Origin of the sequence: Winogradskyella ursingii (genome assembly GCF_013403975.1) — a bacterium.
GTDB classification, from domain to species: domain Bacteria; phylum Bacteroidota; class Bacteroidia; order Flavobacteriales; family Flavobacteriaceae; genus Winogradskyella; species Winogradskyella ursingii.
Window position 1 is genome coordinate 1 of record NZ_JABFDH010000003.1, and the last position, 115,343, is coordinate 115,343.

Below are 115,343 nucleotides of genomic sequence, written 5' to 3' on the forward strand. Positions count from 1 at the left end.
GTCGGTTCCGTTGTATCTACAACAGTAATTGTTTGTACCAAAGTGGTCGTATTGTCACACTCGTCTGTCAATGTCCATGTTCTAGTAATGGTCGATTCGTTGGCACATGAGCCAGCAGTAACCGCATCGCTAAACGTTACTTCAAGATCAGTTGAGCAGTTATCGGCTTCATCTGTCACGTCACCTGTAATAGTTAAATCGGTTGCATCAACATCACATTCTATTGTAATATCAGCAGGTACTGTAAAAGTCGGTTCCGTTGTATCTACAACAGTAATTGTTTGTACCAAAGTGGTCGTATTGTCACACTCGTCTGTCAATGTCCAAGTTCTTGTGATGGTCGATTCGTTGGCACATGAGCCAGCAGTAACCGCATCGCTAAACGTTGCTTCAAGATCAGTTGAACAATTATCGGCTTCATCTGTCACGTCACCAGTAATAGTCAGGTCATTTGCATCGTCGTCACATTCAATTGTTATATCAGCAGGAACCGTAAAAGTAGGTGAGGTTGTATCAATAACATTTATTATTAAAGTTCTTTTGGTTTCATTGCCACATGCATCTGTTGCTGTCCAAGTTCTATTTAAAGTATAAGTTTGTGCGCATTCACCGTCTGTTCTGATTTCTTCGAATGTTACCGTAGCTTCACTACAATTATCTGTAGCGGTTAAAGTTTCAGCTGGCTCAAGATCATCACACTCTACGGTGATTTCATCTCTTACAGTTGTAGGGTTTGTATAGTTTGAAATACATGCAAACTCAATATTGTGATTTCTAGCACTCGAGCGCGCGTTTGCCACTCTTGCCACTGCACCAATTCTAAAAGAATAACTTGACGCGTTTAAATTTCTTGTCGAAAAGTTAACTTCTGGGTTGGCATTGGTACCACCAGAAAATTCATTGGTTCCAGATGTAGCAACTATCCAAGAGCCTTCTTCACCTATTGTAAGTTCAGTTGGATTATTCACCGTATAGCTATTTGTGAACTGGGACCAGTTAACCTCACCATAACTTGAGTTTCCATCAATATCATTAAAATTGGCATAAAATTCTGGTAGAGTTATTGGATTGGTAGTGCCCGCTTCAACAAAATCCATTCGATACTCAACATAACCACGATCTCCTATGTTGGGAATATTAAAAGCCGTTTGAGGTTTAAAGGCATTTGGGCTAGAGCTATTGACATCTAAAGTTGCTACAGAAGCATTAACATTAGCAACGATTGTTAAAAGAACATCAACACCCGGTGAAACATTGGTATATCTAAATACCTCATTAAGTAAAAATGTGTTAGCGTCCCCATCTCCAGATTCTTCAGTATAATTTACAAACGAAAGTGTAGGGGTGTTTACACAACTTGGTTGTTCGTTATTCGTTTCCGATGGAAAACCGTCAAATGTTGGTCCGACTGTATCTTCTATAGTAAACGTTGCTGTTGTTGATACAGAATTACCACAGCTATCAGTAGCCGTAAATGTAACATTGGCTGAGCCAGTGCCTCCACAATCATCTGATAATCCAGAAAAATCGTTGGTCCAAGTTAATGGTCCACAAGCATCACTAGCAGAAGCATTCGCATTAGATGCTAACCAATTATTTAAATCATCAATGTTGCTATTTCCATCGCATTGTACTGTAAAGTCAAAAGCTACAGACTCCAATAATGGTGCTGTACTGTCTGTTACAGTGATGGTTTGACTTGTGGAAGCTGTATTACCACAATTGTCTGTAATTGTGAAAGTTCTTATCACAGTTGTAGGACAATTGTCAGATGAGGTAACTACATCTATATAAGTAATGCTTTGTATGTTAAAATCATCCGTAGCCGAGTAATCTGCATTTGAAGCAAACGTATCTTTGACATCTCCAGATTGAGTGTTTCTATAAGGAAATACAGCATTTGATGCAGAAATGTCTGATTCAGAACAACCTTCAATTGTAAGATTTTCTGGAACTGATATTACCGGATCTTCTTCATCATCTGTTGCAACCGTTGCGCTTAAACTAAATAAACATCCATTTGCATCCGTTATCAAAATGGTGTAATTGCCGGCAGCTAGATTTTCAAACAATCCACTTGTTTGATTTGTTGCACCACCATCAATAGAGTAAGAGTAAGGGCTAACTCCACCAGTGGCCTCAGAGTTAATGCTTCCAGTATTTTCTCCAGAGCATTCAACATTTACAATTTCTATAATTGCTCCTGATACTTCTTCGCCTGGCTCTAAAACAGTAGATTGGTTTGTTGTTGTACAACCGTTAGCGTCAGTTATGGTTACAGAATAGGTCCCTGCTGAGACATTATTTAAATCTTCAGTTGTTTCATTTGTGTTCCATAAGAATTGATATGGTGGTGTTCCACCATTCACGGTCAAGTCTACAGAACCTGTTTCATCACCTTTACACATAACGTTAGTGACAGCAATACCTGAGCTCAGAGCGCTTGGCTCACTGACATTAATTGTTGTACTTTGTGTACATTCCGTCGTTTGGTCAGTAACCGTAACGGTGTAATTACCTGCAGGCAAGTTAGATACTGTGGCTGTAGTGTCTGGTAAATTGTCCCAGCTATAGGTAAACGGACCTGTACCGTTTGATACTGTTGCTGTAACGCTTCCGTTACTTTCACCATTACATGATACAGAGGTAGATGCACCAGTCACCGACAAATCGTTACAGGATCCACCATTTACTGAGGCACTGGCAAAAGCAGTACAACCATTCGCATCCGTAACGGTCACAGAATAATTTCCAACTAACAGCCCAACTAAACCAGGAGTAGTTTCTCCGCCAGGACTCCATTTGTAAGTGTATGGCGGAACACCACCAGTTACTGTTGTAAGTATGATTCCATCGTTTGTTAAAGGACCTAATAAATCTGAAGCTATAGCAATTATATTTAAAGCATTATTGGGTTGTGTAATTGCAATAGATTCTTCAACTGGTTGACAAGATGTTCCGTCTATTGTTACACTAACGTCATAGACTCCTGCACCTACGTTGCTAATAGTACTAGTAGTAACACCAGAATCTATTTGACCGTTACTCCAACTGAATGTATATGTCGCATCAGGATACGAATTGGAGCTCGCAGATACTGTTCCAGATCCGGTATTTTCACCAAAACAAGATACATTATCAGTTTCTTCAATAGTGACTTCTGCATCACATGTATTAACGCATCTAATTACTACACTTTGAGTTAATTGGCACCCATTAGCATCAGTAACAGTAACATCATGACTACCAGCTGTTAAATTTATAGCCGTAGCTGTGGTTTGATTATTGGCCGAAGTACTCCATAAATAGGTATAAGGACCAGTACCTCCATTAACGTTAGCGGTTGCGCCTCCATTACTACAGTTTTGGGCTGACGTTGCATCTTCTTTACTTATATTAATACTTAGAGGGGTTGCAGGTTCTGAGACACTGGTATTAGTAGAAATAGTACAACCATTGGCATCTGTCACAGTAACACTATAAGCACCTGCGCCTAAGTTGTTCAAATCTTCTGTTGTAGAATCATTACTCCATTCGTATGTGTAAGGCTGAGTTCCACCTGATACTGTTAGGTCTATGGCTCCTGTAGTATCATTAAAACACTGAACATCTGTAACTGACAAACTTGTGGTCAACTGACTCGGCTCACTTATTCCACATTGAGCATTCGTCTGGCAGCCGTTAGCATCTGTTACGATAACCCTGTAAGGACCTGCAGCTAAATTGTTGAATGTTCCTGAAGTCTGGTAAGTTGCTCCATTATCTAATGAATATTGATAAGGACTAGTCCCTCCTGTTGCTGAAAAAGTAATGCTACCAGTACTATTACCGTAACAATCTACATTTGTAGTGCTCGTTAGTGTCGCTCTCAGTTGACTATTAGGTTGGTTGATTTCAATCTGGTTTCTTTCAATACATCCATTGGCATCTGTTATGGTTACACTATAGATACCTGCTCCTAGATTTTCTATATTTCTAGTAGTTTGTCCTGAATTCCATGAATAGGAATAAGGTGCGGTTCCACCATTAACAGATAAATCAATACTTCCAGTTTCATCTCCAAAACAAAGCACATCTACTTTAGTAATTGTTGAAGTTAATTCTTCGTCTGGTTGATTTATGGTGAAATTATCCGAAACCGAACAACCATTACTATCGGTTACTGTGACTGAATAAGTTCCAGCTCCAACATTAGTAAGGTTTTGATTAGTAGTATCATTGCTCCAGTTAAACGTGTATGGCGGAAATCCACCAGAAATGGCTAAATCTATATTTCCTGTTACATCTGAAGTACAAAGAACATCGGTTACAGTACCTGAAAGCTCTAAATTGCTTATGGTAATTGGGTTAGGGTTAATGCGTTCGCAAAGCGTATATCTATTTCTTACTTTTAGCGTATAACTTCCTTCAGAAAGATTATTAAACTCTACAGAACTTTGATAAGATCCATTGTTTAATGAATATTCAAATTCTTCACCAATTGGATTTACAACAAAAATTGAAAAATTATTTTCTGAAGTGCAACTTATTTCAACCTCTGGATTTGGTGGTAAATCTACGTAGTTAAGAGTTACAGTTGCTCGGTCGCAAACATCTGTGTTAGGTGCTGGTAAACAAACTTCATACTCAAAAGTGACCTCACCGGTAAAACCTGGTTGTGGTGTATAGCTGTATGTTCCATCAGAATTAAATGTAAAATCTTGTCCGGTAACAGTTGGTGGAGATATTAGACTATACGCAGAATTCTGCGGTGCGTTATTAGATAAAGAAACATCACCATTGGCCTCATCATTTAAGCAGTTATTAGATTGCTGATCTAGGGCATATTTTTGTAATAAGAAAAATTTACCGTCACCATGATCTTCAGTCGCAGCAACAAATTCAATTTTAGTTATTTTAGAACCTACAGGTGCAATTCCACTTAAATAAAAAAGTCCAATACCAATTGTTTGACCATTTTCGTTACAACGTCCAGATTGCCAATAGTCGGATCCAGAAATAGGTGGCGCATATGAACATCCACGATAATCCCCACGACTTCTTACGAATGTATGACCAAGTTTCTGCTCAGGACCACCACCAAAAGGTGTGCCCCAGATTTCAATATAAAAGCAGTTATTTCCACCTCTTTCAGTAACAGCGAGGACACCACCTTCGTTGGAAGGGATTGATGGATTATAAAATATAGTTTGTTTCTGAGGACCTTCGTCATCTTCCCAATCTTCTTCAATGTCTTCAAGTTCTTCAAAATCTAAACAAAAATCCTCACCATTTTCACCGCAGGCAAAGTAATGATTTAAGTTTTTATCTTGAAAAGCTGCAGTAGCTCTTGTGACCCAATTAGCAGAGTTACTGTTTCCTCCAGTATTATTTCCATTTTTTATAATTCTGTTGTCACTATGTCCATCCGGTCCCAAATGCGTCAACTCATATGACGATGGTACAACAAAGGTATTGTAGATTTCACCATCAATTATAATGGACTCTATGGTAGCGGCATTTTTGTTTTGACTCTGTTCATCTGACCATTGGAAAGAAACACCAGACTGAATTGATGGTGCTTGTTGAGCGGATAGATAGAACGTAAACAAAAGTAACAGAACTACACAGGTTCTTTTAGTTAAGTTTTCGATAGAAATAAAAATGTAGTTTTTTTTCATATTATATCTTAATGCTTACAGCATCAAAAGAGAAGATGATAGTTTATACTACATACATATATGCAGCAAAAGCTATTGACTAATCAATAACGCTGTTAATTGTTGTTTCAGTAAAATAGAGGGAGTTGTAATTAGTGCAAATGATTAATCTGGATCAATTAATATATTTTTGATTTGGGGTCATTTACATTAACTTTACGAAACAAAAGAACTTATAACTCAAATGATAAACAAACATTCGAGTTGAAGGGGCAAATTACTCGTTAAAACGGAATTATGCAACATTTAATCGAAAAAAAATGCATTTAAACGATAAAAAATGAAATCAATTATACTGGTCAGGCATGCAAAATCGTCATGGAAACATGATGTTATAGATAGGGAAAGACCCTTAAAATCAAGAGGTAAGAACGACGCGAAGTTAGTTGCTAAGCAATTTTTAAAACATAATATTGATGTCGATAAAGTTTTTAGCAGTCCTGCTAAAAGAGCTGATTTAACCTGTAAAATCTTCTCAAATCACCTAAAATTTGATAAATACCAGGTTCAAACAGCTGAGGAATTGTACGATTTTGGAGGTGAAAACGTCATCTCGTTCATAAAGTCTCTTAAAAATGAATTAAATACCGTGATGATTTTTGGTCATAATCATGCTTTCACATCAATTTCCAATATATTTGGAAGTGAATTCATATCAAATCTCCCAACTAGTGGATTGGTAAAAATGAATTTTGATATTTCTAGCTGGGAAGACCTTAAAAAAGGCGAAACAGAATTCATAATCATCCCAAAGGAATTGCGCTAATGACCAAAGATAAAAATGAATATGTAAACCGCGAACTAAGTTGGTTGCAGTTCAATGCACGTGTGCTTCAAGAAGCGGCAGATGTCGCTGTGCCCTTAATAGAACGACTTCGATTTTTAGGTATTTTTTCAAATAATTTAGATGAATTCTTTAAAGTAAGATATGCAACAGTAAAGCGTATTGATGAAGCTGGCAAAGGAGGTAAAAGTGAACTTGGAGGTATTAAGGCGAGTGATCTTCTAGAAGAGATTACTCAAATTGTCATCGATCAACAAACCTTAAGCCTTGAGATTTTAGAAGAAATTGGAAAAGAACTTCAAAACGAAAATATATTTATAATCAATGAAACACAGATAGAAGGAGGACATCACGATTTTATTAAAAATTACTTCTATCAGGAAATCAGTCCTGCGTTAGTTGTAATCATTCTTAATGAGAACATTGCAATACCGGAACTAAAAGATAGTGCTTCTTACTTGGTTGTAAAAATGTCCAATTCTAATGGCGCAGATCAATTTGCATTGATTGAAATATCTAGAACTATGGATCGATTCATAGTTTTGCCTAGTATAGCAGAAAAAGATTACATAATCATGGTTGATGATGTATTGAGATATTGCTTAAATGATATATTCAATATTTTCAAGTATGATGAGATTTGTGCCCATATGATAAAAATCACTAGGGATGGTGAATTAGATTTTGATAGTGACTTGAGTAAAAGTTTTATAGATAAACTTTCCAAAAGTGTTAGAAATAGACAAATTGGAGAACCAGTACGTTTCGTTTACGATAAAAGTATCGACGAGGATACACTAGATTTTCTGTTGGAAATTATGAACATTGACTCTAAGGATAGTATCATTCCTGGAGGGCGTTATCACAATCGTAGAGACTATATGGGTTTTCCTAGTTTGGGAAGAACCGATTTATTATACGAAAAAATTAAACCATTACCTGTAAAAGGTTTGAGTCTTGAAGAAAGCATCTTTAAGACTATAGCCCATAAAGATTATTTGGTATATACACCTTACCATACTTTCTCTTACATTGTAAAATTCTTAAGAGAAGCTGCTTTAGATCCTAAGGTAAAAACGATAAAAATCACTATATATAGGTTGGCGCAGATTTCTCATGTGGCGAGCTCATTAATTAATGCAGCCAAAAATGGCAAGGAAGTTACTGTTTCTATAGAATTGAGGGCACGGTTCGATGAAGCCGCAAATATCACGTATGCAGAGCAGATGCAGGCCGAAGGTGTTAATATGCTTTTTGGCGTACAAGGTCTAAAAGTGCATTGTAAGATGTGCGTGATAGAACGTGAGGAAGATGATAGAATAGTGCGTTACGGCTTTATAAGTACAGGTAATTTTAATGAATCTACTGCTAAGATTTATACTGATTTTACATTACTTACAGCAAACCAAAAGGTTCTAAAGGATGTTAATAAGGTATTCAACTTTCTTGAAGTGAACTACAAGGTTAATCGATATAAGCATCTAATTACCTCTCCACATTACACCAAGTCAAAACTATTTGCTTTAATAGATAAAGAAATAGAAAATGCCCAAAACAACAAAGTAGCTTATATAAAATTGAAGCTCAATAGTATCAGTAGTTACAAAATGATCGATAAGCTTTACGAAGCCAGTAGAGCAGGAGTGAAAATACAAATGATTGTGAGAGGAATTTGCTGTATAGTACCTGGAATTAAAGGGATGAGCGAGAATATTGAAATCATTAGTATTATAGATAAATTTCTAGAACATACAAGACTTTATATTTTTGCTAATAACGATCAACCAAAAATTTTTATTTCTTCTGCTGATTGGATGACAAGAAATATAGATACAAGGGTAGAAGTCACTTGTCCCATTTATGATAAGGATATTAAAAAAGAGTTGCTGGATTTATTTGAAATCTGTTGGAAAGACAACGTTAAAGCCAGAATCATAAACGCAACACAAGATAATAAGTACAGGTTAAATGGAGACAAAAAAATAAGAGCACAATTTGAAACCTATAACTACTATTTGAAAAATTAAAGATTACAATGCTTAAGATTAAAAAATTTGCCGCCATAGATATAGGTTCGAATGCCGTTAGATTGTTGATTTCAAACATTATTGAACAAAAAGATGCACCAACCGAATTCAGAAAGAATTCTTTGGTTCGTGTACCAATTCGTTTAGGTGCAGATGTGTTTTTAACAGGCGAAATATCCGAACATAATAAACAGCGCATGGTAGATACAATGGTTGCATTTAGCTTGCTTATGAAGGCTCACGGAGTTGTTCGATACAAAGCATGTGCAACGTCGGCTATGCGAGAAGCGTGTAATAGTGCAGAACTTTCTAAGAAAATACTTAAATCCTCAAAAATTAATATTGATGTAATAGATGGAGAAGAAGAAGCTACCATTATAGCAGCTACCGATCTTCACAGATTTATTGATGTCAACAAAACTTATTTATATGTAGATGTGGGAGGTGGTAGTACAGAGTTTTCAATTATCCGCAATGGGGAAAAAATAGAATCAAAATCCTTTAAAATAGGAACTGTAAGATTACTTAATGATATTGTAAAAAGTGAAACTTGGCAAGAACTAGAGAATTGGATTAAAGATAAAACCTCAGACTTCGAAAAAATTGAATTGATCGGTTCTGGTGGAAACATCAATAAAATATTTAAACTCTCTGGAAAAGATTTAGGTAAACCACTGACATATTTTTATCTAACCAGTTACTATAAAACGCTTCAAAGTTATTCTTACGAAGAACGAATTACAAAACTTAATTTAAACCAAGATAGGGCAGATGTAATCATTCCGGCAACACGTATTTATTTGTCTGCCATGAAATGGAGTGGAGCAAAGGATATATTTGTACCTAAAATAGGTTTGTCAGACGGAATCATAAAAAGCATGTATTATGAGACTGTTTCTAGTGTGGTTGTTTAATTGCAACAAATCATAAAGAAGTTTAAATAACAGATTTTAATTATATTCGTAATCTCAAATTAGAAGTTATGAAAAGAAATTTACTAGCCTTATTATGTTTATGCCTTACTACCGTTGCACTATCTCAAGAAGTGCGATATGGTATAAGAGGTGCAATTAACGTGTCGAACTTGGATTTTGATCCAGATGCTAATTTTAATAATGAACACCGTAATGGATTTGCATTTGGTGGATTTATAGATTATGGATTCTCTGAAACGGTTTGGTTGCATACAGAATTGCAATGGTCTGCAGAAGGAGGAAAAGAAAAGTCCGTTAGAAGATCTACTCTTTTTCCAGAAACTTTAGGTACTGATCAAGGCAATGAAACGGTATCGTTGAGAGCTGATTATATCCAAATGCCAATTATGCTAAGATTCTCTTTGTCAGAACGCTTAATTGTTGGTGCAGGACCACAAGTAGCATTAAAAACATGGAAAAACGAAGATTCGTTTTCAACTTTTACGTTCTCCGGTGTAGCAGGTTTTGAATATATGATTACAGATGAGTTATTTGTTGACGCAAGATATTCGTACGGTTTGTCAAATATTTTAGATGATGATTTTGGCGACAGAGAAGCCAAGAATCATGTGATGCAATTCGGATTTGGAATTAAGATTTAAAACTAAGTAAAATAGAATAATAAAAGCTTCAACATTATGTTGAAGCTTTTTTTATCCATGAATAGTTTCTTTGTTTCCGAGGTCTTTCATAATTTCAGCTTCATATTCTAAAAGCGCATTCCATTTCTTATCTACTTCTTTACGGTCGCCATATTTTCTGGCAAAATTCAAGAACATCGTATAGTGACCAGCTTCACTTATCATAAGTTTGCGATAAAACTTGGCAAGTTTTTTGTCCTCTAGCGCTTCGGATAATAACCTGAAACGCTCGCAACTGCGTGCCTCAATCAATGCGGCATATAATAAACGATGCACTAATTGGGTAGTCCTGCTGCCGCCTTTAGGGAAGAATTTTAACAATGTAATTACATATTCATCCTTGCGGTCTCTTCCTAGCGTCCAACCTTTTTCTAAAATTAAATCGTGAACCATTTTAAAATGACTCATTTCTTCATTCACCAACTCAATCATCTCCTCAACAAGTTCTGTGTATTCAGGAAAACTAACGATTAATGATATCGCTGTACTGGCAGCTTTCTGTTCACAATAGGCGTGATCTACTAAAATATCCTCAATATTTTTTTCGACAATATTAACCCATCTTGGATCCGTTGGTAGCTTTAGTCCTAGCATTATAAATAGTTTTCTTTTTTGTTTTTTGTTATGCGGAATGAACCATCTCTATTAATAATCATTTGAAATATTTCGCGTTTATCCGAATTAACCTCGGCATAATAAATATCCAAGCTCAGACTTTGGCTATTGGTAAAATTAGTTTGATTGATCCAAACACCTTGAAGATTAGAATAAGTCATTGCATGCTCATTTTCTTTAAAATACGAGAAAATGAAATCTTTATCAATTACTGTATTCAAAACTTGTCGATCATCAACTATAATAGAGATTTCACTTTTTACTTCTCGGTAGAATTCTGTTTTAGTCTTTAGATCTTTTTCAATTTTAATAGGAATATGGTTTCCCAAATCCGTAAAAGTTTTAATTTTTACATTAAAACCATTACTCATTAAGGTATCAGTAACTGTTTCGTGATAATTCTCAGGGATATACTCAACGATCTCGAAAGGAATGTTCTTTTTAAAATTCTGTATACTTTCCTTTAGTGCCTGATGCTTGGTTTTTCTGCCTTCACAACTTGTAAAAGCTACAACCAATAACAATAGAAGACCGAATAAATTTCTCATAATCCATTAAATATCAAGACCAAATGTTTGACGTAATAAGTCTAAATTTGGATTTTTAGTTTTTAATTTTTCATACTTTTCTTGAGGCGTAAAGGCATATTTTTTAGCTTTTTCCTCGTTCACTTTTATATCTAAATGTAAGTCGTAATTTTTAAGTCTCTTTTTTAAAAACACCATCAACGGAAATTGAGCGCGTTCTAATTCAATTTTGTTGGTATTGTTGGAGTAGGTGAGATGTAAAGTTGTTCCTTTTAATTGTGGAGTTTCCATCTGTAGAATAGATGCCATTATTTTCTCACCTTTTTTATCCATAGACGCTGCATAATCTTTCCACGCCGCGGTCAGTGCTTCTTGTGTCACTGGTTCTTTTGGTAGGTCGTCTTCATTAATAACCACATCCATTTGGCGTAATTGATGCTCCTTTTTTTCCTTTATACTTTTTAAAGAAAGACCAGATGTTTTTTTAGGATTGTTAATCGAAATTTTTGGAATCGTTGAAGTTGCAGTTATCTCAGTCGCAGTATTTGAAATTATTTTTTGTGGTTCTGGCTCAACGACTTTCTGTTCTACAGCAACCTGAACTGTTTCAGTTTTCGAAGTCTCTGCTGGTTTTTTAACTGGAATAGGCTCAATTCCTTTGGCCTTAAAATAAGATGGTGGAATTATGAAATGCCTACCGTTTTTTTTTTCTCCATCAAAAGTGATAGAGGCTAATTGCATTAAGGTAAGCTCAACAAGTAAGCGTTGGTTTTTACTGGATTTATATTTTAGATCACAATCATTGGCCATCTCTATACCCATCAGCAAAAAACTGTTTGAAGTTTTTTGAGATTGTTCAATGTATTTTTGTTTGGTATCATCACCAACTTCGAGAAGCTCAATTGTAGCTTGATTTTTACAAACCATTAAATCTCTAAAATGTGATGCCAAACCAGCAATGTAATGATGACCGTCAAATCCTTTAGATAGAATTGAGTTGAATTGCACCAATAAATCCGGAATCTTATTTTCCAAAATTAAATCTGTACTGGTAAAATAGGTTTCGTAATCCAGTACATTGAGATTTTCAGTTACGGCTTGTCTGCTAAGATTTTTACCAGAAAAACTCACGACTCTATCAAATATAGAAAGTGCGTCACGCATGGCACCATCTGCCTTTTGGGCTATGATGTGTAATGCATCATCTTCTGCAGTAATACCTTGTTCTTCTGCGATATATTTAAGATATTCCTTCGCGTCCTTTACGGTAATTCTTTTAAAGTCAAATATCTGGCAACGAGATAGTATAGTAGGAATTATTTTGTGTTTTTCTGTAGTTGCTAAAATAAAGATGCAATGTTTTGGAGGTTCTTCCAGCGTTTTTAAGAAAGCATTAAAAGCAGCTTGAGATAGCATGTGTACCTCATCTATAATGTATACCTTATACTTACCAACTTGTGGTGGAATACGTACTTGGTCGGTCAGATTCCTGATATCATCAACAGAATTATTGGAAGCTGCATCCAATTCAAAAATATTGAAAGCAAAATCTTCGTCTTCACTCGTATTGCCATCACTATTAATCATTTTGGCAAGAATCCTTGCACAAGTCGTTTTACCCACTCCACGCGGACCCGTAAACAAGAGTGCTTGAGCCAAATGATTATTTTCAATAGCATTTAATAACGTATTGGTAATGGCCTGCTGGCCCACAACGTCCTTAAAGGTCTGCGGTCTGTATTTTCTGGCCGATACTACGAAATGTTCCAAATCTAATCTGAACTTGCTTGTATTGAATTTCTTTTCAGTATTTGAGCATCTCATGATGCTATTATACTTTTTATTCTGCAATAAATACAAATTTAATAATAACCAGCTAAAAGCCTTTTTAAAGATTCATAATTTAATATGAGTTATTAACAGTTTATTGTAATTTTGCACTTGAGTAGATCACCTTATCGCACTGACACTTGTTGTCAGTGAGGAAAGTCCGGACACCATAGTGTAACATAGTGGTTAACAGCCACCAGTCGAAAGGCTAGGAAAAGTGCAACAGAAAGAATGTACAGATCATGCTGTAGTGAAACCAGGTAAACTCTATGTGGTGCAATGTCATGTAAACTAACGTTTGAGCGTGCACGCGCGATTGTTAGAGGGTAGGCAGCTAAAGTTTGCTGGTAACAGTAAACTCAGATAAATGATAAGGCCATGACACGTTTACGGAGTCATTGGACAGAATCCGGCTTATAGATTTGCTTAAATATAAAAAACCCTTTACAAAAGTGTAAAGGGTTTTGTCTTTGATTGATTGTGGTTGTTGTCAATTACCCTGAGGTGTATAACTGAGATCTGGTCTAACATTTGCACGAACCTGATCGTATTTGGTTGCCAAAGATATGACACTGTACATCGCCGCATCGCCATCTTCTCCCATCATTTTATTATTTTCCTTTCCACCCATTGCTATACTTGCTGAGTCCTCTCCGGCAATTTCAACCATATAATAATTTTCTGTTGAGCCAAAACCGCTATGATAAACATTGTATCCAGACTTGATGCCTTTATCGTTAAACATTTTTTTTACATCAGCCATCGCTTTATTCATTGCCTCTGCATTTTTCGGCGAATAGTATAGAAAATGATATTCTCGGGCATTCTTGTTTGCAGTGGTATACCCTTCTGGTATATAGGATAAATCAGTAGAGTGGTGCAAAACGTAATCATAATGGGAGTCGTAGCATTCGTCCATTTTGTCAAACATATTCTTTAATTCATCCTTATCCATGTTTTCCGAGAGTATCGTCATAGGATTCTCATCTAGATCAGACATGTTTTCAATTGGCGACACGTAAACATATCTGCCATCTTCTACACTTATTGCAGTATAAATGGCATCCGAATTATGTTTTTTGAGTTGTTCGTTCAATTTTTTTGAAGCTTCCTCGTATTGAGGAATCATATTGAATTTTACATGGTCCGTATGAACCACGAACATCGTTGGTTGTGCATCTTGAGCATTTACGAATTGAAATGCCAAGAGCATCACTGTTAGGATAGATAATCCTCTTTTAAAATGTTTCATAATTGTTTGATTTTTGGTTAATAGCTTTTAACCATAATCAAAAACAGATAAAGACAGATGTAGAAAGTTTAAACAGAAAATTCTGCTAAAGGCTTATAAAGCTAGTGAAAAAATTTAACTAGGAATTTAGCTACAATATTGGCAATCAGAATGTTTCAAAGAAACTGAACATGTTGCCGCCATAACTCTTAGCTTCAGAAAAATGCGCTAATTGACTTAAATCTGTGTGCTTAGAATGTTCTACGATGAGTAAACCTTCATCAGCTAACAATTCATTTTGGAATACTATTTCCGGAATTTTGGAAAACTCCTGGAGATCAAAATTATATGGCGGATCTGCAAATATGATATCAAATTTCTGTTTCGATTTCTCTAAGTATTTAAACACATCACTTTTAATAGTGTTTATTGGCATCTCAAAACTCTTAGCAGTCTCATTAATAAATTTAATACAACCAAAATGAGCATCTACAGCTACAATGTTTTCTGTGCCTCTTGAAGCAAACTCGTAACTTATGTTGCCTGTTCCCGAGAATAAATCCAATATTGAAATATCTTCAAAATAATAACGATTATTTAGAATATTGAACAGTGCTTCCTTGGCCATATCGGTAGTTGGTCTAACAGGCAATTTTTTGGGTGCCGTAATTCTTCTGCCTTTGTATGTGCCAGATATGATACGCATTAAAACGAATTAAGAATTAAATAATGGTGATGAAGTGATTCTATATCTAAAGCTTTTGAAAAATTAAAAGTGTAATTGTTTTTCAACATTTTTACGTGGCGGATGTAAGTGAAAAGAATGTTGAAAATTTCATCTTCTTTATTGACAGTTCCGGTTAAATTCAATTGAGTTGTTTCAGCATCTAGCTTTAGTTGTTCAAAAACGAACAAAACGTAATAGATTAAATCCTCTTTTGTTGAGTATTGAAATACATTAAATAATAATAACTCACCTCTCTCAACAACCAATAGCTCTAAAGATGCACTGTTAACGTTAAGATATACTTCAGGTTTATCTGATGAATTTTTAGTTTGAAGCGATGCATCAATTAGTAAAGTAGAGGAATGCTTGTAAACAAATTCGCCAAATATATCGAGGATATAATTGTTCACATTAACGTAAGGTACAAATACGTTAACGCTATTGTTTATGGAAACGTCATCTGTAGATATAAGATCCGTTCGTAAAATCTTGGAATTGAATTTTAGATAATCTGCCTTATGGTTCTCATCATATAGATCTTTTGGCACCAATGATGCCAATTCATTTTGATGGATAACCGTGACTGCATCAAAAGTATCTGAAAAAACCGTATTGGCACTAAGCTCGCTCTTAAGTCGATTGAGTGCGTCGTTAGGAGTCAACTTTTGCTCAAAATCAATAGACTTTAAAAACTCAATAGTATTTAAGCTTCTGTTTAGAATGCAAAAAGAAAGCCCATTCAAATTGAATTGAATGGACAGCTCTTTAATATCGTTTCTTGTCAAAACTACTGCTCGTTAGAGAGGTCTTTGCCCCAATTTCCATTGGTACTGATTTCTTCCATAGAACCTACTCTTATAGTAGGACCTTTAACACCTGCAATGGATTGCTTTTGCTTTTCCTTGTCTATTAAGTATTTTTCTTGATCATATAATACGACTGCTTTGTCAACACTTGCTTCAAAGACTGGAATGTCATCTAAAGTACCAGCTTTTAACTCAAAAGTTGCACCTTCTTTGCCAACGCCTACATTCATCATATTTTTATAAGTGTCCTTCCCTTTAAATAAAGAATCTTTAACAGAGAAAAAACTTAAGGTATCAATCAAAGTTTCAGTTTTCATCGTCTCAACACCACCAAATGCTCTGGTACGCTCAACATCCAATACCAAAGTATCACGTCTCTGTGTAATTGGTACTTGTGCGGTATCTACAAAACGAATCAGTTTTTCAAACGAATCTGCATATTTATTGTTTACATCTTTGTAAAGTAATTGTGTGTCTCTGATATCTTTTAATCTTTCGATAACAACAGCATAGCGCTTATCCTTTAGTTGATTAAACTGGATTTCTCTATAAACTGACATAAAAGTAATATATCCTAAATAAATGATTAATCCCCAAAGTAAAATGTGAATAATAGGTTTAACTTTTTTAGGGACAAATTTATCTATTAACCATACGATAAGGATGGTCAATAAAATAATACCTACTACTGCTATGATTACTGTTACCATGTTTTTGTTTATTAATTAAGGTCTCTCGCAAATCTACAATTTTTTTTTGTTCGTAAAAATTATCTAAATAAAAATCATAAAAAATAAATATGTAAATAGAACTAAGGCTTATAAAATATAGAATAGTGCTATCTTGCTTTCATAATATTCTTTATGATTTCAAACGCTTCGGACTTTTATAAGTTATTAAAAAACAAATTTCCTTTTAAGCCAACACCCAAACAAGACATTGTGCTTTTGCAATTGTCTGAATTTATATTTGCTACAAAAACCAATGGCGTTTATTTGCTCAAAGGATATGCAGGTACAGGTAAAACTAGCATTGTCGGCACTATAGTTTCTAATTTGTGGCAAGCGAAAAAAAATGCTGTTTTACTGGCGCCAACGGGAAGAGCGGCAAAAGTCATTTCTAATTATTCTAAAAAAGAAGCGTTTACAATTCATAAAAAAATCTATTTTCCTAAAAAGGATAGAGGTGGAGGTGTAAAATTTGTAATGCAACCAAATAAGCATCGAAACACTATTTTTATAGTGGATGAGGCGTCCATGATCCCTGATACGCCATCAGATTCTAAACTTTTTGAAAATGGTTCTCTTCTGGATGATTTAATGCAATACGTTTATTCCGGCCATGAGTGCAAGTTGCTTTTGATCGGTGATAAAGCACAGCTGCCACCAGTGAAATCAGATTTGAGTCCTGCTTTAGATGCAGATAAATTGTACCTTAATTATAATAAAAATGTGACGAGTATTGAATTGGATGAAGTTGTGCGACAAGAGCAAGACTCCGGAATTTTGGAGAACGCTACGGAACTAAGAGCCGTCTTGCAATCTGAATTTTACGAAAGCTTCAAATTCAATTTGAAAGGCTTTACAGATATTGTAAGATTAATGGACGGTTACGAAATTATGGACGCGATTAACGATGCCTACAGCGCAAATGGTTATGAGGAAACTGCCATTATAGTTAGAAGTAACAAACGCGCTAACCAATACAATCAGCAAATTAGGCAACGTATTTTATTCAATGAAACAGAGCTCTCATCTGGGGATTTTTTAATGGTTGTTAAGAATAATTATTTTTGGATTAAACCTACGACCGAAGCTGGTTTTATCGCTAATGGTGATATTATTGAAGTACTCGAAATTTTCAGTATTAAAGAGCTTTATGGCTTTAGATTTGCAGAAGTTAAAGTGCAAATGGTCGATTATCCGAAGATGCGTCCGTTTGAAACCGTGTTATTGCTAGATACCATAGATGTGGAAAGTGCCTCACTAAGTTACGAAGAATCCAACCGACTGTATCAAGAGGTAAGTAAAGATTATGCTGATGAAACATCTAAGTATAAACGATTTTTGGGAGTAAAAAACAACCAATTTTTTAATGCACTCCAAGTCAAATTTTCTTATACTATTACATGTCATAAATCGCAAGGCGGACAATGGAATACTATTTTTGTAGAGCAACCATATTTGCCAAATGGTATGGATAGAGATTATATCAGGTGGTTGTATACAGCTGTGACACGTGCCAAGGAAAAGCTCTATTTAATTAACTTTAAAGACGAAATGTTTACTGAAAATATCCTAAATTAGAACTATGGATTTCGAAACAATAATCAGCATTTTCTTGGGTATCGGACTTTCGGCATCAGTTGGTTTTAGGGTATTTTTGCCTTTGTTTGCATTGAGTTTGGCAACGTATTTCAATGTTTGGGAACTTAACGAAAATTGGATTTGGATCGGCAGTACGACAGCTGTAATCACCCTTGGAGTTGCAACTATTATTGAAATTTTCGCCTATTATATTCCAGTTGTGGATAACGTACTTGATACGATTAACATACCTTTAGCAACGGTTGCCGGAACTGTGGTTATGGTCTCTACTGTAGCAGATTTGAGTCCAGTTATAACCTGGGCTTTGGCAATTATTGCTGGTGGAGGAACGGCTGCTACCATTAAAGGAACGACAAGCGTCACACGTTTAGGTTCGACGGTTTCTACAGCTGGTTTCGGAAACCCGATTGTTTCTACCATTGAAACTGGAACTTCGATAGTGATGTCCATAATTTCCATATTTATTCCTGTTTTGGCAATAATTCTTGTTTTCGTTATTTTTTGGATTGTTTTCAAATTGTATAAAAAATTGAAATCAAGTAAAGCCAAACCATCCTAAAAACCTTATTTTTGAACTCGTTTAAGATATTAAGATGAAGATAATTTCTATGATACCTGCACGCTATGGTGCATCAAGATTTCCGGCAAAGCTTATGCAGAATTTAGCTGGTAAATCCGTTATCTTAAGAACTTATGAAGCTACGGTTGCAACTAATTTATTTGATGATGTCTTTGTCGTTACAGATAGCAAGATCATCTTTGACGAAATTACTAATAACGGTGGTAAAGCCATTATGAGCCAAAAAGAACATGAATCTGGTAGTGACCGCATTGCTGAGGCCGTTGCCAATGTGGATTGTGATATTGTAGTAAATGTACAAGGAGACGAGCCTTTTACCGAGCGCGAAAGTTTACAAAAAGTTTTAGAAGTTTTTAAGACTGATACCAATAAGGAAATTGATTTAGCTTCGTTAATGGTGGAAATTGATGATTGGGACGAAATCAACAATCCCAATACCGTTAAAGTTATAGTAGATCAGAACAGTTTTGCATTGTATTTTTCTCGAAGCCCGATTCCTTTTCCCAGGGATAAAAATGCAGGGGCAAAATACTATAAACATAAAGGAATTTATGCGTTTAGAAAAGAGGCCTTATTGGAATTTACTGTGTTACCAATGCAGTTTATTGAGGCAACGGAAAAGATAGAATGCATCAGATACTTAGAATACGGCAAGCGTATAAAAATGGTTGAAACCGAAATACAAGGTGTAGAAATTGATACACCAGAGGATTTGGAAAAAGCCAAACGTTTATGGAAATGAATAGGTTGAATTTTTTGTGAAATAATTCTAGAATTAAAAGAAGAATAAAAATATTGGACAAAGATTATAACGATATAAAAGTTATTGGTTTTGATGCCGATGATACCCTTTGGGTCAACGAAACCTATTTTCGTGAGGCCGAAGAGGAAATAGGTTTGTTGTTATCTAAATACGAAACACCAAATAAAATTGACCAAGAACTGTTTAAAATTGAAATTCAAAATCTTCCGACTTATGGTTATGGAGTCAAAGGTTTTATTTTATCTGCTATTGAATTGGCGATAGACCTTTCCAACGGAAAAGTTTCAAACAACGTTATTGAAGCAATTTTAGAGATTGGTAAGGATATGATTAATAAGCCTATAGAATTATTGGACGGTGTTGAAAAAGTTCTGAGAGAATTGTCTAAAGATTACAAATTAATTTTGGCAACAAAAGGAGATTTATTGGATCAAGAGCGCAAACTAAAAAAATCTGGTCTTATAGATTATTTTCACCACATCGAAGTATTAAGTGAAAAACAAGAAGACAATTATAAAAAGCTTTTGAAGCATTTAGAAATACAACCCAAAGAATTTCTAATGGTTGGCAATTCGCTAAAATCTGATATTTTACCTTTAGTAAATATTGGGTCTAAAGCGATACATGTCCCGTTTCACACCACGTGGCAGCACGAGCTTGTAAACGATATTGAAAGTAATGGTTCAGATTACAAAACAGTTGAAAGTTTAACTGAAATTTTAAAATTTTTCAAAGCACCTAAATAGAAACATTGTTTTTATTTTTGTGATAGATATAAAATAAATGACATATAAAAATTACCCAATGGTGTCCAGAGTAGTATTTGGGCGAGGAAGTTTCAACCAACTGGATGAAATCCTTGCGCCAAAACGCAATGGGAGACACGCACCATTTATATACTATGTAGATGATGTTTTTAAGGGCAACCGATGGCTGACCTCTAGAATCAACCTTTCCTACAAGGATAAAATTATCTATGTGCCAACGCTCGAGGAGCCTAAAACATCCCAAATAGATCAATTGGTAGAAGATATCATTCTTGAATTTAGCGAATTACCTTCAGGTATCATCGGTATTGGAGGAGGTATTGTTTTGGATGTAGCAAAAGCTGTATCTTTAATGCTTACTAACAAAGGTGAAGCCAAAGATTATCAAGGTTGGGACCTGATAAAGCAACCTTCAATTTATCACGTTGGAGTTCCGACTATTTCAGGAACAGGGTCAGAAGTTTCAAGAACAACTATTTTAACAGGTCCTGAACGTAAATTGGGTATTAATAGTGATTATACACCATTCCATCAAGTAGTATTAGACCCAGAATTAACAAAAGATGTCCCTAAGGACCAATGGTTTTATACAGGTATGGATTGTTTTGTACATTGTGTAGAGTCGCTGGATGGTACATACCTTAATGCATTTAGCCAAAGTTATGGTGAAAAAGCATTGGAAATGTGTAAGGAAATCTTCTTGGGAGATGACTTAAGTAAAGAAGAAGCACAGGATAAATTGATGATGGCTTCTTGGCATGGAGGTATGAGTATCGCTTATTCACAAGTTGGTGTTGCGCATGCTATGAGTTACGGTTTAGGTTACCTTTTGGGCGTAAAACATGGTATTGGTAATTGCATTGTTTTTGACCATTTAGAAGACTATTATCCAGAGGGAGTAAAGCTTTTTAAACAAATGAAAGCTAAGCATAATATTACGTTGCCCAAAGGAATTTGTGCAGATTTAGAACCTCATCAGTTTGACAAAATGATCGATGTGGCACTAAGTTTAGAACCACTTTGGGAAAACGCTTTGGGAAAAGATTGGAAAAAAGAAATGACCCGAGAAAAACTTTTGGATCTTTACAAGAAGATGTAGAATGCGCACCATAGCCAAATTCATTTATTTTAAAATCTTAGGCTGGAAAATTGTTGGAAACACTAATTTCTCACAAGATACTGTGAAAAAAGCCGTGATTATCGCTATACCTCACACCAGCTGGTACGACTTTGTTATTGGTATATTATTACGCAAAATCACAAATGTAAAAACTAATTTTGTAGCCAAAAAAGAGCTTTTTAAATGGCCACTTGGTTATTATTTCAAATCCGTTGGAGGAAAAGCACTGGATAGAACACCAGGACAAAATAAAGTCGAAGCCATAGCTCAGCTATTTGAAACTGAAGATGAATTTCGACTGACCTTAGCTCCAGAAGGAACCCGAAAAAAAGTGCTGGAATGGAAAACAGGATTCTACTATATTGCAAAAGCAGCTCACGTGCCCATTATTATGTTTACGCTAGATTTTAAAAACAAACAAAATAAAATTTCAGAACCTTTTTATCCTACAGATGATCTTGAAGCTGACTTCAAATTCATGAAAGCATTCTATGCTGGTGTAGAAGGCAAAGTAAAAGCCTATAGCTAAACAATAACTGGTTATCTGAACTTTGGCACAAGATTTGAAGTGTTTACAATAGCAATGAAACATAAAGTAAACTACTAAGTCCCTAAAAAGAAACATTGCCTCAAAAAAGCTGTCCCATGTAAATTGGGCAGCTTTTTTCTTTTATGCACAATCATAATCAATATTGGATGTCTAAAAGTTGTTAAATATTTTATAAAATATAAATTTCAACACGCTGATTATCAATTGGTTTAAGCCTATCTATTCTTGTAGATGTTTAAACAGGACATCCAAACAAGACTTAGTCCGTATATATATTACTAACAATTAACAAATTTTAATAATTATGATTAAAAATAATTTAACCTCGATTTTTATTATTGCTCTTTCCCTTGGTCTTTCATTTACATCTTGTAGTGATGACGACGGAAATAATAACAATGGTAATGATAATGAAGTAACGCTATATGCGTCTAACAATTCAAACGGAAACATAACTGTTTATGATTTTGAAGAATCACAAACCGCACAAACGCGATCACTAATTACAATATCTACTGCTGCAGATGGTGTTTACTACGATAGTAGTTCAGAATCTGTATTTCAGGCGTCAAGATCTGGAAACAACCTCGAAGGTTTTGTGGATATTGACGACCTTGAAACGGGAAGCTTACTAGATGTAAGTTTTGAAAGTATGAGTGATATGGATAGTCCAAGAGAAGTGGCTGTTAATGGTGATTTATTTGTTGTAGCAGATAATGCAGACGTAGACGGTAATGACATGACGCCAGATGGAAGATTTTTTGTTTATAGTTTCTCTGGAGGTAACTTTACTCTCAGAAATGTAATTACTGTAAATTTTGCTGTTTGGGGAATTACCTTTAACGGTGATGATTTATATGCTGTTGTTGATAAAACCAATGAGTTGGCATTATTCACAAACTTTCTATCTAACACAACTGATGCTACTATAAGCGCATCCAAGAGAATTGCGATTGAAGGTATTGTGAGAACTCACGGTCTTACCTACGATACGGCTTCAGATACGATGATTATGACAGATATAGGTGATGCTGGTAACGCACAGGATGATGGTGGATTCCATATCATTGAAGGATTTACAAGTAAATTTAATGCTGTAACTGATGGTGGTACCATGGCAGTTGCTGGTAACCAAGTAAGAGTTTCTGGTGCTGCAACCTTATTGGGCAACCCAGTGGATGTAGCTTACGATTCAGAAAATGAAGTAGTTTACATTGCTGAAGCTGGAAACGGTGGAGGTAGAATCTTAGGATTCAGTAACTTCGATTTATCTGCAGGTGGGAACATTTCACCTACGTTTAACAGTACTTTAGCTTCGGCATCGTCTGTTTACTTAGATAAATAATTAATAGAATATAAATTGAAAGAGCCGTATAAATTTTATACGGCTCTTTTTTTTATAAAATCATCTAAAGCTCTATTGGTCTGTCTTTGTAGTTTCTTCTTAAAGAACTGCATACCTCCAAAGAAAATCCCTTTAATCCCAAGTGCTTGTTTCGCCCATTTATGTAGGCAAAATTCATCTGTACGCTTTATTATCAATCCATCTCTAAACTCAAATGAAGCCTCAATTTCATTAAATACTTTCCTATTTGTTTTGCTAAACGTATAATAAGCTTCCCAATAGGCGGAACCATAGTTCTCATTGGCCTTAATGTTAGAATAAATTACCTTAAAACCCTTACCGTGTTGAGACTCGCATAGCATTTCCCACATGGCCTTTGCTCGTTCACCTCTTAATACTCCAAATGCTGGGTCCTTGAATACCACATTTTGATGATAGCACTCACCCATGCTTTTGGCGTCCAAATTTTTAAATGAGGTATAGAATTTTTCGATTAAATCATTCATTTGATGCTCTTTTTTAAAACCACAACCGTTAAAATTTCGTAAGTATATTGAAGCATCTTTTGATGCTCGAGTGATTTAAAATCTTTGAGTTTGATTATTGATTAAATTGCTATGAAAAGGAAAGGCTACCTATAAACAGGTGGCCTTTTTCATTCGAGCGTTATTTTGTTTCTAAAACCTATATCCGTACGTTTGTCAAAATCAAAATCAAAATAACTGGCCTCACCAGCTTGACCACTAATTTTCGTTTTAGTCCGTCCTATTTCCAGTCCGTTTTTATTAAATGCTTTAGCTATAACATAACGATTAAAATCATCATTGAAAATGATGTATAGAACCATTTTGTTGTTATTATTATTTTTTTTACTTTCTATACTATAGGCTCCTGTCATTAAACCTTTTACTTTGAGTTCTTTTGATAATTCAATTTCACATTCTAATGTTTTTTCCACGCCTTCGGATACTCCTTCAAAAAACTCTGTTGCAGCTTCACCAACGACTTCGCCACCTTTGTTAACGCCCTCTTTAGCTTTGTGTCCTAATTGATTACAGGATAAAAACATCAATAAAGCCAATCCTGTCGATATACTATATAACTTCATATTTTATAGATTCTAAATTTAAAAGTAAACTATTTAAACTATTTTAATGAGTGTACTTTTTTAGTTTATCTGCAATCTTGGTAATACTAGAATATAATAAGGCATTGGTTTTTGTATAATAGAACGCCAAAAAACAAACTATAATTATAAATATTGCAGCTCCAAATATAGCTTCCCAAGCATTTAAAGTTTTGCCCAAGATTTGATGCAATCCAAGACCGGTAAAACTTCCATATATAATGATAAAATGAATTACGTAAATAGAGAGCGTCTTCTGACCAATTTTTAGAATTAAGGGTTTTTTAATGTAGTTTTCGGCCAAATAAAACAGGGCAAATAATATGAGTACGTTGCCAAATCGAGTAAAGAGATAATTATAGTAAGCTACATCTTTTAAAAGCTCAAAATCAGTTTGATAGTAAACTTTCATTAATATTGCCGAAGATTTAAAAATCAATATCAAGCCAACTACAAAAAAACCTAAAACCATACCCAATTTAAATTTTGGACGTTCTAAATACCTATAGAAAATAGTAGATATAAATGCACCAAAAGCCACATATCCAAACCATGGGATGATGGTGAAAATAGAGCCATCGGCTTTGCTTAAATAATTAGAAAATACCATTGGTACTTCTGGCAGTTCCAGATAGCGATATAAGGGTTCGGTAATAAATATAATTAATCCCAATAGAAACATTAGAACGGAAAATAGTAACGTTTTTTTACAACTCAACCTATAGATGCATACCACAATAATTAACGACAAGCCAATGCATTGTAGCACATCAATAACTAAAAAGTAACTCCTAAATTCACCAATGAGCCACTCAAAAATAGGAACGCGTAGTGCGTAGCCAATACCTATAAGCATTAATCCACGGGTAAGCCCTTTACGCATACGTAATTTGGCGGTACCATTATGCTTTGCTTTTATGAGCAGATATGAAAAAATTAGGCCCGAAATCGTAAAAAATGTAGGCGCTGTGATACCTCTAAAGTATTCCCAAGTCTTAAAAGCAACATTACTACTGTCACGGTAAGATACGTCCATTAACGTATCTATAAAATGACCTTGTAACATCATTAATATAGCAAATGCACGTACGGCATCAATAAAATAAAGACGAGTTGGTTTCAAATATTAGTTTGCTTGGTATGACAAATTTAGGGTTTTTGAAAGAATGGAAAAATGTTTGTTCTATTGGTTGCCTGAATGAAGCAATTTATTGCAATCATTTTTATCAGTACATTATGAACCACATTTAGTCTAACAAAACAAAATTAAATTTCAAGAGTCATAAAATCAAATGGTTATATAATCTACGGTAATTTAATTATAAACAATGTACTTAAAGTTTGTGGTGTTTACTATTTTTAACTCCCATGGAACAACTCAACAATATTTTAGCTGAATTTTCTTCTTTAGCTTGGGGTTTACCACTACTTATATTATTAGTTGGTGGTGGGCTATACCTTCTCATTAGATCACGTTTTATACCATTTAGATACATTGGTCATGCTATTAATGTATTGCGAGGACGTTATGACAACCCAGATGATCCTGGTGAAATTTCACATTTTAAAGCGTTAACGACGGCGTTATCTTCAACTATCGGGATGGGCAATATTGCTGGCGTGGCTCTAGCCATATCAGTTGGTGGGCCAGGTGCTATGTTCTGGATGTGGGTGAGTGCTATTGTTGGTATGTCAACAAAATTTTTCACCTCCACTTTAGCTGTTATGTATCGGGGAAAAGACAGTAATGGAGATCTTCAAGGTGGTCCAATGTATTTTATAACCGAAGGATTGGGCAAAAATTGGAAATTTCTAGCCATCATGTTTAGTTTTTTTGGAATGTTGGGTGCATTGCCAGTGGTGAATGTCAATCAACTAAAACAGGCCATAAACGATATTATTCTCATCCCTAATGGTGTAGAAGTAAGTTTTACTTCAAACTTAATCATTGCTGGAATTTTGGTTGTTTTTACAAGCATAGTCATACTTGGCGGCTTGAAACGCATTAGCAATTGGGCTTCTAAAATGGTGCCATCTATGGTGATTTTGTATTTCATTTTGGTGCTCATCATTTTAGGGCTCAATTTTACGGAAGTCCCTAAATATTTGGCCTTAATCGTCAGTGATGCATTCGCGGCCGATTATTTTCCTGCGGATAAACCATTTTTAGGTGGAGTCTTGGGAGCCTTGATACTGCATGGTATTAAACGTGGTGCATTTTCTAACGAAGCAGGACTCGGAACTGCTCCCATGGCACATGGTGCTGCAAAAACTAATGAGCCTGTTAGAGAAGGTCTGGTGGCTATGCTAGGACCTGTTATAGATACGTTGATTGTTTGTACATTAACGGCGCTGGCAATTTTGGTGACCGGAGTTTGGGAAACCACTTCAGATAATGGTGTAACCTTAACTGCGGCTGCTTTTCAAGATGCTATGCCTGGATTCGGACAGTATTTATTGATGATCTGTGTGTTTGTTTTTAGCGTATCATCATTATTTTCATATGCTTATTATGGAACTAAGTGTATGTCCTTTTTAATTGGAGCCAATAGAAAACATTATTATAATTACCTCTATATAGCTAGTATTGTATTAGCTGCCACCACGGACTTTAGAGCTATGATTAATTTTATTGATGGCGTGTTTGCATTTATGGCCATACCAACAATGATTGCTACGATCATTTTAGCTCCAAAAGCAGTTGCGGAATTAAATGCTTATATGAAACGACAGAAGCTTACCAAGGATAAATCGAATCTATAAAGCAAAGTCTTATCGAAAGTACTACTTAGTAACAAATTTGTAAGGACTGCAACTACAGCTCGTCCAAACAAATCAGTAACGAAACCAACATATTAGATGAAAATTTTTCATATAGCTCTTCGGGTAGGCTTAGGACTTATATTATTGGCCTTTGGCTTTAACAAGTTTTTTTGGTTCATGCCAGATTTTGATTTTAGCGGTTATCCAGAGGCAAAACACCTTTTTAAAGCGATCCGATATTCATGGTCAGAAGACGTAGGTAAGAGCTATTTGATGCATTTAGTTGGGTTAGTAGAAATCACTGTTGGAATCTTACTTGTAATTAAAAAATGGGTGCCTTTTGCATTGATTTTATTGGGGCCAATTTCAGTTAATATAGTATTGTTCCATGCATTCTTAAACCTGCCAAATATTGCTCCAGCTATACTGGTTGGTGTTGTAAATACATATCTTATATACGTTAATCGGGATGCCTATAAATCTATTTTTAGGTAGGTCAGAACATTGAGAACAAAAACCTTTTCAGTTTAAATTGAAAAGGTTTTTTTATTTTAAAAGAATTTGTCTGCACTAGGTCGTTAAGAAGACAATGTTTAATTTTAGTAAATTAAAGTAAAATTAAAATTACTGAAATGAGTAATTACCACATAAAACAGTTTGAAGAATATTTTCAGGTCTATAGAAAATCTGTCAGAAATCCAGAACAATTTTGGGAAGAAATAGCCGAAGAACATTTTGTCTGGAGAAAAAAATGGGATAAAGTGCTTAGTTGGGATTTTACCAAACCAGAAATAAAATGGTTTGAAGGTGCAAAATTGAATATCACTGAAAACTGTTTGGACAGACACTTACCAACTATCGGAGATAAAACAGCCATCATTTTTGAGCCAAACGATCCAAATGAAGCCGCGGAACACATTACATACAAACAACTGCACAATCGAGTCTGTAGGTTCGCTAATGTACTAAAGGAAAAAGGCATCGAAAAAGGGGATAGGGTCGTCATCTATTTACCTATGATTCCAGAATTGGCAGTTTCAGTTTTAGCTTGTGCCAGATTAGGTGCCATTCATTCTGTGGTATTTGCTGGCTTTTCTTCAAAAGCATTATCAACTCGAGTTAATGACTGTGATGCAAAAATGGTCATCACTTCAGACGGTTCTTATCGAGGTGCAAAAACTATAGATTTAAAAGGTATTGTAGATGAAGCCTTAGAAGATTGTCCAAATATCAAATCAGTCTTAGTTGCCAAACGCATTAATTCAAATATCAATATGCAAGATGGTCGCGATCATTGGCTACAACCACTTTTGGATAATGCCAATCAAGATTTCCCTGCAGAAATTATGAATGCCGAAGACCCTTTGTTTATACTCTATACATCAGGTTCAACCGGAAAGCCAAAAGGCATGATGCATTCCTGTGGTGGCTATATGGTCTATACGGCTTACACATTCAAAAATGTATTTCAATATAAGGATGATGATGTGTATTGGTGTACAGCAGATATTGGTTGGATTACGGGTCATAGCTATATTGTTTATGGACCTTTGGTAAATGGTGCTACAACCGTAATGTTTGAAGGTGTGCCGAGTTACCCTGATTTTGGACGTTTCTGGAATATTGTTGAAAAACACAAAGTAAATCAATTTTATACTGCACCAACAGCAATTAGAGCATTGGCCAAACAAGGAACTGGCTTTGTTGACAAATACGATTTATCTAGCTTAAAAGTGTTGGGAACAGTTGGAGAACCTATAAATGAAGAAGCTTGGCATTGGTACAATGAAAATATAGGCAAGAAAAAAAGTCCAATAGTTGATACGTGGTGGCAAACCGAAACAGGTGGAATAATGATTACACCAATTCCCTTTTCAACACCTACAAAACCAACTTATGCCACCTTGCCTTTTATAGGAATTCAACCAGCTCTAATGGATGAAAACGGAAATGAAATTAAAGGCAATCAAGTGGAAGGTCGTCTTTGTATTAAGTATCCTTGGCCGGCAATTGCTAGAACTATTTGGGGAGATCATAAACGCTACAAGGACACTTATTTTTCAACCTATGAAAATATGTATTTTACAGGAGATGGAGCATTGCGTGATGAAGTAGGTTACTATAGAATTACCGGTCGTGTAGATGATGTCATTATCGTATCTGGACACAATTTAGGCACGGCACCAATCGAGGATGCCATAAACGAACATCAGGCCGTTGCAGAATCTGCGATTGTCGGATTTCCGCATGATGTAAAAGGAAATGCACTTTACGGTTATGTCACCTTAAAAGATTCTGGAGAGAGTAGAAACCATGATAATCTGAGAAAAGAAATCAATCAATTGATTACAGATAGAATTGGACCTATAGCTAAACTCGAAAAAATTCAATTTACCAATGGACTGCCAAAGACGCGTTCTGGCAAAATAATGCGACGCATTTTGCGAAAAATTGCCTCTAATGAAACAGACCAATTAGGTGATACGAGCACACTTTTAAATCCTGAAGTGGTTCAGAGTATTATAGATAATTCCCTATAATAAAAGAATCTTAAAACGCTATACAAGGTGATTAAGACTTATTAACCTTTAAATAATGTGGTTAACAATTCTTTGATAATCTTTTAAAATACCATTAAGCTTAGGGTAACAACAGTGTGGTTAATTTGTAGAAAATTAATCAACACTAAAAATGAAAACATTAAAAAAATTAAGTGCATTAACACTATCACTATTAGTATTTGCATCATGTAACAATGATGATGATTATTCTAATAATAATGAGTCTGTAAATCTTGTAGATCTGCAAGCACATTCTGTAACATCAAATTACTTACAGTTAACTCCAGAGTTTTCTTCTGTAAGTATCTTGCCACTTTTATCATCTCAAGATCAACTATCAGAGAGTCCAGACTTTATTTTTGGTTCTATGGCAGATGGCACAGGACTTTTAAAAAATGAAGATGATACTTTTACAATGATTACCAATATTGAAGCAGATTTTTCTATTGCAAGAATCTCATTAGACGAAACATTTAAGCCTGTAAAAGGAGAATATATCTTAAATGCTGAAGCTACTGGTTTTACAGCGCAGTGCTCAGGGAGCTTAATTACACCGGAAGAACATGGTTTTGGACCACTTTACCTTTCAGGTGGAGAATGGGGAGGCGCTTCTAAAGGTGTATTTGTTACGGATCCTTATAAAGATGCAACTGCGGCTTCTTTTGGAAATATGTTAAACAATTTTGGGCAATGGTCAACAGAGAATGCTGTGGTAATTGGTCAAGATGCTTATACTGATAAAACGGTTGCATTTATTGGTGATGACCATGCGGATAACGAAACTCCTTCAGGTCAATTAGGAATGTATGTAGGCGATAAAGGTGATCTAAACGGTGGAGTTTTATACGGCTTGCGCGTTATTGATTCTAGCATAGACTTTGAAATGGACATGCAAGAAGGCATGAGTTATCCAATTGACTTTGTCAATTTGTCAGAAACTCAAATCGATATGTTGGATGCTGAAGCAAAAACTAAAGGCGTTATGGGCTTCTCAAGGTTAGAAGATATCGACTGGAGAAGAGGTTCTGCTGAAAATAACAGGGAAATTTATTTTGCTGTTACAGGTCGTAAGAAAGATGGTTTATTAGGTAAAGGCACTTTTTATGGACGTATATATAAAGTAACTCTTAATGAAAACGATCCTACAGGTGTTGGAACAATTACTTGTGTATTAGATGGCGATAAATTAGATGGTAAAGCAAAAATGTTCCATAGTCCAGATAATATCTTAGTAACAGAAAATTACGCTTACATCCAAGAAGATCCTAATGGTTATTTTGATACGGCAGACAAAACACATTATGCACGTTTATACCAGTATAATTTAAGTACAGGAGAATTAAAAACAGTATTAGAGTGTGACCAAGCTACGGCAGCTGCTGAAGGCGTTGGTACAGCTACTGGTATTTGGGAGCTTACAGGTATGATAGATGTTTCTGATATAGTTGGTGTGGATGAAACGTTCCTTCTAATTACTCAAAACCACGGATGGGAAGGTGGTTTCTCTGATCCAATGGCAAATCCTACACCGTTTACAGGAGAAGGAAGTGTAGTGCATATTTTACAAGGATTAGGACGATAATATGTTAGAATATAATAGTTCAATACTAAAAAAGGCACATGCATTTACCATGTGTCTTTTTCTGCTTTTTGCATCTTCATGCAAAGAAGAAGAAAAATACATTAATAATCCGATTTCTAATTTAGAAGTAAATTATAAGCATCAGTTGCAATTGTGCATTGCTTATTTAGATAGTTTGTCAAATACTAACAACAGTGAAAAAAAAGTTGAATTTTATGTATTGGCTCGCAATAAATTTAAAGCCATTGAGCCCATATTATCCTTTGTAGATAAAAATAATTATAAGAGTTTAAATCAACCTAATATTCTTAAGGTCGAAGAAGAAGATGCAACAGACATAAAAAAGAATAAACCTTTTGGTTTTCAGGTTATTGAAGAGCAATTATTTGAAGGAGATTTGTCAGAGGAAGAACTAAATCAAAACATTACTAAAACGGAAAGCAGGTTACGTTTAATAGAAAACAACATTCAGCTACAATTAAAAGATTACCATATACTTTGGTTAATACGCGACGAAATAATTAGAGTCGCTTTAACAGGAATTACAGGTTTTGATTCACCTGTTTTTGAGCGTTCTTTAGATGAAGCTAAAATTAACTATGAAGCTATTCAAGCAATTTTAGAAGTGTACAAGATAAACTTCTCTGATAAGGAGTTGTTTAAAAGTTGGGAAGCAGAAATTACTAAAACAATTGAAGCTTTAAATACTGATTTTAATTCCCTTGATCGTTACAGTTTTATAAAAAACCATACACACAAACAGTTAAAGTTAATTTTAGAAACTAAAGCAGATTGGAAAACCAATTTCCCTTTTGAATTAGCATTTAAAAACGATGTTACCTCGTTGTTTTCTAATGAAACATTTAATATCGATTTCTTTTCGGATTATAAGGCAGAAAATTCTGGAAACTCGGATATAGTAAAACTTGGAAATCAACTTTTTAATGATAAGCGTTTATCGATAAATAACGATATGAGTTGCGCCACATGCCATCATAGCGATAAAGCGTTTGCTGATGGTTTAAAAACTTTCCCAAAACAAATACGTAATACACCGACATTAAACTATTCGGCATTGCAACAAAGCTATTTTTATGATGGTCGTGCTGGTAGTTTAGAAGGCCAAGTTGCTGCGGTAGTAAAAAATAAAAACGAATTTCATAGTGATTTGGAAACCATGAAAAAAGCTGTTGAAAGTGATTCTAGTTATGTTAATGCTTTTAGAACCTATTATAAAGGAAAAGTAAATTACAATTCTATAAGAAATGCTATTGCAACTTATATAAGAAGTTTGAGTCCTTTTAATTCTAAGTTCGACAACAACATTAATGACTTAGAACAAACCCTTACGGATAATGAAAAAAATGGATTTAATCTCTTTATGGGAAAGGCCAAATGTGCGACTTGCCATTTTGCACCTTTGTTCAACGGCACTGTACCACCTAATTACAATGAATCCGAGTTTGAGTTACTAGGTGTGCCAAAAGACACATTAAATCCTACAGAAGTAGATACCGATTTAGGACGTTATGATTTATTTAAAACAGAAGAGCGTAAACATTTCTTTAAAACACCTACAGTTAGAAATGTGGCAAAAACAGCGCCATATATGCACAATGGCGTGTATATGACTTTAGAGCAGGTAATAGAATTTTATAATAATGGAGGAGGAAGTGGTCTAGGTATAGTGTTAGAGTTTCAGACTTTGCCTTCGGACTCATTAAATTTAACAGAGAATGAAATTAAAGATATAATTAGTTTTATGAATGGTTTAACCGATAACAATCCGTAAATGATGTAGACACTGAACAGCTTGCAAATTATTAATTTTAATAATTGCAAGTTGCTTTTATTTATCTTTAATATCTTCGTAAAAATTCAAAATTAGCCTATGCTAAAAGCCGTACTATTCGATATGGATGGTGTCATTGTAGATACCGAACCACTTCACAGAAAAGCCTATCATAAAATGTTTGATGAAGTCAATATTGATGTAGATGAAGAATTATACGAATCGTTCACAGGGCAATCGACTATTAATATTTGTAAGCGTTTGGTAAAGCATTTCAGCTTAAATAAGCAACCTGAAGAATTGGTTCAAATAAAACGAAGCAATTATAAATATCTGTTCGAAAATGACGAAGAATTATCATTGATCGATGGTGTTTTTGACCGGATTAAAGATTACCATGAAAATAATGTAACACTTGTAGTGGCATCTTCAGCATCCATGAATGGCATTAACCAAATCTTTGAACGTTTTGATCTTAATCTATATTTCAGTGGCAAATTTAGTGGAGCAGATTTAAAGAAATCAAAACCGCATCCAGAAATTTTTCTTAAAGCTGCAGCTCACACAGGCCATAACAAAGCAGAATGTATGGTTATTGAAGATTCTACCAATGGTATAAAAGCGGCACATGCGGCAGGCATATTTTGCGTTGGTTTTAAGAGCGAACATTCAACAGGGCAGGACTACAGTTTGGCGGATATTGTCATTTCAGATTTTAAGGAAATCGCTTATTCTAAACAAAATTTATTTTTTAATAAATACGATTAATTTAATCCTGTTAACAAAGACTTAGGGACGATTTGTAACTTTTTTTTGATTAGCTAGTCCTATAGTTAAACTTCAAACTATGAAAAACTTACTGCAATTATTTATAATTTTATCGACTTCTCAATTTGTTTTTGCTCAAGATTTAACAATTCCAGAAGATATTAAAGACCATGTTGTGGCAAGGGTCGATCAAGGATTTAATCCAAGTATCGCTATGGCTTATATTAAGGGCGATGAGGTAGTCTACTTCAATTATGGTAATACCCTGTTGGAAAATGGAAAACCAGTAAATGAAAATACGATTTATGAAATTGGATCAATTTCAAAAGTATTTACAACTATATTGTTGGCAGATGAGGTTTCGAAAGGCAAAATGAAGCTCTCGGATCCAATTTCAAAATATTTACCGTCATCAGTTAAAGTTCCAACCAAAAATGGTGAAGTTATTACATTAAAGCATTTAGCAACACACTCATCAGGTTTGCCAAGAATGCCCAATAATTTTAGTCCTCAGGACATTAATAATCCTTTTGCAGACTATACAGTAGAACAATTATATCAATTTTTATCATCTTATAATCTAGAACAGGAAATTGGTAGTTTATATGAATATTCTAATCTTGGTATGGGATTGTTGGGCCATATATTAGAATTGCACACTGGCAAAAGCTACGAGGAATTGGTTATAGAGCGTATCGCAAAACCTTTAGAAATGAATGACACCCAAATTGCATTTACCGATAGAATGAAAAATAGGTTGGCTTACGGATACAATGAAGAATTAGAAAGAACGAGCAACTGGGACATTACGTCATTAGCAGGAGCAGGTGCAATAAGATCGAGCACAAGTGATATGGTGAAGTTTATTCAGGCAAACATAACTGATAATGATTCAAGTTTAAACAAAGCAATGAAATTAAGCCATGAAATTGCCTTTACTGATGCAGCTAATAATATGAATATTGGTTTAGGTTGGCACTATGCCAATAATGATAAAATAATATGGCACAATGGAGGTACGGGAGGCTATCGTGCTTTTAGTGGATTTGCAAAAAACACTAAGGAAGGTGTAGTAGTGCTAACCAATTCAGCATTTACTGCCGATGCTATTGGATTAAAAGTTTTAGGTCAAGACATTAAATTGCAACTACCAGAGAAAATCGATTATCCAGATATTGTAGACGTTGATGAAAAGACATTAGAAACATATACAGGTGAGTATCAATTAGCACCAGGTTTTACTCTAACTATAAGACGTTTTGGCAATCAGCTTACGGCTCAAGCAACCGGTCAATCCGAATTCGAAATTTATGCCACTTCAAAAAATGAATTTTTCTTAAAAGTTGTCGAAGCCAGTATTACCTTTTTTGCCAATGAAACAGGTGAAATTAAAAGTTTAACACTTCATCAAGGAGGTCGCGATATGCCAGCACCCAAAATAGAATAAGTCCGTCTCAAACATTAACTTCAATCTAACAGTCTTTCATTTGGTTTTGGTTACTTTTATTTTAATTGAAAAAAAATGATAATAGATGAAAGTAAACGCATATGCAGCAAAGTCTGCGAAGGCAGATTTAGAGCAATTTAGCTATGAACTTCCAGAAATAAGTAAAGAACATGTAGATATTAAAGTAAGTTACTGTGGATTATGCCACAGCGATATCAGCATGATTAATAACGATTGGGGAAACTCTGAATATCCATTAGTACCAGGACACGAAATTGTTGGCGAAATTACAGCAATTGGGAGTGAAGTAAAAGGTCTTAAAGTTGGAGACAAAGTTGGTATGGGTTGGTTTTCCGAATCTTGTATGCACTGTAACCAATGTATGGATGGTAAACAACATTTATGCAATGATGCTGAAGGGACGATTGTGGGAAGACATGGCGGTTTTGCAGATAATGTAAGAGGTCATTGGTCGTGGGTCACTAAATTACCAGATGGTATAGATATGTCAAAAGCCGGACCTTTATTTTGTGGCGGAATTACCGTTTTTAATCCAATAGTTTTATCTGGAGTACAACCAACTGATAAAGTTGGAGTAATTGGTATTGGTGGCTTAGGTCATATGGCATTAAAGTTTTTAAAAGCTTGGGGATGCGAGGTGACAGCATTTACTTCTAACAAAGACAAAACCGACGCCCTCAAAAAAATGGGTGCTCACAATGTTGTAGATTCAACAGACTCTAAGGACTTGGAAAGTATAGCTGGGTCGTTAGATTTTATTTTAAATACAACAAATGTGAAGTTAGATTGGAATGCCTTTTTGACCACATTGGCACCACAAGGAAAGTTACATACAGTTGGAGCCGTTTTAGAACCTATGGAAATTCCCGCATTTAGTATGATTGGTGGCGAAAAATCTGTCGGTGGAAGTCCGCTAGGAAGTATTGCCTTAACTAGAAAAATGTTAGAATTCTGTGTAAGACATGATATTTATCCAACAGTCGAAGAATTTAAAATGGAAGATGTTAATGATGCTTTAAACCATTTGCACGAAGGTAAAGCACGATTTAGAATAGTTTTAAAGGCTTAACCCAAATGCGTTAATTCTTTTATCTTTTGGAACATCTAACTATATTGAAATTTGGTAGTTTTAGTTATTAATAATTTAAAAACTCAATATTATGAATAAGGAACAATTTGAAGGAAAATGGAAGCAAATCAAAGGAGATTTTAAAAAGAAATATGGTAAGATCACCGATGATGAATATAAAGAAGCTGAAGGTGACATGGACAAACTTGCAGGAAAAGTGCAAGAGAAATATGGTAAATCCAAAGAAGAAGTAAAAAAAGAGATTGATAACTGGTAATAGCTCGTTATCGATTTTTGGAAGCGTTTCTAAATCCCTCATTTAGAAACGCTTTTTTTTATGGTACATTTATAGTATGAATAAGAAATTACTTTGTCTTGTATTTTGTACACTTATGCTGTGTAGTTGTGCATCTAAAAAATATAAAGATATACTGTTTAAAACAACTGACGATACCACTAAAGAACTTCAACTTAATGTATTTGAACCACGTAAGAATAGAACTGATAAGAAACCAGTTGTAATTTTTATTCATGGAGGATATTGGACTGAAGGTGACAAAGACATTTATGGTTTTTTGGGTAGAAATTTTGCCAAGCATTCAATAGTAACTGTGATTCCTTCATATACTTTAAGTCCAAATGGTAATTATAAGACAATGGCAAATGATGTAGTCGAAGCTATAAAATGGACTGAAAAAAACATTGAAACCTACGGAGGTAATCCAGAAGAAGTATATTTAATGGGTCATTCGGCTGGAGGACATTTAATTGCTTTAGTTACTACAAATTCTAGGTATGCCAAAGAAACCAAAGGTATAAAAGGGGTCATTTTAAACGATGCTGCTGGACTAGATATGTATTCTTATTTAAAAGAAAACCCACCTACGGAAAAATATAATTATAAAACGACTTGGACCGAAAATCCAGAACTATGGAAAGATGCTTCACCAATTTATCATCTTTCAGAAAACAGTCCTACTTTTTTGATTTATGTTGGCGAGAAAACGTACGCGTCGATAAAAACCCAAAACAAGTCTTTTGTCAAAGAATTGAATGAGTTTCAACCTAATGTAAAACCGATTTATTTAGACAAAAAGCATGTACCAATGATGTCACAATTTTTTTGGCCATGGAATAAACGATACGACGAAATTTTAGAATTTATTGAGGAGTAAAATTATCCTTCAAAATCAAAATCATCATCGCCGTTATCACCATTATTTCCTCTACCAGAGCGTTCACGTTTATTTAATTTTTGGTTAAAGCGGTAAATTGCTGATATATTAATCTGACGTTGTCTCCATTGTGACTCGCTATAACGCTCAAAGAAATCTGTAGTCGTTGTGGATTGTCTTCTTCTGGAGTTGAACAAATCCCTCACATTTAAAGAGACAGTAAGATTATTATCAAGTAATTCTTTACTGAATGCTAAATCCATTGAAAATAATCCTTCCGTATCCGATTGTGCGTCTTGTTGTGCGCCTCTATAGTTGGCATTTGTTTGCCAATCTATTTGCCACGGCAAAGTTATCTTAGAGCTAAAGCGCGCAAAATAACTTGTGTTCTTTGCACTATAATCAACGTCATTAAATTCCCCATCGGTTTCAAATTGAAAGAAATTAAAACTGGAATTTAGGCGTAACCATTTATTAGGATTATATAAAAAACCAAGCTCGGCACCAGTACGCTTATTTGTAGAAAGGTTTATAGGTATAGTTCTAATAATATCGATGCCGTCTGTAGTTTGCTGACCTGTATTTTCCTGAATGCGCTCAAAAGAATTAGTTTCAACTTGATAATAAATTGAAGAAGTTAAAGTCAGTTTTTCCCAACGTTTTAGATAACCTATGTCAAAAGCATTAGAGAAAGCAGGTTGCAAATTAGGATTTCCTTGAAAGATATTTGTTCTACTAGATCGTGTAGGGAATGGATTGATAAAAAATCCTCGAGGTCTATTGATTCTTCTGTTATAACCAAGGGTTATACTCTCTTCATTATCAGATTCAGCTCCTTTAAGATTAAAAATAAGGTTCACCGTTGGAAACAACCCTAAATAATTATTGTCAAAATTTGTTTGAATTGGAAAGCCAAAAGCTTCTACCAATTCTTCATCTGATAATCTAGAATCTATATCTCCTTTTAATTGTGTATGCTCCAATCGAAGACCTAACAAGAAAGAAAATTTTCCGAACTTAGTTCCATATTGGCTATAGAGTGCGTTAACATTTTCATCATAATCAAAAATGTTTGTTATAGTATCATTCACCACCAGTTCTCCCGTGTCAATATTCTCTTGTTCTAATCTATAATTAGTGATTTGATTTTCGAGATTACTTCTAAAACCGGCTTCAAATCTCGCATCTTCACCAAGTGGTAATACATAGTCTGCTTGAATTAGATATTCTTTTTGGTCTTCTACAGTAAATTCCTGTTCAATTTGAAATGGCTCCGGATCAATTTGATCGGTAGTTATATAGTCTTCATTTAAAAAAGTAAAACCTTCTTCAGCATCATTTTCATATTGAAAATCTGCAGTTAGTTTATGGTCATCGTCTTCTCCAAATCTCTGAACGTAATTAAGGGCTATCTGATAGCTATTATCTTCCTCTGTCTCTTTTTCACGACGTAAAGTTTGCTCAACAATTACACCATCGTTAAATCGGTCACTGTTGTTTAAGGATAAATCTGCATCACTGCCTAATCTATAAAAAAGGCTACCTGTTATGGATGCTTTATCGCTTAAAAAATATTCCATACCAACGTTGGCATTGTAATTTCTGTTCAAACGTTCTACTTCCTCATCTTCTCTGATTCTTCTATATTCAGGTTCTATAGTTTCGCCATCAACCACACGGTCAAAATAGGTGACATCTGTAAAACTGTTTCTAGGTGCATCAAAATATCTCCAACCAAGATTAGTAAATAAATTGAATTTTTCAGTTCTATAATTAAGACTCGCATTGAAACCAATGTTATCTGGCTGTCCTTCTGTAAAAGTAAATGAACCGTTGAAGCCTAAAGTTTCCTTTTGACGAAGAATAATGTTTAGAATACCAGCAGTACCTTCTGCATCATACCTTGCAGATGGAGAGGTAATGACCTCAACCCGCTCAATGGCTTCAGCAGGTAATTGGCTTAGAACGTTTGTGTCGCCAAAACCGGCTAGGGCAGAGGGCTTACCATTAATTAAGATTCTCACATTTCCATTACCTCTTAGGCTTATAGCGCCATCTACATCTACGGCAACAGATGGTACATTGTTAAGTGCATCACTTACAGTTCCGCCAGCTGTGGTTAAATCCTTACCGATATTATAGACTTTTTTGTCTAGTTTTATTTCAACAGTAGTGCGTTCTGCAACGATTTCAACTTCATCTAGAGATTCTATATCTAGAGACAGGGCCACTGTACCGAGATCTATTTTCTCAGAAATTGTCCTATTATTATAGTTTTTGGTTTTGTAAGAGATGTATTCTACAGAAATGTTGTAAGTACCTGCAGGAACTTCAACTTTAAACTCACCATTTGTATTTGTTATTCCGCCATCGACGATTTGGTTATCTGCGACATTTTTAAAAGTGACAGTGGCATATTCTAATGGAACATTAGATCCTTGTTCTACAACCGTTCCGGTTACTTCAATTTTTTCTTGGGCAAATACTATAGAGGTTAAACAAAAGAATATACAAGCTGCTAAAAAATTTAATTTCATAAAGATGGTTAGTTTTATCTGTTTATGGTAAGACAAGTAAAACTAATGATGGTTTAAACAGCAGCTGTTAATCTTGTGTTAAAGCATAATTGAGTTTATCTATGCTCTATTTCGTGAAGCTATAATTATCCTTTTTTTCTTCTGTTTTTCTTCTTTTTCTTTTTTACTTCCTTTTCATCAAATTCACCTTTAATCAGTTCTTCGACTTTAGCATAGTCTTTTTCTGAAATCAGGTCTTTTAATTCAAGAAAATGAGTTTCGTCTAGTTGCTTTATAGCTTGTTTTTTATCAAAACTATGTTCAAAATTAGTTTTTAGCAATGCCATCTTAGCATCAAAATAGCTATCTAATTTTTGCTTGATAATCACTTTTTGAAAATCATCTGCGTCGAGCGTAGTTAAGAAATTATCTATGTATTCTTCTTTACGCTCCTCCATTTCGCGTTCGCGCTTTTCTATTTCTTTCGCAGTAGGTTCATGATTTGCTTGTGGCATATTGCCAATATCTCTTCTTCTTTGCCCAAAAACATTTAGGCCAATAAATAGTGCAAATGCGAGTAAAAAAATCTTTTTCATTTGAATAAGGTTTAAATAATTTCAAGAATTTTTTCTGATGGTCTTCCAACAACCGCTTTATTTTTATAGACAACTATTGGTCTTTCGATTAATTTTGGATGTCTAACCATGGCTTCTAAAATCTCATTGTCAGTAAGATCTTGGTCTTTATATTCCGACTTCCATATAGCTTCATTTTTACGAACCAATTCTACTGGCTTTATGCCTAATTTTTTAATCAATTCCTTTAACTCAGCTACAGATAATGTGTTTTCAAGATATCGTACAACTTCAAATTCTTTACCTGATTCTTCTAATAAGGCAAGTCCTTCTCTAGATTTACTACATCTTGGATTATGAAAAATTGTTATCATCTTTTATATATTATTCAAATTTTATGCCAATTGATATCATAAAGATAATAATTATTGGTCATTCATGTTGAGCATAATAACTCAGTAAATTATAATGTATTTACATCCTGTTCTTGCTGCCCCATCATCATTAAATAAGCTTTTAAAAACGGTTCTATATCACCATCCATTACAGCATCAACATTTCCTGTCTCATGAGCTGATCTTACATCTTTAACCAATTTGTAAGGGTGCATGACATAATTACGTATTTGACTGCCCCATTCAATTTTCATTTTGTTTGCCTCAATATCCTCACGCTGCGCCATTTGCTTTTGTAATTCTATTTCATAAAGCTGTGACTTTAACATTTGCATGGCTCTCGTACGGTTATCGTGCTGAGAACGCGTTTCTGAACATTGAATTTGTATACCAGTAGGTTTGTGTAACAGTTGTACTTTAGTTTCAACTTTGTTTACATTCTGACCACCTGCACCACTTGAGCGTGCAGTAGTAATTTCTATATCAGATGGATTAATGTCAATCTCGATGGTATCATCTACAAGCGGATAAACATAAACCGAAGCAAAACTGGTATGGCGCTTAGCATTACTATCAAAAGGCGAAATTCTTACCAATCGATGAACACCATTTTCGCCTTTGAGCCACCCAAAAGCATAGTCTCCTTCGATTTCTAAAGTAACGGTTTTAATACCTGCAACATCACCTTCCTGCAAGTTGAGTTCTTTTACTTTAAATCCACTTTTCTCTGCATACATTAAATACATACGCATGAGCATACTTGCCCAATCGCAGCTCTCAGTGCCACCAGCACCAGCGGTAATTTGAAGTACAGCACTAAGACTGTCTCCTTCCTCGGAAAGCATATTTTTAAACTCTAATTTTTCAATGGCATTTATGGCTTGCTCAAAACGATCTTCTACATTTTCGATAGGAGCTTCGTCCTCTTTGTAAAATTCGTAAATGACCTCTAAATCTTCGTAAAGCGTTTTAGCATTATTAAAATCTTCTACCCAACTTTTCTTCTCACGAATCGATCGCATAATTTGCTGGGCCTTTTTGGAATCGTTCCAGAAGTTTGGGTCAAAAGTTTGCTCTTCTTCGTTAGCAATTTCTATCTTCTTGGCATCTAAGTCAAAGATATTGTCTAAGTGCGTCTAGACGGGTATTAAGATCTTTAATTTGATCTGATGTTATCATAGGTTTGAAGTATTTTGTGCAAATATAAGATGACGTATTAAAGTGCCATAATTTTGAATGGATTTTTTATAAATTCCGTAGTTTTATGATTCAAATTTTTAAACATGAAAAATATTTACCTAGCCTTAAGTTTTTTGATGGTTGTTTTTACTGTTGAAGGACAGATTCTCGATAAGAAAGACCTTAAACCTTATGAAGGTTATTTTGATTTTTATTACGAGGAAAGTACCGATAAAATTTATTTAAAGGTTGAAAAGTTAAATGATGAATTTCTATACGTTAATTCCTTAGCATCTGGAGTTGGTAGTAATGACATAGGTTTAGATAGAGGGCAATTGGGCAATGAACGACTGGTATATTTTAAAAAAGCAGGAAATAAATTATTGTTAATTCAACCCAACTTGAATTTTCGTGCAAATACAGAGAACGAACTAGAAAAAAAGAGTATTGAACAAGCCTTTGCAAAGTCAGTTTTATTTGGTTTCAAAATTTTGAAAGAAAATAATGGTGAATTCATAATTGATTTCACACCATTTTTAATGGAAGATACACATGGAGTGGCCAACCGTTTAAAGCAGAGAAAAGAAGGGACCTACAAAGTTGATGCATCAAAAAGTGCGTTGGCATTAGAACGTACCAAAGCATTCCCAAACAACGTTGAATTTGAGGTAATGCTCACCTTTAAGGGTGAGCCAGCTGGACGAAATTTGCGAAGCGTTACACCTACAGCGTCTTTGGTAACCGTAATTCAGCATCATTCATTCGTGAAACTACCTGATGATAAATTTGAACCTCGAGTTTTTGATCCACGGAGTGGAGCAATTTCAATCTCTTATATGGATTATGCTGCGCCAATTCAAGAGGATATAAAAAAAAGATTTATAATTCGCCACCGTTTAGAAAAGAAAAACCCTGAAGCTAAAGTTAGCGAAGCCAAAGAGCCAATTGTTTATTATTTAGACCCTGGAACACCAGAACCTGTGCGTTCGGCTTTATTAGAAGGAGCCAAATGGTGGAACCAGGCTTATGAAGCCATAGGTTTTAAGGATGCTTTTCAGGTTAAAATGCTTCCGGATGATGCCGATCCGATGGATTGTAGATATAACGTGATTCAATGGGTACACAGAAGTACCAGAGGGTGGAGTTATGGAGCGAGTGTGGTAGATCCAAGAACTGGAGAAATAATTAAAGGGCATGTAAGTTTGGGCAGTTTACGTATTCGTCAGGATTTTATGATTGCACAAGCATTAATGAATCAACCCTTTGCAGAAAGCGATGATAACTACCAACCCATGTTAGAGATGGCATTGGCAAGGATAAGACAATTGAGTGCACATGAAGTTGGTCACACTATTGGCTTTGCTCATAATTTTGCCGCAAGTACCAATAATAGAGCATCAGTTATGGACTATCCGCATCCGCAGATAACAGTTAAAAATAGTGAAATTGATTTTAGCGATGCCTATGCAACTGGTATTGGAGAATGGGATAAAGTAACGGTTGCATATAGCTATTCGGATTTTAAAAAATCAACTGATAAAGAGAAAGCTTTAAAAAATATATTGAAAGAAGCACAAGATAAGGGTCTCCGTTTTATTACGGATTCCGATGCCAGAGCATCAGGCGGTGCACATGCTTTAGCACATTTATGGGATAATGGAAAAACACCAGCAGAAGAGTTAAACGATGTTTTAAATTTACGCGAGCAAGCCATAAAAAATTTTTCAAAAGATAATATTAAGAGCTACGAACCATATTCGGTTTTAGAAGATGTTTTTGTACCTCTTTATTTTTACCACCGCTATCAAGTTGAAGCTGCAACTAAGGTCATTGGTGGGTTGGATTATAATTATGCTGTAAAAGGTGATGGCCAATTAATAACGGAACCAGTTGACGTTAAATTACAAAGGGAAACTTTAGATGCTATTTTAAAAACTATAGATGCTGAAATTTTAGCAATCCCTAGAGATAAACTCAATTTATTTCCACCAAGAGCCTTTGGTTACAATCGTAGCCGTGAATCATTCAAGGGCAAAACAGGCGTGGCTTTTGATCCATTGAGTGCAGCAAATACGGCAAGCGATATGACACTGAAATTTTTATTGCATCCTCAGCGCGCCAACCGTTTAGTACTTCAAAAAAGTTTAAACGATGGGCAATTGAGTTTGGAAGATGTTATTGATGCTATAATGAAAGTTTCTTTCAAAAAGGAATTAAGCAATAGCTATTTATCAGAAATTCAACATCAAATAAATGCTAATGTTTTAAAGTATATAATGAATTTAGCCGTAAATGATAACTCTTATTTTCAAGTTAAAGCAATTGCGAATAAAACAATTCTTGATGTGGCAAAAAACAGCTTGTCAACCGATGCAATTAAAATGCAATACGGTTTAATGATAAAAGATTTTTACGAACATCCGGAACAATTCAAAATTGAAAGTTCACCGCAGATACCAGATGGTTCGCCAATTGGGAGTGGTGGTTGTGATTATATTACATTAGATTAGACACTAATTTCGCGGATTTGCACGAATTGTCATGCCTTACAGTTTATAATTAGTGAAAATTAGTGAAATTCGTATCAAAAAAATTTAAAATGACAATAGACTTAAGAAGCGATACTATTACAAAACCAACGAAGGGCATGTTAGACGCTATGCTTTCGGCTAACGTTGGTGATGATGTTTATAAAGAAGACCCATCGGTTAATGCTCTAGAGAAAAAACTTGCAGAAATGTTTGGGATGGACGACGCGCTTTTTTTTCCAACCGGAAGTATGGCCAACCAAGCTGCATTAAAATTGCATACTAATCCTGGTGAACAGGTTATTTGTGATAAGTACGCACATATTTATAATTATGAAGGTGGTGGAGCATCCTTTAACAGTGGTATTTCATGTAAATTGATAGATGGCCATCGAGGGATGTTTACTGCGGAACAAGCTAAGGAATCCATCAATCCGCCTGATTTTTATCATAGTCCGTTAACATCACTTATAGCAATAGAGAACACCACAAATAAGGGAGGGGGAGCTTGCTGGGATTTCGATGAACTTCAAGAAATTAGAAAGGTGGCCACTGAGCACGGTTTGGGTTATCATTTAGATGGGGCTAGACTTTGGAACGCGCTAGTGGCTAAAGGGGAAAGTCCAAAACAGTATGGAGGCTTATTTGATACTATATCGGTATGTTTAAGCAAAGGACTAGGATGCCCAATGGGTTCTGTGTTAATTGGAAGGAAGGAGCTCATGAAAGGAGCAATACGTATACGCAAAATTTTGGGTGGAGGAATGCGACAAGTCGGTTTTGCAGCTGCAGCAGGACTTTATGCTTTAGATAATCATTATGAGCGTTTATCCGAAGATCACAAAAAAGCACAAGAAATAGGTAAGATGCTTTTTAGAGTTGACGCTGTAAAAAAAGTAGAACCCATTGAAACCAACATCATTATTTTTGAACTTAATAAAACTGTAAGTGAAACTCATTTCCTCGAAAAGTTGAATAGTAAAAACGTCCGCATCATTGGTATGGGAAGCAATAAATTACGCATGGTCACTCATTTGGATTATACTGACGAAATGCATTCAAGATTATTAGAAATTTTAAAAACTTTATAATTTCAAAGTTTTATTAACCACATTAGCGAATAATTTTATTCCTCAATTTTAGAACCGCTATTTTCACAGAAATTTATATAGAATAATGAAAATTAGTGTTTTAATACCGATGTACAACGCACAAGACAACATTGGTAATTGCCTAAATAGTTTGCTTAAACAAGACTTATCTGAAGATGATTATGAAATCATTATAATGGATGATGGCTCTAAAGATAATTCTGTGACTATTGTTGAGGATTATATGAAATTATATAATAATATTCAGCTTTATAAAGAATCCAATTCTGGTTGTTATTCCACACGAAATAAGTTGCTAAAGCTTGCTAAAGGTGACTACATCTACAATTTGGATGCAGATGATTATATTGTCCATAATTGCTTATCCATTTTATTGGATATTGCCTCGGGACAGGACGTGGATCTAATTTGTTTTAAAACCTTAGAAACAAAAGATTTTAGCAGGACCACCCTTTCAACACCCATTACGGAGAAAGAATTTGAAATAATTTCAGGAAGAGAACTCTTGGAAAAAGAGTGGAAAATGCGATATGAAATTTGGTGGTATTTTGTTAAGAGAACTTTTCTAGAAACGCATCAAATGGTTTTTAACAATAATGAATATAATGCAGATGTTGAGTTTACACTCCACTGTCTTTTAAGGGCTAAGCAAATTGCGTATTTGCCATTGAGAATTCATAGGTATGTGCAAACGAATGATTCGCTTATGCGAAGCAGTAATTTTGAAATCATTAAAAAACGTTTATTTTATTCTCAGATGATGATCATTAATTTAAGTAAAATCATAAACAATCTTAAACAAGATGATTTGAGAAAGAACGTAATAATGCTTCAAAATCTCAGTCATAGACGAGATATTTTTACTTTTTTTCATATGGTGAATATGGTAAAATATCCATTTAGTCTCGAATATATCAAAAGGAATATTAAAGAATTAGAATTAGTTGATGCTTATCCGATTATAAATTTTATTAGAAAAGAGTATGATAGTTTGAAGTATAAGCTTCTCTTGTTTATAATTAATAGAATACGATTGTTTTACCCTCTTATAGCATTCAAAAATATATTTTATCACAGAACAAATCAGAATTCATTAGAATCATAGGATGGATTTAAGTATTGTAATACCTTTTTATAAAGCCGAGAGATATTTGGCAACTTGCCTAGACAGTTTGTTATCTCAAAATTTAAGTGAACATGAGTATGAAATTATAATCATTGATGATGGCTCTCCTGAAGAGTGTTTAGAAGTGCCAAAGGAATATGCAAACAAATTTCCACAGATAAAATTAGTTTCAAAAACAAATGGTGGAGTTGGGAGTGCCAGAAACAAAGGTATAGACTTGGCCAGTGGTAACTATATTTACTTTATTGACCCAGACGACTATCTAGCAAATAATGTGGTAAAATTACTGTTAGAAACCATAAAATTACATGACTTAGATATATTAACTTTTAGATCTAGAAAAACCTATAATTCTGATTTATTTCATGAACAACCAGATTTAAAGGATATTGTGCTTACAAAAATCATAAATGGTATAGATTATTTGGCAACCGAGTTATACCAAAACGAAGTTTGGTGGTATTTAATAAAAAAAGAGTTTATTGATTCAACACAACTAAGGTTTATTGAAGATCGATGGATGGAGGATGCTATAATCACAGCTCAACTTTTTACAAAAGCCAAACATATGGCTCATTTACCAATTGATGCACATCGGCATTTAATTGTGCCAGAATCTGCTATGACGAGTAAAGAGCCACAGCATTATCTTAAAATAATCGATGACAACAGAAATGCCGCAATGGTTTTTGATGGGTTAATAAGTAAGTTAGAGACAAATTCTGAAAACCCTGAATCAATCAAAAGATTAAAAACTAGGCAGCAATCTTTTGTTTTTTTTATGATGGTAAGGATGTTAAAATCCACCATAAAATTAAAAGATGTTAAAGCTACTATGCAAGAGGTAAGTAAAACAGAAGCTTATCCATTATCCAGTTTTATAAGTAAAGATTATAATAATATTTCATATAGGATTTTATTATTGTTTTTTAACAACAAAAACGTTTATTACGTGTTGTTCATAATTTTTAACCCAGTCTTTAAATTAGTTTATACGAAAAAATAAATTTGAATAATAATATAGAATTCAGATAATTAGTTTTGGTCGTAATAGGTCAGGATTTTTCAGAATAATTATAGCGAAAAAAAAAGGAGGCCATAAGCCTCCTTTATTTTATTACATCATATTACTAATTAGTAATAGTAGTAGCAATAATCTAAATTGTAGTAGCAATACCAGTGTCTGTGACACTTATTGTCTTCCTTAACGTACTCACAAAGTTCACCACCTTGAGAGCTATTACCAGAAACTACCTCTAGCACACCTTTAACGTATCCAGGTCCGATATTTAAATCACAATTGGTTCTGATTTTAGTGTAATAGCAGTTGCCTACGTAGATATAAGCCCACTTACCAAGACTTCCATCGTGGTTAGATCCGCTAAAAGAGAAGTTTTCTCCTGCACCAACTGTTTCGTCAAAGATTTTAGTCGCATAGCAAGTGTTTTCGTAACGTTGGTAAACTCTTACTCTATAATCATTATGCCAATCCCAGTTTAAAGTTAAATCTGTAACTTTTCCAATACAATCGTTACACTCATCTTCCGCAACTTCAATTCTAAAGTTAAAATCAATTAACCATAACGGGTCACAAGAAACAGGATCAATTAACCAACCCCAAGTACTTAAGCCATCAGCTCCAACATTAGAATCGTAATTTGCTCCACCTGGACCAACATGAGCGCCGAAGTTAGGTGTGTCTGGATCATTAGGATCAGGTCTTTGTGTTAAACCGAAGTTACCCTCTTGTACACAATCTCCACCAGCAGCACTAACAGTACTTCTTGTATGGTCTATGACATAAAAGTTCATGTCATCTGAATTTGAAGCATTACCTGCTGTACCTTCTTTTTTGTGTTCTCCACCAATAGCAGACCATTCAGCAAATGATTTTTTGTTCTTTAACCAAACATTCAATGTCACTACACATGTTCCTCTTACAGTAGAACCAGTAATATTGGCGGTTCCGTTACTGTATTCTGTAAATGTTAGTTGATTGTCTTCATTTTGAGAAAAGTAAGTTGAAGCATCAAAATAATCATCTGCGTCAGGCGATTCAGACCACCAAAAGTTAGAAGTTGGTTGTTGGCTTCCAAATGGTGCTCTATCAGCATCAATAACATTATAAGTCTGTACAACTGTTGCACCACTAGTAGTGTTTGAGAATCCCATGTTTACACCCTCTCTCATTTCCTCGCTCTGTGGAGTAAAAATAAGCTCTGGGTCTTCTTGACCATCAGAAACTATGATTTCATTTTCCAGTAAGATTTCTCTTTCCTGAAGCGTAGTTTCTTCTTCTGTCTTTTCCTTTTCACACGAAGCGACCAAGACAAAAACCGCTAAGAATAAGAGTTTAGTTAAATTTTTCATAATAACAAGATTGATTAATTTATTAATAGTTATAACAAATATAAATCCGAGCGAGTAATGTTGTTTTTTTATTAGATAAAGTACTAAACTATTAGGTGAAGAGAATGACTTTACACTTCATCTGTGAAATGTGCATTTTATGCCACGTTTATAATTTTAACGTGCTGATAGATAAATGTTTATAAAATCATTTTAAGAAGTTCAGATTTTATAATCCAGGTATATTGGGCATACCTTCTTTTGCAACGGCAGCGATTTCCGCCTCGTTAATTCTGGTGGCTTCTTCAATAGCTTTATTAACGGTTAATATGAGATAATCTTCAAGCATTTCTTTATCCTCCAGAAGTGCATCATCAATAGAGATAGATTTAATAGTTCTATTCGCGGTAATTGTAACTTTGAGTTTCTCATCTTTACTGGCCTCATCAATCAATACAGTTTTTAGTCGTTCTTTAGTTGCTTCGACCTTTTTTTGGGCTTCCTTGAGCTTATTCATCATACCCATCATATCTCCAAACATAATTCTTTGTTTTAAATTAATAAGTTGTAAAATTAGTAAATTGCGGCACTTTTCAGATTAAAATCTCTATAAATCCAATGACAGATATTCCGAATATTCAACCACCTATAGCAAAAAAAATCGCACATGAAATCGAAAAACATGGTGATAAACGCGTTGACCATTACTTTTGGATGAAGGATCGACAACATCCAGAAGTCACTAAATATCTAAATGCAGAAAATGAGTATTGTGATAATAAATTGGCTCACACTAAAACATTTCAGAATGATTTGTTTGAAGAAATGAAAGCTCGCATCAAAGAGGATGATGAGTCAGTACCCTATAAATACAACGGATATTGGTACATTACAAAATTTGAAAAAGGAAAAGGGTATCCTATTTATACTCGTAAAAAAGAATCCCTCGTCAATCCCGAAGAATTACTCTTTGACTGCAATAAAATGGCAGAAGGTCATAGTTATTTTAAGCTCGCAGGTATTAGCGTGAGTCCTGATAATAAATTGGTATCCTATGGCATAGATACAACAGGAAGAAGAAACTATACCATACACATAAAGAATTTAGAAAATAATGAGGTGAAAAAGGACCGTGTTCTGAGCACAACTGGTTCATCTTGCTGGGCCAATGATAATAAAACCTTGTTCTATACCAAAAAAGATGAAGTAACACTGAGGTCATATCAAGTGTATAGGCATACTTTGGGAGAAAGCGAGGATCAATTGGTTTTTGAAGAAGGTGATGAGACGTTTGGTGTTGCGGTATTTAAAACAAAATCAAAAAAATATATCACCATTGCCTCCTATAGCACACTTACTAATGAGTATCATATTTTAAATGCAGATGAGCCTAATGGAAAGTTTGAAGTGTTTCATAAACGTATCCGCGGTCTAGAATATTCTATTTCCCATTACAAGAAACACTTTTATATAGTAACCAATAAGGATAGGGCTGTTAACTTTAAACTTATGAAGGTTGAAGAAAACAAAAGATCCATCGAGAATTGGAACGAAGTTATGCCACATCGCGACGAAGTGTTGATTGAAGATATCGATATTTTTAAGGACTATCTAGTTGTGAGCGAGAGAAGTAATGGTCTCAATCAAATAAGAATAATGAAATGGGATGGTACCGAAGATTATTATCTAAATTTTGATAATGAGACTTATACACTTTATACAGGTACCAACGTAGATTTTGACACTGAAACGTTAAGGTATGTCTATAATTCTCTTACCACACCTACTTCGGTCATTGAGTTTAATATGCGCACTAAAAAACAAGTGGTGTTAAAAGAGCAAGAAGTTTTAGGTGGTAAATTTAATAAAGACAATTACTCATCAGAACGTATTTGGGCAACTGCAGAAGATGGTACTAAAATACCAATGTCTGTTGTATATAGAAAAGGAATTAAAAAAGATGGCTCAAACCCTTTATTACAGTACGCATATGGAAGCTATGGTTCAACTTTAGATCCATATTTTTCCACTATAAGACTAAGTTTGCTTGATAGAGGTTTTATATATGTCATATGCCATATCCGAGGAGGAGAATACCTCGGCAGACCATGGTATGAAAATGGGAAATTGTTAAACAAGAAAAATACGTTTACAGATTTTATTGCATGCTCTTTACATTTAATTAAAGAAAGATATACCTCTTCCAAACACCTCTATGCCATGGGCGGAAGTGCAGGTGGATTGTTAATGGGAGCCATAATTAACGAAGCTCCAGAGTTGTACAACGGAATCGTTGCGGCGGTTCCTTTTGTGGATGTAGTTACTACAATGCTGGATGATTCTATTCCACTAACCACAGGAGAATATGACGAATGGGGCAACCCGAATGATAAATTGTATTACGATTATATAAAGTCTTACTCACCGTACGATAACATACAACAAAAAGCTTATCCTAATATGTTGGTTACTACTGGAATTAATGATTCGCAAGTACAATATTGGGAACCTGCCAAATGGGTAGCCAAATTAAGAGAAATGAAAACCGATCACAATCAACTCTACCTAAAGACTAATATGGATGCTGGTCATGGTGGAGCTTCAGGTAGATATGAGAGCTTAAAAGAGAATGCATTAGAATTTGCGTTTCTGTTGGACCTTGAGGGCATATCTAAATAATTCAAAAAAAAATGTTACTTTTGCAAGGTTTTGGTGTCCAAATTCTGTTTGGTCATTAAAAATTAAAAAGCATTTATGGAAAAAAACAAAAATGTGTTTGATAACGTTCTTCAACTTATAGGAAGTACTCCGCTTATCAAATTAAATAAAATGACCGCCGATTTCAACGGCGATTTTTATGCAAAAGTAGAAGCATTTAATCCTGGTCATTCCTCAAAAGACAGAATAGCATTACATATTATTGAAGAGGCCGAACGTCAGGGCATTTTAACTCCAGGTGATACAATTATCGAAACAACCTCTGGCAACACTGGTTTCAGTATTGCGATGGTCAGTATCATTAAAGGGTACGAATGTATCTTAGCAGTAAGTTCAAAATCTTCAGCAGATAAGATAGACATGCTCAAATCCATGGGAGCTAAGGTTTATGTTTGTCCAGCACATGTGGCGGCAGATGATTCTCGGTCTTATTATGAAGTTGCTAAACGGCTACACGAAGAAATTAAAGGTTCTATTTACATCAATCAATATTTCAATCAATTGAATCTTGACGCTCATTATAGTACTACAGGACCAGAATTATGGGAACAAACTAATGGCGAGATTACCCATTTGGTTGCTTGTAGTGGAACTGGAGGAACAATTTCAGGTATTGCAAAATATTTAAAGGAGCAAAATCCAAATGTCAAAGTGATTGGTGTTGATGCATATGGGTCCGTATTAAAAAAATATCACGAAACCCGTGAGTTTGATGATAAGGAAATTTACCCATATAGAATTGAAGGTTTAGGCAAAAACTTGATTCCAACCGCAACAGATTTCGATCTAATAGATAAATTTATAAAAGTTACGGACGAAGAAAGTGCGCATACAGCTAGGGAAATATCCAATTCTGAAGGGCTCTTTGTGGGTTACACCAGTGGTGCTGCCATGCAGGCTTTAAAACAATTAAATGAAGAAGGGGAGTTCAAGCCAACAGATAAGGTGGTTGTAGTATTTCCCGATCACGGTTCACGATACATGAGTAAAGTTTACAGTGATAAATGGATGGAGGCACAAGGCTTTTTTGATAGTAAAAGTGAAGCGATTGCATCAATAGAATATATTAAATAATCAGACTTATAATCATATTAACCTATCATTGAGAAGACTTTATGATAGGTTTTTTATGTTTAAAACTTAGTGAATAGTTAGATTAAATAAATTATGCAATCATCATTTAATTAAGTAATTTTGCATCAACTAACTAAGACTAAATTAACAGTATTTTAACATGTCGTTTATGCATTAATATGGAAATAAACGATGATTAATAGCAAAGGCAACAGATGAAGGATTTATTCGAAAAGATTTATAGGGACAAAGGACCACTTGGTAAATGGGCTGCTCAAGCAGAAGGTTACTTTGTTTTCCCAAAGCTAGAAGGTCAAATTTCCAATAGAATGAAATTTCAAGGAAAGGATGTGATCACTTGGAGTATTAATGATTATCTAGGATTAGCCAATCATCCTGAAGTAAGAAAGATAGATGCTGAAGCAGCTGCAGAATATGGCTCTGCATACCCAATGGGAGCACGGATGATGTCTGGTCACACAGATTTGCACGAAAAATTACAGAATGAGCTAGCGGAATTTGTAAATAAGGAAGCCGCTTATTTATTGAACTTTGGTTATCAGGGCATGGTATCTACTGTTGATGCTTTAGTAAGCAAAGATGATATTATTGTTTACGATGTTGATGCACACGCATGCATTATTGATGGTGTGAGACTGCACCATGGTAAACGTTTTACCTATAAGCACAATGATATTGAAAGCTTAGAAAAAAATCTTGACCGTGCTACAAAAATGGCTGAACAAACTGGAGGTGGGATTTTAGTGATTTCAGAAGGTGTGTTTGGTATGCGTGGTGAGCAAGGTAGATTAAAAGAGATTGTTGAGCTTAAGAAAAAATATAACTTCAGATTATTTGTAGATGATGCTCACGGTTTTGGTACTTTAGGAAAAACTGGTGCTGGGGCAGGTGAGGAGCAAGGCGTTCAAGACGATATCGATGTCTATTTTGCAACCTTTGCCAAATCGTTGGCAAGTACAGGAGCTTTTATAGCTGCAGACCAAGAAATCATAGATTATTTGAAATACAACTTGCGTTCTCAAATGTTCGCTAAATCGTTGCAGATGCAATTAGTAGTTGGTGCATTGAAGCGGTTGGATATGTTGCGTACTATGCCAGAATTAAAGGAAAATCTTTGGAAGATAGTAGACGCATTACAATCTGGTCTAAAAGAACGTGGATTTGATATTGGAACAACTCAAAGTTGTGTAACACCGGTATATCTAAAAGGAAGTATTCCTGAAGCTATGGCACTTGTAAGAGACTTACGTGAAAATTATGGAATATTCTGTTCTATAGTAGTTTATCCTGTAATACCTAAAGGAATGATTTTACTTAGAATGATACCTACTGCAACACATACTTTACAAGATGTAAAGGAAACTTTAGACGCTTTTGATGCGATTAGAGAACGTCTACTTAACGGAACATACAAAAGAATGTCAGCCAAATTAATGGCTTCAATGGGTGAGTAATTTCAACCTAAATAAATGTAAAAATGCCATCAATTTTGATGGCATTTTTTTTAATTCAAGTTTTTTCTAAATGTTTTTCTTCTTTTATAGACTTCCGGATCAAAATGTTTCCATATTTTGTGTATCGCTTCGTTATCTTCTAATTCAGGTGTCCTATAACAAGTCTTAATTCCTTTTTTAGTAAAAGTTTCATAATATTCATTAAAAATTACTGCATGAACACCTTTGTTTTGATATTCTGGATGTATACCAATGAGATAAAAAATCACGTCTTTACTGTTCTTCTTAGCCTTTAAAATATGACTAAATCCAAACGGGAATAATTTACCATTAGCTTTTTGAAGCGCCTCAGCAAATCTTGGCATCACAATCGCAAATCCAACAAGGTTATCGTCTTTATCCACCACAAACTTAATGTAATCTGGATTGACGAAACTGATAAATTTCTTTTTAAAATATTCTTTTTGAATATCAGTAATTTCAACAAATGAAGCTAATGATGAGTAGCTTTTGTTAAATAAATCAAACATGCGATCCGCATAAGGCATCACCTCTTCAGTTTTGCTGAATTTTAATGCTCTAAGATTATAACGTCTTTTGATTAGTTCTTGAGCTTTTTTGAAGAACTCAGGCTTAACATTTGCAAAAGGGAACTTACTTTCGGAATAAGATTTTTCCACTTCATAGCCATGAGCTAAATAATGGTTAACGTAATAGGGGTGATTGTACCACGTAATCATAGGTGCAATACTGTCAAAACCCTCTGTCATCACTCCAACCTTATCTAAATTTGAAAACCCTACAGGACCTTCTGCATATTCTAAGTTATAATCTCGGCCAATGGCTTCCACTTTTTCCATAAGCGATTTACTTACATCAAGATCATCAATAAAATCAAACCAGCCAAAGCGCATTTTCTTAATTTGCTGTTTGTCTACTTCGAGCCAATTGATAATAGCCGCAACTCTCCCTACTACTTGGTCATTTTTGTAAGCCAAGAAAAAACGGGCTTCTGCATCTTTAAAAATAGGATTTTTCTCTTTATTAAAAGTTTCAAGTTCTTGCCTTATTATTGGTGGCACCCAAAATTTTGAATCCTTATAAAGTTGAAAAGGAAACTTAACAAAAGTTCTCAATTCTTTTTTGGTGGTGGCTTCTTTAATTGTAATCATTCAATACAGTAGTTGTGTTTCATTTTCAACAAGTTATTTTTAAATTATAATCATCAATTCTCTTTATCCTTATGAAAGTCAAACCGATAAGAAGCGCCAAAAGCGATGCTAAAAACTGATGGAGTATCCTTGGTGTTAAAGGCAATATTTGTGTCTAGTTGAAAATTTCTTGTCCATAAATACGCGCCACCAAATCTAAAAATATTGTCTGCGTAAAAATCGCTGTTAATGCCTTGTGCTTCTCCAAAAACAACCCATTGCGGGCTAAAAGAATGGGTAAGTGTAAAAACATATTGAAATTCTGAAAAATCAGAACCAATTCTATCTTTTATCAAATTCATAACAAATACCCAACCACCATTAAAATTATTTTGGGTAGAAATCATTATCTTTGGACTAATACCTTCAACGTCTGGTGCAGTATATGGATTACCAGTTGTGTCAAAATTGGCACCTGCATAGACAGCTACAGCTGGTATTAACGATTTCCATTTAAATTGTCTATTAGCGTGGTAACTGTATAAATTTGGTTTGTCTTCTTCCGCATTTTTATAAGGATCATAAATTAAATATTTTGCGCCAATGGTAAAATTTCTAAAATTAGAACGTGGCTCTTCGATTGGGATTTGACCCGCAAAAAACGTTTGTGTATCATTCTGGTAAACACCGTCCATCTGAATTTCCAATTCTTCAAAAAGCAGACCGTAACGAGCGGCGAAATCAATACCGAATCCAGAAACCTCATAATTTCTCAATGAATGTTCTTCCTTAACGGTAAAACCTCCAATTTCAAACTGTAAAACATTTGTTCCAACAGCAAAAGCACTTTCAGACACACCTGGACGATTAGAATTTATGACCTCTGTGTATTGTGCAAAAACTGAATTAATTGATGTAAATATAAGTAGGTAAAAAACAATTTTTAATGATCTCATTGGAGTCTAGTTTAAATTCAAATATAGATATTTTATAGTTTTTTTAAGGAATTATAACGGAATATAAATAGGGATAATTGTATTTTTGAATATTAATTAAGTTATGCTACAAGAAGCTTCGGCCATGGGATTATTACGAACCATATTAATTATTTTACTCCTTTATTTCGGCTTTAAGATATTGGCAAGATTATTTGCTCCGTTACTTATGCGATTTGTGGCTAAAAAAGCCGAAGAAAAATTTGGCCAACAATTTGGCGGAAGACCACATCCAAATCAGACAAGAAAGCAACAAAAGCAAAAAGAAGGTGAAACGGTAATAGATAAAATGCCTAATCAAGATAAGTCTTCTAACGAAAAAGTTGGTGAATATATTGATTACGAAGAGATTGATTAGTTTATTTGTTTTTTGAAACTCAAATACCTCCTAGATTCTCAAAAAAAATAATTACTTTTCAACTCTGACCTTCAAACTTAAAGTGCATGTCATTTTCTTTTAAGCGTTTATTGCCACATTTTCTTATTTTAATAGGATTTATCGTTTTATCACTAGCTTATTTTAGCCCAGTATTAAAGGGTAAAAAAATGTTTCAAAGCGATATCATGCATTACATTGGCATGGCGCAACAGCAAAAGGAATTTGCTAAAACTGAAGGAGAAGAAACTTACTGGACCAATAGTGCTTTTGGTGGAATGCCGACGTATCAACTCGGTGCAAAATACCCTCATAATTATATAAAAAAACTCGATTTAACCTTACGGTTTTTGCCACGACCGGCGGACTACTTGTTTCTTTATTTTCTTGGGTTTTATATTTTACTATTATCACTTAAAGTAGATTTTAAGCTTGCAGCTTTGGGTGCTTTAGCATTTGGATTTTCGACCTATTTAATTATTATTCTCGGAGTGGGACACAACTCAAAAGCACATGCTATTGCTTATATGCCCTTGGTTCTGTCTGGCATCATTCTAACATTTAGGCAAAAATATATACTCGGGTTTCTGCTCACAACGGTAGCACTTGGTTTAGAGCTTGTGGCTAATCATTATCAAATGACCTATTATTTGTTATTATTGGTCATTGTGCTAGGTTTGTCTTATTTAATCGATGCGTATCGAAAAAAACTTTTACCGCATTTTTTTAAATCCGTTGGATTACTCTCTATAGCAGCTATTTTGGCAGTGGGACTCAATGCCACAAATATCATGGCAACCCAAGAATACGTTAAGGAAAGTACACGAGGAAAAAGTGAGTTGACTATCAACGCAGATGGCTCCCAAAAAGCTGAGACCACAGGTCTAAGCAAAGAATATATTACTGAATACAGTTACGGGATTCTCGAAACCTTCAACCTTTACATACCTAAATTTATGGGTGGTGGTAATACCGAGGATGTTGGTAGAGATTCTGAAACCTATAAAGCTTACGTCAATCTTGGAGCTTCACCGATTGAAGCCTTGGAAGCATCAAAAAAGGCACCAATGTATTGGGGAGATCAACCAATTGTGGAAGCGCCTGCTTATGTAGGTGCAGTTATAATTTTTCTATTCGTTTTAGGTCTGTTTTTAGTTAAAGGTCGATTAAAGTGGTGGCTTGTTGGTGGCACAATTTTATCTCTTTTACTATCCTATGGAAAGAATTTAGGTTTCCTAACAGATTTCTTTATTGATTATGTGCCGTTGTATAATAAATTCAGGGCAGTGAGCTCCATTCAGGTCATATTGGAATTATGTATACCAATTCTAGGCATTTTTGCATTGGTAAGACTTTTTAATGATTTTCAGAAGGACGAAGAAAAGTTGAAAGCCTTGAAATATACGGTCGCAATTACATCTGGTTTAGCTGTGGTATTTTTATTGTTTAAATCGGTTTTATTCGATTTTGAAGGTTTACGAGATGACCAATATATTCAGGCATACGGACAACCATTTATAAATGCTGTAATCGAGGATCGAAAAGCGCTTTTTACGTTCGATACGATAAGAACATTAATTTTAGTATTACTATCAGCAGGAACAGTATACCTGTTTTTAAAGAAAAAATTATCTGAAAAACTAGTGGTAGTTGTTTTCGCTGTGCTAATAATTTTTGATCTAGTCGTGGTTGATAGACAATATGTGAACAATGATAATTTTCAATCAGCAATAAAAGTAGACAAACCTTACCAACCCAATGTTGCCGACAAAGAAATATTAAAAGACGATGGTCATTTTAGAGTATTGGATATGTCTTCCGAAGGTCAGGGACGTCCGGGACGAGCTGCGTATTTTCATAATTCGTTATTTGGATATCATGCTGCCAAGTTGGGACGCATGGACGAATTATTAGATTTTCATGTGTATAAGAACAACATGAATGTCATTAATATGCTCAATACCAAATATATTATAGCAGAACAGGAAGGACAAATATTTCCATATACCAATGAAGATGCTAATGGCAACGCATGGTTTGTTTCAAAGTTAAAACCTGTTGCAAATGCCAATATTGAAATTACAGCATTAGATAGTTTAAATACAAAGGTTGGGGCAGTTATCCAAAAATCGATTTTAACCGAATATGATCTTGATACAACTTACCAAGTTGATTCTACGGCATCTATTGAACTAAAGGAATTCCAGCCAAATTATTTAAAATACGAATCCAATAATCAGAATAAAGGTTTTGCTGTATTTTCTGAAGTGTATTACCAACAAGGTTGGAATGCATATTTAGACGGAAATTTAGTGCCACACCAACGCGTCAACTACGTACTCCGTGCGATGGAAATCCCAAAAGGTAAGCATATAATTGAGTTTAAATTTGAACCACAAGTGGTTGAGACCGGTAGTACTATTGCATTGGCGAGTTCAGCTATTTTTGGTATCCTATTTTTATTAGGATTGTATTACTTATTCAAAAAAGAAAGATTTCAGCCTGATCAAGACTAAAATTTATGAGTCACAAAAAAGTTCTCATAATAGTTTATTACTGGCCGCCAGCGGGTGGACCTGGTGTTCAACGTTGGCTAAAATTTGTAAAATATTTACCTGATTTTGGGATTGAGCCTATAGTTTACTGTCCAGAAAACCCAAATTACCCGATTACTGATGATAGTTTAATTGCTGAAATTCCAAGTGATATTACCATTTTAAAACAGCCCATAAATGAGCCTTATGGATTGGCCAATTTATTCTCAAAAGGAAAATCAAAAAAAATCAGTTCTGGTGTGATTCCTAAAGCCAAAAAGCAATCTTTTATAGAGAAAATGATGCTATATATTAGAGGTAATTTTTTTATTCCAGATGCACGTAAAAACTGGATTAAACCTTCGGTTGAATTTCTTTCAGAATATATTCAAAAAAATAATATTGAAACTATTGTCACTACGGGTCCACCGCATAGTTTACATTTAATTGGACTTCAACTTAAAGAAAAATTTGATCTAAAATGGCTTGCAGATTTCAGGGATCCTTGGACCACAATCGGTTACCATAAAGCGTTGAAGCTGACGGAAAGCTCTAAACAAAAACACCTAGAGTTAGAATCCAAAGTCCTAAATTCGGCAGATGGAATTATGGTGACGAGCCAACATACCAAAAACGAATTTGAGAAAAAAACAAATCGAACTATATCGGTAATCACAAACGGTTACGACACGCATTCTGTAGGAGTAGAAGGGAAGGATGAAAAATTTACGATATCCCATATAGGTTCACTTTTATCCGATAGAAATCCAGAAATTCTTTGGGAAGTACTTTCAGAATTGGTCCTTGAAAATGATGCGTTTTCAAAAGCTTTGCAATTAAATTTGGTTGGTGTGGTGAGTGATGATGTTGTTGAAGGTATTCACCATTTTCACTTAAAAGACTATTTAAATATTGTGGGCTACGTCGATCACGATGAAGCTTTAAACTATCAACAAAAATCCAGAGTTTTATTGTTAATTGAAATTGATTCTGAAGACACAAAAGCCATTATTCCTGGTAAGCTATTCGAGTACATGGTTTCAGAAACACCAATTTTGGCGATTGGACCACGAGATTCAGATGTTGAACAAATTATTAGAAAAACCAATACAGGATTGTATTTCAATTATAACCAAAAAGATGAATTGAAAATTCAGATTATGGATTGGTTCAGCGCATATCAAAATGGTGAATTAATAATCAAGCCAATTGGATTACAGCCCTATAGCAGAAAAGCCTTAACAGAGAAACTTGCAATATTGTTGAAATAATTTCATCCAATACGCATTTTTGAAAATTGACATTTTATAGTTGTAATTTGCACCAATGGGTATCATCCTCAATCAATCTCTTAAAAACACGATAAGCACCTATGCAGGTTTTGGCATTGGGGCAATTAACACCCTTTTTCTTTACACCAATTTTTTAACGGATGAGTATTACGGTCTCGTTGCCTTTGTACTCTCTGCAGCTAATATTATGATGCCGTTTACTGCATTTGGAGTACATAATGCGATAATTAAATTCTATTCATCTTTTAAAACAAAAAATAGTATCAATAGCTTTTTAACGTTAATGCTGTTTTTGCCTTTGGTATTCATTATTCCAGTATCCATCATAGGTTTTTTTGCCTATGATACCATCGGTACATTGCTCTCTAACGAAAACCCGATAGTCGGTAATTATGTTTGGCACATTTTAGTTTTGGCCATATCCATGTCTTACTTTGAAATTTTCTTTGCGTGGTCCAAAGTGCATATGCAAACTGTTTTTGGAAACATAATGAAAGAGATTTTTCATAGGGCTTGTATCATGATATTATTGTTTGCCGTGTATTTAGAATGGCTAACAGTAGAACATTTTATGGTTGGTTTGGTACTGGTTTATTTATTGAGAATGTTTCTAATGCAAATGTATGCTTACTCGTTGCGATTGCCTAGATTGAAATTTCAAAAAATCGAAAAACTACCAAATGTATTAAAATATGCAGGTTTAATAATCATCGCAGGTTCTGTAGCAATGCTCATACTGGATATCGATAAATTTATGATAGGACGAATGATGCAAATAGAAAACGTAGCCTATTACAGTGTTGCCATTTTCATAGCTACGGTTATTGCAGTGCCACAACGTGCCATGCACCAAATTATGATGCCGCTTACGGCTCAATACCTCAACCAAAAGGACAAACGCGCTTTGGCAGATTTATATAAACGGAGTTCGTTGAGTTTGCTCATTGTTAGTGGATTTATATTCCTCTTAATTATTCTTAATATCAATCAGCTTTACCAAATACTACCAAATGAGTTTACAGGTGGGCTCTTTGTAGTGTTTTTGGTGAGTTTGGCGAAACTGTACGATAATTGTTTGGGGAATAACAATGCTATTTTATTTAACAGTGATTATTATAGAATTGTATTGTTTTTCGGAGTGTTGCTGGCAATTATGGCTATTGTGCTTAATGCCATCTTTATTCCCATTTATGGAATTGAAGGTTCAGCATTTGCTACATTTATGGCGGTTGTGATTTATAATACTCTAAAAATTGGATTTGTAAAGCGAAAATTTAATATGCAGCCGTTTGGCACGGATTCATTGAAGGTGTTTTTACTTTTGATTGTTTTTTCGTTAGTATTTTACTTTTGGGAATTTCCATTTTATCCTGTCATAAATATAATATTGAAATCTGCTGTGATTGGATTATTTTATTTTGGATTTGTATATAAGTTGAATTTGTCTGAGGACATTTCAATACAAATTAAAAAATGGTTGAAGTTGAAATAGTTTAATATTGAAGTTCAAGTAATTTAATAAAGAGATTCCTACCTGCGCAGGAATAAATAAGAAAGTCCCGTAAGGTGCTTAGGGGCATACTACATACGGGACTTGTCTAACCAACCAAAAAAAATCTTCTATCCTCTTCCTCGTGTTCGTTTTGAACTCGATCTCGAAGTGCTTTTATTAGAGCTTCTGTTTGTTTTAGCTCTTGAAGCAGACGAGGACGTTTTTCTTCTATTTTGAGACACACTTCTTTTAGGTGTGCTTTGTGACTTTGTTCTACTAGATATACGATTATTTGTTATGCTCGGTTTTCTGGCAGAGGTACTTTTTCTTGTTTGTACTTTTCTATTGGACACAGAAGTACGGTTCTGAGTCACACTTTTTCTTGAACTTCTTTTTTGAGCAATATCACCGCTATTGCGTTGAGTTCTAATTTTTTGTGTAACTCTATTGCTATTTCGGGAAGTAGCGCTTCTATTGTTGCCTCTATTTACACTATTATTAGAGCGTGTGGTTGTGCTCATATTGTCATTTCTATTCACTCTTTTATTTGAGCGAGTAGAAGTACCTCTGTTTGAGTTTCTGTTCACTTCAGTATTCGATCGCGTCGATGAACCTCTGTTTGCATTTCTATTTAAACTAGAGTTGGAACGTGCTGCCACTCCGTTATCATTTCTTCTCGAGTTGTTTCTCGAAATACTCTTATTATTACGTGTTGCACCTGTTCTCGAAGCTATTGCCTTACTGTTTCTAGAGCGAGCAGACCTCGTACTGGCATATCTCGCGTTGTCTCTTCTTACGCGCGTTTGGACACTTCTTTCCCTAGCATTTCGCGGTGTTTGAGCATATCTATTGCTATATCGAGTAGAATTTGTTCTTCTTCCGTAATCTCTATAACCTCGTCTTCCTATGTTATAGTGTCTCACGTTATTTCTGTATGGTCTGTAATAAACATACCTTACTGGAGTATAATATCTTCTGTACGGATTTACGTTAAGAATACAATAATTTGCTGGTGGTACAGCGTAAAACCTGTGCCATGGTCTATAAACATAAGCTCTATTATACACGTTAATGAATCCATCATATCTCCAAAAAACATTGTTTCTGTAGTAGACGTTAAGTCCACCAATTCTGTTAATGCGTCCAAAACCTGTATAGTTAATAATGATATCACCAATTTGATTTACCCTTCCATAATAATCATAATAAATTGGTGTATTTTCAATTTGAATAATGGCTCCAAAATCATCATACTGTACGTAAGGGTTGTAATCGTAACCTGAGTTAAAGCTTAAGCTAAAGTTTCTGGTATTGATACCAACGTTAACGTTTGGTCCATACTGCGGAATGTAAAAGTCGAATTGACCATCTGCAAATACAGAAAATTCAATTCCACCTTCATTAAATATGAAAGAATTACCATAACCTCTCACATAGTTATTCATTGAAACCTCTGCTTCTGATGTTGTGGTGGTTGATGCGAATGCCGCAGTGCTAAAAGCAACCATAGTGGCAAATAAAAATAGAATCCGTTTCATAATTAATGGGTTTTAAAATTAAACTCATATTGATAATTACAAACAGCGTGCCAAAAACGCAACGCTTTGATAATCAGCTAAAATGAGAAACCCTGAAATATTTGGGGAAATATTCAGGGTTTTGGTAAGTCGCAATTATATTTAATTAGCGACTATCACAAACAATCAAATCTCAATCTTTAATTCTTCTAGGTTTTTAAATTTCATCGTTCTTTTTATAGTAATAGAAATCGTCAACGTCCCAATCTTCATAGTCTCTGTGCTTTCTTTTTTTCTTAAATTTTCTTTTATGTGAGAAATCATCATAATGGACAGTACTGCATTCAGCAACACCACAAAAACCACAAGCTTGGTTGCTTAAGTTTACGTGACCTCTAGTCTTGGTAATTTTTCCATATCTGTTATATAGAATTTTTAATCCACCCACTTGGCTCAAACGACCTCTTCTGTAATCCATGTAAACGGAACCTGCTCGTTTTATTTTTCCTTGGTTATCATAGTTGATAAACACGTTACCGACACGTCTTACACGTCCAAAAGTATCGTGAGTTACCAAAACACCTCTGCCACCATAATGATAGGCTGTACCTGGTGCACCAAATGTTCTGTTTGTAACATTTCTTCTGGTATTAGTGCGTCTGTTGTAATTTCTGATTTTTGGAAATGTGGAATTCACCGACGTATTAAAATCGAATGTGCCATCTTTGAAAATCAAAAATTCTACACCACGCTCTACAAACACAATTGGTTGTGAATAACGATAGCGCGCATCTTTAAAATCTTCCCCATTTAAAACAGCATTTCCTGCTGTTGCAGCTGTGGCGCATGTTATACCAGATAACACAATCGCCAAAAAAAGTAATTGCTTTTTCATAATTAATAGGTTTTTAGATTTGTCCAATTCTAACTCGTTTAGAACTTTTGGACTAACGCTATGGATTATTGAGTTTTCAATTAGTGTGCCAGAATTTATAAATAATTGCTAACCATTAGATTAGTTATTCTTCATATACTTTTACAAATTGATTTTTTATCCAATTACAACTAAAATGATGTGTTTAGAAAGCAAATTTTGTTACTTTTAATGCAGTTTAATAACTCACTATGTCAGCCAACCAAGTGAAATGCAAAAATTGTGAGAAACCCTTTAATGACGGGTTTGAATTTTGTCCTCATTGCGGACAAAAAACCAATGAAGAGCTTACAATTGGTGTACTGTTCTACAACACAATTAGCAACTATTTTTCTTTTGACGCTCGTTTTCTCAAGAGTTTTGTGCCCTTAATGTTTAAACCTGGCTATCTGGCTAAGGAATTTATAAAAGGAAAACGACTACTTTATCTGCATCCAGCGCAGATGTATCTTTTTATTTCAGTGGTGTTCTTTTTCATATTTTCATTTACGGTGAGAGAGCAAGCAAATTCTTGGAACCGTGAACTTAAAAAAACATTGAAAAAAGATGAACTAATTGTTTTGGACTCTTTGGAACTGGAAAATAAAATAAAAGAAGACAAGATTGAAGATTCCTTGAATAGAGCAGAAATTAAAAAGGCGCTTAAAAAGAATCAGAGGCTAATTGGTATGTCCGATGCCGAAATAGATTCTATTGTAAATCTTGATAATATCCCGAAGAAAAATGATGTTTCGTTTGGTTTTAATGAAAGGGAAATAGATTCATTGTTGGATATTGACGCACCGGATGAAGAGATTTACAAAACTATGGGAATGGATGATGATGATGGTTGGTTTATGCGAAAACTATATGCACAAATTTTAAAATTTTACAAAGCCAGAGATGGTGGTAATATTCTAAAAGCGTTTTATGACACTGTACCTATTGCCTTATTCTTTTTGCTTCCGCTGTTTGCCTTTATAATAAAGCTTCTATATTTAAGACATGGGCGTTATGCACATCATTTGGTGTTTAGTTTTTATTACTTTTCATTTTTGTTCACAGTATTTAGTATTATCGCTGGTATTAATCTTATATGGGATATTCCGGATGGCATCGACTGGCTAATTGCACTTTCAACATTCTTGTATCTGATGATTGCTTTAAAACGCTTTTATGGACAAAATTGGTTTGTAAGTTGGTTTAAATGCAGTGTGGCGACATTCACATTTTTGGCTGTTGTGATTCCTACAACAATTGTAATATTAGCCTTGTTCGCTTTTATGGTTTACTAGCGAAAACCTATTTCGAGAAGTCTGGAAAAACAAATTGAATTACTTATTTTCTTCTGCCGATTTTGCATGCCAAATGGGTATATTTAGATATTCGCCTAATAATTTTGCATCATCCAGCATTCCCTCCAAATTATTATGATCTATAACATGTATCCGATCCAAACTCTTTAAAACTAAATTTAATTCAAAACTTCTACGTTTACTATTTCTCTCTATACCTATTAGTTCTTCACCCAAAATTTGTATGGCAATTATATCTTCTAAAGCATATTTCTTATAAGCAAGTTGAACAGGTAAAAGTGGAAACCCCACAAAATAAAAGTTAATAGCCTTACTGAAAGTGTAATATTTTAATTTACTTATCAAGTTCACAATAAATCTTATACATATATAAGAAATTATCGAATAGTAAATAAAGTCATTAATTAAAAAATGAAATGAGCCGGTTGTACTAAATTTATATAAAATAAAACCTATGAATAAAAAGGGAATGACAAATAGCACTAATGTTTGAAAACCTAATCTAGGACTTAATCGAAAATATAAATTATTGTTTTGAGAAATATGAAGAGAATAAGTTTCGAAATTCGGTCCTCCACGATTCAATAAATACGTTTGAACTTTTGCTCTTTCATAATCCCCATATCTAATGTCTTCACGATGATATCCTTCTGGCAAATCCATACTACAATTTTTCTTGAAGATATTTACCAGTCACTGAATCCATATTCGCCGCAATTTCCTCAGGTGTACCTGTTGCAACGAGCTTTCCACCATTCTTTCCGCCTTCTGGACCCAAATCAACAATATAATCTGCACATTTAATCAAATCGATATTATGCTCAATTACAATAATGGAATGTCCTTTGGCTATCAGCGCCTGAAACGATTTCAACAATTTCTGAATATCATGAAAATGTAGTCCTGTTGTTGGCTCATCAAAAATAAAAAGTGCACTATCATTTTTACTTCCTTTTCCTAAAAAGGTAGCGAGTTTGATTCGCTGTGCTTCACCGCCGGAAAGGGTAGAAGAGGACTGTCCCAAAGTTACGTAGCCCAAACCAACATCTTGAAGCGGTTGTAATTTTCCTTTTATTTTTTTCTGCTCATATAATTTGAAAAAAGCTACAGCATCATCAATCGTCATGCTAAGAATATTGTCAATGGATTTACCTTCAAAAGTCACTTCAAGGACTTCTTTTTTGAAGCGTTTACCATTACAAGTGTCGCAGACTAAATGTACATCTGCCATAAATTGCATTTCAATGGTTACTTCACCTTCGCCTTTACAGGTTTCGCAACGTCCACCATCCACATTAAAACTAAAATGTTTAGCTTGGTAATTTCTAATTTTACTTAGTTTCTGTTTTGCAAATAATGCTCTAATATCGTCATAGGCCTTAATGTATGTAACAGGATTGGAGCGCGAAGAGCGACCAATTGGGTTTTGGTCTACAAATTCTACGTGCTGAATATTGCTAAAATTGCCTTTCAATTCCGTAAACTGTCCTGCCTTGTCGCCAAAGCCAGTGAGCTGTTTTTGTATGGCTGGATATAAAATTTTCTTTACCAATGTACTCTTTCCACTACCAGAAACGCCAGTAATAACGGTAAGCATATTCAGAGGTAAATTGACATCAATATTTTTTAGATTATTTTCTCGGGCACCAACAACTTCAACATTGTATTTAGAAGTGCGTCTTTTTTCTGGAATTTTAATTTCCATTTGGCCATTGAGATATTTAGCCGTCAACGTATCTGAAACCAAAATATCCTTAAATTCACCAACAGCAACGACTTCACCACCAAAAGTTCCAGCTTCCGGACCAATATCTATGATTTCGTCGGCAGCTTTCATAATGTCTTCGTCATGTTCAACAACAATAACCGTATTTCCTAAATCTCGAAGTGATTTTAATACCTTAATAAGACGTTCGGTGTCTTTTGGATGTAAACCAATACTCGGTTCATCCAGAATATACATCGAACCTACTAGGCTACTGCCGAGAGATGTAGCCAAGTTTATGCGTTGACTTTCACCACCAGATAAACTGTTTGATTTTCGGTTGAGTGTCAGGTAATTTAAACCCACATCCGATAAAAATTCTAATCTCGTATTAATTTCAGTTAATAACCTTTTGGCGATTTTCGCATCGTATTCATTCAGTTTTAAATCATCAAAAAATGTTTTCAATTCGTTTAATGGCAAATCGACTAAATCAGTGATCGTTGCCTTATTAATTTTTACATAATCAGCTTCTTTTCGTAATCGTTTTCCTTTGCAAACGTTACACTTAGTCTTGCCGCGATAACGTGAAAGCATCACACGATTTTGTATTTTGTAGGCTTTGGATTCCAGCTCAGAAAAGAAACTGTCCAAACCTTCAAAATATTTGTTTCCTTTCCAAATGAGGTTTTTGTGAGCATCGCTCAATTCAAAATAAGGTTTATGAATAGGAAAATCGAATTTATGTGAGTTGTTGACCAATTGGTCTCGGTACCAGCTCATACTTTCGCCTCGCCAAGGAAAAATTGCATTTTCGTAGACAGAAAGGGCTGTATTGGGTACTACCAAATCTTCATCAATGCCAATGACATCACCATAACCTTCGCATTTAGGGCAAGCTCCATAGGGATTGTTAAAACTAAAAAGATGAGCATTCGGTTCTAAAAACGTCATACCATCTAGCTCAAATCTGTTGTTGAAAACTTTTTGTTTTTTGTCTGAAAGAGATTCAATGATACAAGTGCCAACACCTTCAAAAAAGGCAGTTTCAACTGCATCTGCCAAACGGTTTAAGAAGTCTTCATCATCTTTAAAAACAATTCTATCAACAACCAAATACAAATTTTGGTGAGTTTTTATATCTGTTTTTAAAGCGTCATCAATGCGTAAAACTTCGTCCTTAATTTTTATACGAGCATAGCCTTGCTGCTGTAGTGTTTGTAGCTTATTTTCAATTGTTCTGCCTTCTTCTAAAATTATGGGAGACAGTAATAATAATTTTGTCCCTTCTTCGAACTCTGATATATATTCCACCACATCACCAACGCGATGCTTTTTTACCAAATCACCAGAAATAGGCGAGTAGGTCTTTCCTATTCTGGCAAAGAGTAATTTTAGATAATCGTAAATTTCTGTAGTTGTACCTACAGTTGAGCGTGGATTTGTGGAATTCACTTTCTGTTCAATAGCAATAGCTGGCGCAATTCCTTTTATATAATCTACTTTGGGTTTGTTTAAACGACCCAGGAATTGACGTGCGTAACTCGAAAGACTTTCGACATAGCGTCGTTGTCCTTCGGCATATAACGTATCGAAAGCCAAACTGGACTTTCCAGAACCTGATAATCCTGTAATGACTACCAATTTATTTCTGGGTATAACAACATCAATATTTTTTAGGTTATGCAGTTTTGCACCTTTTATGATAATATTTTCCGTTGGATTTACGTCTAAAATGGTAGTGTTCATAAACATTTCTTATATCAAGAATTGCAAAGATACTACATCTACTTTATCTATTAAAGGTTCAATATATTCGATAAAATGTTAAATTTTGATACTAAATATTGTTTTTTAGGAATGATTGTTGTTATATTTGAGGCATAATCATTTAAAATACAACTGCGTATATCATAAAATTACTTTTTAAATTTTAGCTAAACCCCAAGCATAGAAGGCAACTTCTGGGCTACTAAGAAGTAATAATTATGAAAAAAGAACTTATCCAAGACGCAGAGTTGGTGAGCAACTACATTAAAGGTGACGAAAATTCACTATCAATTTTAATTTCAAGACACAAACAAAGAATTTACAGTTTTATCTATTCGAAAGTTTACGATAGAGATATTACTGAAGATGTATTTCAGGATACGTTTATTAAAGTGATTAGAACCTTAAAACGAGGAAAATACAATGAAGAAGGTAAATTTTTACCTTGGGTAATGCGAATTGCGCATAATTTGGTTATTGATCATTTTAGAAAAAACAGCAGAATGCCAAAATTTGATAATGCTGGTGAATTCAGCATTTTTTCTGTGCTGAGCGACTCTAGCTTAAATGCTGAAAAAAGCATGATCAAAGATCAAGTGGAATCTGACGTAAGACGTATTATTGAAGAATTACCAGAGGACCAGAAACAAGTGTTAATGATGCGTATGTATCAAGACATGAGTTTTAAGGAAATATCTGAACGTACTGGTGTAAGCATTAACACCGCTTTGGGAAGAATGCGTTATGCGCTTATTAACATGCGCAAGGTAATTGATCAAAACAATATAGTTTTGACCAATTGATGCAATAAAGTATATGAAGTTACGTTTTTGCTATATACTAACTTTTAAATTGTTAAAATGGCAAAAATCTACTCTAATGCTTCCCAAAAAAAAAATTTAAACCTAATGCCAAAAGATGAAACAATTAGTTTCCTTTTGAATTACTCAAAGGCTTTAAGTGTTATAGATTATAATAAATTGAAGTTTGAAGCACTTCTAAATTAAGTTGGAAGAAATCCTGATTCGTTTTGAATCAGGATTTTTTTGTTAATAGTAGTTCTTCATAATTCTGAATCCTGAAATATTCTTTTCTTAGATTTTCGAGATATTCCACAACTTTCTTTTTCTTTGGGTGATCGTCTAGCAAGCAATTTTTTACATTGACATCGTAAACCATAATCAGGATATACCAGTGGCCTTTACGTTGTGTATAATTGTCATTAAAAATACTGTTATTGCCTGCAGCTTCTAATGAAGCATCTATTAAAAGTAATGGCAAAGCTAGTTTTACATCGTCTTTGTCAGTTTCGCTATATGTTAAATAAAACGTTTCGCCATCTATAGTGATAGGCGTATTGAAACCAACATCTTGATGATTGAGCTGAAATTTGGTATTGATAAAATGGTAAAACTCATCAGCACTTTTTGTATCCCTAAAAATGAAAGATGTTTGCCTAGGTAATTTTCTTTTAAACTTTCGGGCTTTCATGATTTTATGACCTTCAAATTTGGGTGCAATTTTAGTAGGGATGCATGATGAAAATAGAATAGAAAGCGATAATGATAGAAGTAGAAGTTTTTTCATTGATTGGCGGTTTTATTTTCTTTATCAATAATTGTACCAATCGATATCCATTATATCTTATTACTGCCTCATAGAGCGAGGTTGAGATGTTTTTAAATTTCTTTGAGATTTCTAGACTTCGCTCGAAATGACAGAAGAGAAGATGTCACTATTTTTTATTTTTATAATATTCATTCAACACAGACTTTCTCCCAATAGTTCTAGTAATAATATCCTTTTCTAAGTCCCAGCCTCTCGCTGGTGAATATTGGCGTCCATACCAAATAATCTGAAGGTGTAGTTCGTTCCAAAGTTCTTTGGGAAACAAGCGTTTGGCATCTTTTTCGGTTTGCACTACATTTTTTCCGTTTGTTAGGTTCCAACGGTACATCAATCTATGGATATGCGTATCTACGGGAAACGCGGGAATGCCAAAAGCTTGAGACATTACAACGGCTGCGGTTTTGTGGCCAACAGCTGGTAGTGCTTCCAATTCTTCATACGTCTTTGGCACTTTTCCGTTATGCTTGTCAATAAGAATATGCGATAAACCGTGAATGCCTTTGCTTTTCATTGGAGACAATCCAACTGGTTTTATGATTTCTCTAATTTCCTCAACACTTAGTTTTATCATGTCGTATGGATTGTCCGCGCGTTCAAATAGCAATGGTGTAATTTGATTGACACGCACATCAGTACTTTGAGCAGACATTAACACGGCGATCAACAAAGTATAAGGGTCATTATGATCTAGCGGAACCGGAATTTCAGGATAAAGTTGATTTAACGTATTTATAACAAAATGTACCTTTTCTTGCTTAGTCATTCATTGTATTTTTACAGAAACACAAATTTAAGCAATTATGACACATTTAAAAGCAGGCGATAAAGCACCAGATTTTTCAGCAAATGATCAAGACGGTAATACCATAAGTTTAAGCGATTATAAAGGAAAGAAACTTGTTTTATTCTTTTATCCAAAAGCTAGTACACCAGGGTGCACGGTTGAGGCCTGTAATTTAAATGATAACTATTCAAAATTTACTAAACAAGGTTATGATATCTTGGGTGTGAGTGCAGATTCCCAGAAACGACAGAGTAATTTTAAGAATAAATATGATTTTGCTTATCCATTATTAGCTGATGAAGACAAAGCTGTTATTGAAGCATACAGTGTTTGGGGACCAAAGAAATTTATGGGAAGGGAATATGATGGCATCCACAGAACTACTTTTGTAATTGACGAGAACGGTGTAATTGAGGATGTTATTAAAAAAGTGAAAACCAAAGCGCATACTGATCAGATTTTATCTGAATAGAAAAACAAGCCTAAATGGAAAAAAGCGACCTATGGTCGCTTTTTCTTATTTTTATATAGGTAAATCCAGTTAATTCTTATGCATCACTTCTTCAGCCTCATAACCAAAAAGACTCTTTTCCTTTATTAGGTTCGCAACACCTTCAGGAAGCATACTCTCCCAGCCATCTTCACCGCTGGCAATCATTTTAAGAACTTTTCGCGAGAATACATCTAAGTTAGAGGCGTCATAATCTGTAATATCTACCACCTTACCATTATATTTAAAGAATTTGTAAAGCTCTTTCATTCTTGGATGGACCTTTAAGTTTTCACTATTAGTTGTTGTGCCATCTTCATTTTGCATTGGATACAAGTACACACGGAGATCTTTATAAAACAATTTGCCAAAGGCTTCAAGAATACCACCACTTAAATGGCGGTAATATTTTTCATCAAAAATATCTACCAAATTGTTCACACCCATTGCAAGACCCATTCTATTTCTAGAATATTGAGAGAAATATTCAACTAATTTATAGTATTCTTGGAAATTAGATATCAAAACCGTTTGTCCCAAAGAGCATAAAAGTTTTGCACGATCCATAAAATCTTGTTCGTCAATTTCGCCTTCTGCTCTTAGGTTAGACAACGTAATTTCAAAAATAACTTGGGTTTGGTCTTTATCGACTTTATTTTCTTTGATGAACATTTCATAAGATTTCTCAAACATGTCCATATTTACTTTAGTAACGGGCCTGAAGCTTCCTCTTAATGTTAAAATGTTCTTCTTGTAAAGGACACGAGCGGGCAACACATTATTTCCATCTGGAGCAAACATTACCGCGTCGGTCATTCCATTTTTTACCAACTGTAAACTCATTAATCTATTGTCCACATCTTTAAAAACCGGACCATCAAAATTAATCGTATCAATTTCAAGTTGATCTTTGTCTAAATGATCGTATAAATAACGTAATAGCTTACGCGGTTGATTGTATTTGTAAAAGGCTCCATAGATTAAGTTGGTACCTAATTTACCCAAGGTTTCTTGTTGCAGTCTCGCATCATTTTCCTTGAATCTGATATGAAGAACAATCTCATTGTACTCACCATCAGGTTTTACCTGAAATTTAATACCTACCCAGCCGTGACCTTTATACTTTTTAGCAAAATCTATGGTTGCCACAGTATTGGCATAGGAGAAGAAAATTTTATTTGGATGCTTATCTCTTGTAATTCGTTCTTCGGTCAGACCTACCTCATGATTCAACATTTTGCGTAATCTTGCTTCTGTTACATAACGTTTATCATCTTCAATCCCATAAATGGCATCACTAAAGTCTTTGTCGTATGCCGACATCGCTTTGGCAATTGTTCCAGAAGCACCTCCCGCTCTAAAAAATTGACGTACAGTTTCTTGGCCTGCGCCTATTTCAGAAAATGTACCATAAATATCAGCGTTAAGATTAATACGTAATGCTTTATCTTTTAGTGAGGGAATATTCTCAAATTCCTTATCGCCAGTATACGTGATGTCCTTCATAGAGTCTGGGTTTATGTCAGGTTACAAAGGTATCAAATTAGAAGGGCAAACAAAAAAATAACCTTATTTTTGTTTCAAAGTTAACAGTATTGAAAATTACGTTTTTAGGCACTGGTACCTCTCAAGGAATTCCTATTATTGGAAGTACACATCCCGTTTGTTTAAGTAAGAATCCAAAAGATAAAAGACTCCGCGTTTCGGTATTGGTCGAGTGGGAGAATTATACTTTTGTGATAGACTGTGGGCCAGATTTTAGACAGCAAATGCTGCGAGCCGACTGTACAAAAATTGATGGTATAATTTTTACCCATGAGCATGCTGACCATACTATGGGTTTAGATGATATTAGACCGTTCTTTTTTAGACAAGGTGATATTCCTATTTATGCTCACGAGAGAGTTTTAAAAGCTTTGCAAGAACGATTTACATATATTTTTGAAACTAAAAACAGATATCCAAGTGCTCCAAGTGTTGAGACCATACAAATTACAAATTCACCATTTAAAGCTGGTAATATAAATGTGATTCCTATAAATGGCATGCATGCTAACCTGCAGGTATTTGGCTATCGCTTTAAGAATTTCGCATATCTAACAGACATGAAAACTCTTGAAGACAAAGAAGTCGAAAAATTAAACGATTTAGATGTTTTGGTGGTTAATTGTTTGAGGGAACAAGCTCATCCGTCACATTTTAATCTAGAGGAGGCATTGGCTTTTATAGGGCGCGTACAGCCGAAGAAGGCTTATTTAACGCATATCAGTCATTTATTGGGGTTTCATGACGATGTGCAACGAAAATTACCTGAGAACGTTTTTTTAGCGTATGATAATTTAGAAATTATAGTTTAGAATTATGAAGAGTAGAATTTTTATGTATCTGTTTATTTTTTCGGTATTGGTGATTGTGTTTCAATATGCAAATTCCAAAAGTATTTTAGATAAATATGAAAAGGATATTAAAACCTATAAGTTGCAAATCATTGAAAATGAACAAAAAATAACAGAGCTCGAAGACCAGAATTTTGAACTTAACACCTTCACTATTAACAATAATGAAGAAGCCTTAACCTATTTTGAAAATAAAGGTTATGATGTTGAAAAATTAGTGCCGGCTATTTCTGATGGACTTTTTGAAATGAATAATTACTCTGGAGAAGACCATCCCATCGTGCCCTTTGTATCTATGACTGATTCTAAATTACTCATCAATAGAGTACGTATATTAAATCATAAATGGATTATAGCTAATTTTTCTGATGGTGAAAATTGGGGTGAAATATTTGTCACTTATGATATTGACGACAACAGTAATCTAAAATATGAACTTAAGGATTATTTTTTGTACCCTAAAGCTTATTAGAGATGCTTCTTCAGCCAATCCTTTAAGTCATAGAAATTTTGAGGTGCGACACCATGGCCAACCGGATACTCTGAATATTCGTGATCAATGTTGTGAGCTTCTAGAAACTCAGGAGCTTTTCTTGCCCAATCCACAGGAATAACTTGGTCAACAGAACCATGCGAACAAAAGAAATTGAGGTTTGACACTGATTCACTTAAGCTTTTAGGTATAATATTTTCATTGATATAACCGCTTAGTGCCACAATGTTTTTTACTTTTTTAGGATGAGTCAGAGCAACGGCATAACTCAAAATTGTACCTTGACTAAAACCTAGCAAGTTCACGTTTTTATCATCGACAGGATATTTGTCACAAGCATAATCAATGAAAGATGAAATTTTTTCGACAGACGCTTTGGCTTGTTCGTCGTCACTCCATTTTCCTTTTTCTGCATCAAAATTAATTGCGTACCATGCATTTCCAAATGGCTGCATAGGGTATGGCGCTCTTAAAGAAATAATGAAAAGTTCTTCAGGTAATTCCGACGCAAAAGAAAACAAATCGTTTTCATCACTACCATAACCATGACACATAATTAATAGTGGTGCATTTGTATTTAAAGAAGAAGGTCTTGTAATATAGTGTAAGTCTGTTGACATGTTTTTATTCTATAGATTTAAATGTTTTTTGAAAAAACTCACCAAGAATCGGAATTTTGTTCAATTTACCTGTAATGGCGCCAAAAATACCATAGAGAAATAGAATTGAGAAAAATATCCAAAAAGACATACTCACCATCATGCTATCCAAACTGCTCACTACATATCCAATGGCAATATATAGCAATCCAAGTCCTAGGGCTTGTCTGATATGGAAAAAAGTAAATGGATTCTTTTTGTCTTGATTCATAAAAAAAGCAATCAAAGTACCTATTAAAGTTAAATAGGCTACCAAAGCCATGGTTTTTCCTTCTTCAATGGTGTTTTTATTCATTATTTTAAAACAATTTTATTATTCGCTATTATACCGTAAACTTTTCCTTTTAAAGTTTTTCCGAGAAACGCACTGTTTTTAGATTTTGAAATAATATCATCAGTACCGAACTTATATTCATTATTAGGGTTAAATAAACTCAAATCTACATGTTCACCTTCTTTTATCATACCTTCGGAAACACCAAACCTTGACTTACCTTGGGTAAGCAAAGCCACTGATTTTTTCGTTGTAAAAATAGTTTGCAAGGAGCCAAATGCAGATTCTAAACCAAGCGTACCATATTCTGCATAGTCGAATTCTATTTTTTTGTGTTCAACATCAATAGGATTATGGTCAGAAGTTATCATATCAATAGTGCCATCTTTCAATCCTTCAATCAAAGCATCACAATCTGTTTGTGTTCTCAGAGGAGGCAATACTTTGTAATTGGTGTCAAATCCTTCCAAAACCGCATCTGTCAATATTAAATTATGAATTGCAACACTGCACGTCACATCCAATTTTTTTGCTTTTGCCGCTCTGATTAGCTCAACTGATTTTGCTGTGGAAATTGTAGGAATGTGTAATTTACCTTCAGTATACTCCAATAAAAACAAATCGCGCGCAACTTGTAGTTCTTCTGCAAGTGCTGGGTTTCCCTTTAGCCCTAATTTTGTGCTATTGACGTGTTCATTGACAACACCCATTCCAGAAATTTTTGATTCTTGAGGAAAAGAGCATACTAATCCGCCAAAATTACTCGCGTATTGCAACGCAATTTTCATAAGGTTGGGATTGGAAATTGGTTTTTGGTAATCGTAAAATGCAATGGCACCAGCATTTTTCATATCATAAAGTTCCGCCAAGTCCTTGCCATTGCTCGACTGTGTCAAGGCACCAATTGGCATTAGACTCACAGCGTTACCGCTGGCTTTGGATTTCACGAGCGAAATATCCGCATAACTATCAATTATTGGATTGGAATTGGCATTGAGTCCAACAGCCGTAAAACCAGAAATTGCGGCCGTTCTTAAACCGTTGCTTATGGTCTCACGCTCTTCGTATCCAGGCTCACCAAAAGACACGCTACTATCAAACCAACCTTGCGACACATGAAGGTTGTCTAGTTGAATTTCTCTGTAATTATTCGGATTGGATATACGTTTTGAAATCTTAGAAATGCGACCTTTTTCAATTAAAATATCAACCGTTTCATTGTGAAAATCACTTTTAGAATCAACGATGGTTGCAGATTTTATGAGTGCGTTCATTTAAGATATTTTAAAATCAGCAGTTCTATAAGCAGAAAAGCCAGTGCAAAAATAACAAACCATTTCCATAACGCATTAACATTGGTGTTACTTTTTATAGACTCTATTGTTGTGGCTAAGTTGGAATCTACTGTTACATTGGTGACCGATGACAAATCGTGATAATTGAGTTGGCTTTCATCTCTTTTGAAATTGAAACTCAAATTCTGAAGCACTTCGTCCTTGTTCATTACCTTGAGAATACCAGCTTGGTTTGGGAACTCTTCTGTTTTCAGCTCAACCGATTTGCTATAGGTCTGTTGTAATGGAATAACAGAATTGTTTTCTGTAGCCAATGTCAAAATATCGTCTTGTCCCAAAACAGTAGTTATTGCTATGGTATTCGGTTCTGAAATGGTATAATACAGTTGTGGTAATTTTAAGCTTTGTTTGCCAATATTATAAAGCACAGGAACAATTAAAGGTGAATTTTTAAAATTGGAGTTATCTGAATTTAAAGCTGAAGAAAAAACAAAACCATCCGAAGTTCCAGCTAAAAATGGGCTACCATCTTCATAAGAAAGTATAGCATTTCTATTTGAAGAAAAAGGATAGCTCGATGTCACTTTCGGGTATTGAAAATTAGTCACTTTTGAATAAAATGCATTCGCTAAAACAGGATGGTCATAATTGATTGTTGTAATACGTTTTTCATTTAAGTTAAGGCTTTCTAAACCATTTAAGTTAAATAAGTTAATGATTTGATTATAAGAGTTTAAATCGGTGTTAACTGAAGGAATTATTAATATATGTCCTCCGTCATTTTTATAAGACTTCAATGCTGAAAATAATGCATTGGAAATGACGTCCAATTCATTCAGTACAATTAGATTTTGATCAGGAATCAAGTTGAAGTTTAAAGCATCTATATTATAACTTTTAAAGTCGAATTCGTCTTCAGTATAAATCCTTTTCAGAAAGGTGTCATCTGTATTTTGATTAACGGCCAAAACATTAATATTAGGTTTTGGATTAATATTAAAATAGAATGTATTGTCGTATTGTAGTCCGGCATCATCAATTAATAATCTGCCGTTAATGACCGTATTGTTTGCAATTGAGAAAATTGCCTCAGCTTTGTCTCTAACATCAACTGCATTTTTAGCGAGCAAAGCATCTTCATTATACAGCGATATTGAAACATTTTTTTTGTCGTCTGAAGTATTTAATAACACAACATTAAGATCTAGTTTGTCTGCCGTGGTGTTTGATATATAAACACTATCAATGCTAATATTGGATTTTAATAATGATTTTGGCTGAACTAATTTTAGTTGTATCGTGCTATCCGCATCAAATTTCAGCGCACTACTTTTATTCTGAAAATCTGAAACCAAAACCAAATTCTTCGTGGTATTTGGTGTATTAGAGAATAGTTGCTTTCCTTTTAAATAAGCATTTTCATAATCAAGTTGGTCTGGTGAAAATGATAGCTGAATCAAATCATTTTTTAATCCTTTGAGAGTTGTGTTTCTAAAGGTTTTATCATTGGTAAACAAACTGATTTTTTCATCCTCGGGAAAGGTGGTAATGATATCCTGTACAGCTTGATTCAAAAGATTGCCATTACTACCTGTCGCTTGCATACTAAAGGAATTGTCTAAATAAATGACCGTTTCCTGTGCTTCATTAAAGTCGTTTGTAACAGGAATGTAAGGTTGTGCAAAAGCGATGATTGCACAAGCCAATAGTAGCATTCGCGTTAAAAGTGTGAGCCATTTCTTTAATTGAGAACTTTTACGTGTTTGTAGCTTAACGGCTTTAAGAAACTTGACATTAGTAAATTCAACTTTCTGAAATCGACGCAGCTGAAATAGGTGAATCAGAATTGGAATGACCAGTAAAAAAAGGGCGTAAAGTAATTCTGGGTTTTTAAACTGCATTAGTTGTTTTTAAGTAAATCTCGCAGGTTTGTAAAAACCTAGCAGGTCTAAGAGTTTCAAATATAGAAAATACAAGAGTAAATGCGAGTTTCGCTTTTGAGAAATTTAACAGAAAAAGAAATAATCCATTGCCGCAATCATTCTCTGCTTGGCAAAATACCTTTTAATTTCTATTTGTGCATCGCTATTGGCCACCGTTACGATTGTTTGTGGTCTTTCTAAGGATTTCAATTCTTTATAGTCGTACATTTCTTGACCATAAATATGTTTACCTATTTTTTTTGGATTATCACAAATCCACTTAAATAGAATATTTTTTTCCAATAACAGCTTAGCCACCGTTTTTCCTTTTTTGCCAGCACCCCAAAGTGTTAGTGGTCTGTCGTGATTATAATCTAATTCCAAGAAATAATGGACTTTTATGTCCAAGAAATAATTTTGCGCATAATGCTCATGGGTACGAGAGGTACGATTATTATAATCTCGCCAGCGAAGTAGGGTTTTATTCGTAGGTATACACTTGTAACCTGCTTCATAAAATCTAAAAGCAAGATCATAATCTTCAGGATATCTGTGGTGGTCAAATGCCCCGCAAGCTATAAAATCCTCACGATACACCATCCAACAAGGTGATGGAATCACACATTCCTTATAGATTTCGGTAAAATTCTGTCCTGTTTTGGATAATTGGTTGAGCCATGTTTCATATTTAGCATATCCATCACTAAGACCATCTTCTCTAAAGTATTTAACCAAACCAAGAGCTATGTGCTGTTTACCATTTTTAACTAGATCATTAGTCATGGCTTCCAATCGATTTTCCACCATTAAATCATCGCTATCCATGCGTGTAATAAACTCACCTTTAGAATGTTGAAAAGCTGTTCTCAAAGCATCAATAATGCCATTCCCGGAATTTTTTAAACAAATTATTCTGTGATCTTTTTTGGTAAATTCCTTAACAATTTCAGTTGCTGAGTCAGTTGAATTGTCATTTACCATAATACACTCCCAATTATCATAAGTTTGATTGATAATTGAGCTTATACAATCACCAATATATTTTTCGGTATTTTTAAAGGGAATTAATATGCTGACTAACGCTGTCTTCATAATGCGAATTTAACAAAACCTTTAGGTTTAAAGTTGTAACAGATTGTAGATTTGTACGTCAAGTAAAAAACTAAAATTTTAAACATGAAAAATTATATAGCCATTCTGGGCTTAAGTGCTATTTTGGTGGGTTGTGGACCTGCAAAACCAAAAGTAGATGATTTAGCTGTTAACAATCCTATTGAAACTTCTTTGGATTTAACCGCAGTAAAAGAAGATAAAGTACCTGTTATCATAAATCCGGGCCGTTTCACTACCGAAAACGTAACCTATAGATTGCCGAGAGTAGTTCAGGGAACATATTCTGTAAGTGATTTTGGAAAATACGTAGATGATTTTAAAGCTTTGGATTACGATGGAAATGAATTAACTGTAACAAAAGTTGATACCAATACATGGACCATTACGGATGCAACTAAATTAGATCGATTAATGTATTATGTTAATGATACGTTTGATATTGAAACCAATGGAGGTATTGGTGGTGAGCAACCATTTTCACCTGCAGGCACTAATATTGCAGAAGATAACTATGTATTGAATCTACACGGATTTATAGGTTATTTTGACTCTCTGAAAAACAATCAATATGCGTTAGACGTAACTGCGCCAGCTTCATTTGATAGAACCTCTGCATTAGAGAATAAAGGAACAACTACTTCGGAAGATGGACAGACAATGACCAGCAGTTATTTTGCACCAAGATATTTTGATATCACGGATAATCCGATGATGTACGGAGATTTGGATGTCGAAGAATTTATGGTTGGAGACATAAAAATCGTATTGAGTGTTTATTCTCCTAATGGAGTTCACACTGCCGAAAGCCAAAAGGAAACCGTGTTCAACATGATGAAAGCACAAAAAGAATATTTAGGAGATGTCAACAGTACGGCACGTTACGACATCTATTTGTATTTATCTGATGGTTCTGAAACGGCGCCTAAAGGTTTTGGAGCATTGGAGCACCACACTTCAACGGTTGTTGTTTTACCAGAAGCTTCTAGCAAAGAAGGTTTGGCATCATCTATTGTAGATGTTGTAGCACATGAATTTTTTCATATAGTAACACCATTATCAGTTCATTCCGAAGATGTACATTATTTTGATTATAATCAACCAACATTCTCAAAACATCTTTGGATGTATGAGGGTGGAACTGAATATTTTGCACAGCATTTTCAAGTTTATGAAGGCTTAATGACTAATGACGAATTTTACAATGTCATTATGCAAAAGATTGGCACTTCAAAACGTATGGATGATGCTATGAGTTTTACCGTGATGAGCGAGAATGTTTTGGAAGAGCCTTATGCGTCCAATTATTTTAATGTGTATCAAAAAGGAGCGCTTATCGGTATGTGTATCGATATATTAATGCGCGAAGAGAGTGGCGGTAATAGAAGTATGCTGTCTTTAATGAAAGAGTTATCTGCGAAGTATGGAGAGAATAAACCATTTGAAGATGATAAAATTATTGCTGAAATCACTGAAATGACTTACCCAAGTGTCGGTGAGTTTTTAAGAACACATGTTGAAGGCGATGTACCGATTGATTATAGCGAATTCTTTAACAAAGTTGGTTTAACTATGGGAGAAGCAGAAGTCCCAACTAATTATATTTTTGCTGGTGGACAAAATATTATTTTCGATGGTGACCGCGAAAAGGGTGTTATAACGTTTACAGATATGGCGCTAAAAAATTCTTTTTGGAAAGCGCAAGGTGTACAAGCCGGTGATGTTATTAAAAAAGTAGATGGAACAGATTTAACTTTGGCCAATGCACAACAGGTCATAGGCGGAATGTTTGGGTGGCAAGTAGGTCAAGATATCACTATGAGTTTAGAACGAAATGGGGAGCCTATTGAGATTAAAGCTACGCTAACTCCGGCAACTGCTATGAGTACAGGATTAATCGAAGACGAAAATGCAACAGAAGCTCAAAAAGAGTTGAGAAGTGCCTGGTTAAAAGGCTAATTTTACCAATTCTAAAAATAGAAAGCTGATAGATTTTACCATCTATCAGCTTTTTTATTTAATTCTAATATGCAATTCGGTTTGTCTATGCGGCTATGGTAAAGCTAAAGGTACTGCCTTTACCTTCTTCAGAACAAACAAAAATATGGCCGTTTTGTTTTTCAATCAGGTTTTTTACGGTGCTAAGCCCAATTCCAGTACTACTTTTTGTAAAACTATTTTTAACGGTCTTAAATATTTCGAAAATTTGTTCTTGTTGGTTTTTTGGAATTCCAATACCATTGTCACTTACGCTAAATCTATGATAACCATCTAGTAATTCGTAATCCAACTGAATGATCCTCTTTGGCTTGTCGTTATATTTTATGGCATTATCAACCAAATTAATGAGTATTTGAGAGAGCACAGACTTATTTATGTTTTTGATTTCATGTTCAACATAAATAAGTTCATCTTCACTGGAAATAAGCAGTTGTTTGATATCTTCAGAAATCTCACTTAATTTAATATCCTGTTTTTTTCGTTCTAAAAGATCATCTGTTTTATAATGCATTAATATACCGTCGATATAATCTTTTAGAATATTTGCAGAATCTTCTATGGAATCTAAATAGATAATAGCGTCTTCAGATAGTTTGCTATCATTGTCATCCTTTAATAATTCTGTTAACGAAATTATATTTGCTAAAGGGCTTTTAAGATCGTGCGATACGTGACTTGCAAAAGACTTAAGTTGTATATTTCTTATTTTTAATTCTTCCTTTGTTCTCTCTAGATTAATATTCTTACGTCTTAATTCTAAGAGATTAACCACTTGATTCCCTAATGTTTTTAGTGCTTTCTTTTGTTTCTTTGACAATGTTCTTGGCTTGTGATCAAAGACACAAATAGTGCCCAATGCCAACCCATTTGAATCCACCAATGGTTGGCCAGCATAGAAAATAGCTTTAAGTTCATCTATAAGTGGGTTTTCTACAAAGCGAGGATCCTTTCGAGCATCTTCTACTATCATTACATCATCTTCCAAAATAGCATGGCCACAGAATGAAATATCTCTTGGTGACTCATTAAATGGAATGCCTTGGTGAGATTTGAAATAGTTACGTTTTTCGTCTAAAAATGTAATTAGAGCGATTGGTACATCACAAATGGATGCTACAAGTTCTGTAATGTTATCGTAATCGCTTTCTGGAAGTGTATCCAGAATTTGATAAGATTTTACAGCTTCAAGTCGTTGTTGCTCTTTTTGGGGAAGTTTAGGTGTTATCATTTAATAAGTAGGTTAACTTTATACTTACGTAATAATAACGCTGTGGGTTTTCCTTTTTTTAAATTAAAAATGTTAAAATTATTAACTCACTAATACTTAGCCGATTTACCTTTGGCGGATGAGTTCTCGATAAACTCTCTTAAATCATCATTCGCTTTTATTAAATCTTCGTTACGAAGATACATCATATGTCCGCTTCGGTAACCTTTAAAACTAAATCGATCTTTCATTTTGCCGCTTGGATCCACTTGCCATTGAGAGTATTTGGCAGAAAAATAAGTGGTAGCACCATCATAATAACCAGATTGTGTCAAAACCTTTAAATATGGATTTTGTGCCATGGCTTGTCTCAAGTCTTCCCTGGTGTTGTCGTTGTTTCGATCCCAATTTCCCACATTGCCAAAAACATTGTATTTAACATCGGTTTCAAAGCCTAAATCATTCTTAATATAATAATTTATTGCAGGTGCAAAAGAATGAAGCCAAGATGTTAATTCGGCACTGTAATCGGGACTTGTTCCGGTTTCTACTCGGTCGATGCCAATATATCTTGAATCTAAACGACCAATGGTCTGTCCGGTTTCATCACGCAATAGTTCTTTCCAGAAAAAACGATTGGGTACGTCTAAATTTTGTTGAAGAATAACCTTTTCGGATAAACCCGAATAGTAGCTCATTTTTTCAACAACAGCTTTTTTCTCCGTTTCAGGTAAATTCCAACCTTTTGCTAATGCAGGTAGCAATTCGTCTATTGCAAATTTTTCAGCTTCAGGTAGGATGTCTAATAAATCTTTAGATTGTAGCTCAGAAGGTAATTGTTTGTGATACCAAGCTGCTGCTGTGTAATACGGTAAATTTAGACTTGATGATAAAGGTCCTCCAACGCGCAGCACTTTATAGTCTGCAGGTGACACCATTATTACTCCATTAAGATACATCCATTGGCTATTTTGAAGTTCTAATGCCAAACCCATTACTCTTGTACCACCATAGCTTTCGCCAACAATATATTTTGGTGATTGCCAACGGTTGTTCCGTGTCACAAATGTGTTCATCCAGCTAGCGAGATAAGCTATATCTGCATTGACACCAAAAAATAGTTTGTCATCTGGCATGTTACCCTCTTTATCGGCAATTTTTCTTGAATATCCTGTATTAACAGGATTAACGAAAACTATATCTGCAACATCCAAAATCGAATTAGGATTGTCCTTAACTCCATAAGGTTGAATTGGGTAGCCCTCATTATCAATCTTTAAAATTTTTGGTCCTGTATAGGCAATATGCATCCAAACCGAAGCTGAACCTGGCCCACCGTTAAAAGAAAATATCAATGGTCTGTTATTGCCATTGCTATCGTTGGTGCGTTTATAATAGGTATAATATAGAGAGGCGATGATATTCCCTTCATCATTCCAAACTGGCTGAAATCCAGTAGCTGCCTGATAATCTACCGTTTCACCCTTTATATTAACAGAGCTATTGGTGATGTAAGCAGTGTCTACCGGAATTTGTAAATCTTGTGAAAAGCTGAAAGCGAATGCCGCTAAAAATAGATATACCAATGAAATTTTCATACGTTGTTATTTTTAAAGTTCGTCAAATCGAATGGAGTTTAATCTTGAATAATTCAGCACTAATATCGATAATTAATTAATATGTCATCTTCTATATTTCATGATATCAATTCAATACTTTAGCTCACTCAAAAGGACGTACAATTATTATTTTATAAATATAAACAACCAAAATTAGAAACCCTCAAAAACACCAAGCCCAAATAAGGCAAAATCGTATTTAACCGGATCCGAAGAATCTAATTTTCTTAGCGCCTTATCCAATTCTGCTAATGCTTTGCCATCGTTTTGTTTTCGTTTTAAAAGCCCAAGTTTTCTGGCAACATTACCCGAATGCACATCTAACGGACAACTAAGCTGGGATGAAGAAAGAGATTTCCAGATGCCGAAGTCTACACCATTATTGTCGTTTCTTACCATCCATCTTAAAAACATATTGATGCGCTTTGCAGCTGAATTTTTCAATGGATCACTCACATGTTTTTTGGTACGTTCTAAATGCTCAATCTCAAAAAACAGCCTTTTAAACTGGTGAATGCTATTTTGAAGCGAGTCCGTTTCAGCAAATTTAGCAAAGACTGCTTCCATATCTTCATGAGTTTTGTAAATATGCTTTAAACTTGTAACGAATTGAATAAAATCTAAACCGTTGAACGTCCGATGTACAAAAGGTAGTAGACTTTCTAAATCCGATTCTTGATGCTGCATTACAAACTGAAAAGGGGAGTGGTCCAGCAATTCCATCATACGGTGCGCATTGTTAATAATGCTCTTACGATTTCCCCAAGCAATGGTTGCTGTTAAAAATGCAGCAATTTCTATATCCTCATTTTTACTAAATTGATGCGGAATTTGTATTGGGTCGCTTTCAATAAATTTGGGATGGTTATATAAATTGACTTTAGTGTCTAGGAAATCTTTGAGTTCTGCTTTTTTGAGTTGCACTGTTTTTGTGCTAAAAATAAAAGTATCTATTTGGATTACGAAAAAATGAAAGATATAATTTTTTCAAGGTTTTGACTTACTCTTGTCATGATTGGCATAGATAAAATAATGAACAATGAATATTATACTTATAAAAAAAAGCCTAAACAGTTTTCTATTTAGGCCTTTGTTTAATCGTATTATTTTAATTCCCCTCACTCAATGAAAAACTTCCGTCTCCATTAAATGAGTTGAGCGTAATAGTAACAGTCCAAATCCCAGAAACTCCAGAGGAAGTTACACCTGAAAATGAGTCTGGTTCTGACGCACCATTCAAAGATCTGTCTAATACTATTGTACCATCTGCATCTGCCACCAACATGTTAAACGAGCCTTCTGAAGTTGCAGTAATATCAGCATTATAATCGGCAGTACTCAAACTGTTCTGCCAAGTAAAAATTCTAGTATCACTACCTCCTTTACTTGTAAAGCTCCCGTCAATGTCACCATTAAAGTCATCTTCATTATCAAATAAGACGCTACCATTAACAGTCACTTCAACTTGAGGTTGAGGATCATCATCGTCACTGCATCCAACTGTCGTAATACAGACAGTGGTCAATACCACAATAAATAGGTTTTTAAATTTTAATTTGTTCATAATTATAGATTTAGGGTTAATAAATATGACAAAAACTTTAATTTTATAGTTTGTGCCGTAGTATTTTTTTTTAGTACTATAGTACTATAGTAAATTAAATATCGATAAAATACAAATATTATAGATGTTATACAAGATAGGGATTTTTCCAATCTTGATCTTTAACAGAACTAAATTATGCCATACTACCAGAACAACGATAGAATAAAAGTCTTTTTAAAAGATAAACACAAGAAGCCTCTTTTTAAAATGATTAAGGAGTTCCGTGAACTCAAAAAGGTCAAAGGAGAAACTCCATACTACTATTTTAAGTACCTCTACAGAAAAGATATTACAAATCATTTGGATTATCTCAGTGCCGCAGAGATGAATTTGATTAGACAGAGCAAGCGCTTGCATAATCCTGAACTTACACCAATTTTCAAAAACAAGCTGCTGTTCTCTCAACTTTTTGAAAAGTCAGATATCAGCACTCCAAAATTAATTAGTTACAACATTAATAATGAATTTTATATCGGTACAGAAAAGACCATCGTGACTAATGAAGATGAGCTTTTTAAATTTTTTGAAAATAGATTTGCCGATACCAACGTAGAAAGCATCTTTTTTAGACCACACTCAGATTACGGAGGTCATGGTTGCTTTAAACTCACCAAAAAAGATTTAAAAACACAAATTTCTAATGCTTTAGAAATGCTTCTCAAAAACAATTATGTGCATACCGAAATTATAGAGCAGCATCCAGAAATAAATAAAATACACGCTTCATCAGTAAATACAATGCGTATTCTAACCCTTGTTACGAGCAGTAATGATGTCAAGGTTGTCTATGCAGGTTTTAGATTGGGAGTAGGTGATAGCGTGGTTGATAATTCTAGCTCAGGAGGATTTTTTATTGGTACAAATATGGATAAGGGCACACTGGATGAACACGGTTTTTATTTAATTGAGTATGGAGGCGGAAAAGTATATGAGCATCCTGATAATGGTTTTAAGTTAGAAGGGTTTAAAATTCCTTTTTTTAAAGAAGCATGCGAATTGGCGAAAAAAGGTGTTGAATTATTACCAGATGGATTTATTGGTTGGGATGTGGCAATAACTCCAAATGGCCCAACCATTGTTGAAGCTAATGATATGCCACACTTACAAAGTTCCGATAGAGCTTCTCGTGGTTTTTTAAAAAACCCTTACATGAAAGAATTGATTTCTGAGTTAAAAGAAGAAAAGCGGAAACAGGCTAAATAGCTATTTTACAGCAATCATACTAATTTCAACATTGACGTATTTTGGTAAATTAGCCACTTCAACTGTTTCTCTTGCAGGTGCAGTCTTTTCATCAAAATATTCGCCATATACTTCATTGATTTTACTGAAGTTATTCATGTCGCTAATAAATATGGAGGTTTTGAAAACGTTTTCAAAAGTCATTCCTGCTTCCTCTAAGACTGCTTTTAGATTCTTCATAACTTGATGGGTTTCTACTTCAATAGAATCCATAACTAGCTCCATTGTTACTGGATTGAGGGCAATTTGCCCAGAGGTGTATAGCGTATTGCCTATTAATACAGCTTGATTGTACGGACCAATTGGAGCTGGTGCTTTAGACGTGTTTATAATTTTTTTCATTTATGGTGCACTTTTATTTGTGTCTATTCCTCTGATAAGGGGAATAAAATTTTCCGTTAGACTTATCCAAATTTAGGATATTATTTTCAAATTGTGAGTCTGGACATGCGAATGGTTATTTTGTAAAGCCCTAAGTGAAATTTCCAATCCTTAAACTTAAAGCCTTATTTAGTTTCCAACGCGCTGATCTGGCTGGCGACGTTGATCGTATTTAAGATCTTTCAGTAAATTAGATTTTATTCCGATAAAGAAATTCCAAGAAGATCGATCACTAAATGGAATCCAAGTAAAATTCATTTTCCAGCTTAACAGGTCACGTTCAAATCTTAATTGGGTATACGTAAAACCTTTGTTTAAAAAATCATAACCCGACGAGGCACCAACGCTCCAACGAGGCGATAACTCCACATCTCCAGAAAACATGAGCGAGTTGGAAGAAATTTGATCTTCTCGTCTCGTATTAGAATAATTTACTGCATAAGCTAATCTGAGGTTCCAAGGCAAGCTATAGTTGTAAAACTCAGTATTTTCCTTTTCTTTGTTTTTATCTTGATCGTCGTCATCTAACCTTCTATCTGCAAAGTCTTGACTTTTCCCGAAGAGATCATCGGTTCGGCTATTGGTGGTTGTTGCATTACGCTCAGCTTCCTGATCTAAACCTTTATCTATATTACCACGTTTAAACGTTTCATTAGATAATGAATAGGCAATATTTAAATTAGCAGAAGTCATTCTAAACAAACTGCCACCATTGTCTATATTAAATGTATTGATTTTAGTGTTGTTGTTATCTAAAGCGTATGGATCTAAGGTCATCCCAAAGTTAATGCTCATTTTTTTATTTAAAATTTGAGTACCACCACTTACTCGAACCGGACTAATATTAAGTGAATCTGCAGCCAGATCGTAAGACGTTGTAAAATTCAGGTTGTTTAAAATAAAAACTTTTTCGGGTTCTGTTTCTGTGGAATCGCGCGAACGTACCTTAGCTTCAATATTATTTCCTATTGAAAGTCCGACATTGCTAGAGTAGCGATTACCTGGTCTTCCGAACAATGAATTTTCAAACCTTGTGTACTCCACTTGGTCGCTCGTTGTGCCGTCGGCATCAATAACGTCGTATGTTTCATAATATTGATCAAATGCAGGTGTAACACTATAGCTCAAGGAAGGTCGCATAACATGCCTTATAGCCTGGATTTTTCGGCCTTTTCCTTGTTTGTCAAAATTAAACAATCCATAAACTGTCGTACCAACACTGGCACCAAAATTATAAGTTAAAAAACGGTCAAAACCATTAACATCTATCGGAGTTGAAGTTTCTCCTTCAAAAATATTGCTGCGCCTTGTGGTTTTTAATGTCCAAGTTTCTTCGAAATTTGCGTTGGCACTTAAACTAAAATAATCAAAAACTTTAAAATTGGTTGTAACAGGTATGCTATGTCTCATTCCTGCAAGTGCGTCGTCGAACATTTCACTTTTACCAAAAAGAGAATCTACTGTATTAATTCTGTATTCTCCTCTTGTATTATATTGAAAGTTGATATTTTGAATAGCTCCTTTTTTAACTCCAGTTTCTGGAGCAAAAGGGAAAATTCTGCTCACAGAAGCTTGCAATGTTGGCAGTGTGAGGTTAATTTGCTCAGTATTGGTGTTTTGCGAATGTGTTGCTGTTAAACTTAAATTTACTTGAGGCTCACCTTGAAATGTTTTGGAATACGACACCGATGAAGCCAATGTATTATTAAGAAAACTATTTTGATTGATTTGATTTACTGATTGCTGATAATATTGACTACTACCTAAGTTGACTGAAGCCGAAAATCGAGAGTTTGGATTAGCCTTGGCATCTTGCGAATGAGACCACCTTATATTATAAATGGTACGTTGGCTAAAGTCTGGGAAACCACGTTCGCTATTAAGAAGGTTTTCATACCTAAAACCTACATTACCTCTAAATTTATAACGTGCGGCATAGTTGCTTTCTAAGCGAATACCATAACTGCCGTTAGTGTAATAATCTCCCAAAGCCGCCAAATCAAAATAATCGCTAATTGCAAAATAATAGCCGCCATTTTGTAAAAAATACCCTCTATCGTTCCCTGTGTCCTCACCAAATGAAGGGAAAATTACACCCGAAGTTTGTTTTTTAGACATCGGGAAATACGCAAAAGGTATTGCTATTGGTGTAGGTACATCATAAATATACATTTGGCTCAGACCTGTCACAACCTTTTTATTAGGTACAATCTTGGCCTTTTGCATTAGAATATAATATTCCGGATCTTCTAAATTTTCTGAAGTTGTAAATTTCCCTTTTTCGATAAAATAAACAGAATCATTCTCTTTTTTTGTACGTTCTGCTATAATGGTCCCTCCACTTTGCTCAGTAACCGAATTAAAAATCAAAGCTTTCTTTGAATCTGTATTAAATATAATAGAGTCTGGCTCAATAACATTGGCACCTTGTGTAAATACTGGTTTTTGGGAATAACCTGTAGAATCTTTCATCCTACCAGCATACACTGTGTTTTTTCCGTAATCAATCACAATGATACCTGCCTTAATTTCCATATCCTGGTAATTGATCTTCGCCTGATTGTACATGTAAATTTTTTGCGAAATTAATTCCGTAACCACGCTATCTGTAGCAGTATATTTTACTACATCTTTTAAAAATTCATTGTTTTTTACGGAATCCTGCTTTACAGAGTCAATTTCTTTGGTAATTATAGGTGGTTTAATAATTGAGTCCAATTGAATTTTACCAGAGTCTCTTACTTGGGTGGGAGGTATTTCTTTACTCTTTTTTGGTAATTCTTGGGCGAAGCTAAAAGTGTTGATAAACACTGTAAAACTCAAGGCAAAAAGTATGTGTAGGCTGTTTGTACGCAATCCTTTTAAATGTATTTTTGTAAAAGTATGGCTCGGTTTTTGAAACGCCAAAATTACATATATTTTTTATGTATAGTTTATTCTGCTTATTAAAGTTTAAAAATACACTTTTAAGTCACTGAACTGTGTAATAATCCGAGTTTATAAACCGTTAAATCAAATATGCAAACGAGAACCAAACATATATTAGTATTACTGACACTTACATTTATCACTTCTTTAACATCAGTTAATAGACTGTATGCTCAAAAAGATAAATTTGTAGTGGTTTTGGATGCTGGACATGGAGGTGGAGATTCAGGAAATAGAGGCAATGGGTATTTTGAAAAAGATATTGCTCTCAAAGTAGTTTTGGAGGTTGGTAAAGCCTTGGAACAAAACCCAGATATAAAAGTCATATACACCCGAAAGAAAGATGTATTTATAGAACTTTACGAACGTGCTAATATTGCTAACAAAGCAGATGCCGATCTATTTGTTTCAGTACACTGTAACTCTGTTGCAAATCCTAAACCTTTTGGTACAGAAACTTTTGTCTTGGGAGAAAAGAATACCGGACGTAATTTTGAAGTCGCCAAACGTGAAAACGAAGTTATTTTTTTAGAGGAAGACTATAAACAAAATTATGCTGGTTTTGATCCTAGTTCACCCGAATCTACTATAGCAATTGGTATCGAGCAAGAAGTATATGTTGAGCAGAGCATTGTATTGGCTCGTAAAATTGAAGATAATTTTATAGGAAAGGCAAAAAGAAAGAGTAGAGGTCTTAAACAGGCCAGTCTATTAGTAATACGAAATACGTATATGCCAAGTGTATTGGTAGAGCTTGGTTTTTTAACCAATAAGAGCGAAGGTGCATACCTTAATACAAAAGCAGGTCAACAGAAAATGGCTCAAGCCTTAAGAGATGCCATTATCGATTATAAAAAAGAGATTGACCAAAATGTTGGGAGTAATATTCTTAACCCTACGGTTGAAAAAATAATTGATGATTATGAGGAACCTTTAGTTTATAAGGACGTCACTTTTAAAGTTCAGATAGCTGCAAGTTCAAAAGATTTAGAACCCAAAGCTTATAATTTCAAGGGATTGAGTGAAATTACCAAAGACAAAGTTGGTAAGCTCTACAAATATTATTATGGTGCAACTTCAGACTATAATAAAATAAAACGATTACAGAACGAGGCAAAAGCCAAAGGATACCAGTCGTGTTTCGTGGTGGCATTTAAAAATGGCAGTCAGATTGCGGTTTCCGATGCATTACAAGATGCTTCAAATTAATTGATGGTCTTATCAAATTTATTCCTAATTTTGTTTTAACCAAAGTAGAGACCATTGAAAATTTCAAGAGAAGTTAAAACTGCAATATTGGTACTAGCTGGCATTGCACTCTTTATATATTTATTCACATTTTTAAGAGGAGACGATTTATTTTCAAATAAAGACGTGTATTACACAGAATTTGATTACAACGCACTTACTCCATCAGCACCTGTAACAGTAAAAGGAAATAAAATTGGTAAGGTAGAAGAGATTAAATATAATTTCGAAACAGGTAAAACCCGAGTTGCCTTTTCAATTGTCCCAGAATTCAAATTTTCAAAAAATAGTTTAGTAAGGCTTTATCAAACTGGCTTAATGGGAGGTAATGCGCTGTCAATTGAAGATTCTAATGATGGTGAATTGGCAGAACCTGGGGATTTTATAAAGTCTAGTGTAAAACCAGGTTTGGTAACCACGTTAGAAGAAGATTTTTCTGGAATCAGTGAAGATCTGGGAACAACGCTACGCACCACAGATACTTTAATGACCAACCTGAATACATTGATAATTGATGATTCGGAAAAAGGTCTAAAACAAGCCATCGCCGAGTTAAATTCAACCTTAAAATCATTTAAAGGTTTGTCTTATTCTGTTCAGAATTTGGTACAGCAGAATGATGAAAAGATTGCTGCGTTATTGACAAATCTTGAAAAGGTTACTAGTGACTTTGGTGAGATTTCGGCAGATTTAAAAGAGGCAGATTTTTCTGCCACGATTCAAAATTTAGATAAAACCCTTACTGATGTTCAAAGCATGCTAGCAGCAGTAAATAATAGTGATGGCACTATCGGGAAGCTACTAAATGATGCTACCTTGTACAACAATCTCGAAGGAGCGTCGCAAGAATTAGAGTTACTCTTGTTAGATATAAAATTACATCCAGCCAGATATAGACGTATCTTGTCTAAGCGTGAAATTCCTTACGAGGAACCAACACAAGAGGAATTAAATAAGAATTAGACCGCTTTTAATATGGAATATTTACCACAAATACTTTTTGCCATTGTGCTCGTTTTGGGTATTGGTTATTTTGCCCGAAACATCCAAAAATTAATCCGGAACATAAAATTAGGAAGAGCGGTTGATGCTAGTGATAATAAGTCACAACGTTGGGCAAATATGGCCCGAATTGCATTGGGGCAAAGTAAAATGGTAAAACGTCCTATTGCTGGTTTTCTTCATGTCATTGTATATGTAGGCTTTATTATTATTAATATTGAAGTGTTAGAAATTATCATAGACGGTCTGGCAGGAACACATCGAATAGGATTAGAGGTGTTGCCAGTTTCAGTTTATGGATTTTTGATAGGTGCCTTTGAGATTTTAGCTTTGTTAGTTCTTGTTTCTGTGATTGTATTTTTGGTACGAAGAAATATATTAAAACTAAAGCGTTTCATGGCCAACGAACTTAAGGGGTGGCCAAAAGATGATGCAAACATCATTCTTTATTTTGAAGTGGTTCTCATGTGTCTATTCTTGATTATGAATGCGACAGACGTTTCATTTCAGCAGTTAAATTCAGGTAATATTATTTCACAATTTATAGCACCCTGGTTTGAAGGTTTTTCTGAAAACACCTTACATACTATTGAGCGCACCGCATGGTGGTTACACATTGTCGGTATTCTCGTGTTTTTAAATTACCTCTATTTTTCGAAGCATTTGCACATATTGTTGGCATTTCCGAACACGTATTTTGGCCGCGTGATTCCGCAAGGCCAGTTTAATAACTTAGATGCTGTAACTAAGGAAGTGATGTTAATGATGGATCCGAATGCAGATCCTTTTGCAGCACCGGCAGAAGGAGCGGAAGTAGAAGAAGATCCAGAAAAGTTTGGTGCTAGTGATGTGATGGATCTTAACCAAATTCAACTTTTAGGAGCCTATACGTGTACAGAATGTGGTCGCTGTACGGACGAATGCCCTGCCAATAAAACAGGGAAAAAACTTTCTCCTCGTAAAATCATGATGGACACAAGGGACCGTATAGAGGAAGTAGGTAAAAACATCGATGCCAACAACGGTGAGTTTAAGGACGATGGCAAACAATTGCTAAACGATTACACGACACCAGAAGAACTTTGGGCGTGTACCACATGTAATGCCTGCGTCGAAGCTTGTCCTGTAAGTATTAACCCATTGTCTATCATAATGGATATGCGTCGCTATTTGGTGATGGAGCAAAGTGCTGCACCAACCGAATTAAACAATATGATGACCAACGTAGAAAACAATGGAGCACCATGGCCATACAACCAAATGGACCGATTGAATTGGGCTAAAGAAAATTAAAAAAAATAGTTTTTGTGATTAGACTATAAATCCAGTAACTAAGAAAACTAATAAACTCAAAATTATGAGTGAACAATTGAAAGTGCCAACAATGGCAGAATACATGGCCGAAGGTAAACAACCAGAAGTCCTTTTTTGGGTAGGTTGTGCCGGAAGTTTTGATGACAGAGCAAAAAAAATAACAAAGGCTTTTGTGAAATTATTGCACAAGGCTAAAGTTGATTTTGCTGTTTTAGGCGCTGAAGAGAGCTGTACTGGTGATCCTGCGAAACGTGCTGGTAATGAGTTTTTGTTTCAGATGCAAGCGGTCACGAATATTGAAGTTTTGAATGCTTACGAAGTAAAAACAATTGTAACGGCTTGTCCGCATTGTTTCAATACTATAAAAAATGAATATCCATCCTTAGGTGGAAATTATAAAGTCGTTCACCACACTCAATTTTTGAAAGATCTTTTAAATGATGGCAGAATCACAATTGAAGGTGGCAAGTTTAAAGGCAAACGAATCACTTTTCATGACCCATGTTATTTAGGCCGTGCTAATAATGTTTACGAAGCACCACGAGATCTTATTAAAAAGTTAGATGCAGAATTGATAGAAATGAAATCGTGCAAATCCAGAGGTTTGTGTTGTGGTGCTGGTGGCGCACAAATGTTTAAGGATGCTGAACCTGGAAATAAGGAAGTGAATATTTTACGAACAGAACAAGCTCTAGAAACCCAACCAGAAATAATTGCAGCTGGTTGTCCGTTTTGTAACACTATGATGACCGATGGTGTTAAAAACAAAGAAAAAGAAGACAATATTGCTGTAATGGATATTGCAGAATTAATAGCCAATGCCCAAGATTTATAGAGAAATTTCATGATAAAGTGAAGTATGGATTTTTCAAATGCACCAATCGAAATTGAGAACTTACCAAAATTGGATGATACGGAACTGAAACTGATTTCCAGAAAGTATTTAAATGTTATAGTTATAAATACGCTAATAGTATATGTTGTCCTTTTTTCTCTATTAATATCCGCCAAACTTATCAGTGACGATGTCGCTATCCAGCAATACTTTTGGTATCCATTTTTTTCGATTTTAGGCATCATGCTCCTTAATATAGTTTTGGTTGTTTTGGCTTTTCATAAACGTAAATATGCGGTGAGAGACCATGATGTTATTTATTCCAAAGGCTTACTGGTTAATTCAGTAACCACGGTTCCAATTTCAAGAATTCAACATATTGAAGCTTCCCGAAGTTGGTTGGCGAGACAGTTTGGTTTGGCGACCTTAAATCTTTTTACAGCTGGTGAATCGGGTAGCGATCTTAGTATCAAGGGGCTTCCGGAAGTCGAAGCCAAACAAATCAACGATTTTATAAGTGGCAAGGTCAATGGAAACTAATGAATTTTCAGAACCTATCCGTCAATCATCTAAAGGTATCATTATCATTTTTGGTGTCAACTGTTTCCAATTTGTAAAGCGGTTTTTTGTCTTATTCATAGCTTTTGGTGTATCGCTTTTCAGAAAAAGCTCCTTTGCAAATTTGAGTCCTACAATATTGGTTCTGATTTTAATCGGTATTGTTCTATTGGTTTTTGTTTACGCGGTTTTAAAATATCTCAACTTTAAGTTTCATTTAGTTGGCGAGGATTTTCATTTGTCCACGGGAATTTTAAATAAGGACAATACAATTATCCCAAAGTCCAAAATACAGAATGTTTACATCAAGCAGAATTTCTTGCAACAGATTATTAACGTCGTTTCATTAAAAATTGAAACTGCTGGCGATAATAAATCAGAAATTGAAATTAACGCACTCGACAAGCCAAAAGCTTTACGCTTAAAAAAACTTCTTTTTTCAAAAAGAACTACTGACGGAGTTGGTTCAGAAGTTAATGATGAGGAAGTCGATGATGTGTTTTTTAGGGCCAGTGTAAAGCGATTACTCTTGGAGGGTATTTCCCAAAACCACATTAAAAGTTTTGCAATAATAGCCTCGTTCGTATTCGGTCTATATTATGAGTTTGAAGATTTTTTAGTAGAGTTTGGTATTGGTGAACAGATTGAAAATGCCGTGAGCATCAATGAAGAAAGTGTTTCAACAATAATGATTTCGATCATTTTTATAACGATTTTTGTTTTGTTGATTTCAATGGTTTTTTCTGTTGTAAGAACCTTTATCGTTAATTTTAATCTGGAAGTGGTCGAGCATCAAAAAACAGTAGAGATCAACAAAGGACTTTTCAATAAAATTTCTCTGAGCTTAACACCTAGTCGTATCCAAAATTTAGTCATCAAAACCAATCGCTTAAAAAAATACCTTGGATTATATACCTTGTCGGTGAAACAGGCTATGACCGATAAAAAACAACAGAAAAATTTTGTGATCGTTGCTTTGGAGCGTGAACAACTCAATTATTTGGTCAACCGATTTTTGAGTGATTACAGCCTTATCAAAGATAAATACAAACCCGAAAACTACTATCTACGGATATTAGCGCTCGACATGTTTATTTTGACATTCATACTTCATATACCTGCCGTACTAGTCTTTGGTTATAACTTTTGGATCTTAACCTTAGTGATGTTGCCATTTATGGCGATTTATATTTTTATGGTTTACAGAAAGGCTTATTATAGCGTTTCGGACAACGCTGTGACTATTGGAAGTGGTTTTATAGACACAACTACCAATATTCTAGAAATTCATAAAATACAAGCTGTAAAATTAAAACAGTCCATTTTCCAAAAGAGAAGACGAATTGCATCCGTTGTAATTTCTACGGCTTCAAAATCCGTAACCATTTCCTACGTTAAAGAGGGGACAGCAAAAAATATCTATGACTATTTATTATTCTTGGTAGAATCTCAAGATAGGGATTGGATGTAATATTGTACTTTTGAACTTTCAAAAATAAAAGAATTGACTATGCTAGTAGATTTTGATACATTACCCGAAGAATCTCGCGTTTGGATATACCAAGCCAATCGCTCTTTTACGGAAGACGAAATTGAAGAAATTAAAAGTAAACTAGATAATTTTATTGAAGCTTGGACGGCTCACGGTAAAGATTTGCAATCGGGTTATAAAATTGTCTATAAACGTTTTATAGTTATTGCCTTAAACCAAAGCTTAAATAATGCTACAGGCTGTTCCATTGATGCATCCGTACGTTTTATTCAGCAGTTGGAAAAGGATTACAATGTTGATTTAATGGATAAAATGAACGTGTCTTACAAGCAAGGCGAATATGTGGCATACAAACCATTGGTCGATTTTAAGAAAATGGCAAAACAGAATGCCGTTTCAAAAAACACTATTGTTTTTAATAATTTAGTAACGAATATTTCAGAATTTAAAGAAAATTGGGAGGTACCTGCTAGTGAAAGCTGGCACAGCAGATTTATTAAAACATAAACAGTAAATTTTGGGTACAGACATTTTTCTAGTAAATATTTCAGGACAGGATAAACCAGGACTTACTTCTGGATTAACGAGTGTTTTGGCAGCATATGGAGCAGATGTGCTTGATATTGGTCAAGCCAATATTCATGATACATTATCTCTTGGAATTCTATTTAAAATTGAGTCTGGAGAAAAGTCGGCTGCCGTACTTAAAGATTTGCTATTTAAGGCCTATGAGCTTGGTGTCAAAGCAAAATTTAAACCTATTTCGCTAAAAGATTACGAAAAATGGGTGAATCTTCAAGGCAAGGACCGTTATATTGTTACTATTTTGGGAGAGCGTTTAGCGGCAGAACAAATTTCTGAAGTTACTAAAATCATATCAGAAAAAAATCTCAATATTGATTCCATTACGCGACTTACTGGTAGAATTTCACTTACGCAGAAACAAGATTATCCGCGAGCGTCAATTCAGTTATCAATAAGAGGACACATTGATGATAAGACGGCATTTACTTCAAAATTCATGCAGATTTCAAAAGAATTAGATGTAGATATCGCTTTTCAAGAAGACTCAATTTTTAGAAGAAACAGGAGATTGGTTTGCTTTGATATGGATTCTACATTAATCCAGACTGAAGTTATTGATGAGTTGGCTGAGTTGGCAGGAGTAGGAGCGGAAGTACGAGCTATTACGGAAGCAGCAATGCAAGGGGAGATTGATTTCAACGAGAGTTTTAAGAGAAGAATGAAGCTTTTAAAAGGACTTTCTGAGGATGTTCTTGAAAATGTTGCTGAAAATTTACCAATTACTAAAGGTGCTAAACGATTAATAGACACACTTCACAACTACGGATTTAAAACAGCTATTCTATCTGGCGGTTTCACCTACTTTGGTCATTATTTACAGAAGAAACTAGATATCGATTATGTATATGCCAATCAACTTGAGATTAAAGATGGTTTTTTAACCGGAAACTATATCGGAGATATTGTAGATGGGAATAAAAAGGCCGAATATCTTAAGGAAATTGCCAAAAAAGAAGGTATAGATATCAACCAAACCATTGCTGTTGGTGATGGAGCCAATGATTTGCAAATGCTCAATTTAGCTGGCTTAGGTATTGCTTTTCATGCCAAACCAAAGGTTAAAGATAATGCCCAGAGTTCCATTTCGAGTATTGGTTTGGATGGTGTTTTGTATTTACTAGGTTATCACGATCGCCATATAGATTTGGTAGATTAACTTTAAGTTTCCTTTAAAAACTTTATTTTTCTGTTAATTAAGCGGTTTATAAATCTATCTTAAAGTCTTTTTTAGGTCTTATAATTATGCTATTTTGGCATATTATTCGTTATCATTCAATCTAAATTGAACAACCCAAAAACGATAAAATAATTCCAATGCGTCAAATTGCCCTCATTCTTATAAGTATTTGCTTTTGTTATAGCAATGCACAAGACCTCGAAGTTAATCCTCTGCTGTCCGAAGACCCAATTGCACAGCAAAAATGGGTAGATAGCTTATACAAAAGCATGTCTGCAGAAGAACGCGTAGGCCAACTATTCATGGTTCAGATGTTATCCAATGGTAACGGACCATCCAAAAAGCAAATCATTGACCTTATTAAAAACAACCATATCGGTGGAATTATCTATTCCAAAGGAGGTCCGGTGCGTCAAGCTAGACTGAATAACGAACTTCAAGCAGCTTCCAAAGTACCTCTGTTAGTGGGTATGGACGCAGAATGGGGTTTGAGCATGCGTTTGGATTCTACATATGCGTTTCCTTACAATATGACACTTGGTGCGATATCAGATAATAATCTAATTGAGCAAACAGGCCGTCAAATAGGAGAGCATTGCAAGCGTTTAGGTGTACATTTTAATTTTGCTCCAGTGGTGGATATTAATACCAACCCTCGAAATCCAATTATAGGGAATCGCTCTTTTGGTGAAGATAGAGATAATGTAACGGAAAAAGGATTGGCTTTTATGCGTGGTATGCAAAGTGCCGGTGTGCTTGCTAATGCAAAACATTTTCCAGGCCATGGAGATACGGAAACAGATTCTCACCTAACATTACCAACCATAAATTTTAGTGCAAAACGTATTGATTCCATCGAGTTATATCCCTATAAAAAATTGATCAAAGAAGGACTTTCAAGTGTAATGGTCGCACATCTCAATGTGCCAAGTTTAGAGAATAGACCTAACTACCCCTCCTCTTTATCGAAACTTATTGTGACCGATTTATTAAAGGAAAGATTAAATTTTAACGGTTTAATTTTTACAGATGCACTTACTATGAAAGGAGCTGCCGATTTTGATGAAACTGGTGATATTGATTTGGCTTCATTTATGGCAGGAAACGATGTAATGCTTATGTCCGAAAGTGTTTCCAAAGGTTCTAAAAAAATCTTGGATGCGTACAAAAAAGGTAATATTTCTGAAGAGCGATTAGCGCATTCAGTCAAAAAAATATTAATGGCGAAATATAAAGTTGGACTCGATAACTATAGTCCAGTTGGTTTATATGATCTTGGCAACGACCTTAACAGAATTAAGGATGATGTTTTGTATGAAGAACTCATGGAAAATGCCATTACCGTTGCGAAGAACGAAAAATCCCTTTTACCACTTCGAGATTTAGAAACCAAAAAAATTGCCTATGTATCTTTAGGAGATGACGACGGTTCGGTCTTTTTGGATGAATTAATGAAGTACACGAAAGTACATCACATAAAACTTGATAATACCCAAGGCCTTTTTGCTATGTTAAAGAATTATAACACAGTAATCATTGGTTATCATAAACCAAATACCAATCCGTGGGAAAAATTTAAATTTTCAGCAAAAGAAATTAGATTAATCAATGATATTTCTAGGACATCCGATGTGATTCTTGATGTTTTCGCGCGGCCTTATGCGCTTAATGATCTTGAGTCAGTGGAAAGTATTAGGAGTATCGTTGTGAGCTATCAAAATAGTGCTATTTCCCAACAGAAGTCCGCGCAACTTATTTTTGGAGCAATTCCTGCTAAAGGCAAATTGCCGGTGAGCACCGCAAAACATTTTGATGTTGGAGCTGGTGAAACTTATAATGCTTTAATGAGCCTTAATTATGGTTTGCCGGAGCGCGTTGGTATCGATTCAAAAAAGTTAAATAAGATCGATTCTATTGCCAATTATGCTGTTAATAATAAAATGACACCTGGTATTCAGCTTTTGGTAGCACGTAAAGGAAAGGTGATTTACAATAAAAACTTTGGTTATCATACTTACGAAAAGAAAAACAAAGTAGATTTTAACGATGTTTACGACGTCGCATCTTTAACCAAAATATTAGCTACTCTACCTGTTATTATGGAGTTGGAAGAACGTGGTTCAATTTCTTTAAATTCAAAATTAAAGGATTTATTGGCTGAATATAAGGGCACGAACAAAGCTAATATTACTATAAAAAAAATGCTGTCGCATTATGCTCAACTTAAACCTTGGGTACCATTTTACTATGCTACTTTAGATACGGTTACCAAAAAGCCCGACTCAAAATATTACAGAAACGAACGTAGTAAGGAATTTAATGTAGAAGTGACCAATACGTTATTTATGCGTAATGACTATCAAGATTCTATTCAGAAAATTATACGCGATTCTGAGTTGTTGTCGCGTGTGCGTTATCGGTATAGTGATTTACCATACTATATTCTAAAAAAATATCTAGAAAATTTTTATGATAAGCCATTAAGCGAAATTGTTCAAGATAGATTTTATAAGTCTCTAGGCGCAAATTACACAACCTATAACCCTCTGGAAAAATTTAGTTTTAAGGACATTGTGCCAACAGAGATTGATAATTATTACAGATATAAAGAAGTACATGGATATGTGCATGACATGGGAGCAGCCATGCAAGGTGGAGTTGGAGGCCATGCAGGTGTTTTTAGCAATGCTAATGATGTGGCTAAAATTATGCAGATGTATCTCCAACACGGATTTTATGGCGGTAAGCGATATTTTAGAAATGAAACTATTGATAAATTTAATACCTGCTATTATTGTCATGCAGATAATAGAAGAGGTATAGGTTTTGATAAACCACAACTTGGGGAAGAAGGACCAACTTGCGGTTGTCTCTCTTTAAAAAGTTTTGGACATTCAGGTTTTACGGGAACTTACGCTTGGGCAGACCCAGAAGAAGAAATAGTTTATGTTTTTCTGGCAAACCGAACTTATCCGGAAGCTGGAAAAAACCTACTATTAAGGGAGAACATTAGAACAGAAATTCAGCGTTTAATATATGAGTCGATAATCAGTGAGGATCAACCCGAATATGTTAAGCCATAAAGAACCAAAAAATATATGAAAATTGGCATTGTTTGTTACCCAACATTTGGTGGAAGTGGAGTAGTAGCGACGGAATTAGGACTAGAACTTTCCAAACGTGGACACGAAATTCATTTTATAACTTACCGTCAACCCGTAAGATTAGAATTGTTGAGCAACAACGTGCATTTTCACGAAGTCAACGTACCAGAATATCCATTGTTTCATTATCAGCCATATGAGCTAGCATTGTCTAGTAAATTGGTGGATATGGTGAAATTACACGGTATTCAATTGTTACATGTTCACTATGCCATACCGCATGCCTACGCTGCTTATATGGCTCAGAAAATGTTGGAAGATGAAAATATTCATGTACCAATAGTTACGACCTTACATGGTACAGATATTACCTTGGTGGGAAGTCATCCATTTTATAAACCAGCAGTGACCTTTAGTATTAACCAATCTGACGCCGTGACATCGGTTTCTGAAAGTCTTAAAAAGGATACCTTAAAGCTTTTCAATATCAAAAGAGATATTCATGTGGTACCCAATTTTATTGATTTAGAAAAATCTAATCATGCATTTACGGATTGTCAACGAGAGGTAATGGCAGATGATGATGAGCGTATAATTACCCACATTAGTAATTTTAGGGAAGTAAAACGTATCCCAGATGTTATTAAGATTTTTAACATGATTCAAAAGGAATTGCCAGCTAAATTAATGTTGGTAGGAGAAGGTCCAGAGCGAGAAGCGGCTGAGCGTTTAGTCAGTAAATTTGGACTTAAGGATCGCGTTGTCTTTTTAGGAAACAGCAATGAAGTAGATAAAATTTTATGTTTCAGCGATTTGTTTTTATTGCCGTCGCAAACCGAGAGTTTTGGTTTGGCAGCATTAGAGGCTATGGCAAGCAGTGCACCTGTAATTTCTACTAATGCAGGTGGTTTGTCTGAAGTTAACGAACATGGCTATTCAGGATTTTTAAGTGATGTTGGGGATGTTGAAGATATGTCTGCAAATGCCATCAAAATTTTGAAGGACACAAAGGTTTTAAACCAATTTAAAGCCAATGCCAAAGCACAATCCAAAAAGTTTGATCTTAGAAATATTGTGCCTCAATATGAAGCTATTTATAAGAAAACTTTAGAAACTTATTTGGTACATTAAATGAGGTAGAACCAATTACCCTAAAATGGAATTTCGACATTTTAATTATAGTATAAGTAGTAAGTTAGTAGAATGGCTGCCATGTTATAAAATCCATGGGCTACAATAGAAGCTGTCAGTCTTTTTGTTTTTAAAAACAGCAAAGTGTACATAATAGTTGGTACTAAAATATCGAACCATTCTAAACCGTTTGTCGGTAAATGTCCCATAGAAAATAGAAGAATTGACAATAATGCCGAAAACCAAAGACCAACTCTTTCATTTTTAAAAACATCCTTTAAAATATTTATAAAATACCCACGATTAAAAAGCTCTTCTGTAATGCCACCTCCAATTATTCCTAGACTCAAAAAAGATATTGTACCTAACAAACTACCATCGTACATACTCAACATTCCTATAATATCTGCTCGTTGAGCACCACCTGTATTAGGGATAATTATTAAAAATTGCAAGCCCGTCCATATACCTCCAAACAACAGTCCAAATAGAATATCATGTTTCAGATTCTTGAACTTTAACCCAATATATCTGAAGTCCTTTTTTAATAATTTCAGAGAAATATAAAGTAGAAAAGTAATTGTTACAAACTGAAAAACAGCCATATAGTGAAGGTTAATCCCTGTTTTACCACCATTAATTTTTGTAACTCCAAAGTAAACATCTGGTAAAATAAAAAGTAAGTAGCCTATGAATATCGTTAAGACAAAAACAATTAAAGTTTTGGCTTTGCTTACAGCTCTCTGGTTGGTTTTAGTCATAGTTATAAGCGGTTTAAGTTTGTAATAACGACGACTGTGATTGAGATTTGTTACTTTATTTCATTGAGGATTCGTGCCAGTACGAGATATTAAAGTAAATAATTTCCATTGGCCCAATCTATAGTAGGTTTTATCCACTCTTGTAAAGGTTGAAAAAGAAAGCCGTGACTTAAACCAGTATTCAGTTCAACTTCTTTGAAGTTTTCAATTGTACACCTTGAGTTTTCTATTCGTTCAATGGAGGAAACACCAAAGGGATCGGATGATTCATAAATATTGAGAATATTGCCGCAATAATTAATGTCAGGAATATTCTGAATATCACTATGTCTAAAGCTTGCAATAAATACAAAATTCAATTCGGGATTATTAGATAATGTGGAAACATACTGTGCAATATAACAACCTTTTGAAGTACCGACTGTGGTGATGTTATTGGATTTAGTTCCTATGGAGATCAAGCTATCTATTTGTTCGACTACGCGTTGTGCATAAGTTCTGGCATTAACATTACCATTTCTTATTTCACTAATAACCGTGAAGCCGTTATTTTGAAACTCAGCAATGATTTCCTCGTATTTTGTACGTCCAAATTCTGGATGCAATTCATGAAGCTCGTGTGTTTCTAGAAATCTATTGTGCAGAAAAAAAATGAATTTATCTTCATTCTTCGTATGGCAAGAGAGAAGGATCACTAAAAGTAAAACTGCGGTTGATACAGAATCTCTGAATCTTTTAACGTATTTCATATTAATTATTTTATTATGACTTCAAGACAGTTGAAATAATCCTTAATAAAGTCAACAAAATAAATTAATTACTACTGCTTATATTTAAAACTTTTACTTCGGATAAAAATTTCCCATCCTCAGTAACACCTTCAATAAATAATTTGAGATTATTGTTGGCCGGATTATAGATAGTAAAAGTCAAGTTACCATTATGATCAATCTTACAATCTGGAAACCAATCAATCACACCGTAAGTTTTAAAAAAATCATCTTTATACGCTTCATATTTTGGTACGTAGAATCTTTTGCTCTCAGAAAATGTTATAGGAAATTGAAATTGTTTAAATGCTGTACGACTTTTTGATTTAATAAAATCTAGTGAAGTGTAAATTTTGATAACTCCATTAGCACCAAAAAAACCTTCTCCTAATCCATTTTTATTGACAGTTACATAATCTACCGTGTTCATATTGTATCCATAAAAATAGTTTAAATTGGGAATAAGCATGTCATCTAAGTAAACAATTGGTGATTGCGCAGAACCAAATAGAGTAGTAGCGAGCCTTCTAACAATTGTAACATTGCCAGTTGATTCATATGCATAGTATGTAGGAATAAATGAGTTGATATAATTGGTAAAGGTCATATTCATTCTTCGCTTAGCATCATCAAATACATCAATATCACTGAATGCGTCACCCTGTAGCCTTTTAATTTTTTCTATTTTAGAATCTCCTTTTACCAATATCTCTTCTAGCATTTGTGTCTCTTTGATATCCCGTAAAGTAAATGGGGATGTTGACGTGAGCTCAGAAATTGTCGATTGATTTGTGGGTAAAGCTTTTACACTATAATTATACTCAGGTATTTTGGAAGGGAAAAACTGTAGATATAAATTAGGTTGGTCTGCTTTCCCTTTTTTATCCGTTGAACTGATGCCCAAACTTTCATCACCTTCAGGATATAAGCTTGAAACTACAAAACTATTATTGTCTTCAGAGAGGTTTAAGGCAATACCATCATTGTTTTTAAGAGGGTAAACCATGAAATTTTGGTTCTTTTTATTATTCTGATTGGCTTTAAGTAGAATGCCATCTTCAAAAACAAAATTATTGTCGCTCTTATAATTAAATATAGTATTCCAATTATAACTGCTCCATCCTTGGGTAATCAGTAGATTATCGAGTTCGTATTTTTTTCTGCCATCTATATCCGTAAAATAATAATGGGCATTTTCAATATAGCCATTAACATAAGGTTGAAGATAAGATTGGGAGATTATATTTTGGTGCTTATGGTAAGATTTGGTCGCTTCTGGTAAAACTGATATACTAATATTAGAATTTTCTAAAGATGTATCAGCTAAATTTGATATAGGAACCTTAATTTGCATAGAGTCCCTGATTTTTTTAATGGTTGGTAAATCGGTTGTTAATCGCTCTATGCCTTCATAATTAAAAACCATTCGCTCTAACACTGGTCTATTATTTTCATCAAATAGCGTTAAGATGTTTATACCAGAAAATAATTGTTCATTTTCAATTGTTTTTACCGTACTTTTCTCGTTAAAGCTAACACCAATACTTTTTGCATCTTTACCATTATTAATAAGCAGTTGAAAGCGTTTGCCTCTTATTTCTTCTAGAGTCCTATCATTGGTGTTGAGACCTACAACTAACTTTCTAGAAGTATTGGTGATGTTAATGGAAATGCCCTTTGGTTGAATATCATCGATTTTAAAATTAAAATCTTTGTTTAAATGGTTGATTTTAACCAAAAACTCTTGGTTCATTTTAGGATGTAATAAAAACCGTCCTATACCTAATTTACTGGTTTTAAATGTTGTTATTAATTGGTTGTTAGAATCATAAACCGTACCCTCAATATCGGCAACACCGAAGCCTTCAATATTTTTAATAATTACTCCAACTGTGGTTTTAACATCATCAATAAAATTACCACCCTCAGGTAAAAATTGAGCGTCTAAAATATGCTCTGTTACTGTTTTTTTTATAATGGTTTCTTCGTCTGGATTGATGACCTTAAATGATTCTGTATATGCATTTGGCTCATCAAAATTCCTCATCCAATTAGTGTAAGCATTAAATGTGTAGTTACCAGAAGTGAATGTACTATCGATATTAAAAACATTGTGAGCAAAGCCATTGTTTATTTTTATGAGTTTGCTTTTAATCACTTTATTATTTTCATCGCTTATAGTGCAGTATAAATTTTTTGTAAGCTTTGAAGGTATTTTAAGATCTTTATCAAAGACATAAGCACTAAATCCAATCATTTCGCCTTTAATGAAAGTACTTTTATTTAGGTGTGCGTATGTGACTTCTCTATAAGGTGCAGCATATTCTTTTAATGAACCTACTACGTTTTCAAAATTTTTTGACTGGGCATTCAATGGCTCTGTTACACCACTGGATAGTGCAATTGGTATCAAAAAAATTAGAGCAATTTTTATTTTTAGATGTCTAAATAGGTTAGATAATTGCATAATAATTCTTTTTGAAAGTTCTATTTCTAAATTTAATGAAATTTATTACTAAGTTGAATTACGTAAGATAATTTAACATCTAGTCGGAACAAGAACCTATTTCAAAAAAAGAATGTAAAATGACAAATGAACAAAGCACCTCTATTTTCTCAAATTCCGAACCCGCTCCAAAAGCGTAGGATGAGAATAATGCATAAATACATAAGCTGGATGAGGCGTTAGATTGCTCAAGCTGTTTTTATTCAATTTTTTTAATGAACTGATCAATGGCTCGGCTTTGTAAGTATTTTTAGCGTAATCATCTGCTTGGTATTCAAAAACGCGTGAAACATAATTCATTATCAATCCTGTAAGCTCTGATATAGGTGAGTAGAGCAATCCAAATGCTATCAAACCAACATGAAAACTAGGTGTTTCAACACCGATGGCATTAGATAATAAAGGGTTAGAAATGAAAATAGATAAAATATAAAGCGTTATCCCAGTGAGTAATATAGAAGTGGCCAAATTAATTACAATATGATTTCTTTTATAATGCCCAACCTCGTGCGCTAATACAGCAACTATTTCTTCATCTTCCAAATCATTAACAAGAGTATCAAAAAGTGTGACCCGTTTTTCACTTCCAAAGCCAGAAAAATAGGCATTGGCTTTCGTACTTCGTTTAGAACCATCAATGATAAAAATCTTCTCGAGATTAAAACCAACAGATCTAGCGTATGCCGATATTTTGTTTCTTAAATCACCGTCTTCCAAAGGTGTTTGTTTGTTAAATAAAGGCACAATGAGTTTAGAATAAAACATATTCATAAATACCGTAAAAGCAGTTATAATTCCCCAAGCATAAAGCCAGAATTGATTCCCTGTTAATTGGTAAAACCAAACGATTAATGCTATAATCCCACCTCCAATAATAACCATCATTAATAGACCTTTCAACTTATCTAAGAAAAAAGTTTTTCTAGTAGTTTTATTAAACCCGAATTTCTCCTCAATTACAAATGTTTTGTAATAGGCAAACGGTGTGGTAATGATGTCGCTCGCAATCATAATTATTCCGAAGAAAATTAAAGCAATTATGATTGGGTTGTTAGAATAGCTTCGTGCAATATTGTCTACATATTCAAAACCATCTAAAAACAAAAAGCCTAATGTTAATATCAAAGAAAAAAATGATGACCACAATCCGAAACGATAATTTGTGGCTTTATAAGTTTGGGATTTTTTATATTCCTCTTCATTATATACATCATTTAATTCAGATGGTATGGCATCATTAAAATGTTTGGCATTTATAGCGTCAAGAATTTTATCCTTAATAAAATTAAGAACGATGATTGCAATAATGAGGTAAAAGAGTGTTTGTGCTGTCATTTTTAGTAATTAGTTGTCAATTCGTCTTTGCCGAACAGCCTCAAAAATAAGAATTCCGGCTGCAACGGATACATTCATAGAATCGATGACGCCTTCCATCGGTATACTGATATTTTTAGTCGCTGCATCTCGCCAATCTTGAGATAATCCCGTTGCTTCTGTACCAACAACTATCGCAGTTGGCAGGGTGTAATCTTGTTTGTGATATGGCTCAGAATCTTGTAAAATTGCCGAAAATACATTGAAATTGTAAAACTTTAGGAATGCAATTGCTTCTGCTGAATCTGCCATGGCAATTTGAGTAGTAAAAACACAGCCTACGCTCGATCGGATAATGTTTGGGTTGTACAAATCTGACTTAGGATTGGCAATAATCACGGCATCAATATTTGCAGCATCTGCCGTACGGAGTAATGCACCGACATTTCCTGGTTTTTCAGGTGCTTCTGCAACAAGAATTAAAGGATTTTTAGAGGTGAATTGTAATTCGTCCAAAATGTGAGCTTTAGTATTTACCACTGCTATAATTCCTTCAGTAGAATCACGATATGCCAATTTTTGAAATACTTCTTTTGAAATTTCTATGATTTCAATATCGTATTGCTGCATCGCTTTCGCTTCACTTTCAGAAAATAAATCTGGAAAAAACAAAAGGGTTTCAATCTTATAGCCTCCTTTAATAGCAAGAGACAATTCGCGCTTTCCTTCAATTAAAAACTGAGACTTTTTTTTTCGTTCTCTCGATTTTTCTTTGAGCTGAACGAGTTGTTTTATGAGTTGATTTTGTGGGCTAGAGATTTTTTTAATCATAATTAAAGCAAAAGTAATGTAATTTTAAATTACAAAATACGTCCAAACCTTCAACTAAAACCAAAAAAAACACAACTCGATGAAAAAAATCACTTACTTCCTTTTGCTAGCATTGTTAATTATAGCTTGTAAGAACGAAAAAAAATCCGAAACAATAATATCTGAATCAGTAAGTAGTGAAGACATCACTACCAGTATTTATCCAGAAAATATTACAAAAGTATTTGATGCCCACGGTGGGATCGATCAATGGAACAAAATGAATATGCTGTCCTTTACAATGGAAAAACCAAATGGTAAAGAAATCACTACTGTAGATTTAAACTCTAGGGCAGAACTTATCGACACCCCTACACATACACAAGGATATGATGGAGAGAGCATTTGGATTAATGAAAAGGATAACAAAGAATATAAAGGTAATGCACAATTTTATAGAGGCTTAATGATGTATTTCTATGCCATGCCATTTATAGTTGGCGATGATGGCATTATGTATGAAAATGCAGAACCATTAACTTTCGAAGGTAAGACCTATCCAGGAATACTAATTTCATACGAAAGTGGAGTAGGTGCTTCACCCGACGACCAATACATAATTTACTATGATGATGAATCAGGACAAATGCAATGGTTGGGTTATACGGTTACTTTTGGTAAAGACGGCAAAAGCAAAGATTTTCATTTCATAAAATATAACAATTGGCAAAACATTAATGGTCTAGTGCTGCCTAAAAGTGTAGATTGGTATAAGTATGAGAACAATCTGCCAACAGAAAAAAGAAATACCGTAGAATTCACTGATGTTAAATTATCAACTGATCCTGTGGACAATTTTATGTTTAAAAAACCAGCAGACGCTAAAACAGTTGAATAAACCTAGTTAATCGTATAGATAATATATTCCTCATTCCAAAAAAAGCTTTCCTTAGATGAAAATTCTAATTTAGATTCTAAGGTTGCTTTTTCAAGAGGGTTCATATATATTATTGTCATTTTCCTAGGATGCTCTTCGAGAGATTTCTTTATGTTATTCACAACTTTTTCAAAAATAATTCCGTTGAAAGGATTAAAAAAATGAAGTATTGTATCTTCTTTTTTAAGTTGATACGTTGTGGCATCAATATTTAAAACATCTATATTTTGAGATATATTTCTTTTTGATTTATATATATCAATATTCTTCAAAGCGATATCGCATAATTTTTTTGAGAGTTCTATTCCCTTGACCTTTTTAAACCCATATTCTGCAGCCAAAAGCAATACACGTCCTTTTCCTGATCCATAATCTACAAATGTTTGTTCTTTAGAGAGATTGAGCCGATTTAAGATGTTTTTTATAAGGATTACATTAATAGCTTGATAATGGCCAGTGTGCTCAGCCAATTTATTTTCGTTTACGAGGTCTTCGTGAGATACCCAAGCTTCTGTATCTAAACCATACTTCCAATCAAAATAATTATCATATATATTAGAAAAAACAGCATTGTAAGTACGTCTAAAACCGTCTCTTTTTATCTTAGTGATTGTACGTGTGGTAATGTCTATTATTTTCATGGAAGTAACCAATGTCTGGCTAGTATTAATTAAAATGTCTGAATTGAATTTAACCTAATTATTAATACAATCCAATATCGGGTCGTTCAGTGTATTGATATTTTGATCTAATTCAAGTCTTAGAAATTTATTGATATTATTGGGACAAAAGTAATAATACTGATTTTCGGGTTGGGCAATTTCCGCTTGTTCTGAATTTCTATCGTTTTGTACAACATTATATTTTTTAAGTATTTGATACGTTTTTTCGGTCAATGGATAATCCTCGTCTATCCAGACAAAAAGTTTCCCGTCTCTTTCAACATATCTAGATGGAATCAATTTGCTTTTATCTCCAATTTGAGATGCATCAAATTTGCTCTCAGTCGAAGGATTAGCTGTAATGGTAACTTGAATTAAATTTTGATATGGTAAACCATTTATGAGGCTATAGTTTTTGTTTTTTGGATTATCTGTTTTTACGGATTTTAAAATCTGTTCTTTATTAACTGAAAAAAGATTACTTGTTTGGTAAAGCGTACTGTTTTTAGAAAAATCTAAAATAGTACTTTCTATAATTGTTGAATCTTCCATAGAGAATTCTCGTGTGTAACGTTTTTCCGAATTACAACCTTGTTGAATAATTAGAAATGAGAAGAATATCGTTGTCATTAGTTTCATAATATAAATTTAATGAAATTTCAAAGTTTAAAATCATTCTCAACCTGATTCTATTTCTCTAGAGCAAAAAAAAAGCGAACCGTTAGGTTCGCTTTTCAATTTATTCTTTTCTGCTGTACTTTTCAGCATAGCGTTTCCAAAGTTCAGTCTGGTGGGTTTCTAAACTAAGTTTTCTGCCATCAATAAAAGCATGGCTTACTTTGTTGGTTCGCATATCTAACGCATCACCTTCACTTATAAATAGTGTAGCGCTTTTGCCGGCTTCTAAGGTACCGTACATATCATCTATACCTAAAATTTTTGCAGGATTTTGGGTGATTAATTGCAGAGCTTGTGGTTTAGTTAAACCATAAGCCACAGTAGTACCAGCATAAAACGGTAAGTTTCTAGAATTCATGCGTTCCATTTGTCCGCTTGGTTCTAAAGCTACTAGAATACCAGCATCTACTAATTGTTTTGCTAATTTAAACGGTAAATCATAGTCATCATCTTCAGACTCTGGCCTGGTGTGTACTCTTCTTAAAAATACGGAAACGTTATTCTGTTTCAAAAAATCTGTAATGTTGCCAGATTCGTAACCACCAACAATGGTGATGTTGGCTACGCCTTGTTCTTTTGCAAAATTAACAGCATCGGTAATCCCTTTTTCATCATCTACATTGATGTACAAATGTTGTGAACCATCAAATAATCCAGATAATGCTTCATATGGCAAATGTTTCTCTGCCTTTTTTCCTTTATCGTAACTTTTGGATTCGTTAAAGAATTCAGCCAATTCCTTGACTTGTTTAGAATAATCTTCATTTGGTTTTAAAGCTGGATCTTCTCCAAGCCACCAACGTCCGCGACTAAAACTATTTGGCCAATTGATGTGAATACCATCATCAGTTTTTATGGCTGCATCTTCCCAATTCCAAGCATCAAATTGCACTACTGAAGATGTGCCTGCAATTCTTCCACCACGCGGTGTAATTTGACCTAATAGTACGCCATTAGGTCTCATGGATTCTACAATTTTAGATTCAGTATTATAAGCGATAATACTTCTTATATGAGGATTATACATACCCATTTCAGATAGGTCGTTAGAGGCTTTAACGGCATCGACTTCTACTAACCCTAAGGTACCGTTGGCAACAATAAATCCTGGATATACGTGTTTACCCTTGGCGTCAATCATGTCCATGGCTTGTTTTGTAATTGGTGTTGAAGCTTCAGGACCAATTGTTGTGATCTTTCCATCACTGACAACTATGATACTGTTTTCTATCACTTCACCATTGCCAATGTGGGCTGTTGCACCTACAATAGCAAAATCTTTATTTTGTTTTGGCGCTGGAGTTTGCTGTGCAAAAGCAATCGCACTACAGAGCAAAAAGCTGAATATATTTATAATATTTTTTTTCATTTTAAATGTTTTATTTTAAACCTTTAGGTTATCTATTTTGTTCTAAGTATTAATCCATTGAATCACAATGCAACAATACCTTCTCCTTCTTCTTTACAGGCTGGGTTTTTAAACCTTTGTTCTTTTCCTGTAGCATTAGATTAACCAGTTCACTTTTCTCTTTTTGAATAGATTCACGCATTTGCTTATCGCGGGCCAAATCAAAATAAGTAACCCCTTCTATAATGGTCTTTTCTGCTTTGGCGTAAACCGAAAGCGGATGGTCATTCCAAAGAACGACGTCCGCGTCTTTCCCAACTTTTAAACTACCGACTCTATCATCTAAATGTAAAAGTTTTGCTGGGTTTAATGTTACGAATTTCCATGCGTCCTCTTCACTGATATTTCCATATTTTACGGATTTAGCAGCCTCTTGATTCAAGCGTCGTGACATTTCGGCATCATCACTATTAATAGCTACAGTGACACCTGCATTGTGCATAATAGCTGCATTGTATGGTATGGCGTCATTAACCTCATACTTATAAGCCCACCAATCGCTGAAGGTTGATCCTCCAACTCCGTGCTCTGCCATTTTATCGGCTACTTTATAACCTTCTAGAATGTGTGTAAACGTATTGATATTAAAGTCGAATTGTTCAGCGACTTTCATCAACATATTAATTTCGCTTTGTACATAAGAGTGACAAGAAATAAAGCGCTCTTTGTTCAAAATTTCTGCGAGAACTTCCATCTCAATGTCTTTTCTATATGGCTTCCCGCTTTTCTTTGCTTCGTCATAAGCCTTAGCTCTACTGAAATAATCTACAAAGACCTGCTCAACACCCATACGTGATTGTGGGAAACGTGCATTAAATTGGCTTCGGGACTGTTTTACATTTTCACCTAAGGCAAATTTTATAAACTTAGGTGAGTTGTCGTAAACTAAATTTTCAGCTGATTCTCCCCATTTGAGTTTAATGATCGCAGAGCGTCCACCGATTGGATTGGCAGAACCGTGTAAAATTTGAATAGAAGTTACTCCACCTGCTAAATTACGGTAGATATCAATATCGTCTGCATCTACAACGTCTTCAATAGTAACTTCGGCAGATGAGTTTTGTCCACCTTCATTAATTGAAGCTGCCGCAATGTGTGAATGCTCATCAATAACACCCGATGTTAAGTGTTTGCCAGTAGCATCGATTACTTTAGCGCTTCCGTCAGAAAGGTTTTTACCGATTTTAGATATCTTACCATTTTTGATTAAAACATCTGTGTTTTCTAGAATGCCTTCTGCTTCATTGGTCCAAACGGTAGCATTTTTAAACAATAAGGTTTCAGCTTTTG

Annotated in this window: 96 protein-coding genes and 1 other RNA gene (1 of these 97 running past the window's edge); 51 read left to right on the top strand and 46 right to left on the bottom strand. The window is 34.5% G+C overall.

Going from position 1 to position 115,343, the window contains the following annotated elements; all coding sequences use genetic code 11:
- Positions 1–5,660: beta strand repeat-containing protein (locus tag HM983_RS07400; protein ID WP_179344781.1), on the bottom strand; the 5,660-nt coding region annotated here is incomplete at its 3' end.
- 319 nt (positions 5,661–5,979) lie between these two features.
- Here HM983_RS07400 and HM983_RS07405 point away from each other — a divergent pair.
- The 4 genes from HM983_RS07405 to HM983_RS07420 all read left to right on the top strand — a co-directional run bounded on the left by HM983_RS07405 (position 5,980) and on the right by HM983_RS07420 (position 10,086).
- Entirely contained in the window at positions 5,980–6,465 is a 486-nt protein-coding gene (locus tag HM983_RS07405; protein ID WP_179344782.1) for a SixA phosphatase family protein, read from the top strand.
- Positions 6,465–8,510: a polyphosphate kinase 1 gene (ppk1, locus tag HM983_RS07410; protein ID WP_179344783.1), complete on the top strand. Its 2,046-nt coding sequence runs from the start codon at positions 6,465–6,467 to the stop codon at positions 8,508–8,510. The genes HM983_RS07405 and ppk1 overlap by 1 nt, the downstream gene beginning before the upstream one ends.
- Before the next feature lie 8 nt (positions 8,511–8,518).
- Positions 8,519–9,424 (top strand): Ppx/GppA phosphatase family protein, encoded by a 906-nt coding sequence (locus HM983_RS07415; protein ID WP_179344784.1) that lies wholly within the window; start codon positions 8,519–8,521, stop codon positions 9,422–9,424.
- A 68-nt stretch (positions 9,425–9,492) separates the two neighbouring features.
- Positions 9,493–10,086 carry a porin family protein gene (locus HM983_RS07420; protein WP_179344785.1) on the top strand — a complete coding sequence of 198 codons (594 nt, stop codon included), beginning with the start codon at positions 9,493–9,495 and terminating at the stop codon, positions 10,084–10,086.
- Between the two features lie 51 nt (positions 10,087–10,137).
- Here HM983_RS07420 and miaE read toward each other — a convergent pair whose 3' ends face one another.
- Genes miaE through HM983_RS07435 form a run of 3 tightly spaced genes read right to left on the bottom strand, consistent with a single transcriptional unit; the run spans position 10,138 to position 13,037 of the window.
- Complete coding sequence (gene miaE / locus HM983_RS07425) at positions 10,138–10,719, bottom strand: tRNA-(ms[2]io[6]A)-hydroxylase (RefSeq protein WP_179344786.1); 582 nt, start codon at positions 10,717–10,719, stop codon at positions 10,138–10,140.
- Positions 10,719–11,288 (bottom strand): hypothetical protein, encoded by a 570-nt coding sequence (locus tag HM983_RS07430; RefSeq protein WP_179344787.1) that lies wholly within the window; start codon positions 11,286–11,288, stop codon positions 10,719–10,721. Before HM983_RS07430 ends, miaE begins: the two co-directional genes overlap by 1 nt.
- Positions 11,289–11,294: 6 nt before the next feature.
- Positions 11,295–13,037, bottom strand: coding sequence for a DNA polymerase III subunit gamma/tau (locus HM983_RS07435; protein WP_179345333.1), 1,743 nt, complete (start codon positions 13,035–13,037; stop codon positions 11,295–11,297).
- 172 nt (positions 13,038–13,209) lie between these two features.
- Between HM983_RS07435 and rnpB the strand changes: the two genes are divergently transcribed.
- An RNA gene (gene rnpB, locus HM983_RS07440) (RNase P RNA component class A) lies at positions 13,210–13,530 on the top strand.
- A gap of 57 nt (positions 13,531–13,587) precedes the next feature.
- Here the strand turns inward: rnpB and HM983_RS07445 are convergent.
- From HM983_RS07445 to HM983_RS07460, 4 genes are all read right to left on the bottom strand, one after another.
- Positions 13,588–14,349, bottom strand: a complete 762-nt coding sequence (locus HM983_RS07445) for a hypothetical protein (protein WP_179344788.1) — start codon at positions 14,347–14,349, stop codon at positions 13,588–13,590.
- A 145-nt stretch (positions 14,350–14,494) separates the two neighbouring features.
- The gene (rsmD, locus tag HM983_RS07450) at positions 14,495–15,034 is read right to left on the bottom strand and encodes a 16S rRNA (guanine(966)-N(2))-methyltransferase RsmD (RefSeq protein WP_179344789.1); all 540 of its coding nucleotides are present in this window, start codon (positions 15,032–15,034) and stop codon (positions 14,495–14,497) included.
- Positions 15,034–15,840, bottom strand: coding sequence for a DUF3822 family protein (locus HM983_RS07455; protein WP_179344790.1), 807 nt, complete (start codon positions 15,838–15,840; stop codon positions 15,034–15,036). The genes rsmD and HM983_RS07455 overlap by 1 nt, the downstream gene beginning before the upstream one ends.
- A gap of 2 nt (positions 15,841–15,842) precedes the next feature.
- Positions 15,843–16,571 carry a hypothetical protein gene (locus tag HM983_RS07460; protein ID WP_179344791.1) on the bottom strand — a complete coding sequence of 243 codons (729 nt, stop codon included), beginning with the start codon at positions 16,569–16,571 and terminating at the stop codon, positions 15,843–15,845.
- Positions 16,572–16,724: 153 nt separating this feature from the next.
- Here HM983_RS07460 and HM983_RS07465 point away from each other — a divergent pair, with 153 nt between their 5' ends.
- From HM983_RS07465 to HM983_RS07495, 7 genes are all read left to right on the top strand, one after another.
- A complete protein-coding gene (locus HM983_RS07465; RefSeq protein ID WP_179344792.1) occupies positions 16,725–18,167 on the top strand; it encodes an ATP-dependent DNA helicase in 1,443 nt (480 codons plus the stop codon).
- Between the two features lie 4 nt (positions 18,168–18,171).
- A complete protein-coding gene (locus HM983_RS07470; RefSeq protein WP_179344793.1) occupies positions 18,172–18,747 on the top strand; it encodes a DUF4126 domain-containing protein in 576 nt (191 codons plus the stop codon).
- Positions 18,748–18,781: 34 nt separating this feature from the next.
- Positions 18,782–19,510: a 3-deoxy-manno-octulosonate cytidylyltransferase gene (kdsB, locus tag HM983_RS07475; RefSeq protein WP_179344794.1), complete on the top strand. Its 729-nt coding sequence runs from the start codon at positions 18,782–18,784 to the stop codon at positions 19,508–19,510.
- A gap of 53 nt (positions 19,511–19,563) precedes the next feature.
- Positions 19,564–20,277 (top strand): HAD family hydrolase, encoded by a 714-nt coding sequence (locus tag HM983_RS07480; protein WP_179344795.1) that lies wholly within the window; start codon positions 19,564–19,566, stop codon positions 20,275–20,277.
- Between the two features lie 37 nt (positions 20,278–20,314).
- Positions 20,315–21,397: an iron-containing alcohol dehydrogenase family protein gene (locus HM983_RS07485; protein WP_246277486.1), complete on the top strand. Its 1,083-nt coding sequence runs from the start codon at positions 20,315–20,317 to the stop codon at positions 21,395–21,397.
- A 1-nt stretch (position 21,398) separates the two neighbouring features.
- A complete protein-coding gene (locus HM983_RS07490; protein ID WP_179344796.1) occupies positions 21,399–21,947 on the top strand; it encodes a 1-acyl-sn-glycerol-3-phosphate acyltransferase in 549 nt (182 codons plus the stop codon).
- Between the two features lie 325 nt (positions 21,948–22,272).
- Complete coding sequence (locus HM983_RS07495; protein ID WP_179344797.1) at positions 22,273–23,313, top strand: hypothetical protein; 1,041 nt, start codon at positions 22,273–22,275, stop codon at positions 23,311–23,313.
- A 35-nt stretch (positions 23,314–23,348) separates the two neighbouring features.
- On the opposite strand, the gene HM983_RS07500 is transcribed toward HM983_RS07495, so the two are convergent.
- The 3 genes from HM983_RS07500 to HM983_RS07510 form a co-directional block, all read right to left on the bottom strand.
- Positions 23,349–23,819, bottom strand: a complete 471-nt coding sequence (locus HM983_RS07500) for a nuclear transport factor 2 family protein (protein WP_179344798.1) — start codon at positions 23,817–23,819, stop codon at positions 23,349–23,351.
- Positions 23,820–23,968: 149 nt separating this feature from the next.
- A complete protein-coding gene (locus HM983_RS07505; protein WP_179344799.1) occupies positions 23,969–24,421 on the bottom strand; it encodes a hypothetical protein in 453 nt (150 codons plus the stop codon).
- Between the two features lie 43 nt (positions 24,422–24,464).
- On the bottom strand, positions 24,465–25,562 hold the full coding sequence (locus tag HM983_RS07510) for a heparan-alpha-glucosaminide N-acetyltransferase domain-containing protein (protein ID WP_179344800.1): 1,098 nt from the start codon (positions 25,560–25,562) through the stop codon (positions 24,465–24,467).
- Positions 25,563–25,807: 245 nt separating this feature from the next.
- Between HM983_RS07510 and HM983_RS07515 the strand changes: the two genes are divergently transcribed.
- From HM983_RS07515 to HM983_RS07560, 10 genes are all read left to right on the top strand, one after another.
- Positions 25,808–27,202 (top strand): alanine/glycine:cation symporter family protein, encoded by a 1,395-nt coding sequence (locus HM983_RS07515; protein WP_179344801.1) that lies wholly within the window; start codon positions 25,808–25,810, stop codon positions 27,200–27,202.
- Between the two features lie 96 nt (positions 27,203–27,298).
- Complete coding sequence (locus HM983_RS07520; protein ID WP_179344802.1) at positions 27,299–27,697, top strand: DoxX family membrane protein; 399 nt, start codon at positions 27,299–27,301, stop codon at positions 27,695–27,697.
- A gap of 137 nt (positions 27,698–27,834) precedes the next feature.
- Positions 27,835–29,742, top strand: a complete 1,908-nt coding sequence (gene acs, locus HM983_RS07525; RefSeq protein ID WP_179344803.1) for an acetate--CoA ligase — start codon at positions 27,835–27,837, stop codon at positions 29,740–29,742.
- A gap of 151 nt (positions 29,743–29,893) precedes the next feature.
- Entirely contained in the window at positions 29,894–31,345 is a 1,452-nt protein-coding gene (locus tag HM983_RS07530; protein ID WP_179344804.1) for an alkaline phosphatase PhoX, read from the top strand.
- Between the two features lies 1 nt (position 31,346).
- The gene (locus HM983_RS07535) at positions 31,347–33,137 is read left to right on the top strand and encodes a cytochrome-c peroxidase (RefSeq protein WP_179344805.1); all 1,791 of its coding nucleotides are present in this window, start codon (positions 31,347–31,349) and stop codon (positions 33,135–33,137) included.
- Between the two features lie 99 nt (positions 33,138–33,236).
- Positions 33,237–33,905 (top strand): HAD family hydrolase, encoded by a 669-nt coding sequence (locus HM983_RS07540; RefSeq protein ID WP_179344806.1) that lies wholly within the window; start codon positions 33,237–33,239, stop codon positions 33,903–33,905.
- Positions 33,906–33,984: 79 nt separating this feature from the next.
- Positions 33,985–35,352 carry a serine hydrolase gene (locus HM983_RS07545; protein ID WP_179344807.1) on the top strand — a complete coding sequence of 456 codons (1,368 nt, stop codon included), beginning with the start codon at positions 33,985–33,987 and terminating at the stop codon, positions 35,350–35,352.
- 85 nt (positions 35,353–35,437) lie between these two features.
- Positions 35,438–36,442 (top strand): NADPH-dependent aldehyde reductase Ahr, encoded by a 1,005-nt coding sequence (ahr, locus tag HM983_RS07550; protein ID WP_179344808.1) that lies wholly within the window; start codon positions 35,438–35,440, stop codon positions 36,440–36,442.
- Between the two features lie 91 nt (positions 36,443–36,533).
- Positions 36,534–36,719, top strand: coding sequence for a CsbD family protein (locus HM983_RS07555; RefSeq protein ID WP_179344809.1), 186 nt, complete (start codon positions 36,534–36,536; stop codon positions 36,717–36,719).
- A gap of 76 nt (positions 36,720–36,795) precedes the next feature.
- Positions 36,796–37,617 carry an alpha/beta hydrolase gene (locus tag HM983_RS07560; protein ID WP_179344810.1) on the top strand — a complete coding sequence of 274 codons (822 nt, stop codon included), beginning with the start codon at positions 36,796–36,798 and terminating at the stop codon, positions 37,615–37,617.
- A gap of 2 nt (positions 37,618–37,619) precedes the next feature.
- On the opposite strand, the gene HM983_RS07565 is transcribed toward HM983_RS07560, so the two are convergent.
- The 4 genes from HM983_RS07565 to prfB form a co-directional block, all read right to left on the bottom strand.
- Positions 37,620–40,154 (bottom strand): outer membrane beta-barrel family protein, encoded by a 2,535-nt coding sequence (locus HM983_RS07565; protein ID WP_179344811.1) that lies wholly within the window; start codon positions 40,152–40,154, stop codon positions 37,620–37,622.
- 125 nt (positions 40,155–40,279) lie between these two features.
- Positions 40,280–40,729: a hypothetical protein gene (locus HM983_RS07570; protein WP_179344812.1), complete on the bottom strand. Its 450-nt coding sequence runs from the start codon at positions 40,727–40,729 to the stop codon at positions 40,280–40,282.
- A gap of 11 nt (positions 40,730–40,740) precedes the next feature.
- Positions 40,741–41,082: an arsenate reductase (glutaredoxin) gene (gene arsC / locus HM983_RS07575; protein ID WP_179344813.1), complete on the bottom strand. Its 342-nt coding sequence runs from the start codon at positions 41,080–41,082 to the stop codon at positions 40,741–40,743.
- An 89-nt stretch (positions 41,083–41,171) separates the two neighbouring features.
- Positions 41,172–42,282, bottom strand: a protein-coding gene (gene prfB / locus HM983_RS07580) for a peptide chain release factor 2 (RefSeq protein WP_179344814.1) whose coding sequence is annotated in 2 segments (ribosomal slippage) — positions 41,172–42,218 and positions 42,220–42,282 — 1,110 coding nt in all. Because the reading frame shifts where the segments join, the coding sequence is not laid out codon by codon here.
- A gap of 104 nt (positions 42,283–42,386) precedes the next feature.
- Here prfB and HM983_RS07585 point away from each other — a divergent pair.
- The 4 genes from HM983_RS07585 to HM983_RS07600 all read left to right on the top strand — a co-directional run bounded on the left by HM983_RS07585 (position 42,387) and on the right by HM983_RS07600 (position 48,054).
- Positions 42,387–44,792 carry a zinc-dependent metalloprotease gene (locus HM983_RS07585; protein WP_179344815.1) on the top strand — a complete coding sequence of 802 codons (2,406 nt, stop codon included), beginning with the start codon at positions 42,387–42,389 and terminating at the stop codon, positions 44,790–44,792.
- 89 nt (positions 44,793–44,881) lie between these two features.
- The gene (locus HM983_RS07590; protein ID WP_179344816.1) at positions 44,882–45,901 is read left to right on the top strand and encodes a threonine aldolase family protein; all 1,020 of its coding nucleotides are present in this window, start codon (positions 44,882–44,884) and stop codon (positions 45,899–45,901) included.
- Between the two features lie 85 nt (positions 45,902–45,986).
- A complete protein-coding gene (locus HM983_RS07595; protein WP_179344817.1) occupies positions 45,987–47,027 on the top strand; it encodes a glycosyltransferase family 2 protein in 1,041 nt (346 codons plus the stop codon).
- A 1-nt stretch (position 47,028) separates the two neighbouring features.
- Positions 47,029–48,054 (top strand): glycosyltransferase family 2 protein, encoded by a 1,026-nt coding sequence (locus HM983_RS07600; RefSeq protein ID WP_179344818.1) that lies wholly within the window; start codon positions 47,029–47,031, stop codon positions 48,052–48,054.
- A gap of 128 nt (positions 48,055–48,182) precedes the next feature.
- Here HM983_RS07600 and HM983_RS07605 read toward each other — a convergent pair whose 3' ends face one another.
- Positions 48,183–49,418 (bottom strand): hypothetical protein, encoded by a 1,236-nt coding sequence (locus HM983_RS07605; protein ID WP_179344819.1) that lies wholly within the window; start codon positions 49,416–49,418, stop codon positions 48,183–48,185.
- 208 nt (positions 49,419–49,626) lie between these two features.
- Positions 49,627–49,938: a YbaB/EbfC family nucleoid-associated protein gene (locus tag HM983_RS07610; RefSeq protein WP_179344820.1), complete on the bottom strand. Its 312-nt coding sequence runs from the start codon at positions 49,936–49,938 to the stop codon at positions 49,627–49,629.
- A 77-nt stretch (positions 49,939–50,015) separates the two neighbouring features.
- Here HM983_RS07610 and HM983_RS07615 point away from each other — a divergent pair, with 77 nt between their 5' ends.
- The 3 genes from HM983_RS07615 (at position 50,016) to HM983_RS07625 (ending at position 54,664) form a co-directional block, all read left to right on the top strand.
- Positions 50,016–52,076 (top strand): S9 family peptidase, encoded by a 2,061-nt coding sequence (locus HM983_RS07615; RefSeq protein WP_179344821.1) that lies wholly within the window; start codon positions 50,016–50,018, stop codon positions 52,074–52,076.
- A 75-nt stretch (positions 52,077–52,151) separates the two neighbouring features.
- Positions 52,152–53,189, top strand: coding sequence for a PLP-dependent cysteine synthase family protein (locus tag HM983_RS07620; RefSeq protein WP_179344822.1), 1,038 nt, complete (start codon positions 52,152–52,154; stop codon positions 53,187–53,189).
- A gap of 215 nt (positions 53,190–53,404) precedes the next feature.
- Positions 53,405–54,664: an aminotransferase class I/II-fold pyridoxal phosphate-dependent enzyme gene (locus tag HM983_RS07625; protein WP_179344823.1), complete on the top strand. Its 1,260-nt coding sequence runs from the start codon at positions 53,405–53,407 to the stop codon at positions 54,662–54,664.
- Positions 54,665–54,714: 50 nt separating this feature from the next.
- On the opposite strand, the gene HM983_RS07630 is transcribed toward HM983_RS07625, so the two are convergent.
- The gene (locus HM983_RS07630) at positions 54,715–55,836 is read right to left on the bottom strand and encodes a GTP cyclohydrolase (protein ID WP_179344824.1); all 1,122 of its coding nucleotides are present in this window, start codon (positions 55,834–55,836) and stop codon (positions 54,715–54,717) included.
- A gap of 53 nt (positions 55,837–55,889) precedes the next feature.
- Positions 55,890–56,771 carry a transporter gene (locus tag HM983_RS07635; RefSeq protein ID WP_179344825.1) on the bottom strand — a complete coding sequence of 294 codons (882 nt, stop codon included), beginning with the start codon at positions 56,769–56,771 and terminating at the stop codon, positions 55,890–55,892.
- A 103-nt stretch (positions 56,772–56,874) separates the two neighbouring features.
- Between HM983_RS07635 and HM983_RS07640 the strand changes: the two genes are divergently transcribed.
- The 4 genes from HM983_RS07640 (at position 56,875) to HM983_RS07655 (ending at position 62,504) form a co-directional block, all read left to right on the top strand.
- Positions 56,875–57,168 carry a DUF4834 family protein gene (locus HM983_RS07640; protein ID WP_179344826.1) on the top strand — a complete coding sequence of 98 codons (294 nt, stop codon included), beginning with the start codon at positions 56,875–56,877 and terminating at the stop codon, positions 57,166–57,168.
- An 86-nt stretch (positions 57,169–57,254) separates the two neighbouring features.
- The gene (locus tag HM983_RS07645) at positions 57,255–59,702 is read left to right on the top strand and encodes a YfhO family protein (RefSeq protein WP_179344827.1); all 2,448 of its coding nucleotides are present in this window, start codon (positions 57,255–57,257) and stop codon (positions 59,700–59,702) included.
- 5 nt (positions 59,703–59,707) lie between these two features.
- Entirely contained in the window at positions 59,708–60,991 is a 1,284-nt protein-coding gene (locus HM983_RS07650; protein WP_179344828.1) for a glycosyltransferase family protein, read from the top strand.
- Between the two features lie 55 nt (positions 60,992–61,046).
- On the top strand, positions 61,047–62,504 hold the full coding sequence (locus HM983_RS07655) for an oligosaccharide flippase family protein (RefSeq protein WP_179344829.1): 1,458 nt from the start codon (positions 61,047–61,049) through the stop codon (positions 62,502–62,504).
- A gap of 128 nt (positions 62,505–62,632) precedes the next feature.
- On the opposite strand, the gene HM983_RS07660 is transcribed toward HM983_RS07655, so the two are convergent.
- Positions 62,633–64,042, bottom strand: a complete 1,410-nt coding sequence (locus HM983_RS07660; protein WP_179344830.1) for a hypothetical protein — start codon at positions 64,040–64,042, stop codon at positions 62,633–62,635.
- Between the two features lie 196 nt (positions 64,043–64,238).
- Positions 64,239–64,916, bottom strand: coding sequence for a hypothetical protein (locus HM983_RS07665; RefSeq protein WP_179344831.1), 678 nt, complete (start codon positions 64,914–64,916; stop codon positions 64,239–64,241).
- A 230-nt stretch (positions 64,917–65,146) separates the two neighbouring features.
- Here HM983_RS07665 and HM983_RS07670 point away from each other — a divergent pair, with 230 nt between their 5' ends.
- Positions 65,147–66,229, top strand: coding sequence for a DUF3667 domain-containing protein (locus HM983_RS07670; RefSeq protein WP_179344832.1), 1,083 nt, complete (start codon positions 65,147–65,149; stop codon positions 66,227–66,229).
- 39 nt (positions 66,230–66,268) lie between these two features.
- On the opposite strand, the gene HM983_RS07675 is transcribed toward HM983_RS07670, so the two are convergent.
- Positions 66,269–66,913: a hypothetical protein gene (locus HM983_RS07675; protein ID WP_179344833.1), complete on the bottom strand. Its 645-nt coding sequence runs from the start codon at positions 66,911–66,913 to the stop codon at positions 66,269–66,271.
- 1 nt (position 66,914) lies between these two features.
- Positions 66,915–69,704 carry an excinuclease ABC subunit UvrA gene (gene uvrA, locus HM983_RS07680; RefSeq protein WP_179344834.1) on the bottom strand — a complete coding sequence of 930 codons (2,790 nt, stop codon included), beginning with the start codon at positions 69,702–69,704 and terminating at the stop codon, positions 66,915–66,917.
- A 239-nt stretch (positions 69,705–69,943) separates the two neighbouring features.
- Between uvrA and HM983_RS07685 the strand changes: the two genes are divergently transcribed.
- Positions 69,944–70,528 carry an RNA polymerase sigma factor gene (locus HM983_RS07685; protein WP_179344835.1) on the top strand — a complete coding sequence of 195 codons (585 nt, stop codon included), beginning with the start codon at positions 69,944–69,946 and terminating at the stop codon, positions 70,526–70,528.
- A 232-nt stretch (positions 70,529–70,760) separates the two neighbouring features.
- Here the strand turns inward: HM983_RS07685 and HM983_RS07690 are convergent, their stop codons facing one another.
- Both HM983_RS07690 and HM983_RS07695 read right to left on the bottom strand, forming a co-directional pair.
- Positions 70,761–71,312: a hypothetical protein gene (locus tag HM983_RS07690; RefSeq protein ID WP_179344836.1), complete on the bottom strand. Its 552-nt coding sequence runs from the start codon at positions 71,310–71,312 to the stop codon at positions 70,761–70,763.
- A 148-nt stretch (positions 71,313–71,460) separates the two neighbouring features.
- Positions 71,461–72,117 carry an endonuclease III domain-containing protein gene (locus tag HM983_RS07695; RefSeq protein WP_179344837.1) on the bottom strand — a complete coding sequence of 219 codons (657 nt, stop codon included), beginning with the start codon at positions 72,115–72,117 and terminating at the stop codon, positions 71,461–71,463.
- A gap of 37 nt (positions 72,118–72,154) precedes the next feature.
- Between HM983_RS07695 and bcp the strand changes: the two genes are divergently transcribed.
- Positions 72,155–72,610: a thioredoxin-dependent thiol peroxidase gene (bcp, locus tag HM983_RS07700; protein ID WP_179344838.1), complete on the top strand. Its 456-nt coding sequence runs from the start codon at positions 72,155–72,157 to the stop codon at positions 72,608–72,610.
- Positions 72,611–72,679: 69 nt separating this feature from the next.
- Here the strand turns inward: bcp and HM983_RS07705 are convergent, their stop codons facing one another.
- Complete coding sequence (locus HM983_RS07705; RefSeq protein ID WP_179344839.1) at positions 72,680–74,134, bottom strand: TonB-dependent receptor; 1,455 nt, start codon at positions 74,132–74,134, stop codon at positions 72,680–72,682.
- A gap of 89 nt (positions 74,135–74,223) precedes the next feature.
- On the opposite strand from HM983_RS07705, the gene HM983_RS07710 reads away from it, so the two are divergent.
- Both HM983_RS07710 and HM983_RS07715 read left to right on the top strand, forming a co-directional pair.
- The gene (locus HM983_RS07710; RefSeq protein WP_179344840.1) at positions 74,224–74,985 is read left to right on the top strand and encodes an MBL fold metallo-hydrolase; all 762 of its coding nucleotides are present in this window, start codon (positions 74,224–74,226) and stop codon (positions 74,983–74,985) included.
- 4 nt (positions 74,986–74,989) lie between these two features.
- Positions 74,990–75,496, top strand: coding sequence for a hydrolase (locus tag HM983_RS07715; RefSeq protein WP_246277487.1), 507 nt, complete (start codon positions 74,990–74,992; stop codon positions 75,494–75,496).
- Here HM983_RS07715 and HM983_RS07720 read toward each other — a convergent pair.
- From HM983_RS07720 to HM983_RS07740, 5 genes are all read right to left on the bottom strand, one after another.
- Positions 75,493–76,137, bottom strand: coding sequence for an alpha/beta hydrolase (locus HM983_RS07720; protein ID WP_179344841.1), 645 nt, complete (start codon positions 76,135–76,137; stop codon positions 75,493–75,495). The genes HM983_RS07715 and HM983_RS07720 overlap by 4 nt on opposite strands.
- Before the next feature lie 4 nt (positions 76,138–76,141).
- The gene (locus HM983_RS07725) at positions 76,142–76,471 is read right to left on the bottom strand and encodes a hypothetical protein (protein ID WP_179344842.1); all 330 of its coding nucleotides are present in this window, start codon (positions 76,469–76,471) and stop codon (positions 76,142–76,144) included.
- Positions 76,471–77,724 (bottom strand): dihydroorotase, encoded by a 1,254-nt coding sequence (locus HM983_RS07730; protein ID WP_179344843.1) that lies wholly within the window; start codon positions 77,722–77,724, stop codon positions 76,471–76,473. The genes HM983_RS07725 and HM983_RS07730 overlap by 1 nt, the downstream gene beginning before the upstream one ends.
- Positions 77,721–79,646 carry a BatA domain-containing protein gene (locus tag HM983_RS07735; protein ID WP_179344844.1) on the bottom strand — a complete coding sequence of 642 codons (1,926 nt, stop codon included), beginning with the start codon at positions 79,644–79,646 and terminating at the stop codon, positions 77,721–77,723. Before HM983_RS07735 ends, HM983_RS07730 begins: the two co-directional genes overlap by 4 nt.
- A gap of 105 nt (positions 79,647–79,751) precedes the next feature.
- Entirely contained in the window at positions 79,752–80,759 is a 1,008-nt protein-coding gene (locus HM983_RS07740) for a glycosyltransferase family 2 protein (protein WP_179344845.1), read from the bottom strand.
- Between the two features lie 84 nt (positions 80,760–80,843).
- Here HM983_RS07740 and HM983_RS07745 point away from each other — a divergent pair, with 84 nt between their 5' ends.
- Positions 80,844–82,736, top strand: a complete 1,893-nt coding sequence (locus HM983_RS07745; protein ID WP_179344846.1) for a M61 family metallopeptidase — start codon at positions 80,844–80,846, stop codon at positions 82,734–82,736.
- Between the two features lie 85 nt (positions 82,737–82,821).
- On the opposite strand, the gene HM983_RS07750 is transcribed toward HM983_RS07745, so the two are convergent.
- The 4 genes from HM983_RS07750 to HM983_RS07765 all read right to left on the bottom strand — a co-directional run bounded on the left by HM983_RS07750 (position 82,822) and on the right by HM983_RS07765 (position 87,168).
- Positions 82,822–84,006 (bottom strand): sensor histidine kinase, encoded by a 1,185-nt coding sequence (locus HM983_RS07750; protein WP_179344847.1) that lies wholly within the window; start codon positions 84,004–84,006, stop codon positions 82,822–82,824.
- 89 nt (positions 84,007–84,095) lie between these two features.
- Positions 84,096–85,583, bottom strand: coding sequence for a S10 family peptidase (locus HM983_RS07755; protein ID WP_179344848.1), 1,488 nt, complete (start codon positions 85,581–85,583; stop codon positions 84,096–84,098).
- Between the two features lie 174 nt (positions 85,584–85,757).
- Positions 85,758–86,528 carry a TIGR02757 family protein gene (locus tag HM983_RS07760; RefSeq protein ID WP_317166954.1) on the bottom strand — a complete coding sequence of 257 codons (771 nt, stop codon included), beginning with the start codon at positions 86,526–86,528 and terminating at the stop codon, positions 85,758–85,760.
- 184 nt (positions 86,529–86,712) lie between these two features.
- Positions 86,713–87,168, bottom strand: a complete 456-nt coding sequence (locus HM983_RS07765) for a hypothetical protein (protein WP_179344849.1) — start codon at positions 87,166–87,168, stop codon at positions 86,713–86,715.
- 177 nt (positions 87,169–87,345) lie between these two features.
- On the opposite strand from HM983_RS07765, the gene HM983_RS07770 reads away from it, so the two are divergent.
- Positions 87,346–88,413, top strand: coding sequence for a sugar-transfer associated ATP-grasp domain-containing protein (locus tag HM983_RS07770; RefSeq protein WP_179344850.1), 1,068 nt, complete (start codon positions 87,346–87,348; stop codon positions 88,411–88,413).
- Here the strand turns inward: HM983_RS07770 and HM983_RS07775 are convergent, their stop codons facing one another.
- Together HM983_RS07775 and HM983_RS07780 are read right to left on the bottom strand one after the other, a co-directional pair.
- A complete protein-coding gene (locus tag HM983_RS07775) occupies positions 88,414–88,794 on the bottom strand; it encodes a RidA family protein (protein ID WP_179344851.1) in 381 nt (126 codons plus the stop codon). It abuts the gene before it with no gap.
- 168 nt (positions 88,795–88,962) lie between these two features.
- A complete protein-coding gene (locus HM983_RS07780) occupies positions 88,963–91,740 on the bottom strand; it encodes a putative LPS assembly protein LptD (RefSeq protein WP_179344852.1) in 2,778 nt (925 codons plus the stop codon).
- 111 nt (positions 91,741–91,851) lie between these two features.
- Between HM983_RS07780 and HM983_RS07785 the strand changes: the two genes are divergently transcribed.
- The 10 genes from HM983_RS07785 (at position 91,852) to bshA (ending at position 104,207) form a co-directional block, all read left to right on the top strand.
- Positions 91,852–92,970 carry an N-acetylmuramoyl-L-alanine amidase family protein gene (locus HM983_RS07785; RefSeq protein WP_179344853.1) on the top strand — a complete coding sequence of 373 codons (1,119 nt, stop codon included), beginning with the start codon at positions 91,852–91,854 and terminating at the stop codon, positions 92,968–92,970.
- Positions 92,971–93,024: 54 nt separating this feature from the next.
- Positions 93,025–93,972: an MlaD family protein gene (locus tag HM983_RS07790; protein ID WP_179344854.1), complete on the top strand. Its 948-nt coding sequence runs from the start codon at positions 93,025–93,027 to the stop codon at positions 93,970–93,972.
- A gap of 12 nt (positions 93,973–93,984) precedes the next feature.
- On the top strand, positions 93,985–95,304 hold the full coding sequence (locus tag HM983_RS07795) for a (Fe-S)-binding protein (protein ID WP_179344855.1): 1,320 nt from the start codon (positions 93,985–93,987) through the stop codon (positions 95,302–95,304).
- 64 nt (positions 95,305–95,368) lie between these two features.
- The gene (locus tag HM983_RS07800; RefSeq protein WP_179344856.1) at positions 95,369–96,160 is read left to right on the top strand and encodes a (Fe-S)-binding protein; all 792 of its coding nucleotides are present in this window, start codon (positions 95,369–95,371) and stop codon (positions 96,158–96,160) included.
- A gap of 24 nt (positions 96,161–96,184) precedes the next feature.
- Complete coding sequence (locus tag HM983_RS07805) at positions 96,185–96,700, top strand: PH domain-containing protein (RefSeq protein ID WP_179344857.1); 516 nt, start codon at positions 96,185–96,187, stop codon at positions 96,698–96,700.
- The gene (locus HM983_RS07810) at positions 96,690–98,189 is read left to right on the top strand and encodes a PH domain-containing protein (protein WP_179344858.1); all 1,500 of its coding nucleotides are present in this window, start codon (positions 96,690–96,692) and stop codon (positions 98,187–98,189) included. The genes HM983_RS07805 and HM983_RS07810 overlap by 11 nt, the downstream gene beginning before the upstream one ends.
- 39 nt (positions 98,190–98,228) lie before the next feature.
- Positions 98,229–98,717, top strand: a complete 489-nt coding sequence (locus tag HM983_RS07815) for an ABC transporter ATPase (protein ID WP_179344859.1) — start codon at positions 98,229–98,231, stop codon at positions 98,715–98,717.
- Positions 98,718–98,727: 10 nt separating this feature from the next.
- Positions 98,728–99,951, top strand: a complete 1,224-nt coding sequence (gene serB / locus HM983_RS07820) for a phosphoserine phosphatase SerB (RefSeq protein WP_179344860.1) — start codon at positions 98,728–98,730, stop codon at positions 99,949–99,951.
- Positions 99,952–100,109: 158 nt separating this feature from the next.
- Positions 100,110–103,055 (top strand): glycoside hydrolase family 3 N-terminal domain-containing protein, encoded by a 2,946-nt coding sequence (locus HM983_RS07825; protein WP_179344861.1) that lies wholly within the window; start codon positions 100,110–100,112, stop codon positions 103,053–103,055.
- Between the two features lie 15 nt (positions 103,056–103,070).
- Positions 103,071–104,207: an N-acetyl-alpha-D-glucosaminyl L-malate synthase BshA gene (gene bshA / locus HM983_RS07830; protein WP_179344862.1), complete on the top strand. Its 1,137-nt coding sequence runs from the start codon at positions 103,071–103,073 to the stop codon at positions 104,205–104,207.
- A gap of 41 nt (positions 104,208–104,248) precedes the next feature.
- Here the strand turns inward: bshA and HM983_RS07835 are convergent, their stop codons facing one another.
- The 5 genes from HM983_RS07835 to HM983_RS07855 form a co-directional block, all read right to left on the bottom strand.
- Positions 104,249–104,968, bottom strand: coding sequence for a CPBP family intramembrane glutamic endopeptidase (locus tag HM983_RS07835; protein WP_179344863.1), 720 nt, complete (start codon positions 104,966–104,968; stop codon positions 104,249–104,251).
- An 89-nt stretch (positions 104,969–105,057) separates the two neighbouring features.
- Positions 105,058–105,717 (bottom strand): alpha/beta hydrolase, encoded by a 660-nt coding sequence (locus HM983_RS07840; RefSeq protein ID WP_179344864.1) that lies wholly within the window; start codon positions 105,715–105,717, stop codon positions 105,058–105,060.
- A 64-nt stretch (positions 105,718–105,781) separates the two neighbouring features.
- The gene (locus HM983_RS07845; protein WP_179344865.1) at positions 105,782–108,205 is read right to left on the bottom strand and encodes a hypothetical protein; all 2,424 of its coding nucleotides are present in this window, start codon (positions 108,203–108,205) and stop codon (positions 105,782–105,784) included.
- Between the two features lie 141 nt (positions 108,206–108,346).
- Positions 108,347–109,579, bottom strand: a complete 1,233-nt coding sequence (locus HM983_RS07850) for a M48 family metallopeptidase (protein ID WP_179344866.1) — start codon at positions 109,577–109,579, stop codon at positions 108,347–108,349.
- Between the two features lie 9 nt (positions 109,580–109,588).
- Positions 109,589–110,389: a TrmH family RNA methyltransferase gene (locus HM983_RS07855; protein ID WP_179344867.1), complete on the bottom strand. Its 801-nt coding sequence runs from the start codon at positions 110,387–110,389 to the stop codon at positions 109,589–109,591.
- 79 nt (positions 110,390–110,468) lie between these two features.
- On the opposite strand from HM983_RS07855, the gene HM983_RS07860 reads away from it, so the two are divergent.
- Positions 110,469–111,266 carry a DUF6503 family protein gene (locus HM983_RS07860; protein WP_179344868.1) on the top strand — a complete coding sequence of 266 codons (798 nt, stop codon included), beginning with the start codon at positions 110,469–110,471 and terminating at the stop codon, positions 111,264–111,266.
- 2 nt (positions 111,267–111,268) lie between these two features.
- On the opposite strand, the gene HM983_RS07865 is transcribed toward HM983_RS07860, so the two are convergent.
- The 4 genes from HM983_RS07865 to HM983_RS07880 all read right to left on the bottom strand — a co-directional run.
- Positions 111,269–111,946, bottom strand: a complete 678-nt coding sequence (locus HM983_RS07865; RefSeq protein WP_179344869.1) for an rRNA adenine N-6-methyltransferase family protein — start codon at positions 111,944–111,946, stop codon at positions 111,269–111,271.
- Positions 111,947–112,000: 54 nt separating this feature from the next.
- A complete protein-coding gene (locus HM983_RS07870; protein WP_179344870.1) occupies positions 112,001–112,606 on the bottom strand; it encodes a hypothetical protein in 606 nt (201 codons plus the stop codon).
- A gap of 100 nt (positions 112,607–112,706) precedes the next feature.
- Positions 112,707–114,014, bottom strand: coding sequence for an amidohydrolase family protein (locus HM983_RS07875; protein ID WP_179344871.1), 1,308 nt, complete (start codon positions 114,012–114,014; stop codon positions 112,707–112,709).
- Positions 114,015–114,063: 49 nt separating this feature from the next.
- Positions 114,064–115,343, bottom strand: partial view of an amidohydrolase family protein gene (locus tag HM983_RS07880; RefSeq protein ID WP_246277488.1) — the 3' end only. It continues 1,693 nt past the right edge of the window; only the last 1,280 of its 2,973 coding nucleotides appear in the window; its start codon lies off the right edge, out of view; the stop codon is at positions 114,064–114,066.

Coding starts and splice junctions, on each gene's coding strand:
- HM983_RS07405 (WP_179344782.1), top strand. CDS start 5,980: ATGAAATCAATTATACTGGTCAGGCATGCAAAATCGTCATGGAAACAT.
- ppk1 (WP_179344783.1), top strand. CDS start 6,465: ATGACCAAAGATAAAAATGAATATGTAAACCGCGAACTAAGTTGGTTG.
- HM983_RS07415 (WP_179344784.1), top strand. CDS start 8,519: ATGCTTAAGATTAAAAAATTTGCCGCCATAGATATAGGTTCGAATGCC.
- HM983_RS07420 (WP_179344785.1), top strand. CDS start 9,493: ATGAAAAGAAATTTACTAGCCTTATTATGTTTATGCCTTACTACCGTT.
- miaE (WP_179344786.1), bottom strand. CDS start 10,719: ATGCTAGGACTAAAGCTACCAACGGATCCAAGATGGGTTAATATTGTC.
- HM983_RS07430 (WP_179344787.1), bottom strand. CDS start 11,288: ATGAGAAATTTATTCGGTCTTCTATTGTTATTGGTTGTAGCTTTTACA.
- HM983_RS07445 (WP_179344788.1), bottom strand. CDS start 14,349: ATGAAACATTTTAAAAGAGGATTATCTATCCTAACAGTGATGCTCTTG.
- rsmD (WP_179344789.1), bottom strand. CDS start 15,034: ATGCGTATCATATCTGGCACATACAAAGGCAGAAGAATTACGGCACCC.
- HM983_RS07460 (WP_179344791.1), bottom strand. CDS start 16,571: ATGGTAACAGTAATCATAGCAGTAGTAGGTATTATTTTATTGACCATC.
- HM983_RS07465 (WP_179344792.1), top strand. CDS start 16,725: ATGATTTCAAACGCTTCGGACTTTTATAAGTTATTAAAAAACAAATTT.
- HM983_RS07470 (WP_179344793.1), top strand. CDS start 18,172: ATGGATTTCGAAACAATAATCAGCATTTTCTTGGGTATCGGACTTTCG.
- kdsB (WP_179344794.1), top strand. CDS start 18,782: ATGAAGATAATTTCTATGATACCTGCACGCTATGGTGCATCAAGATTT.
- HM983_RS07485 (WP_246277486.1), top strand. CDS start 20,315: ATGACATATAAAAATTACCCAATGGTGTCCAGAGTAGTATTTGGGCGA.
- HM983_RS07490 (WP_179344796.1), top strand. CDS start 21,399: ATGCGCACCATAGCCAAATTCATTTATTTTAAAATCTTAGGCTGGAAA.
- HM983_RS07495 (WP_179344797.1), top strand. CDS start 22,273: ATGATTAAAAATAATTTAACCTCGATTTTTATTATTGCTCTTTCCCTT.
- HM983_RS07500 (WP_179344798.1), bottom strand. CDS start 23,819: ATGAATGATTTAATCGAAAAATTCTATACCTCATTTAAAAATTTGGAC.
- HM983_RS07505 (WP_179344799.1), bottom strand. CDS start 24,421: ATGAAGTTATATAGTATATCGACAGGATTGGCTTTATTGATGTTTTTA.
- HM983_RS07515 (WP_179344801.1), top strand. CDS start 25,808: ATGGAACAACTCAACAATATTTTAGCTGAATTTTCTTCTTTAGCTTGG.
- HM983_RS07520 (WP_179344802.1), top strand. CDS start 27,299: ATGAAAATTTTTCATATAGCTCTTCGGGTAGGCTTAGGACTTATATTA.
- acs (WP_179344803.1), top strand. CDS start 27,835: ATGAGTAATTACCACATAAAACAGTTTGAAGAATATTTTCAGGTCTAT.
- HM983_RS07530 (WP_179344804.1), top strand. CDS start 29,894: ATGAAAACATTAAAAAAATTAAGTGCATTAACACTATCACTATTAGTA.
- HM983_RS07535 (WP_179344805.1), top strand. CDS start 31,347: ATGTTAGAATATAATAGTTCAATACTAAAAAAGGCACATGCATTTACC.
- HM983_RS07540 (WP_179344806.1), top strand. CDS start 33,237: ATGCTAAAAGCCGTACTATTCGATATGGATGGTGTCATTGTAGATACC.
- HM983_RS07545 (WP_179344807.1), top strand. CDS start 33,985: ATGAAAAACTTACTGCAATTATTTATAATTTTATCGACTTCTCAATTT.
- ahr (WP_179344808.1), top strand. CDS start 35,438: ATGAAAGTAAACGCATATGCAGCAAAGTCTGCGAAGGCAGATTTAGAG.
- HM983_RS07555 (WP_179344809.1), top strand. CDS start 36,534: ATGAATAAGGAACAATTTGAAGGAAAATGGAAGCAAATCAAAGGAGAT.
- HM983_RS07560 (WP_179344810.1), top strand. CDS start 36,796: ATGAATAAGAAATTACTTTGTCTTGTATTTTGTACACTTATGCTGTGT.
- HM983_RS07565 (WP_179344811.1), bottom strand. CDS start 40,154: ATGAAATTAAATTTTTTAGCAGCTTGTATATTCTTTTGTTTAACCTCT.
- HM983_RS07570 (WP_179344812.1), bottom strand. CDS start 40,729: ATGAAAAAGATTTTTTTACTCGCATTTGCACTATTTATTGGCCTAAAT.
- arsC (WP_179344813.1), bottom strand. CDS start 41,082: ATGATAACAATTTTTCATAATCCAAGATGTAGTAAATCTAGAGAAGGA.
- HM983_RS07585 (WP_179344815.1), top strand. CDS start 42,387: ATGAAAAATATTTACCTAGCCTTAAGTTTTTTGATGGTTGTTTTTACT.
- HM983_RS07590 (WP_179344816.1), top strand. CDS start 44,882: ATGACAATAGACTTAAGAAGCGATACTATTACAAAACCAACGAAGGGC.
- HM983_RS07595 (WP_179344817.1), top strand. CDS start 45,987: ATGAAAATTAGTGTTTTAATACCGATGTACAACGCACAAGACAACATT.
- HM983_RS07600 (WP_179344818.1), top strand. CDS start 47,029: ATGGATTTAAGTATTGTAATACCTTTTTATAAAGCCGAGAGATATTTG.
- HM983_RS07605 (WP_179344819.1), bottom strand. CDS start 49,418: ATGAAAAATTTAACTAAACTCTTATTCTTAGCGGTTTTTGTCTTGGTC.
- HM983_RS07610 (WP_179344820.1), bottom strand. CDS start 49,938: ATGTTTGGAGATATGATGGGTATGATGAATAAGCTCAAGGAAGCCCAA.
- HM983_RS07615 (WP_179344821.1), top strand. CDS start 50,016: ATGACAGATATTCCGAATATTCAACCACCTATAGCAAAAAAAATCGCA.
- HM983_RS07620 (WP_179344822.1), top strand. CDS start 52,152: ATGGAAAAAAACAAAAATGTGTTTGATAACGTTCTTCAACTTATAGGA.
- HM983_RS07625 (WP_179344823.1), top strand. CDS start 53,405: ATGAAGGATTTATTCGAAAAGATTTATAGGGACAAAGGACCACTTGGT.
- HM983_RS07630 (WP_179344824.1), bottom strand. CDS start 55,836: ATGATTACAATTAAAGAAGCCACCACCAAAAAAGAATTGAGAACTTTT.
- HM983_RS07635 (WP_179344825.1), bottom strand. CDS start 56,771: ATGAGATCATTAAAAATTGTTTTTTACCTACTTATATTTACATCAATT.
- HM983_RS07640 (WP_179344826.1), top strand. CDS start 56,875: ATGCTACAAGAAGCTTCGGCCATGGGATTATTACGAACCATATTAATT.
- HM983_RS07645 (WP_179344827.1), top strand. CDS start 57,255: ATGTCATTTTCTTTTAAGCGTTTATTGCCACATTTTCTTATTTTAATA.
- HM983_RS07650 (WP_179344828.1), top strand. CDS start 59,708: ATGAGTCACAAAAAAGTTCTCATAATAGTTTATTACTGGCCGCCAGCG.
- HM983_RS07655 (WP_179344829.1), top strand. CDS start 61,047: ATGGGTATCATCCTCAATCAATCTCTTAAAAACACGATAAGCACCTAT.
- HM983_RS07660 (WP_179344830.1), bottom strand. CDS start 64,042: ATGAAACGGATTCTATTTTTATTTGCCACTATGGTTGCTTTTAGCACT.
- HM983_RS07665 (WP_179344831.1), bottom strand. CDS start 64,916: ATGAAAAAGCAATTACTTTTTTTGGCGATTGTGTTATCTGGTATAACA.
- HM983_RS07670 (WP_179344832.1), top strand. CDS start 65,147: ATGTCAGCCAACCAAGTGAAATGCAAAAATTGTGAGAAACCCTTTAAT.
- HM983_RS07675 (WP_179344833.1), bottom strand. CDS start 66,913: ATGGATTTGCCAGAAGGATATCATCGTGAAGACATTAGATATGGGGAT.
- uvrA (WP_179344834.1), bottom strand. CDS start 69,704: ATGAACACTACCATTTTAGACGTAAATCCAACGGAAAATATTATCATA.
- HM983_RS07685 (WP_179344835.1), top strand. CDS start 69,944: ATGAAAAAAGAACTTATCCAAGACGCAGAGTTGGTGAGCAACTACATT.
- HM983_RS07690 (WP_179344836.1), bottom strand. CDS start 71,312: ATGAAAAAACTTCTACTTCTATCATTATCGCTTTCTATTCTATTTTCA.
- HM983_RS07695 (WP_179344837.1), bottom strand. CDS start 72,117: ATGACTAAGCAAGAAAAGGTACATTTTGTTATAAATACGTTAAATCAA.
- bcp (WP_179344838.1), top strand. CDS start 72,155: ATGACACATTTAAAAGCAGGCGATAAAGCACCAGATTTTTCAGCAAAT.
- HM983_RS07705 (WP_179344839.1), bottom strand. CDS start 74,134: ATGAAGGACATCACGTATACTGGCGATAAGGAATTTGAGAATATTCCC.
- HM983_RS07715 (WP_246277487.1), top strand. CDS start 74,990: ATGAAGAGTAGAATTTTTATGTATCTGTTTATTTTTTCGGTATTGGTG.
- HM983_RS07720 (WP_179344841.1), bottom strand. CDS start 76,137: ATGTCAACAGACTTACACTATATTACAAGACCTTCTTCTTTAAATACA.
- HM983_RS07725 (WP_179344842.1), bottom strand. CDS start 76,471: ATGAATAAAAACACCATTGAAGAAGGAAAAACCATGGCTTTGGTAGCC.
- HM983_RS07730 (WP_179344843.1), bottom strand. CDS start 77,724: ATGAACGCACTCATAAAATCTGCAACCATCGTTGATTCTAAAAGTGAT.
- HM983_RS07735 (WP_179344844.1), bottom strand. CDS start 79,646: ATGCAGTTTAAAAACCCAGAATTACTTTACGCCCTTTTTTTACTGGTC.
- HM983_RS07740 (WP_179344845.1), bottom strand. CDS start 80,759: ATGAAGACAGCGTTAGTCAGCATATTAATTCCCTTTAAAAATACCGAA.
- HM983_RS07745 (WP_179344846.1), top strand. CDS start 80,844: ATGAAAAATTATATAGCCATTCTGGGCTTAAGTGCTATTTTGGTGGGT.
- HM983_RS07750 (WP_179344847.1), bottom strand. CDS start 84,006: ATGATAACACCTAAACTTCCCCAAAAAGAGCAACAACGACTTGAAGCT.
- HM983_RS07755 (WP_179344848.1), bottom strand. CDS start 85,583: ATGAAAATTTCATTGGTATATCTATTTTTAGCGGCATTCGCTTTCAGC.
- HM983_RS07765 (WP_179344849.1), bottom strand. CDS start 87,168: ATGAACAAATTAAAATTTAAAAACCTATTTATTGTGGTATTGACCACT.
- HM983_RS07770 (WP_179344850.1), top strand. CDS start 87,346: ATGCCATACTACCAGAACAACGATAGAATAAAAGTCTTTTTAAAAGAT.
- HM983_RS07775 (WP_179344851.1), bottom strand. CDS start 88,794: ATGAAAAAAATTATAAACACGTCTAAAGCACCAGCTCCAATTGGTCCG.
- HM983_RS07785 (WP_179344853.1), top strand. CDS start 91,852: ATGCAAACGAGAACCAAACATATATTAGTATTACTGACACTTACATTT.
- HM983_RS07795 (WP_179344855.1), top strand. CDS start 93,985: ATGGAATATTTACCACAAATACTTTTTGCCATTGTGCTCGTTTTGGGT.
- HM983_RS07800 (WP_179344856.1), top strand. CDS start 95,369: ATGAGTGAACAATTGAAAGTGCCAACAATGGCAGAATACATGGCCGAA.
- HM983_RS07805 (WP_179344857.1), top strand. CDS start 96,185: ATGGATTTTTCAAATGCACCAATCGAAATTGAGAACTTACCAAAATTG.
- HM983_RS07810 (WP_179344858.1), top strand. CDS start 96,690: ATGGAAACTAATGAATTTTCAGAACCTATCCGTCAATCATCTAAAGGT.
- HM983_RS07815 (WP_179344859.1), top strand. CDS start 98,229: ATGCTAGTAGATTTTGATACATTACCCGAAGAATCTCGCGTTTGGATA.
- HM983_RS07825 (WP_179344861.1), top strand. CDS start 100,110: ATGCGTCAAATTGCCCTCATTCTTATAAGTATTTGCTTTTGTTATAGC.
- bshA (WP_179344862.1), top strand. CDS start 103,071: ATGAAAATTGGCATTGTTTGTTACCCAACATTTGGTGGAAGTGGAGTA.
- HM983_RS07835 (WP_179344863.1), bottom strand. CDS start 104,968: ATGACTAAAACCAACCAGAGAGCTGTAAGCAAAGCCAAAACTTTAATT.
- HM983_RS07840 (WP_179344864.1), bottom strand. CDS start 105,717: ATGAAATACGTTAAAAGATTCAGAGATTCTGTATCAACCGCAGTTTTA.
- HM983_RS07845 (WP_179344865.1), bottom strand. CDS start 108,205: ATGCAATTATCTAACCTATTTAGACATCTAAAAATAAAAATTGCTCTA.
- HM983_RS07850 (WP_179344866.1), bottom strand. CDS start 109,579: ATGACAGCACAAACACTCTTTTACCTCATTATTGCAATCATCGTTCTT.
- HM983_RS07855 (WP_179344867.1), bottom strand. CDS start 110,389: ATGATTAAAAAAATCTCTAGCCCACAAAATCAACTCATAAAACAACTC.
- HM983_RS07860 (WP_179344868.1), top strand. CDS start 110,469: ATGAAAAAAATCACTTACTTCCTTTTGCTAGCATTGTTAATTATAGCT.
- HM983_RS07865 (WP_179344869.1), bottom strand. CDS start 111,946: ATGAAAATAATAGACATTACCACACGTACAATCACTAAGATAAAAAGA.
- HM983_RS07870 (WP_179344870.1), bottom strand. CDS start 112,606: ATGAAACTAATGACAACGATATTCTTCTCATTTCTAATTATTCAACAA.
- HM983_RS07875 (WP_179344871.1), bottom strand. CDS start 114,014: ATGAAAAAAAATATTATAAATATATTCAGCTTTTTGCTCTGTAGTGCG.